Source organism: Enterobacter sp. MALB-1 (genome assembly GCF_041021625.1).
In the GTDB taxonomy this organism is placed as follows: Bacteria; Pseudomonadota; Gammaproteobacteria; order Enterobacterales; family Enterobacteriaceae; genus Enterobacter; species Enterobacter oligotrophicus.
Window position 1 is genome coordinate 4295371 of sequence record NZ_JBDPJL010000001.1, and the last position, 115343, is coordinate 4410713.

The window sequence follows — 115343 nt, forward strand, 5'->3', positions numbered from 1 at the left end:
CGGTGGGATCGTGATGGAAGGCGATCTCTATCGCGGGTCGCATTACCGTGCTGGCGAATTTGGCGTGCTGCCCGTGGGGGACAAGGGCGAACCAATGCATGAGGTTGCCTCTGCCAGCGGCCTGATGAAAGCCTGCAGCCGCGCGCTGGCACTGTCGGAGGATGAAATGCCCCACGGCGAGGAACTGTTTAAACGGATGGAAAGCGACGTACATCTGCGCGAAGCCATTGAGGAGTGGGCGAATTTTCTGTCGCGCGGCGTCTACAGCGTGATTTCCATGTTTGACCCGCAGGCGGTACTGATTGGCGGCGGCATTAGCGAGCAGGAGAAAATTTATCTCCTGCTCGATAAATATTTACAGCGGTTCGAGGAGTGGGAGGCGCTCAGGGTGCCTATTCTCCCCTGTGAACTGGGCAACCAGGCGGGAAGGCTGGGTGCGGTCTGGCTGGCGAAGCAAAAACTCGCGCGTCGCGCTTAGGGGAACAGATGCGCGTCGCGGAGCACATGGTCATTGCCCCGGCGGCGCGTGAACCCGATACGGTTGAAATATTCCAGGATCTGAATGGCCAGCTTGCGTCCGACATTCAGCCGATCGCGAAAATCTGCCGCACAGGTGGAGCCTCGCGCCTGATCGAGTTCGCGGATCATGTTGGCAAATGCCACGATCCGATCGTTACGGTAATAGCGATCTTTCACGATCGCCACAATCAGCCCCTGCTGTGCCGCGTGGCGTAAAACCTGGCGCATCACCTGTTCTTCGGTTCCGGTTTCACGCGCAAGATCGCGAACCCACCAGGGTTCATCGTTAAAGAGCGACGACGCTTTTTGCCAGACCGCCTCTTGTTCATCCGTAAAACCGGCTTTGTGATCCGGCAGATGCAGCCAGCCGTGATGACTTTGAATCACGCCGCTTTCACGCATGTTTTCGATGAGCAACAACACCAGCGCGTCGTCTTCCATCGGTAATGCCATGCGCCGCAGGCGTTCGCGCCCTGGGCCTGGTTCATCCTGATGCTGCTCGTGGTACGTAGCAAGCGTGTCCAGCACTTTGCGCTGCCAGCGTGCCGCAACGGGCGCATTCAGCAGGCTGTACCCGGCCTGGATAAAACCAGGCTCCTGAGTCAGAAGACGTAGCCCATCGCCGCTCAGCTGGCGCGCCCATGCAAAATCAGCGAGATTCACGGCACCACGCTCAAGATGGACCCGCAACGCGGCCTTATCATCGCTGGCCTGGGCCAGCGCCGCCAGCCACTGCAAATATTCAGGCTTGCGCTTGCCACGGCGTGGCGGATTGAGCGTTACCACGCGTGCCCCGGCCAGCGTTTCCCGCGCCGAGATATCGCGCAGCACCAGACGATCGTTATCCGCAAGCCAGAGCGGAGAATCGAACACCAGTTCAGCAAGATCGTTTTCCAGCAGCGACACGCGCCCGGTGATATGGCTGGCTGCGTGGTGAATATGCAGCGGCTGCCATTGGGTCAGAGGGATATGCGTCTGCAGGGAGACGATGACCCGCTCAGATGGCTCTGGCGGTGCGTCAGCCAGCAGCCAGTCGCCACGGCTGAGCCTCTCTTTTTCGGCATCGCCTGCAATATTGAGCGCGATACGTTGCCCGGCGTGAGCCTGCTCCACCGGCTGGTTCTGTGCATGGAGACCACGCACGCGCATCGGTTTGTTGACGCCCGTCAGCCATAGCGTATCGCCCACGTGCACTTCACCGCTCAGCGCCGTGCCAGTTACAACCAGGCCAGCACCTTTCACGGTAAACGCCCTGTCGATCGCCAGGCGGAAGCTGTGATGGCTGGCATGTTCACGCGATGTGAGGTGCTGTAAATGGTCGCGAAGTGCGTCAATCCCGCGCCCTTCCGTTGCTACGGTGACAAAAAGCGGCGCATCGGCAAAACCATATTCCCGCAAAGTCGCCTGCACCATTTCACGCACCGCGTTAATTCGCGCCTCATCCACGCGGTCAGCTTTGGTCAGCGCGACGGTCAGTTGCGGATTGCCCGTCAGTTGCAGGATCGCCAGATGTTCACGCGTTTGCGCCATCACACCGTCATCACACGCCACCACCAGCAGCGCATGATCAATACCGCCCACGCCCGCCAGCATATTGGAAAGAAATTTTTCGTGGCCGGGCACGTCGATAAAGCCCAGCACGCGGCCATCGGGTTGCGGCCAGTAGGCATAACCCAGGTCGATGGTCATGCCGCGTTTTTTCTCTTCCGGCAGGCGATCGGCATTCACGCCCGTAATGGCCTGCAATAAGGTGGTTTTTCCGTGGTCAACGTGACCGGCGGTGGCAATAATCATTTCGACAGCATCTCCAGAAACTGCTTTTCATCTTCAAGGCAGCGCAAATCCAGCCACATGCGGCCATCGTAAATACGACCGATAACGGGCGTCGGCAATGCCCGCCAGCGGGCCGACAGCGCCTCAAGCTGGCTGCCACGTCCATCGCGCGGCGTAAACGTTAGCGCTTCGCTCGGCAGCCTGTCCACCGGCAGCGAGCCGCTACCAATCTGTGACTGGCAGGGTTCCACGCGAACGTCAAAATCGGGGTAATGCGGCGTGACCTGCGGCAGCAATAATTCGCCCTGCGCGCGAATCGAGGCGGCATCACGCGTTAACAGACGCAGCGTTGGCAGGCGTTCCGCCAGCTTCTCCGGGTGGAGATAAAGTCTCAGGGTCGCTTCCAGTGCGGCGAGCGTCATTTTATCGGCACGCAGGGCGCGTTTCAGCGGATGCTGTTGTAGCTGGGCAATCAGATCTCGCTTACCGACAATAATCCCCGCCTGCGGCCCACCCAGCAGTTTGTCGCCGGAAAAACTCACCAGGCTCACACCAGCGGCAATCATCTCCTGCACCATTGGCTCTTTCGGCAGACCGTACTGGCTTAAATCCACCAGCGAACCGCTGCCGAGATCGGCAATCACCGGCACATTCAGTTCATGCCCGATCGCGGCCAGTTCAGCCTCTTCCACCGCTTTGGTAAAGCCTTCGATATGGTAGTTGCTGGTGTGTACCTTCATCAACAACGCGGTGTTTTCGTTCACCGCGGCGCGATAATCTTTCGCATGGGTACGGTTGGTGGTGCCCACTTCGTGCAGCGTGCAGCCCGCCTGGCGCATAACGTCCGGGATGCGAAACGCACCGCCAATCTCCACCAGCTCACCGCGTGAAACGACGACCTCTTTACCACCCGCCGTGGCAGCCAGCATCAGCAGCACTGCTGCGGCGTTGTTATTCACAATGCAGGCGTCTTCTGCGCCGGTCAGTTGACAGAGTATATCTGCCAGCGCCCTGTCACGATGGCCGCGTCCGGCACCGTCGAGATCGTACTCCAGCGTAACCGGTGAGCGCATGGCCTGTGTCACCGCAGCCACTGCCTCTTCGGCCTGCTGCGCCCGTCCCAGGTTGGTATGTAACACCGTCCCCGTCAGATTGATCACCGGACGCAGGGCACCTTGCGCGTTCGCAGACAGCCTCCGTTCCGCCTCTTGCCCCCAGCCTGCACACCAGCCCGGCAGCGCGTTTTCTGTCTGGATATGCAGGCGGGCTTCGTCCTGCAACTGGCGCAGCACGTCGACCGTGGCGGTATGACCAAAGCGCGCCAGCACGGTAAGGAAGTCAGGCTCACGAAGAAGGCGATCGGTAGCAGGAATTTGGCTGTAGAGCGAGTGATGAGTAGTCATGAAAGCGCCTGGCGAGTAAATATCATCCCCCCTCCCGACGGGAGAGGGAGTCAACATGAGGAGGGATTGTACAGCCTCCGGCCATGAAGTGTTATAACCCGAATCAAGCCTTTGGCGGTTCGGTACGGGCAAAACTTTCGCGCTGGAAGAGCGTCTCCGCCAGCTTCACCAGCAACGGACGCTCAACGCACCAGCCGGGAGAGACGCGACGGAAATTGAGGTAGCCGATGGCGCAGGCGATGGCAATCGTCGCCAGGTTCACGTCATCATTCTGGATGTTGCCGTCCCGGATTAATTGTTCGCACCTGTCCAGGCTACGGCTGATTTTCTCACGCTGGCGCAGAAGCTCGGTTTCCGACTGCTGGGCTGCTGGTCTGGCCTGCTCGCGCACGGAGGCAAGCGCTGCATCCATAATGCCATCGGCCAGAGCTTCAATTTGCTTTAACGCCAGCGCGGCTTTTGGCTCTTGCGGCAGCATAGCCGGAGCGATATCAAGAAGCTCGATATACTCTGCAATGATGGGGGAATCAAACCAGTATTCACCGTCGTCTGCCACCAGCGCTGGCACTTTCCCCAGCGGGTTGTACTGCGCAACGCCGTTCTCTGCGTTATAAGGCTGTTCATTCACGAATTCAAATTCAATCCCTTTCTCCAGCAGAAGGATCGAAATTTTACGCACGAAGGGACTGGTGTAACTGCCGATGAGTTTCATTGCTTATCCTTGATGTCCACAAAGAGGTCAGTATGGATCAAGCGATGAAAAAAGGCAGGTTTATGCTTTTCGCTATACCACATTAGAGAGATGTTTTAGTTAAGTTAACGGTGTTGCTTTCTTTCATTCTGCGTTGACCGTAAAGCAGAAGTTGTTGGCGATCACATCCGGAGAATTCTGCATCAAAATATTTTGTGAATTCAGTCACAATCCAGAAACAAACCAACGACACTCAAATGTGATTTGAATCACAAAACAAGGAGCTTTCTGGCTTATTTCTGACCGTTGTATTTTTTTTACGCACCAGATATGTGATCAACATCACATCAATAATCACCCCACCCCCTACATTTACGTGACTGAGATCACACAAATTTCCGGTGTCTGGACAGTTGAACGATTCAGTGCCAGATTTCACAGCATCAGAACAGGGCCCGGCTACCTCTGCCGCCGCACATTAACGATAAACCTCGGGCCGCAAGCCTAAGCGTAAACATAAGAAGGGGTGTTTTATGTCATCCGATTTCAAGATCAAAGTTCAAAGCTTTGGTCGTTTCCTCAGCAACATGGTGATGCCAAATATCGGCGCGTTTATCGCGTGGGGTATTATCACTGCATTGTTCATTCCGACAGGGTGGTTGCCTAACGAAACGCTGGCGAAGCTCGTTGGCCCAATGATTACCTACCTGCTGCCTCTGCTCATCGGTTATACCGGTGGTCGTCTGGTGGGCGGTGACCGTGGTGGCGTAGTGGGTGCCATCACAACGATGGGTGTGATCGTCGGCGCGGATATGCCGATGTTCCTCGGTGCCATGATTGCCGGTCCTCTGGGCGGCTGGGCGATTAAGAAATTCGACGTCTGGGTTGATGGCAAAATCAAATCCGGCTTCGAAATGCTGGTGAACAACTTCTCTGCGGGCATCATCGGGATGATCCTCGCGATTCTGGCGTTCCTCGGCATTGGTCCTGCGGTTGAAGTGCTGTCCAAAATTCTGGCTGCGGGCGTTAACTTCATGGTTGCGCACGACATGCTGCCGCTGGCGTCTATCTTTGTTGAACCGGCGAAAATCCTGTTCCTTAACAACGCCATCAACCACGGTATCTTCTCACCGCTGGGTATTCAGCAGTCTCATGACCTCGGCAAGTCCATCTTCTTCCTGATTGAAGCCAACCCTGGTCCGGGTATGGGCGTTCTGCTGGCGTATATGTTCTTTGGTCGCGGCAGCGCGAAGCAGTCTGCGGGCGGTGCGGCTATCATCCACTTCCTGGGCGGTATCCACGAAATTTACTTCCCATACGTGCTGATGAACCCACGTCTGATCCTGGCGGTTATCCTCGGCGGTATGACTGGCGTATTCACCCTGAGCGTGCTGAACGGCGGCCTGGTTTCCCCTGCTTCTCCAGGCTCTATTCTGGCAGTGCTGGCGATGACGCCGAAAGGTGCTTACTTCGCTAACATCGCGGCAATCTGTGCGGCAATGGCGGTCTCCTTCGTCGTCGCGTCTATTCTGCTGAAAACCAGCAAAGTGAAAGAAGACGACGATATCGAAGCGGCAACCCGTCGTATGCACGACATGAAAGCTGAATCCAAAGGCGCAACGCCGCTGGCGGCTGGCGATGTCTCTAACGACCTGAGCCACGTGCGTAAAATCATCGTTGCCTGCGACGCCGGTATGGGTTCCAGCGCAATGGGTGCGGGCGTGCTGCGTAAGAAAGTGCAGGATGCGGGCCTGACCAACATCTCTGTCACCAACAGCGCGATTAACAGCCTGCCGCCGGATGTTGACCTGGTCATCACGCACCGCGATCTGACCGAACGCGCCATGCGTCAGGTACCGCAGGCGCAGCACATTTCGCTGACCAACTTCCTGGACAGCGGCCTGTACACCAGCCTGACTGAGCGTCTGGTCGCGGCGCAGCGTCACGAAGACAATGAAGTCAAAGTGCGTAGCAGCCTGCAGGACAGCTTCGACGAGAGCAACGCCCACCTGTTTAAACTGGGTGCGGAGAACATCTTCCTCGGCCGTACTGCGAGCAATAAAGAAGAGGCGATTCGCTTTGCCGGTGAGCAACTGGTGAAAGGTGGCTACGTTCAGCCTGAATATGTTGACGCAATGCTGGAACGTGAAAAACTGACGCCAACCTACCTGGGCGAATCCATCGCGGTTCCACACGGTACGGTTGAAGCGAAAGACCGCGTGCTGAAAACCGGCGTGGTGTTCTGTCAGTATCCGGATGGCGTGCGCTTCGGTGAAGAAGAAGACGACATCGCCCGTCTGGTGATTGGTATCGCCGCACGTAACAACGAGCACATTCAGGTGATTACCAGCCTGACCAATGCTCTGGATGACGAAACGGTCATCGAGCGTCTGGCCAATACCACCAGCGTGGAAGAAGTGCTGGCACTGCTGAACAAGTAAGTTCTCTTCCCTCTCCCCACCGGGGAGAGGGCTAGGGTGAGGGAAAAGCCTCACCCCAGCCCTCTCGGGTAAAAACATTGATGAAGGTTAATACTATGAAAGCATTACATTTTGGCGCAGGTAATATTGGTCGTGGTTTTATCGGCAAACTGCTGGCAGACGCGGGTATTACGCTGACATTCGCCGATGTGAACCAGGTGGTGCTTGACGCCCTGAATGCCCGTCATAGCTATCAGGTCCACGTGGTAGGCGAAAAAGAGCAGGTTGAGACGGTGTCTGGCGTGAACGCGGTGAGCAGCATCGGCGACGACGTTATCGACCTGATCGCCAGCGTTGATCTGGTCACCACCGCGGTGGGTCCGGTGGTGCTTGAGCGCATTGCTCCTGCGGTGGCAAAAGGTCTGGCTAAGCGTAAAGCGCAGGGCATTGAAACACCGCTGAACATCATCGCCTGTGAAAACATGGTGCGCGGCACCACGCAGTTGAAAGGCCACGTTCTCGCTGCCGTCGCGGATGAAGATAAAGCCTGGGTTGAAGCTCATGTCGGGTTTGTTGATTCCGCCGTTGACCGTATCGTCCCGCCGTCAGAATCTGCCACCAACGACCCGCTGGAAGTGACTGTTGAAACCTTCAGCGAGTGGATCGTCGATAAAACTCAGTTTAAGGGTGCGTTGCCGACCATTCCGGGAATGGAATTAACGGATAATCTGATGGCATTTGTCGAACGTAAACTCTTCACGCTGAACACCGGGCATGCTATAACCGCGTACCTCGGAAAATTGGCCGGTCATCAGACCATCCGTGACGCGATCCTCGATGAGAACATCCGCGCTGTGGTAAAAGGTGCGATGGAAGAGAGCGGTGCGGTGCTGATCAAACGCTACGGTTTTGATGCTGACAAACACGCAGCATACATCCAGAAAATCCTCGGTCGTTTTGAAAACCCGTATCTGAAAGATGACGTTGAGCGCGTGGGCCGTCAGCCGTTGCGTAAACTGAGCGCAGGCGATCGTCTGATTAAGCCGCTACTGGGCACGCTGGAATACGGCCTGCCACATGCCAACCTGGTGAAAGGGATTGCCGCCGCGATGCACTACCGCAGCGAGCAGGACCCACAGGCGATTGAGCTGGCAGAGCTGATTGACAGCAAAGGCGCACAGGCTGCGCTGGCGCAGGTTTCCGGTCTGGATGCCAACAGCGACGTGGTTGTGGAGGCGGTTAACGCATACAACGCAACCAAATGATGCAGAGTGCGGCGCAGGTTAGCCTGCGCCCAAATTACAGATTGTCAGATATGCAGGCAATAATGGAACAAACCCAGGCCTTTGAAAATCGTGTGCTTGAGCGTCTGAATGCTGGCAAAACCGTACGAAGTTTCCTGATTGCCGCCGTCGAATTACTGACCGAGGCGGTGAACATTCTGGTACTTCAGGTGTTTCGCAAAGACGACTATGCGGTAAAGTATGCTGTAGAACCGTTACTGGACGGAGACGGACCGCTGGGCGATTTATCGGTACGCCTGAAGCTGATTTATGGTCTTGGCGTGCTGAGCAGGCCAGAGTATGAAGATGCTGAGCTGCTGATGGCGCTGCGCGAAGAGTTAAATCATGACGGTAATGAATATAGCTTTACCGATGATGAAATTCTGGGGCCGTTCGGCGAGCTGCATTGCGTCAGCGCCCTTCCCCCTGCTCCCCATTTTGATAACAGCGATCCTGAACTGTACGCAATGCAAAAGCTGCGTTATCAGCAGGTTGTCCGCTCCACCATGGTTCTTTCCCTGACTGAGCTGATTTCCCGAATCAGCTTAAAAAAAGCGTTTCAGAAGTAAGCCTGCGCACATTGGTGTATCCTTGCTGTAAATTCCCCCGTATTTAGAGTTATTTGTCATGAAAGAAGTCGAAAAGAACGAAATTAAACGCCTGAGCGACCGTCTGGATCTGATCCGTCACCAGATGGCGGGCCTGTCACTGGTTGATTCCGCTGAGAAGTATGCCGAGCTGGAGAAAGAGACCGCTAAGCTGGAAGCCGAAATCGACCGCCTGCGTGAAGTTAAAGGCCAGAAGCTGAGCAAAGAAGCGCAGAAGCTGATGAATATGCCGCATCGCCGTGCGATCACCAAAAAAGAGCAGGCCGATATGGGCAAGCTGAAAAAAAGTGTCCGTGGTCTGGTGGTGGTACACCCGATGACAGAACTTGGCCGTGAAATGGGCCTGAAAGAGATGACAGGTTTTTGTAAGACGGCGTTCTGATACTTAATTTAAGTTAAGTTAAATACAAACCAGCCCAATATATTCATCATGGGAATGTATTGGTTTTTTTTATTATCTAAAATACCGGTCTGCAGGCCGCAAATGTAAACAAGTAATAGTAAACTCTGTTGGTTCACAATTCTCTTTGTTGAGAGTAAAGTGGACATTCATTTCTTTCGATCTAACTAATACACACGGCACGCCATTGAAATATAATATATTTTCATTGGCATGATGGTATGTCATTGCATTAGGTTATAAATTTTATGAATTCTACTGAGACCTCAACCTTTCAAAACAGCGCCCTTTCTTTAGAACAAAAACTTGAAAAAGCCAGGGCTGAACTTCTGGATTTAGGGGCAAGGAACCGCTTACTCAACATTCCGCGATCGAAAAATACACGTTTCCTGGAAGTGATTGATGAGCGTTCTGAGTTGGTTTACAACCTTCTCTTTAATGAAAAAAAGACGTTCACATTTTTGCATGGTAAATCAGGAAAAGAAGACGACCAAGAGATTGAAGATGGTCTTTCAGAAGAAAAAAGGTTTATTTATCAATTCGATGAAGAAGATACTGATATAAAATCTCAGCATCTTGATACCAAACTGCAGACTCGTTTAACACCTAAAGGGTTGCAGACTCGATTACTCGATTTGTACCACGACTCCAAAACGCTAGAAGAGGAGCAAGGCGCAAACATTCTTTTCCTGGCACTGGGCACATTGAAGTGGGTAGATCCCGCCAATAAAGAGAATGTCCGTTATGCTCCCTTGATACTGGTCCCAGTCAGTCTGGAACGCGGTAGCGCCGGAGAAAGATTTAAACTAAAAGCGCGCTCAGAAGACATCATCCCTAATCTCTCTCTGGAAGCCTTCCTTGAACGCGTACACCAGATCACCCTACCGGTAATGCAATCTGATGATGATGAAATTAACGTAAGTGGTTACTTTGAGGCTGTACAGAAATCAATAGCATTGAAAACAGATTGGGAAGTTAGGGCCAACGATATTGTTCTTGGTTTGTTCTCTTTTTCTAAATTTTTGATGTATCGCGATCTTGACCCTGCTAACTGGCCAGATGATGAAGCTATTACATCAAAATATCTTATTCGTGCGCTCATGGAAGAAGGGTTCGATGAAAGCGATGGACTTCTTTCAGAAGATAGCCCTATAGACCCCATTATCATGCCAAAAGATATGCTTCATATTATGGATAGTGATAGCTCTCAGACGCTCGCGATTCATGAAGTAAGGAGAGGTAGAAACCTTGTTATACAAGGGCCGCCGGGGACGGGTAAGTCGCAGACGATAGCCAATATCATTGCATCGGCCATTGCGGATGGAAAAACGGTACTCTTTGTTGCAGAAAAAATGGCAGCTCTTGAAGTGGTCAAACGACGCTTAGACCAAGCAGGGGTAGGTGATGCTTGTTTAGAACTTCACAGCAATAAAGCCAATAAACGAATTTTGCTCGAAGAATTGAAGCGGGTATGGGATTTAGGTTCACCCCGCGGTGAATTTCCTGATGAATTGATTGAGAACTTAACCGAAACCCGCGATTCCCTGAATGCCCACCCAGCACGTCTACATAAAGTCTACACACCTTCGGGTTTGACCCCTTATCAGGTAATTGGGCAATTGGTACGGTTGCGCCAAAATGGGCAAACACCTACGGACTTTAATCTTCATGGCTTCGATGAATGGAGCAATAACGATCTGTTAAAACGACTGGATCTCGTTAAAGAGCTTATTGAACGGATTGAAGATATTGGGCTACCTCATAATCATCCCTGGAATGGCGTAAAACGAGAATCCGTTTTGCCGGGTGAACTCGATCGCTTGATACCAAAAATCACTGCGTTGTCGCAAAAAGTGCATGACTTTCAAAGCGCTATAATGGATTTGGCTGTGCGAGTAGGGGTAACACCTGAACCCGTACTTTTCAACGAGGCGGACAAAATTGTTCAGATTACTGGCCTCATAGCTCAGGCACCTGAGTTTGAAGAAGTTGCACTCGTAAACTCTGTCTGGTCAAACTCTCTTTACGAAATAAAAAATCTAATTGAACAGGGTGAAATTTATGAGAAGAATTTTGAGGAAATTAAAAATGTGATTCATGAGGAACATTTTGATAGCCCTCTTCTTGAATTTAGAGATGAGCTGAAAACTGTACCGGAAAATCTTTTGTCGGGTGCTTTCTCAGCCGCGAGGACATTACTACAACTGTTACCTCAAATTCAAATAACAGTGACCAGCCTGACGAGAGAGTTAGGAACTGAGTCTCAGTATCGTTCTTCTCAGGAAGTCAAAAACCTGATTGAGCTCAGCGGACGCGTGGCTGATGCACCTGATGCAAGCCCACAGGCTTTTGTCGCTTCCGTATGGGAGCATGGTGTTGAACAAGCCAGAGAGCTGGTCAATGCGATCGCTGATTTACAGTCTTTGCGCCAGAATATCGATCCCCACATTTCTGACGCCATATGGGATACTGAACTTACACAAATTCGTCATAACCTTGCAATACATACGGGTGTATTCAAAGTCTTGAATAGTGAATGGCGCCGTTCACGTGCACTTGCTCGCTCTCTCATTCGAGATACCAACCAACCTATTCAGCAGCAAATCGAACTTTTGGACAATGTTATCCAGGCACAAGCGCTACGAAAAAATATCGCTAACTGTCGCGAATTTGGCAATAGTGCATTTGGCTCGCACTGGCGTGGCGAAAGCAGTAACAGTAGTGATCTGAAAGCATTGGTGGAATGGATGGCGACGCTGAAAGATGTTGGCTCAGAAGCACGTATACTTGCGAGTCAACTGTCGGATCGGGAAACGCTGAGAAACCTTAGTCAGAAACTTGAGCAGCTTCTAACCCAAACCGATATCGAACTGAAACAGCTTTGGAAGGCTTTTGGCACAACTCCCGAATCCTGGTTTGATAATCACTATTCAATTAAGCGTGTTCCATTAGGTTTTATTGAGGTATTAGCTCAAAAACTCAGTCGTATAGATTCAACATCACATCAGGTGTTTAAAGATCCTGCGGATAACCCAGGTGAACGCCTGGAGACAGTTAAGAAGATTATCGCATTACAGTATCAGAAAAAGACCATTGAATCCCAATCCGAATTGGGAAGGGCTGCATTTGGTAGTGAGTGGCTAAACACGCGGTCAAACTGGAAAAATCTTATTAGCGATTATGTATGGATGGAAAAATACGGTGACTTACGCTTTATCTGTGCGACGATAAAAGATCGTAGTGAGTTACTGAATTCCGCCAATCAACTTTCAGCAACACGTTTCTCCATCATTGATGAACTTGAAAACCTGGCCAACGAGTTAGAATCGACCACCGACACACTTTTCCATTTAGATAATCAGCATTTACGTATCGATAGTGTCCTGAACAAACTTACCTTATGGACTGCAAATGCCGAACAATTGTCCAAATGGGTTGCCTGGCAACACCGACGCAATCAGGCGAACAAACTGGGGCTGTCAGAAGTGGTAGAAAGGCTTGAGGATGGGCGATTACCATTCTCCATTTGTTATAGCTCTGTCGAATATACCTATTATGAATCGCTGTTCAGTTTGATGGCTAAAGAGACACCTTCCCTTTCCCGCTTCGACGGTGATCTTCATAATCGAAAAGTGCAGCACTTTGCAGAAATGGATTTACGCCGCATAAAGAGCTCAAGTATTGAGGTCGCTCGGGCACACCATCGCCGTATTCCTTCCAAAATTGGAGCGGCAGGTCCGGTTGGAGTTTTGCGCGCTGAAATGGCGAGGAAAAGAGGTCATATGCCTATTCGTCAATTGATGCTTAAAGCGGGCCCGGCAATACAGGCAATCAAACCGGTCATGATGATGAGCCCACTATCTGTCGCACAATTTTTGATCCCAGGTAAGCAAAAATTTGATTTGCTTGTGATGGATGAAGCGAGCCAAATTCAGCCTGTCGATGCCATAGGTGCAATTGCGCGGTGTGAGCAAGTTGTTGTTGTCGGCGACGAAAGACAATTACCGCCAACCAGTTTCTTCTCTCGTATGACTGAAGCCAGTAACGATGATGGAGATGAAGATTCAACACAAGTAGCAGATATCGAAAGTATACTCGGATTGTTTGTTGCCAGAGGCTTGCCACAACGAATGCTTCGCTGGCATTACCGAAGTCGGCACCAGTCGCTTATTGCGGTTTCTAATAGTCAGTTCTACGAAAACAAATTGTTTATAGTCCCAAGCCCATTTACCGAAGAGGCTGGTATGGGCTTACGATTCCATTATGTGGAAAACGGTATTTTCGAATCGGGTGAGGGCAATGCCAATCCTATTGAGGCAAAAAGGATTGCTACCGCTATTCTTGAGCATGCACAACAATACCCTGAAATGTCACTCGGAGTCGCAACATTCTCTGTTTCACAACGTAAGGCGATTCAGGATGAATTAGAGGTTCTCCGCCGTTTAAATCCGCAATATGAAGATTTCTTTAATTCTCACCCTGCCGAGCCATTCTTCATTAAAAACCTGGAAAACATTCAAGGTGACGAACGTGATGTCATCATGATCTCTGTAGGATATGCGCGTAATAAACAAGGCTATCTGGCAATGCGATTCGGCCCTCTGGGTTCACAAGGTGGTGAGCGGCGGCTTAATGTGCTGATTAGCCGCGCAAAACGGCGATGTGAGGTTTTTGCATCGATCACTGATGAAGATATTGATCTTGGACGTACTAAAGGTGTTGGCGTATTGGCTTTCAAACTCTTCCTTCAATATGCCCGCACAGGACGTTTATCAATGTCCACAGTTTCCGGGCGCCCGATGGATAGCGTATTTGAAGAACAAGTCGCATCAGCACTTCAAAACCGAGGTTATCAGGTGCACCCACAAGTCGGAATTGCTGGCTTCTTTATCGATCTGGCAATTGCCGATCCTGAATTACCTGGGCGTTATCTTCTCGGGATCGAATGTGATGGCAGCGCTTATCATTCCTCTCGTTCTGCCAGAGAGCGTGATCGTTTACGTCAGGCCGTTCTGGAGGATCATGGTTGGATCATACACCGAATCTGGAGTACGGATTGGTTCCAAAGACCTGAGGAACAACTGCAAAAAGTTATTTATGCTATTGAGAATGCAAAAAGAGAACTGAATAGTAGAACAGAACATATATATGGACGTTCCCGAGCAGTTCCTGTTGATATTGTCACAGTTGAACGAGAAGACGTTGTTGAGGTTGGCCTTGATAGAACTGATTCCGCTAATGACCAGTCTATCATTTATGAAGAAGCACAACCCGAAGCCAATCTTTCCTATGCTTTACATGAAACACCAACCGGCATACTTGCTGACATGGTTGAAAAAATAGTTTTCACTGAATCGCCTATCCATTTGAGCGAATTGATAACTCGTCTTCGCTCAGCATGGGGATTGCAGCGGGCTGGTGCGCGGATAGAAAGCGTTGTTAACCAGGCTGCTCAAATTGCCTGCAGGAGAGGTAAGATTTATAAGGAGCATGAATTTTTCATACACAAAGAAGTAGCAATTCGACTGCGCAACAGACAAAACGTCTTGTCTGCAAGTATACGTAAACCAGAACTGATCGCACCTATAGAAATCGCTTCAGGTGTATTTGACATCGTTAGCGCAAGCCTTGGAGCAACAGAAGATGAAATCATTACATCCATCTCAAGGATGCTTGGTTTTAAATCGACTAGTAGTCTCCTGAGAAAAGTGATCTCCGATGTCATTGAGCAGGAAATTAAAGATAACCGCCTAAAGCAGCAAGATGGTTTGATTGTTATCGGAGATACCTCTTCTGTTCAGAATGCTGTTTAATGCCTGATATTCTATAAAGGCATTTATGGGGGCCCATTATCATACGATGGAGCCCCCTCAAAATTGGCCCAACCAATCCCCCAGCTATCCCTTCCCTGGTTCACATTTCCATTATTTCCGCTCACAAAATCATTGCCTATCTATAACACCTGGTTAACCATTCGTTGTCATTAACCCTACATCACAACATTGGCAGGACCACTTTTACACAGTATGTGACGCAGAGATGAGCACAGACTCACCGCAAAGCAGACTGTGTGGTCCCCAGGAGACCTGCATGAGCCTCTGGCAACAAAACTACGATCCGGCCGGGAATATCTGGCTGTCGAGCCTGATCGCATCGCTTCCGATCCTGTTCTTCTTCTTTGCGCTGATTAAGCTCAAACTGAAGGGATACCTTGCGGCGACATACACCGTCGCTATCGCCCTGCTGGTGGCGCTATTCTATAAAATGCCGGTCGATCGCGCGCTGGCCTCCGTCGTCTATGGCTTCTTCTACGGCCTGTGGCCGATTGCGTGGATCATCATTGCCGCGGTTTTTGTCTACAAAATTTCGGTGAAAACCGGGCAGTTCGACATTATTCGCTCGTCGATCCTCTCCATTACACCGGACCAGCGTTTGCAGATGCTGATTGTCGGCTTCTCCTTCGGGGCGTTCCTGGAAGGGGCAGCAGGGTTCGGCGCGCCGGTGGCGATCACCGCTGCGCTGCTGGTAGGGCTGGGCTTTAACCCGCTGTATGCCGCGGGCCTGTGCCTGATTGTGAACACCGCACCGGTCGCGTTTGGCGCGATGGGCATTCCGATTCTGGTGGCCGGTCAGGTGACCGGGCTGGACAGCTTTGAGATCGGCCAGATGGTAGGCCGTCAGTTGCCGTTCCTGACCATCATCGTGCTGTTCTGGATCATGGCGATTATGGACGGCTGGCGCGGGGTGAAAGAGACCTGGCCTGCGGTAATGGTAGCGGGCGGTTCCTTCGCCATTGCCCAGTACCTGAGCTCCAACTTCCTCGGCCCGGAACTGCCGGACATTATCTCTTCCCTGGTGTCACTGGTTTGTCTGACGCTGTTCCTGAAACGCTGGCAGCCAGTGCGCATCTTCCGCTTTGCCGATATGGGGGCATCGCATGTGGATCAGACGCTGGCTCGCACGGGCTATACCACAGGCCAAATCGTTCGCGCGTGGTCGCCGTTCCTGTTCCTGACCGCCACCGTGACGCTGTGGAGCATTCCACCGTTTAAAGCGCTGTTCGTGCCTGGCGGTGCGCTGTATAACATGGTGATTAACATCTCCGTGCCGTTCCTCGACAAGATGGTCGCCCGTATGCCGCCGGTGGTGCACGACGCCACGCCGTATGCAGCGGTATTTAAGTTTGACTGGTTCTCCGCCACCGGCACGGCCATTCTGTTTGCGGCTATCCTTTCTGTGGTGTGGCTGCGCATGAAGCCTGCCGCCGCGGTGCAGACCTTTGCAGCGACAATTAAAGAGCTGATGCTGCCGATCTACTCCATCGGCATGGTGCTGGCATTCGCGTTTATCTCGAACTACTCCGGCCTGTCGTCGACGCTGGCGCTGGCGCTGGCCCATACCGGCCATGCGTTTACTTTCTTCTCGCCATTCCTCGGCTGGCTGGGGGTGTTCCTGACCGGTTCCGATACCTCCTCTAACGCGCTGTTTGCCGCCCTGCAGGCAACGGCGGCGCAGCAGATTGGCGTCTCGGACGTGCTGCTCGTGGCGGCTAACACCACCGGCGGCGTAACAGGGAAGATGATCTCTCCGCAATCCATCGCCATAGCCTGTGCGGCGGTGGGACTGGTGGGCAAAGAGTCGGATCTGTTCCGTTTTACCGTGAAACACAGCCTGATATTTACCTGCATGGTGGGCGTTATTACCACGCTGCAGGCCTATGTCTTAACCTGGATGATTCCATGATAGTGATGCCCAGACGCCTGTCCGACGAGATTGCCACTCGCGTGCGGGCGCTGATTGAAGAACAACATCTGGAGGCGGGCATGAAATTGCCCGCTGAACGCCAGCTTGCCGCCCAGCTTGGCGTGTCGCGCAATTCCCTGCGCGAAGCGCTGGCGACGCTGGTTAACGAAGGCGTGCTGCTGAGCCGTCGCGGTGGCGGCACGTTTGTGCGCTGGCAGCATGATGACTGGTCCGGGCAAAACATCGTCCAGCCGCTGAAAACGTTGATGGAAAACGATCCGGACTACAGCTTCGACATTCTTGAAGCGCGCCACGCCATCGAGACCAGCACGGCATGGCACGCGGCAATGCGGGCAACCGAGGCCGACAAAGAGAAGCTCAAAGTCTGCTTCGAGGCAACGCAAAGCAACGACCCGGATATCGCCTCGCAGGCGGATGTGCGTTTTCATCTGGCGATTGCCGAGGCGTCGCACAACGTGGTGCTGCTGCAAACCATGCGCGGGTTCTTCGACCTGCTGCAATCCTCTGTGAAGCAGAGCCGCCAGCGCATGTATCTGGTCCCGCCGGTATTTGCCCAGCTCACCGAACAGCATGAAGCCGTGCTCAACGCCATTCTGGCGGGCGATGCCGAGGCCGCGCGCAAAGCGATGATGGCACATCTTGGCTTCGTGCATACCACCATTAAACGATTTGATGAAGATCAGGCCCGACAGGCGCGTATTACCCGTCTGCCTGGCGACAGTGATATTTCCAGGGAGAACAACGCATGATTATTTCAGCAGCCAGTGACTATCGCGCCGCGGCGCAGCGTATTTTGCCACCGTTCCTGTTCCACTATATCGACGGCGGGGCGTATGCCGAATATACCCTGCGTCGCAACGTGGAAGATCTCTCGGAAGTGGCCCTGCGCCAGCGCGTGCTGAAGAATATGTCTGACCTGAGCCTCGAGACGAAGCTGTTTAACGAGACGCTCTCCATGCCGGTGGCGCTTGCGCCTGTCGGCTTATGCGGCATGTACGCCCGCCGTGGCGAAGTGCAGGCCGCCGCAGCGGCGGACGCCAAAGGTATTCCGTTTACCCTCTCCACCGTTTCGGTCTGCCCGATTGAAGAAGTCGCTCCGACCATTAAACGCCCGATGTGGTTCCAGCTGTACGTTCTGCGGGATCGCGGCTTTATGCGTAACGCGCTTGAGCGCGCCAAAGCGGCGGGCTGCTCAACGCTGGTCTTTACCGTGGATATGCCAACGCCCGGTGCGCGCTATCGTGATGCTCACTCCGGCATGAGCGGCCCGAATGCCGCCCTGCGCCGCTACTGGCAGGCGGTGACTCATCCGCAGTGGGCATGGGATGTCGGCGTGAATGGCCGTCCGCACGATCTGGGGAATATCTCGGCCTACCTCGGTAAACCGACCGGGCTGGAAGATTACATCGGCTGGCTGGCGAATAACTTCGATCCCTCCATCTCCTGGAAAGACCTAGAGTGGATACGCGAATTCTGGGACGGCCCGATGGTGATCAAGGGTATCCTCGATCCGGAAGATGCGCGCGACGCGGTACGTTTCGGTGCCGATGGGATCGTGGTCTCTAACCACGGCGGACGCCAGCTCGACGGCGTGCTTTCCTCTGCACGCGCGCTGCCCGCCATTGCTGATGCGGTGAAAGGCGATATCGCGATCCTCGCCGACAGCGGCATTCGTAACGGGCTGGATGTGGTACGGATGATTGCGCTTGGCGCGGACAGCGTGCTGCTGGGCCGAGCTTACCTGTACGCGCTGGCCACCAGCGGTCAGGCGGGCGTGGCGAACCTGCTGAACCTGATCGAGAAAGAGATGAAGGTGGCGATGACGCTGACCGGTGCGAAGTCGATTAGCGAAATCAGCAAGGATTCGCTGGTGCAGGAGCTGAGTAAATTGCCTGCGGCGCTGGCACCGCTGTCGCAGGGGAATGCGGCTTAAGGGATTCGATCTGATCCCCTCCTCCTCTCCCCAAAGGTGAGAGGGGATGCTATTCTGCCCCCGCAATTAAGGGGGCAGTATGCTTAACATCGTTTTATTCGAACCAGAAATTCCACCTAATACCGGCAACATCATCCGCCTGTGCGCCAATACCGGGTTTCGTCTGCATATCATTGAGCCGATGGGCTTTACATGGGACGACAAACGTCTGCGCCGCGCGGGGCTGGATTATCATGAATTTACTGCCGTGGTTCGCCATCACGATTACGCCGCGTTTCTGGAAACCGAAAAACCGCAGCGCATGTTTGCTCTGACCACCAAAGGCACGCCTGCACACAGCGCTGTAAGCTACCAGGAAGGTGATTATTTGCTGTTTGGCCCGGAAACACGCGGACTGCCAGCGACCATTCTTGATGCTTTACCTGCTGAGCAAAAAATTCGTATTCCGATGATGCCGGACAGCCGCAGTATGAACCTGTCAAATGCGGTGTCGGTCGTGGTGTATGAAGCATGGCGTCAGTTGGGATATTCTGGCGCGGTGTTACGTCGCTGAACAACATCGGGTGGCGTGCGCCACCCGATTGATTACGCTTAACCTGCTACCGCGATACGTTTCATGTCGGTCATGTAGCCACGCAGTTTCTGGCCCACTTTCTCGATTTCATGGCTGCGAATGGCTTCGTTCACGTCGCGCAGTTGTGCGTTGTCTACGGCACCTTCCGCAATCGCTTTGCCCAGATCGCCTGCCTGCAGGGTGGTCATGAACTCTTTCAGCAGCGGTACGCATGCATAAGAGAACAGGTAGTTACCATACTCGGCGGTATCAGAGATAACCACGTTCATTTCGTACAGGCGCTTACGGGCGATGGTGTTCGCGATCAGCGGCAGCTCGTGCAGAGATTCATAGTACGCAGACTCTTCGATGATGCCGGAATCCACCATGGTTTCAAACGCCAGCTCAACGCCAGCTTTCACCATCGCGATCATCAGTACGCCTTTATCGAAATATTCCTGCTCGCTGATTTTGCCGTCAAACTGTGGCGCGGTTTCAAACGCGGTTTTGCCGGTCTCTTCACGCCAGGTCAGCAGTTTTTTATCGTCGTTTGCCCAGTCCGCCATCATGCCGGATGAGAACTCGCCGGAGATGATGTCGTCCATATGTTTCTGGAACAGCGGAGCCATGATGGTTTTCAGCTGCTCAGACAGCGCGAATGCACGCAGTTTCGCCGGGTTGGACAGACGGTCCATCATCAGCGTAATGCCGCCCTGCTTCAGCGCTTCGGTGATGGTTTCCCAGCCGAACTGAATCAGTTTTTCGGCGTATGCCGGATCGGTGCCTTCTTCCACCAGCTTGTCGAAGCACAGCAGAGAACCGGCCTGCAACATACCGCACAGAATGGTTTGCTCGCCCATCAGGTCAGATTTCACTTCGGCAACGAAGGAGGATTCCAGCACGCCCGCACGATGGCCGCCGGTCGCTGCTGCCCAGGCTTTTGCAATCGCCATGCCTTCGCCTTTGGGATCGTTTTCCGGGTGAACCGCAATCAGGGTCGGTACGCCGAAGCCACGCTTGTACTCTTCACGTACTTCAGTACCTGGACACTTCGGTGCCACCATCACTACGGTGATGTCTTTACGGATCTGTTCGCCCACTTCCACGATGTTGAAGCCGTGGGAGTAACCCAGCGCCGCGCCATCTTTCATCAGTGGCTGTACGGAACGCACAACGTCAGAGTGCTGCTTGTCTGGCGTCAGGTTAACCACCAGATCCGCCTGTGGGATCAGCTCTTCGTAGGTGCCTACTTTGAAGCCGTTTTCGGTCGCTTTACGCCATGAAGCACGCTTCTCAGCAATCGCTTCTTTACGCAGGGCGTAGGAGATATCCAGACCGGAGTCACGCATGTTCAGGCCCTGGTTCAGACCCTGTGCGCCACAGCCGACGATGACCACTTTTTTACCCTGAAGGTAGCTCGCGCCATCGGCAAATTCATCGCGCGCCATGAAGCGGCATTTGCCCAGCTGCGCCAGCTGCTGGCGCAAGTTCAGTGTATTAAAGTAGTTAGCCATGGGTGATACCTCGTGATGTTGTGCGTCTTATTGTTCGGTTCGCTTTTGCGAGAATGAACTTACTATATGACAGGAAATTTATTGCGGAAATTGATATATTCACAACGTCACGTTGCAATTATTGCAATGTAAACAGAGGGAGTGGAATCGGTGGATTTACGCGATCTGAAAATGTTCCTGCATCTGGCGGAAAGCCGTCACTTTGGCCGTAGCGCACGGGCGATGCACGTTAGCCCTTCCACACTGTCACGCCAGATCCAGCGGCTTGAGGAAGATCTCGGCCAGCCGCTGTTCGTGCGCGATAACCGCACCGTCACCCTTACCGAAGCGGGGGAAGAGCTGCGCGTCTTCGCCCAGCAAACCTTGTTGCAGTATCAGCAGTTGCGACACACCATCGACCAGCAAGGGCCGTCGCTCTCCGGTGAGCTTCATATTTTTTGTTCCGTCACCGCCGCCTACAGCCATTTGCCGCCGATCCTTGACCGCTTCCGCGCGGAACATCCTTCGGTCGAAATCAAACTCACTACCGGCGATGCCGCCGACGCCATGGAAAAAGTGGTCACAGGTGAAGCCGATCTCGCCATTGCCGGGAAACCTGAAACCCTGCCGGGGGCGGTGGCGTTCTCAATGCTGGAAAATCTGGCGGTGGTGCTGATCGCCCCGGCGCTCCCCTGCCCGGTGCGTAACCAGGTGTCGGTAGAAAAACCGGACTGGTCAACGGTGCCGTTTATCATGGCCGATCAGGGGCCCGTGCGCCGCCGCATTGAGCTATGGTTCCGCCGTCAGAAAATCAGTAACCCATCGATTTACGCCACGGTCGGCGGCCATGAGGCGATGGTGTCGATGGTGGCGCTCGGCTGCGGCGTGGCGCTGCTGCCGGAAGTGGTGCTGGAAAACAGCCCTGAACCGGTGCGCAACCGCGTAATGATTTTAGAGCGCAGCGACGAGAAAACGCCGTTTGAGCTTGGCGTCTGTGCACAAAAAAAGCGGCTGCATGAGCCGCTTATTGATGCGTTCTGGAAGATATTACCGAACCATTGAAGCCGGGTGGCGCTGCGCTTACCCGGCCTACGTACTACGGTTTGAAAGAACGTAGGCCTGATAAGCGCAGCGCCATCAGGCATTTTTTCGAACAATCTAACCTGCCAGGAAGAAACGGAACGCCGGGTTATGGGTTTCATCGTGACACTCATAGCCCAGTTCATTGAGCCGCGTTTCGAAATCCGGCTCGTGCTCACCCAGTTCGAATGCCGCCAGCACACGACCGTAATCAGTACCGTGGCTGCGGTAGTGGAACAGCGAGATATTCCAGTGCGTGCCCAGCGTATGCAGGAACTTCAACAATGCGCCCGGTGATTCCGGGAACTCGAAGCTGTAAAGGCGTTCCTGGAGCGGCTTCAACGGACGCCCGCCAACCATGTAACGCACGTGCAGCTTCGCCATTTCGTCATCGGAGAGATCCACCACGCTGTAGCCGCCTTCATGCAGCAGGTTGAGGATCTCTTTGCGCTCCTCCAGCCCACGGCTCAGACGCACGCCGACAAAAATGCAGGCATCTTTGGCATCGGCGAAACGGTAGTTAAACTCCGTCACCGAGCGCCCGCCCAACAGCTGGCAGAATTTGAGGAAGCTGCCCTTCTCTTCCGGAATGGTCACCGCCAGCAGAGCCTCACGCTGTTCACCCAGCTCGCAGCGCTCGGAGACATAGCGCAGGCCGTGGAAGTTTACGTTGGCACCAGAAAGCACGTGCGCCAGACGCTCGCCGCGAATGTTGTGCTGCGCGATGTATTTCTTCATTCCCGCCAGCGCCAGCGCGCCGGAAGGCTCTGCCACTGCACGCACATCCTCAAACAGATCTTTCATCGCCGCGCAGATAGCATCGCTATCAACGGTGACGATATCGTCGAGATATTCCTGGCAGAGGCGGAACGTTTCGTCGCCAATGCGCTTCACCGCCACGCCCTCGGCGAACAGCCCGACGCGCGGCAGATCCACCGGATGTCCGGCGTCCAGCGCCGCTTTAAGGCAGGCAGAGTCTTCCGCTTCAACGGCAATGACCTTGATTTGCGGCATCAGCTGTTTGATCAGCACCGCCACGCCTGCCGCGAGGCCACCACCACCCACCGGCACAAAGACACGGTCGAGATGGGCATCCTGCTGCAGCAGCTCCAGCGCCAGCGTGCCTTGTCCGGCAATCACCATCGGGTGGTCGAACGGCGGCACCCAGGTAAAACCTTGCTGCTGCGCCAGCTCAATTGCTTTGGCTTTCGCTTCGTCAAAGTTCGCACCGTGGAGCAGCACTTCACCGCCAAAACCACGCACCGCGTCGACTTTGATATCCGCCGTGGAGACCGGCATTACGATCAGCGCTTTCAACCCTAAACGGGCCGAGGAGAACGCCACGCCCTGTGCATGATTGCCTGCCGATGCGGTAATCACACCGCGCGCTTTTTGTTCGTCGGTCAACCCGGCCATCATCGCGTAGGCTCCGCGCAGCTTAAAGCTGTGCACCGGCTGCCTGTCTTCGCGCTTCACCAGAATCACGTTGTCGAGGCGCGAAGAGATTTTTTCCATTTTTTGCAGGGGCGTAACCTGCACGGCTTCATAGACCGGTGCGCGTAGCACCGCCCGGAGATATTCCGCCCCCTCAGGGGCGGCGGATAAGGGTTGTGACTCGGCCATCATTAGCCCCCAAGTTTAGTTTTGTCGCGCACCGCGCCTTTATCTGCACTGGTGGCAAGGCTCGCGTAAGCACGCAGAGCGAAGGAGACTTCACGCTGGCGGTCTTTCGGCGTCCAGGCTTTGTCGCCGCGCGCTTCCTGCGCTTCACGACGCGCCGCAATTTCCTGATCGCTCAGCTTCAGCTGAATGCCGCGGTTCGGAATATCGATTTCAATCAGATCGCCATCTTCGATGATCGCGATATTGCCGCCGCTTGCCGCTTCCGGTGAAACGTGGCCGATGGAGAGGCCTGAGGTGCCGCCGGAGAAACGACCGTCGGTGATCAGCGCACAGGCTTTACCGAGTCCCATCGATTTCAGGAAGGTGGTTGGATAGAGCATCTCCTGCATACCCGGCCCGCCTTTCGGCCCTTCGTAGCGGATCACCACCACGTCGCCTTCCACCACTTTGCCGCCGAGAATGGCGTCTACCGCCTCGTCCTGGCTTTCATACACTTTTGCCGGACCGGTGAATTTCAGGATGCTGTCATCCACGCCAGCCGTTTTAACGATACAGCCGTTTTCCGCAAAGTTGCCGTACAGCACGGCCAGGCCGCCGTCTTTGCTGTAAGCGTATTCCAGAGAACGGATACAGCCTTCGGCGCGATCGTCATCCAGGGTGTCCCAGCGGCAATCCTGCGAGAATGCCTGCGTGGTACGAATCCCTGCCGGACCGGCGCGGAACATGTTTTTCACCGCATCGTCTTTGGTCAGCATGACATCGTATTTTTCCAGCGCCTGCGGCAGCGTCAGACCGAGCACGTTTTTCACGTCGCGGTTCAGCAGCCCGGCACGATCCAGCTCGCCGAGGATACCGATCACGCCACCCGCGCGGTGTACATCTTCCATGTGATATTTCTGGGTACTCGGCGCGACTTTGCACAGCTGTGGCACCTTGCGGGAGAGCTTGTCGATGTCACTCATGGTGAAGTCGATCTCCGCTTCCTGCGCGGCAGCCAGCAGGTGCAGAACGGTGTTAGTGGAGCCGCCCATGGCGATGTCCAGCGTCATGGCATTTTCAAACGCGGCCTTGCTGGCGATGTTACGCGGCAGCGCGCTTTCGTCGTCCTGCTCGTAGTAGCGTTTGGTCAGCTCAACGATGCGTTTACCGGCATTGAGGAACAGCTTTTTACGATCGGTATGGGTCGCCAGCAGCGAACCGTTGCCGGGCTGAGAGAGGCCCAGCGCTTCGGTCAGACAGTTCATGGAGTTGGCGGTGAACATACCGGAACAGGAGCCGCAGGTCGGGCACGCGGAGCGTTCCACCTGGTTGCTCTGCTCGTCAGAGACTTTCGGGTCCGCCCCCTGAATCATCGCATCAACGAGGTCGAGCTTGATGATTTTGTCGGACAGTTTGGTTTTACCCGCTTCCATTGGGCCACCGGAGACGAAGATCACCGGAATGTTCAGGCGCAGGGAAGCCATCAGCATCCCTGGGGTGATTTTGTCGCAGTTGGAGATACAGACCATCGCATCAGCACAGTGGGCATTCACCATGTACTCCACCGAGTCGGCGATCAGCTCGCGCGACGGCAGTGAATAGAGCATGCCCCCGTGACCCATCGCGATACCGTCATCCACCGCAATGGTGTTGAACTCTTTCGCCACACCGCCGGACGCTTCAATTTGTTCGGCAACCAGTTTACCGAGATCGCGCAGGTGCACGTGGCCCGGCACGAACTGGGTGAAAGAGTTCACCACGGCGATAATGGGCTTGCCGAAATCGGCGTCGGTCATCCCGGTGGCGCGCCACAGCGCGCGGGCACCCGCCATATTACGGCCGTGGGTGGTGGTGGCAGAACGATACTTAGGCATGCTTTATTTACTCCCGTCTGACTATTAAATGGGACGGTGCGTGCCGTCCCATAATTATTCTTAGTGATTAACCTGATCCAACCAGCCGTATTTATCTTCCGTTTCACCGGTAAAGAGGCCAAAGAAGGCTTGCTGAATACGTTTAGTCACCGGACCACAGCGGCCTTCGCCTACCTGGATTCCGTCGACACTGCGAACCGGCGTGATTTCGGCAGCCGTACCGGACATGAACACTTCATCCGCCAGGTACAGAGACTCGCGGGACAGAACCTGCTCACGCACTTCAATGCCCAGATCTTTCGCCAGCTTGATAATGGCGTCACGGGTGATCCCCGGCAGCGCGGAAGAGGTAAACGGCGGCGTGAACAGGATACCGTCTTTAACTTCAAACAGGTTTTCGCCTGCACCTTCAGAGATATAGCCATTCACGTCCAGCGCGATGCCTTCCTGATAACCATGACGACGCGCTTCGCTACCGACCAGCAATGAGGAAAGGTAGTTACCGCCTGCTTTTGCCGCAGTCGGAATGGTGTTTGGTGCCACGCGGTTCCAGGAAGAAACCATTGCGTCGATCCCCTGATCCAGCGCTTCTGCACCCAGGTAGGCACCCCACGGGAACGCGGCAATGATCACATCGGTGGTGTATCCGGCTGGCGGGTTAACGCCCATCCCCACGTCACCCACGAATACCAGCGGACGAATGTAGGCGCTGGTCAGGTTGTTCTTACGAATCACGTCGCGGCAGGCTTCCATCAGCTCATCCACGCTTTGAGAGACCGGGAAACGATAAATTTTGGCTGAATCATGCAGACGCTGCATGTGTTCGCGATGGCGGAACACCACTGGCCCTTTGTGAGAATCGTAGCAACGGATGCCTTCAAACACAGACGTACCGTAATGCAGCGCGTGGGACATGACGTGGACTTTCGCGTCCTCCCAGCGAACCATCTCACCATTGAACCAAATGTAATCAGCTTTTTTCGTCGTCATTTTTTCTTCCTGTCACGCTCAAGCGCGGATTTGTTGTGATGTGGTTGTGCTCTGGCAGATGGCAACGTGTGCCACATCGACCAGTTTCGTTAACTGACTAAACAGTAAGTCGACCGACCGCGGGCTGGCAACGGTCAATTCGATATTGATGTTCCGGGCGTCGGTGGCCGTCTCCATATTCATAGAGCAAATCTGAAAACCACGGTGACGCACCACACGCAAAACGCGTTCTAATGTCTCTGGATTGAAGCGAGCCTGCACGGCGACCTGATGTTGCATCATGATAATTTCTCCAGCATTTGTGAGTTACTGGCACCGGGCGGTACCAACGGCCAGACATTCTCAAGCTCGTCGATTGAGACATGAAGCAGGTAGGGCCCTTCGCTTGACAACATGGTGTCGAGTGCCGCTTCAACCTGGTCTTTACGGGTGATGTGCTGGCCTGGGATACCAAAGGCGCTGGCCAGCATGAGGAAATCGGGGTTATCGGTCAGGGTGGTTTCGCTGTAACGCTCCTGGAAGAACAACTGTTGCCACTGGCGAACCATCCCTAAACGCTGGTTATCGAGCAACACGATCTTCAGCGGTAACTGCTTGCGCTTTACGGTGCCCAGCTCCTGCACGTTCATCATGAAAGAGCCGTCACCGGAGATACAGATAACCGTATCGTTCGGTCGGGCAACCTGCGCGCCTACGGCAGCAGGCAGGCCGAAGCCCATCGTCCCTAAGCCACTGGAGGTGATGAAGTTTTCCGGGCGCGTGTAGGTCATGTGCTGGGCTGACCACATCTGATGCTGGCCCACATCCGTCGTCACCACGCTGTCTGCCGGTTTACGGTCGGACAACTGTTTCAACAGCAGCGGTGCGTAGATGGCCTCGCCGGGGTGATCGTAACGCCAGACGTGTTCAGCGCGCATGTCTGCGGTGTGTTGACACCATGCGTTGATATCCAGCGGCTGCTGTAACGCCGGTAACAGCGCGTTGAGATCGCCCTGCAGCGCAACATGCGCCTGACGCAGTTTGTTCATCTCCGCCGGGTCGATATCCATATGGATCACTTTGGCATTCGGCGCGAAGGTATTCAGCTTGCCGGTGACGCGGTCATCAAAACGGGCACCGACGGCGATGAGCAGGTCACACTCTTGCACCGCCAGGTTTGCCGCTTTGGTGCCGTGCATCCCTAACATGCCCAAATAGTATGGGTAGTCCGCGTCGACCGCGCCCAACCCTTTCAGCGTGCAGGTGGCGGGCATTTGCGTTACCGCGATAAATTCGCGCAGGGCTGGAACGGCCTGCGCCATACCAACGCCACCACCGACATACAGCATGGGTTGCTTTGCCTGCACCAGCATCTGGCGGGCCTCTTCCACTTCGGCGTGCGGGAAGACATCGTTATTTTCAACGGTGGAAAAATGCGGCTCCAGATCGCCCAGAGCAACCTGGATATCTTTCGGGATATCAACCAGAACCGGGCCAGGACGACCAGAATTAGCCACGTCGAACGCTTCTGCCATAATGCGCGGCAGCTCTTCCAGAGACTGAACAAGGAAGCTGTGTTTGGTACAGGCCAGCGACAAACCGAGTACGTCCACCTCCTGGAAGGCGTCGGTTCCGATGAACGGAGAAGCCACCTGACCGGTGATGGCGACAACGGGAACGGAATCGAGCAACGCATCCGCCAGACCGGTGATCAGGTTGGTTGCGCCCGGACCGGACGTTGCCATGCAGACGCCGGTTTTACCGGTGGCGCGCGCGTAACCAATGGCCGCCATTGCTGCGCCCTGCTCGTGTCGGCACAAGAGGTGTTCCACGCCGCCGTCATACAGTGCATCGTAAATCGGCATAATTGCGCCACCCGGATAACCGAATATTGTCTCGACTCCCTGCGCGCGCAACGCATGTACTACCCACTGTGCCCCATTCATAGTTAGTTCCCCGTCATAAATCGGGAGAAACAGAATTTTGTGCTAGTCGTCATTCTCTGCTCCTCATTTGCGTTTTTTAGTCATAAAAAAACCCCCGGACCTTTCGGTGCGGGGGTCTTAGTTCGTTAAGGCTTGATTTCTAAGCCTTTCCTCGTCCAAGTGCAGCCCCGCACGGTGGGATAATAATCACCACCACGCTAATCACGACCAGGCTAATCACTCGTAGAAGGGCTGTCATTTTCAGTTCTTTCTGCATCTTGTTCGAAGGAATACCTAAAGAGTTACCACAGTTATTTAAATAAACACAAGATTTATTTATGACTGATTTATATAGCCTGCAAAGCGTTTTCCTTAAAGCGATTGTTTTATATGAAAAAAATAGAAAATGAATTTTTTTCACTGTTTGTGATGCGCTTATACCCTCAAACCAGGCAATTTTCCGCTTCTGCGAGGGGGATTCCACGGCGTTGCAACATTTGCGATATGTCGCCAAAAATCAGGAACTGGCATCGTAAATCAGCAAAACGATGCTAAACAGGAAAACATGACGCTGGCATAGTCGGTCACTGAGGAGGTGCTTATGTCACTGTCAGTTGTTTATACGCGCGCGGCTATCGGAGTTAAGGCACCGCTTATTTCTGTTGAGGTTCATCTGAGTAATGGCCTTCCAGGTCTCACACTTGTCGGCTTACCAGAAACGACGGTAAAAGAGGCCAGAGACCGGGTTCGCAGCGCGATCATCAATAGCGGTTATACCTTCCCCGCGAAGAAGATCACTATCAATCTTGCACCTGCTGACCTGCCCAAAGAGGGAGGGCGATATGATTTACCTATCGCTATAGCGCTTCTCGCGGCCTCTGAGCAGCTCAATACGCCCAGGTTAGGCTCGTATGAGTTCGTCGGAGAACTGGCGCTTACAGGCTCGTTAAGAGGCGTTCCCGGTGCAATATCGGGGGCACTTGAAGCAATACGCGCCGGCCGACAAATCATTCTGGCCAATGAAAACGCATCAGAAGTGAGCCTCATAGCAGAAAAAGGGTGCCTGATAGCGGGGCATTTACAGGAGGTTTGCGCGTTTCTGGAGGGGCGTCATGAGCTGTCCGAACCGGAAGAGAGTGACAACGCGCTACCGGATGCACCGGAGGATCTCTGCGATATTATGGGTCAGGAGCAGGGGAAAAGGGCGCTGGAGATTACCGCTGCCGGTGGGCATAATCTTTTACTGATAGGTCCGCCGGGTACGGGTAAAACCATGCTGGCGAGCAGATTAACTGGTTTGCTTCCTCCACTCAGTAATCATGAAGCGCTGGAAAGTGCCGCTATTTTAAGCCTGGTCAGTTCTACGTCACTGCAAAAACACTGGCGGCGTCGCCCCTTCCGCTCGCCACACCACAGTGCTTCACTCACAGCGATGGTAGGGGGCGGGTCAATGCCGGGGCCTGGCGAGATCTCTCTGGCACACAATGGCATTCTGTTTCTCGATGAGCTGCCCGAGTTTGAGCGTCGCGTTCTGGATGCACTGAGGGAGCCCATTGAATCCGGTGAGATTCATATTTCCCGCACCCGAGCCAAAATTAGCTATCCGGCACGGTTTCAGCTCGTTGCTGCAATGAACCCTAGTCCCACAGGGCATTACCAGGGTAATCATAACCGTTGTACACCAGAGCAGACGCTGCGCTACCTGGGGAAGCTCTCAGGGCCTTTTCTTGACCGTTTCGATTTATCCCTTGAGATCCCTCTGCCGCCGCCAGGCCTGCTCAGACAGACCCGCATGAACGGTGAGAGCACAGCAGAAGTACGCGACCGGGTTATTGCCGCGCAGGCACGACAATATGCCCGCCAGAATAAACTCAATGCACGCCTTGATAACGCTGAAATTCGCCAGTTTTGCCACCTGACTGCTGAAGATGCTGGCTGGCTGGAGGAGACACTTTCTCGGTTTGGTCTTTCTATCCGTGCGTGGCAGCGTCTGTTGAAAGTGGCCAGAACGATCGCCGATGTGGGGGAAAGCCCTGATATTGAGAGGCGACATTTGCAGGAGGCGCTGAGCTATCGCGCAATAGATCGTTTGTTGCTGCATCTGCAAAAAATGCTGGCGTAAAAAAAGGGGCCGTAGCCCCTTTTTTCTTCATCTTAGTCATCAGACTCGGTGTAGTCTTCTGCACCTTCCATCTGCGGCTTACCGCCAGACAGCGTATGGAAACGCTTAGGACGCTTGATGCGAGCCATATACTTGATCCATACACGTTCTGCTTCAGACTGCGGCTCACGCTCACCACGGCAAACAGATACAAACTGTTTTTCGTCTTCCGTTGCTGGTTCACGTTTACCCAGATCCAGCTCGTTAAAGGCATAACCATGGCGCTCAAGCAGCTGCGCCTCTTTGATGGTGAAATCGCCGTGACGAGAGAACCCGCGCGGATAATGTTTATTGTCGAAAAAACGATTAGTCGTCGTAAAGCTTTCCGCCATCCTACACGCTCCTAATTCTTTGGCCGAGCTATTTATGGCGCGGAGTATTAGTTACGCTTGACAGAGTGTAAAACAAAACATTTAAATCATAACGACAAATAATTTTGCGGAGAAAGATGTGGATACGGAATTGCTAAAAACTTTCCTCGAAGTGAGCAGAACACGTCACTTTGGGCGAGCAGCGGAAGCCCTCTACCTGACGCAGTCAGCGGTCAGTTTTCGTATTCGACAGCTGGAAAATCAACTGGGTGTGAACCTTTTTACCCGCCACCGCAACAATATCCGTTTAACGCCAGCCGGTGAGAAACTATTGCCGTATGCAGAAACGTTGATGAACACCTGGCAGGCAGCCCGTAAGGAGGTTGCTCATACCTCCAGGCACAATGAGTTCTCCATTGGAGCCAGCGCATCCCTGTGGGAATGCATGCTTAGTCAGTGGCTTACCCGACTATACCGCTCGCATAGTCATCTGCAATTTGAGGCCAGAATTGCGCAACGTCAGTCGCTCGTTAAGCAACTGCATGAACGTCAACTGGATCTCCTGATCACGACTGAAGCCCCCAAGATGGACGAATTTAGCAGCCAGATTGTTGGGCAGTTTAGTCTTGCACTTTATGCCTCAACGCCCTCAATGATGAAGGCCGATCTAAACTATCTACGCCTGGAATGGGGACCGGATTTTCAGCAACATGAAGCAGGGTTGATTGCCAGCGATGACGTACCGCAATTAACCACAAGCTCTGCAGAGATCGCCTGTCAGCAACTGACCTTGTTGAAGGGTTGCACCTGGTTGCCTGTGCGTTGGGCAGATAATAAACCTGGCCTCCATACCGTCACCGATTCCACAACGCTTTCCAGACCGCTTTATGCGATTTGGCTACAGAACAGTGATAAGCAGTCGCAGATAAAAGATCTGTTAAAAATCAGCATACTGGATTAAAAGAATAAGCCTGTGGGGATGCAGGCTATCAGTTCAGAGTGGAGATTTTTGCTGTTGCAGGGGCAAAAAAAAATCCTTTGCCGAAGCAAAGGATTCTATATGGCAGGGGCGGAGAGACTCGAACTCGCGACACCCGGTTTTGGAGACCGGTGCTCTACCAACTGAGCTACGCCCCTAAATTTCTTGCCATTAAGCCTGCCGGGAAGGCAGGCTTAATGTCTTAATAAGTGGCGGAACGGACGGGACTCGAACCCGCGACCCCCTGCGTGACAGGCAGGTATTCTAACCGACTGAACTACCGCTCCACCGAAGACTGCTTGTAACCACCGGATTAATGCACCGGCTTACTACTAAATTTGATGCCTGGCAGTTCCCTACTCTCACATGGGGAGACCCCACACTACCATCGGCGCTACGGCGTTTCACTTCTGAGTTCGGCATGGGGTCAGGTGGGACCACCGCGCTACAGCCGCCAGGCAAATTCTGTTTAATCTGTATCAGGCTGAAAATCGTGTCTGTCTCTCACCGCCAAAACACCTTCGGCGTTGTAAGGTTAAGCCTCACGGTTCATTAGTATCGGTTAGCTCAACGCATCGCTGCGCTTACACACCCGACCTATCAACGTCGTCGTCTTCAACGTTCCTTCAGGACTCTCAAGGAGTCAGGGAGAACTCATCTCGGGGCAAGTTTCGTGCTTAGATGCTTTCAGCACTTATCTCTTCCGCATTTAGCTACCGGGCAGTGCCATTGGCATGACAACCCGAACACCAGTGATGCGTCCACTCCGGTCCTCTCGTACTAGGAGCAGCCCCCCTCAGTTCTCCAGCGCCCACGGCAGATAGGGACCGAACTGTCTCACGACGTTCTAAACCCAGCTCGCGTACCACTTTAAATGGCGAACAGCCATACCCTTGGGACCTACTTCAGCCCCAGGATGTGATGAGCCGACATCGAGGTGCCAAACACCGCCGTCGATATGAACTCTTGGGCGGTATCAGCCTGTTATCCCCGGAGTACCTTTTATCCGTTGAGCGATGGCCCTTCCATTCAGAACCACCGGATCACTATGACCTGCTTTCGCACCTGCTCGCGCCGTCACGCTCGCAGTCAAGCCAGCTTATGCCATTGCACTAACCTCCTGATGTCCGACCAGGATTAGCTGACCTTCGTGCTCCTCCGTTACTCTTTGGGAGGAGACCGCCCCAGTCAAACTACCCACCAGACACTGTCCGCAACCCGGATTACGGGTCCACGTTAGAACACCAGCCATTAAAGGGTGGTATTTCAAGGGCGGCTCCACGCAGACTGGCGTCCACGCTTCAAAGCCTCCCACCTATCCTACACATCAAGGACCAGTGTTCAGTGTCAAGCTATAGTAAAGGTTCACGGGGTCTTTCCGTCTTGCCGCGGGTACACTGCATCTTCACAGCGAGTTCAATTTCACTGAGTCTCGGGTGGAGACAGCCTGGCCATCATTACGCCATTCGTGCAGGTCGGAACTTACCCGACAAGGAATTTCGCTACCTTAGGACCGTTATAGTTACGGCCGCCGTTTACCGGGGCTTCGATCAAGAGCTTCGCGTTGCCGCTAACCCCATCAATTAACCTTCCGGCACCGGGCAGGCGTCACACCGTATACGTCCACTTTCGTGTTTGCACAGTGCTGTGTTTTTAATAAACAGTTGCAGCCAGCTGGTATCTTCGACTGATTTCAGCTCCACCCGCAGGGGCTTCACCTACATATCAGCGTGCCTTCTCCCGAAGTTACGGCACCATTTTGCCTAGTTCCTTCACCCGAGTTCTCTCAAGCGCCTTGGTATTCTCTACCTGACCACCTGTGTCGGTTTGGGGTACGATTTCGTGTTACCTGATGCTTAGAGGCTTTTCCTGGAAGCAGGGCATTTGTCACTTCAGCACCGTAGTGCCTCGTCATCACACCTCAGCGTTAAAAAGGTACCGGATTTACCTAGAACCTCCGCCTACATGCTTAAACCGGGACAACCGTCGCCCGGCCGACATAGCCTTCTCCGTCCCCCCTTCGCAGTAACACCAAGTACAGGAATATTAACCTGTTTCCCATCGACTACGCCTTTCGGCCTCGCCTTAGGGGTCGACTCACCCTGCCCCGATTAACGTTGGACAGGAACCCTTGGTCTTCCGGCGAGCGGGCTTTTCACCCGCTTTATCGTTACTTATGTCAGCATTCGCACTTCTGATACCTCCAGCAACCCTCACAGGCCACCTTCAACGGCTTACAGAACGCTCCCCTACCCAACAACACATAGTGTCGCTGCCGCAGCTTCGGTGCATGGTTTAGCCCCGTTACATCTTCCGCGCAGGCCGACTCGACCAGTGAGCTATTACGCTTTCTTTAAATGATGGCTGCTTCTAAGCCAACATCCTGGCTGTCTGTGCCTTCCCACATCGTTTCCCACTTAACCATGACTTTGGGACCTTAGCTGGCGGTCTGGGTTGTTTCCCTCTTCACGACGGACGTTAGCACCCGCCGTGTGTCTCCCGTGATAACATTCTCCGGTATTCGCAGTTTGCATCGGGTTGGTAAGCCGGGATGGCCCCCTAGCCGAAACAGTGCTCTACCCCCGAAGATGAGTTCACGAGGCGCTACCTAAATAGCTTTCGGGGAGAACCAGCTATCTCCCGGTTTGATTGGCCTTTCACCCCCAGCCACAGGTCATCCGCTAATTTTTCAACATTAGTCGGTTCGGTCCTCCAGTTAGTGTTACCCAACCTTCAACCTGCCCATGGCTAGATCACCGGGTTTCGGGTCTATACCCTGCAACTTAACGCCCAGTTAAGACTCGGTTTCCCTTCGGCTCCCCTATTCGGTTAACCTTGCTACAGAATATAAGTCGCTGACCCATTATACAAAAGGTACGCAGTCACCTAACAAGTAGGCTCCCACTGCTTGTACGTACACGGTTTCAGGTTCTTTTTCACTCCCCTCGCCGGGGTTCTTTTCGCCTTTCCCTCACGGTACTGGTTCACTATCGGTCAGTCAGGAGTATTTAGCCTTGGAGGATGGTCCCCCCATATTCAGACAGGATACCACGTGTCCCGCCCTACTCTTCGAGTTCACAGCATGTGTGCTTTCGTGTACGGGACTATCACCCTGTACCGTCGGACTTTCCAGACCGTTCCACTAACACACACACTGATTCAGACTCCGGGCTGCTCCCCGTTCGCTCGCCGCTACTGGGGGAATCTCGGTTGATTTCTTTTCCTCGGGGTACTTAGATGTTTCAGTTCCCCCGGTTCGCTTCACAGCACTATGTATTCATGCTGTGATGATGCACCGTAGTGCACCGGGTTTCCCCATTCGGACATCGCCGGGTCAAGGGTTCATATCACCTCGCCGGCGCTTTTCGCAGATTAGCACGTCCTTCATCGCCTCTGACTGCCAGGGCATCCACCGTGTACGCTTAGTCGCTTAACCTCACAACCCGAAGATGTTTCACTTCTGATTGCGAAAATTTGAGAGACTCGAACACACCATTAAGATGTGTCGTTTCAATTTTCAGCTTGATCCAGATTTTTAAAGAGCAAAACTTCGCAGTGCACCTTTTCAGGTTCACTCTGAAGTTTTCTTGTGTTCGCAGTAAAAGATGGTGGAGCTATGCGGGATCGAACCGCAGACCTCCTGCGTGCAAAGCAGGCGCTCTCCCAGCTGAGCTATAGCCCCATCGTTTTGCCAATCTCTGTACCGGTAATTTTTCCTGAGACAAGGCGTGGTAACGCGAAGCATACATCAGTATGTGAGCGTTGCCGCAACGCAGTATCAGGGAAAATTTGGTAGGCCTGAGTGGACTTGAACCACCGACCTCACCCTTATCAGGGGTGCGCTCTAACCACCTGAGCTACAAGCCTGCAGAGATTTTTACTGCTAATTTCATCAGACAATCTGTGTGGACACTACAAAGGCAGGTTCTTTAAGGTAAGGAGGTGATCCAACCGCAGGTTCCCCTACGGTTACCTTGTTACGACTTCACCCCAGTCATGAATCACAAAGTGGTAAGCGCCCTCCCGAAGGTTAAGCTACCTACTTCTTTTGCAACCCACTCCCATGGTGTGACGGGCGGTGTGTACAAGGCCCGGGAACGTATTCACCGTGGCATTCTGATCCACGATTACTAGCGATTCCGACTTCATGGAGTCGAGTTGCAGACTCCAATCCGGACTACGACGCACTTTATGAGGTCCGCTTGCTCTCGCGAGGTCGCTTCTCTTTGTATGCGCCATTGTAGCACGTGTGTAGCCCTACTCGTAAGGGCCATGATGACTTGACGTCATCCCCACCTTCCTCCAGTTTATCACTGGCAGTCTCCTTTGAGTTCCCGGCCTAACCGCTGGCAACAAAGGATAAGGGTTGCGCTCGTTGCGGGACTTAACCCAACATTTCACAACACGAGCTGACGACAGCCATGCAGCACCTGTCTCAGAGTTCCCGAAGGCACCAAAGCATCTCTGCTAAGTTCTCTGGATGTCAAGAGTAGGTAAGGTTCTTCGCGTTGCATCGAATTAAACCACATGCTCCACCGCTTGTGCGGGCCCCCGTCAATTCATTTGAGTTTTAACCTTGCGGCCGTACTCCCCAGGCGGTCGACTTAACGCGTTAGCTCCGGAAGCCACGCCTCAAGGGCACAACCTCCAAGTCGACATCGTTTACGGCGTGGACTACCAGGGTATCTAATCCTGTTTGCTCCCCACGCTTTCGCACCTGAGCGTCAGTCTTTGTCCAGGGGGCCGCCTTCGCCACCGGTATTCCTCCAGATCTCTACGCATTTCACCGCTACACCTGGAATTCTACCCCCCTCTACAAGACTCCAGCCTGCCAGTTTCGAATGCAGTTCCCAGGTTGAGCCCGGGGATTTCACATCCGACTTGACAGACCGCCTGCGTGCGCTTTACGCCCAGTAATTCCGATTAACGCTTGCACCCTCCGTATTACCGCGGCTGCTGGCACGGAGTTAGCCGGTGCTTCTTCTGCGGGTAACGTCAATTGCTGCGGTTATTAACCACAACACCTTCCTCCCCGCTGAAAGTACTTTACAACCCGAAGGCCTTCTTCATACACGCGGCATGGCTGCATCAGGCTTGCGCCCATTGTGCAATATTCCCCACTGCTGCCTCCCGTAGGAGTCTGGACCGTGTCTCAGTTCCAGTGTGGCTGGTCATCCTCTCAGACCAGCTAGGGATCGTCGCCTAGGTGAGCCGTTACCCCACCTACCAGCTAATCCCATCTGGGCACATCTGATGGCAAGAGGCCCGAAGGTCCCCCTCTTTGGTCTTGCGACATTATGCGGTATTAGCTACCGTTTCCAGTAGTTATCCCCCTCCATCAGGCAGTTTCCCAGACATTACTCACCCGTCCGCCGCTCGCCGGCAAAGTAGCAAGCTACTTCCCGCTGCCGCTCGACTTGCATGTGTTAGGCCTGCCGCCAGCGTTCAATCTGAGCCATGATCAAACTCTTCAATTTAAGTTTGATGCTCGTGAATTAAACTTCGTAATGAATTACGTATGTTCACTCAGAGACTTGGTATTCATTTTTCGTCTTGCGACGTTAAGAATCCATGTCACTTTGAGTGCCCACACAGATTGTCTGATAAATTGTTAAAGAGCAGTTGCAACGCGGCTTTCAGCTCACCGTTGCGAGGTCCCGTATATTACGTTTTCCTCATTCAGAGTCAAGTGATTATTTTCACTTTTCTCTGTTGGCGTTCATCTCTGAACCCCGCTAACCCGGCGGCCTGTAAGCCGTTGTTCCGTGTCAGTGGAGGCGCATTATAGGGAGTTCTCAGACGTTGACAACCCCTCTTTTAAAAAAAACGTTCAACCGTCTCTTTTTTGCTCAAAACCGTGTTACAGCGCCAGTTTTTCGAGCGTTTCAAACCCATAACGACGTAAAACGGGTAAAAGTTGCTCAGTTTCTTTTGTGACGGCCATACAAAAAGCGATATTTGCATCGGCAGATTTTGCATCCGGCGCTTCATGTTCCAGCAGCCAGGCCGTGCGACGCGCAATAGCAGCACCAGAATCCACCAGCCGCGTGCCCTCCGGCAGAACGTTTAACAGTTCTTCCTGTAAGAGCGGGAAGTGGGTACAGCCCAGCACGACGGTATCCGGCGGTTCCGGCATCCGCAGCCACGGACGCAAAATACGGCGCAGCTCGTCGAGTGAAACGGATTTTCCATGCAGCTTCGCTTCCGCCATTTCAACCAGCTCCGCCGAACCCAGCATCGCAATCTGACACTCGTTGGCAAAGCGGTCGATAAGCTCACGTGTATAAGGACGTTTCACCGTACCACGCGTTGCCAGCAAACCGACAATACCGTTCGCCGTCAGGCGCGCAGCAGGTTTGATAGCAGGCACCACGCCGACAACAGGAAACTGGAACTTTTCGCGCAACGCAGGAAGGGATACCGTACTAGCCGTATTGCAGGCAATAACCGCCAGCGCCAGGGGATAACGCTGTTGTACCGCGGTGACGATTTCAACCACACGCTCAACAATAAAGTCTTCACTCTTCTCCCCATAGGGGAAAGCGACGTTATCGAAAGCGTAAATGTAATGGAGATCCGGCAGGAGATGCCGAATCTCATCATAGACCGAAAGCCCACCGACGCCGGAATCAAACACCAGCACGGTGGGACGCGGTTCAGAAGGTGTAGCTGCCAGACAAGGTGTATTCCCGTCCTGCAGTTTGGTAGCCATAAACTGTCTCGTAATCTTTATCGAACAGGTTGGCTATTTTACCACGAACTGTCAGATGTGAGGTGACCGGATATGAAACGGCGACATCCCACAGGCTAACACCGCCCATTTTAACTTCACGCGTCGGATAACCGCTAAAGTCATCATCGTAGCGCGTTCCCAGATAGCGGTAAGCAAGATTCCAGTCAACGTCCCAGGTCTGCCAGTCAAGCTGGTATTTCACCTGCTGTTTAGAGCGACGCTTGAGCACTTCGTTGGTTTTCGCATTACGCGGGTCGACGTAATCATAGGAAATCTGATGCGCCACCGGGCCGGTATCAAACTGCGCTGTTGCTTCGATCCCTTCGATACGTGCTTTGTTCACGTTGTAAGGACGGTTCATCGCGTCATAGCCAATCAGGTTGTCGACATCATTACGATAAGCGCTAATGCGCCAGTTAACCGGCCCCGTTAGCCCTTCAAAGCCACCTTCCCACTGCTTACTCTCTTCAGGTTTGAGATCCGGGTTGCCATATTTCGCGCTATGGATCTGGCTCATTGTTGGCGCTTTATAGGCCGTACCGTAGGAGGCAATGAAGCGATACCCCTCAACAAACTCCCACGCGGCGCTGGTTTGCCAGGTGCTATGATTGCCGAAGTTAGAGTTGTCATCATTACGGGCAGCAGCTTCCAGGGTCACGCTATTGAACTGCTGCATACCGGAGAGGAAAACGCCGGTATTGTGCTGCTCGTATCCTTTCTCAAGAAGCCCCGTCCCCGCCTGCGTTCTTTGCTTCTGCCAGTCCAGACCCGCACCAATATTACCGTGCCCAACCGTCACATTATTCATCCACTGGGCGGTATATTGCTTCACATCATCCATGGTGGAGGATGCAGCATAACGCCCTTTGCTCGGATCATAGTTCAGGTCTTTGCTACGACCATAACCCGCTACCAGTTGAGATTGATAAATTCCCTGGCTATAACGCAGCCCGGTGTCCCAGTTCTGGCTATACAGCTGGCGCGTGTCCGGCCTGCCCGTTATCGCGGTGTAGTCATCATTGTAAGCGTCGTAGCCGTCATACGCCGTGCGGTTATCGTAACCAAAGCCACGGAAGAACCCGCTTACACTGTCGGTAATCTGCTGTTCCACTGAGCCATACAGTGACTTACTCATAAAACCGTCACGGTCAGGCTGGCGCGGCGCATCATTCGCACCAATATCAAAACCACGGGTATAGGTATAGTTACCTGCCATGGTGATTTTGGTTTTATCGAGCACTTGCTGGAAAGAACCATCGTAAGTTTGATAGCCCTTAGAACCCACTCCCGCAGAAATTTCCGCCCCCGGCTTATCGCGCCCGGTGATGATGTTAATCACGCCACCAATCGCATCAGAACCGTACAGTGCCGAACGCGGGCCACGAATATACTCAATACGCTGGATCAGCGAGACCGGAATTTGGCTCAGATCGGGCACATTGCTAATCCCGGCGTTGTTCAGAGGAATACCATCAATCAACACCAGAACGTGGCGGGATTCGGTCCCACGAATATAGGTAGAAGAGGTCGCCCCAAGCCCACCGCTTTGTGCGATATCGACTCCCGGCAGACGTGACATTACCTCCACCACGCTTTTTGCCTGCCAGCGTTCGATATCTTCATGCGTTACGACAGAAGTCGGAGCCAGAACGGTTTTTGCGGGTTGTTCAAAACGGTTTGCTGTCACCACCAACGAGTCAGCGCTATCCTGCGCCCAGCCCGAAAATGCCGTGACGGACAGCGCCGTCAACAGCGATACTTTTTTAATCATTGTTAAAGCATCCACAATATAAGAAGGATGCCGCAGGCCTCATCGATAGCACGCGATGATGAAACCAATTGCGACGTGATCCCGGCAGGTCTTCGGGCTGGGTGGCGTTATACGGATGAAGACTTCCCATTTTCACAGTGTCTACAACTCTCATCCCGCCAGTCTTTACCGCTGCGCGTCAGCTCCAGATTTACACTGGATTCCCTTTTCACTCTCAGGAGACCGGAAACAGAATGCTACAATTAGACACGTATAGATGTCCAGACAGCTATTGGCCATAAAATCTGGACATCCCCTGAACAATGCCTACAATCCCCGCGTAATTCTTTATCACTCAGGACGCATCATGACCCCAGAACACCTCCCGACAGAACAGTACGACGCACAGCTGGCAGAGAAAGTTGTCCGCCTGCAAAGTATGATGACGCCTTTCAACGCGCCCGTTCCCGAGGTGTTCCGCTCCCCTGTCAGCCATTACCGTATGCGCGCTGAGTTTCGCATCTGGCACGATGGCGATGACCTCTACCACATCATTTTCGATCAGCAGACGAAATCCCGTATTCGCGTGGACAGCTTCCCGGCGGCGAGTGAGCTCATCAACCAGCTGATGACGCTAATGATTGACGGCGTGCGCAACAACCCAGTGCTGCGCCACAAGCTGTTCCAGATAGACTACCTGACGACCCAAAGCAATCAGGCCATTGTCTCCCTGCTGTATCACAAAGCCCTGAATGACGAGTGGCGCGAGCAGGCAGAAGCGCTGCGCGATGCGCTGCGTGCGCAGAACATCAACGTTCATCTCATTGGCCGCGCGACAAAAACCAAAATCATGCTGGATCAGGATTACGTCGACGAGCGTCTGCCAGTGGCGGGTAAAGAGATGGTTTATCGTCAGGTAGAGAACAGCTTCACCCAACCGAACGCGGCAATGAACGTGCAGATGCTGGAGTGGGCGCTGAAGGCGACGGAAGGATCTAAAGGCGATCTGCTTGAGCTGTACTGCGGTAACGGCAACTTCTCGCTGGCGCTGGCACGCAATTTTGAGCGCGTGCTGGCAACGGAAATCGCCAAGCCGTCGGTGGCTGCCGCGCAGTACAACATCGCCGCGAACCATATCGATAACGTGCAGATCATTCGCATGGCCGCAGAAGAGTTCACGCAGGCCATGAACGGCGTGCGCGAGTTTAACCGCCTGCAGGGAATCGATCTGAAGAGTTACCAGTGCGAGACGATTTTTGTCGACCCACCGCGCAGCGGCCTGGACAGCGAAACCGAGAAAATGGTGCAGGCGTACCCGCGCATTTTGTACATCTCCTGTAACCCGGAGACACTGTGCAAGAACCTGGAAACATTAAGCCAGACGCACAAGGTTGAACGTCTGGCACTGTTCGATCAGTTCCCGTATACGCACCATATGGAGTGCGGTGTCCTGCTCACGGCAAAGTAATGTGAATCCTGTAGGGCAGGTAAGCGAAGCGCTACCTGCCAAAAAAGCCGGATGGCGCTTCGCTTATCCGGCCTACAATGACAAAACCCTTTACTCCGGCAACTGGCTCTTACGGCTACGCATACGCGAGCCAATCCAGAACACCAGCGCCACAGAGAGCACCGCAGGCAGGAAGTTAGAGCCGATATCCGGATACTCCGCGCGCACCACCGTGCTATACAGCAATACGCCCAGAATAAAGCTGGCAGCGGCCAGTCCCGGCAATCCCACAGGCATCGTGCGGTTCAGGTAACGTTGATGCAGGCAGTAAACCGTCAGCACCAGCGCAATTATCGGGAAAATCGAAAACGGAACAATTGAGCTAAAAATAGCGGCAAACGTACCATTAATGGATAAGCCAGCGATCAATGCCAGCAACAGCGTCCCTTTATCCTGACCTGACTGTTTCATTACTCACCTTCACTCTTCGGTTTGATGTGCCAGTTTCTCTTGTTCACGGCGATACCAGTAGTACGCACCTTTGGAAATCATCCGCAGCTGCAATACCAGTCGCTCTTCGAGTTGCTTGCGTTGCTCAACGCTGACATCCAGTGCTTCGGCACCCGCACTGAAGACAATCGTCACCATCGCTTCGGCCTGTGCTTCCGTAAAAGCACGCGGCATATGGTTTTCGAGTTCCAGATAGTCGGCAAGTTCCGCGATGAAATGTTGAATTTCACGCGCGACCGCAGCACGAAACGCGGCAGAGGTTCCGGAGCGCTCGCGCAGCAGCAGGCGAAATGCATTAGGGTTATTGCCGATAAATTCCATAAAAGTCGACACCGACGTGCGGATCACGCTGCCGCCTTTGGCAATGCGCTGGCGCGCCTGGCGCATAAGCTGGCGCAGCATCAGCCCACTTTCATCGACCATGGTCAGGCCCAGTTCATCCACATCACGGAAGTGACGATAGAAGGACGTTGGCGCAATCCCGGCCTCACGCGCCACTTCGCGCAGGCTCAAACTGGCAAAACTTCGCTCGGCACTCAGTTGACTGAATGCCGCTTCCACCAGCGAACGCCGGGTTTTCTCTTTTTGTTGTGCTCTAACGCCCATCACGATAGTTGAATCCTTCCAAAGGCCTGCAGGCACTATACCAGAGAATAAAATTAATCTGTTTGGTTAGCTTTGTGAATGATTGTTTACGCGCGGTTTGTGCTCCACTGCCCGAAAAAAGCACAACGATAATTGGGATACTTCTGCAATGATGTTATGATTCTGTTGCTTTTATGTATAAGAACAGGTAAGCCTTGCCATGCCACATTCCTACGATTACGACGCAATAGTTATTGGTTCCGGCCCCGGCGGCGAAGGCGCTGCTATGGGTCTGGTGAAACAGGGAGCCAGAGTAGCGGTCATTGAGCGCTATCATAATGTTGGCGGCGGTTGCACCCACTGGGGCACCATCCCATCGAAAGCCCTCCGCCACGCCGTTAGCCGCATTATTGAATTTAACCAGAACCCTCTTTACAGCGACCACTCCCGACTTCTTCGTTCCTCCTTTGCCGATATCCTGAATCACGCAGACACGGTCATTAACCAGCAGACGCGCATGCGTCAGGGTTTCTATGAGCGCAACCACTGTGAAATTCTGCAAGGTAACGCGCATTTCGTGGATGAACACACCCTGGCGCTGGAGTGCCACGACGGTTCGGTTGAGACGCTCACCGCTGAAAAATTTGTGATCGCCTGCGGTTCACGCCCGTACCATCCGGCAGACGTGGACTTCTCGCACCCGCGCATCTACGACAGCGACTCCATCCTCAGCCTTCACCACGAGCCACGCCATGTGATCATCTATGGCGCGGGCGTGATTGGCTGCGAATATGCGTCGATCTTCCGAGGTATGGAGGTCAAAGTCGATCTCATCAACACCCGCGACCGGCTGCTTGCCTTCCTCGATCAGGAGATGTCAGATTCCCTTTCCTATCATTTCTGGAACAGCGGTGTGGTGATTCGCCACAACGAAGAGTACGAGAAGATCGAAGGCTGCGACGACGGTGTGATCATGCATCTGAAGTCCGGTAAGAAGCTGAAAGCTGACTGCCTGCTGTATGCCAACGGTCGTACCGGCAACACCGATTCACTGCAGCTGGAAAATATCGGGCTTGAGACCGACAGCCGTGGCCAGCTCAAGGTCAACAGCATGTATCAGACCGCGCTGCCGCACGTGTACGCGGTGGGCGACGTGATTGGTTACCCAAGTCTGGCATCAGCCGCTTACGACCAGGGGCGCATTGCCGCTCAGGCGCTGGTGAAAGGCGAAGCAACGGCGCATCTGATCGAAGATATCCCGACGGGTATCTACACCATTCCGGAAATCAGCTCTGTGGGGAAAACCGAGCAGCAGTTGACGGCCATGAAGGTGCCTTACGAGGTGGGTCGTGCGCAGTTTAAACATCTGGCGCGGGCGCAAATCGTGGGGATGAGCGTGGGTACGCTGAAGATTTTGTTCCATCGCGAGACGAAAGAGATCCTCGGGATTCACTGCTTTGGTGAACGTGCCGCGGAAATCATTCATATCGGCCAGGCAATCATGGAGCAAAAAGGTGGCGGCAACACCATCGAGTACTTCGTTAACACCACCTTTAACTACCCGACCATGGCGGAAGCCTATCGGGTAGCTGCGCTGAACGGCTTAAACCGCCTGTTTTAACGCGTTGTCAAAATGGCCATCCATCGCACCACGGATGGCCTCTGCCAGCTGCTCATAGCGGCTGCGCAGCGGTGACCCAGGGCGATAAACCAGACCTATCGTGCGGCGCGGCTCTGGCTTAATACACGGCAGATAAACCACACCATCACGTTGACGCTCGCGCGGCACGGCCAGCGCAGGCAACAGCGTGATGCCGCTTCCCGCCGCCACCATGTTACGCAGCGTTTCCAGGCTGGTTGCGCGGAAATGGGTATCTTCGTCGGCACCTGCTTCGAAGCAGAAGCCCATCGCCTGATCGCGCAGGCAGTGACCATCTTCCAGCATCAGCAGCTTTTCACCGGCCAGATCGGCCATCGGCACGCGATCGCGGTTTGCCCACGGGTGATCTTCATAGATCGCCAGCATCATCGGCTCATCGAACAGCGGTACTTCAATGAAGGCTTCACTCTCTTTGACCAACGCCAGAATCGCGCAGTCGAGCTTGCCGCTGTCTAACTGCGCCAGCAACTGATGGGTTTGCGCTTCATGCAGATACATTTCGAGTTTCGGGAATGTCTGGTGCAGCATTGGAATGATCTGCGGCAACAGGTACGGGCCAACGGTTGGGATCAGGCCAATATGCAGCGGGCCGGACATCGTCTCCCCCTGCTGGCTTGCCATTTCCTTGAGCACTTTGACCTCGCGCAGCACAGTACGCGCCTGATCCACCAGCAACAGACCGGCCTGGGTGAACAGTACCTTACGGCTGGTGCGCTCCAGCAGCATGACGCCCAGCTCATCTTCCAGCTTGCGGATCTGGCCGCTCAGCGTAGGCTGGCTGACGTGGCAGGAATCTGCCGCGCGACGAAAATGGCGGTGCTCGGCTAACGCTACCAGGTATTCAAGATCACGAATATTCATTATTCATCCTCCGTCGCCACGATAGTTCATGGCGATAGATAGCATAGCAACGAACGATTATCCCTATCAAGCATTCTGTTGAATAATACACCACATAGACGAGGCGGCACGTGTTTGACCCTTGACGTCCCCGCACCGTCAGCGAGTTTCTCTCAAAACTCGAACAACTAAAGCCAACGTGAACTTTTGCGGACCCCGTGGTCCGCTTTTTTTTGCGTAAAAAAAGCCCAGCGCTAAGCCAGGCTCCGTTTTTCTCCCTCTCCCTGTGGGAGAGGGCCGGGGTGAGGGCACCAGCCCGCACGGTTTAAACCAACCGATCTTTCGCATCCGCAATCGCCTGCGCCACCTGCTTCGGTGACACGCCGCCTTTCGCGGCACGTTTATCCAGGCAGGACTGCAGCGCCAGAATCGGATACACATCATCCCCGATAACCGCGCTGAATTTTTGCAGATCGGCAAGCGCCAGATCTTCCAGCGGTTTACCCTGACGAATCGCTTCTACCACCGCTTCACCCACGATATGGTGCGCTTCACGGAACGGTACGCCTTTCGCCACCAGGTAATCCGCCAGCTCGGTCGAGTTAGCATAACCCTGTTGCGCCGCTTCCTGGCAGCGCGGACGTTTCACCTGGATGCCGTCCAATACCAGCGCGCCCATGTGCAGACAATCCAGCCAGGTGTCGAGCGCATCGAACAACCCTTCTTTGTCTTCCTGCATATCTTTGTTGTACGCCAGCGGCAGCCCTTTCAGGGTCATCATCATACCGGTCAGCGCGCCCTGCACCCGGCCACACTTGCCGCGGATCAGCTCCAGCGCGTCCGGGTTTTTCTTCTGCGGCATCAGGGAAGAACCTGAGGTCACGCGGTCGGACAGCTCGACGAAGCCCGCTTCGCCAGAGTTAAAGAAGATCAGATCTTCAGCAAAGCGCGACAGGTGCACCATGCCGATAGAGGCATTCGAGAGCAGCTCCAGCACGTGGTCGCGGTCAGAGACGCTGTCCAGACTGTTGCGCGTGGCGGAGGCAAAGCCGAGCCAGCCTGCCAGCTGTTCACGGTCGATTTCATACGCCGTACCGGCCAGCGCGCCGCTGCCCAGCGGGCTGACGTCCAGACGTTTCAGAGTATCCTGCAGACGGCTTTCGTCACGCGCCAGCATCTCAACGTAGGCCAGACACCAGTGCGCAAAGGTTACCGGCTGCGCGCGCTGCAGGTGGGTATAACCCGGCATCACCGCGTCCTGATTGTTCTGCGCGGTTTCCACCAGCGCGCTCTGCAGCTGACGGTTGGCCGCCAGCAGCTCGCTAACGGTATCTTTACACCACAGCTTCAGGTCGGTGGCGACCTGATCGTTACGGCTACGGCCGGTGTGCAGTTTTTTACCCAGCTGGCCGACTTTATCGATGAGTTTGCCTTCCACCCAACTGTGAATATCTTCGGCATCACTCTGCAGGATTTGCTGCGGGTCCAGACGCACCTCTTCGAGCAGGTTATTCAGCGCCTCTTCCAGCTGCAGTTGTTCTTCTGCGGTCAGCACACCAACCGTCACCAGCGCTTTGGACCAGGCCACAGAGCCGACGATATCCTGTTCGGCCAGGCGGTAGTCGAAGCGCAAAGAGTCGTTGAACTGTTTGAACCGTTGATCCGCTGCCTGTGTAAAACGCCCACCCCAAAGTGCCATAACGAATTTCCTTAATGATGATATTTTTGCCCGGTGGCGCTGCGCTTACCGGGCCTACAAATTTCACGTAGGCCGGATAAGCGAAGCGCCATCCGGCACAGAATCTTAAGCCAGAATACGCGTGCCAATCGGCGTGCCGTTAAACAGCGCCGGGAGCTGCTCCGCGTGACGCCAGGAGGCGATATCCACCGGACGGCCAAGCGTGCGCGCCGCATCCAGCGCCGCGTTCACCTTAACGATCATCCCGTCGGTGATAATGCCCTGAGCAATTAACTGCTCGGCTTTCGCGGCGGTCATTTCTGCAATGCGCTGGCCTTTGCCGTCCAGAATGCCGCTCACGTCGGAGAGCAGGATCAGGTCTGCACCCAGCGTTGCCGCCAGTGCGGTGGCCGCCTGGTCCGCGTTCACATTCATCAGCTCGCCCTCTTCGGTCACGCCGATAGAGCTCACCACCGGCAGGAAACCGCCTTCCAGCAGCGTGTTAATCAGCTTAGGCGAACCCGGCTGCGCCAGTCCAACGTGTCCAAGCTCTTCGTCGAGCTGGGTCACTTTTACGCTGTCGCCATCGCCCAGATAGAGGCCAACGGACGCGATATGGTGTTTCTTCGCCCACGCCAGCAGCGTTTTGTTCGCCGTGCCCGCCAGCGCACCGGTAATGATGTCAATCTGGTCAGCAGGTGTGACGCGCAGGCCATTCTTCTTTTTCACCGGCAGATTAAGCCCTTTCATCAGCTCATCCACCACGCAACCGCCGCCGTGAACAATCACCAGCGGACGTTGATGTGATTCGCGATAGTTAACCAGCGCGGTAAACAGACGCTCCAGCGCTTCTTCGCTGTCCAGCAGCACACCACCGAGTTTGATAATTAATGGGTTCATCATCACACCTTAAATAAGAGCCTGCGTTTCAGGGAAGCCGAAACGAATATTTGCACACTGCATTGCCTGCGCGGCAGCGCCTTTGAGTAAGTTATCTTCTGCAGCCACCACAATCAGGTGTTCACCCTGCACGGCAAAGCCGATGTCGCAGAACGGCAGGCCGACCACGTTTTTCAGTGCAGGCACGCCTTTGTCGTACAGACGCACCAGCGGTTTATCCGCATACGCCTGAGTAAAGGCTTCACCAATCTGTTCTTTGGTCACGCCCGCTTTCAGACGGCAGGTGATGGTTTCGAGAATGCCACGCGGGAAGCTGCCCAGGTGTGGCGTAAAAATGACGTCCGCGCCCAGATGGGTCGTAATTTCAGGATGATGACGGTGATTGAATACGCCATAGGGCTGAAGGCTCACTTCGCAGAAGCTGTTGGAGATCGCCGCTTTACGCCCTGCTCCACTCACGCCACTGGTGGCGTTGATCACCGGCCACTGGTTCAGATCCAGCAGGCCCGCGTCGATCAGCGGCTTCAGGGAAAGCTGCGCCGCCGTCGGGTAGCAGCCCGGCACGGCAATCAGATTCGCTTCTTTCAGTTTGTCTGCGCTCCACTCCGCCAGGCCGTAGACCGCTTTTTCAAGCAGTTCCGGGTGCTGATGGGTGAAACCGTAGTATTTTTCATAGAACGCGCCGTCGTTAACGCGGAACGCGCCGGAGAGGTCGAACACCACGCAACCAGCCGCCAGAAACTGCGGTGCCAGGTCGTGGCTGACTTCGTGCGCGGTGGCTAAAAACACCACGTCGACGCCGTCGGTGAACTCGCTGATGTCGGACATTGGCTGCAGCGGCAGGTCAACAATGCCCCTAAGCTGCGGATGCAAATCGGAAATTAACTTTCCTGCATCATTGCTTTGCGCTGACACGGTCAAAGCGGTTATGGTCATATGAGGGTGGCGATTCACGTAGCTTACAAGCTCTGCGCCCGCATAACCGCTAGCGCCTACAATCAGCGTATTCAACATCGGGTTCCTTTATGCTCAACGTTAATGTATTTTTATTCACATTTATTGCATGAATATTGATACTATCACGACCTAAGGTGTGTCAACAATGAAAATGAACTTACCGCCATTTATCGAGATTTACCGCGCCCTGATTGCCACACCGTCTATCAGCGCAACGGAAGAAGCGCTGGATCAGAGCAATGAGTCTTTAATCAATCTGCTGGCGGGTTGGTTTAGCGATCTTGGGTTTAACGTTGAGGTTCAGCCCGTCCCCGGAACACGCAACAAATTTAACCTGCTCGCCAGTACCGGACACGGCGCGGGCGGCCTGCTGCTGGCTGGTCATACCGACACCGTGCCATTTGACGATGGCCGCTGGACGCGCGACCCGTTCACCCTGACCGAGCACGACAACAAGCTCTACGGTCTGGGCACCGCCGACATGAAAGGCTTCTTCGCCTTTATCCTCGATGCGCTGCGTGACGTGGACGTGACAACACTGAAAAAGCCGCTCTACATTCTGGCGACCGCCGATGAAGAGACCAGCATGGCAGGCGCACGCTACTTCTCTGAGAACACGGCGATTCGCCCGGACTGCGCGATCATCGGCGAGCCGACTTCTCTGCAACCGATTCGTGCGCATAAGGGCCATATTTCTACAGCAGTACGCGTGCTCGGACAGTCTGGCCACTCCAGCGATCCGGCGCGTGGTGTGAACGCCATTGAGCTGATGCACGACGCGATCGGCCGCATCATGACCCTGCGCGACTCGCTGAAAGAGCGTTATCACTACGAGGCGTTCACCGTGCCGTATCCGACCCTGAACCTCGGCAGCCTGCACGGCGGCGATGCGTCTAACCGTATCTGCGCCTGCTGCGAACTGCACATGGACATCCGCCCATTGCCGGGCATGACGTTAAGCGATCTGGATGGCTTACTGAACGAAGCGCTGGCCCCGGTGAGCGAACGCTGGCCGGGCCGTCTGACGGTTTCCGAGCTGCATCCGCCTATTCCGGGTTACGAGTGCCCGCCAGATCACCAGCTGGTTGAAGTGGTAGAAAAACTGCTCGGTGAGAAAACCGACGTGGTGAACTACTGCACCGAAGCGCCGTTTATTCAGACTCTGTGCCCGACGCTGGTCCTCGGCCCTGGTTCTATCAATCAGGCGCACCAGCCGGATGAGTATCTGGAAACCCGCTTTATCAAACCAACCCGCGAACTGATCACCCAGGTTGTGCATCACTTCTGCTGGCATTAAAAACGCACCGAACTGTCCCCTCTCCCTGTGGGAGAGGGTTAGGGTGAGGGCAACAAATCGCATGATCTCCGTCACATTCCCATAAGCATCACTTATCTGACGCAATGCGAATTAAATTTCGTAAATTACCTGCATTTATTCGTTTGCTGAACCGTTTTCGCAGCAATTGACGACGGGGGTTTTACGTGGCTTTATAAAGGGAGATGACAAAATAATGTCCAACAGATTTTCGACTGGGCATAAACAAAAATGATGGGGTGACTGGGTTTTTATGAACGAACAATATTCCGCGTTGCGTAGTAATGTCAGTATGCTCGGCAAAGTGCTTGGAGATACCATCAAAGATGCGTTGGGGGAGAATATCCTCGACCGCGTTGAAACTATCCGCAAGCTGTCCAAATCTTCCCGTGCCGGTAACGAGGCCAGTCGTCAGGAACTGCTCACCACGTTGCAAAACCTTTCTAACGACGAGCTGCTGCCTGTCGCCCGCGCGTTCAGCCAGTTCCTGAATCTCGCGAACACCGCTGAGCAATACCACAGCATTTCGCCAAAAGGCGAAGCGGCCAGCAACCCGGAAGTCATTGCCCGCACCCTTCGTAAACTGAAAGACCAGCCAGACCTCAACGAAGCGACCATCAAAAAAGCGGTGGAATCCCTTTCGCTGGAGCTGGTCCTGACCGCGCACCCAACGGAAATCACCCGTCGAACACTGATCCACAAAATGGTGGAAGTGAACAACTGCCTGAAACAGCTGGATAACAAAGACATTGCCGATTACGAACGTAACCAGCTGATGCGCCGTCTGCGCCAGCTGATTGCCCAGTCCTGGCACACCGATGAAATCCGTAAACATCGCCCAAGCCCGGTTGATGAAGCCAAATGGGGCTTTGCGGTGGTGGAAAACAGCCTCTGGGAAGGTATACCAAACTATCTGCGTGAGCTGAACGAACAGCTGGAAGAGAACCTGGGCTACCGCCTGCCGGTTGATTTTGTGCCAGTGCGTTTCACTTCCTGGATGGGCGGCGACCGCGACGGCAACCCAAACGTCACTGCCGAAATTACCCGCCACGTTCTGCTGCTGAGCCGCTGGAAAGCGACCGACCTGTTCCTGAAAGATATTCAGGTACTGATCTCCGAGCTGTCGATGGTGGAAGCCACGCCGGAACTGCGCGAGCTGGCTGGCGAAGAAGGTGCGAGCGAGCCGTATCGCTTCCTGATGAAAAAGCTGCGCGGCCAGCTCATGGCGACTCAGGCCTGGCTGGAAGCGCGTCTGAAAGGCCAGCGCCTGCCGAAGCCGGAAGGTCTGCTGAGCCAGAACGAACAGCTCTGGGAGCCGCTTTACGCCTGTTATAAATCGCTGCAGGCCTGCGGTATGGGCATCATCGCCAACGGTGAACTGCTCGACACCCTGCGCCGCGTGAAGTGTTTCGGCGTGCCGCTGGTGCGTATCGACGTGCGTCAGGAAAGCACCCGTCATACCGAAGCACTGGGCGAACTGACCCGCTATCTCGGCATTGGCGACTATGAAAGCTGGTCCGAAGCCGACAAACAGGCGTTCCTGATCCGCGAGCTGAACTCCAAGCGCCCTCTGCTGCCGCGCAACTGGGAGCCAAGCAACGACACCCGCGAGGTGCTCAACACCTGTAAAGCGATCGTGGATGCGCCGAAAGGATCGGTGGCCGCCTATGTGATCTCCATGGCGAAAACCCCGTCCGACGTGCTGGGCGTTCACCTTCTGCTGAAAGAAGCGGGCATCGACTATGCCCTGCCGGTGGCACCGCTGTTTGAAACGCTCGACGACCTGAACAACGCCAACGACGTCATGACCCAGTTACTGAACATCGACTGGTATCGCGGCTTCATTCAGGGCAAGCAGATGGTGATGATTGGCTATTCCGACTCCGCAAAAGATGCGGGCGTGATGGCGGCATCCTGGGCGCAGTATCAGGCGCAGGACGCGCTGATCAAAACCTGCGAGAAAGCGGGTATCGAGCTGACCCTGTTCCACGGACGCGGTGGCTCAATTGGCCGTGGTGGTGCGCCTGCACACGCAGCGCTGCTGTCACAGCCGCCGGGAAGCCTGAAAGGTGGCCTGCGCGTGACCGAACAGGGCGAGATGATCCGCTTCAAATACGGCCTGCCAGAAGTGACCATCAGCAGCCTGTCGCTCTACACCAGTGCGATCCTGGAAGCGAACCTGCTGCCACCGCCGGAGCCGAAAGCGTCCTGGTGCCGCATCATGGACGAGCTGTCTGACATCTCCTGCGATCTGTACCGCGGCTACGTGCGTGAAAATAAAGATTTCGTGCCTTACTTCCGTTCAGCCACGCCTGAGCAGGAGCTGGGTAAACTGCCGCTGGGTTCACGTCCGGCCAAACGTCGCCCGACCGGTGGCGTCGAGTCTCTGCGTGCCATTCCGTGGATCTTCGCCTGGACGCAAAACCGCCTGATGCTCCCGGCCTGGCTGGGTGCTGGTGCGGCGCTGCAAAAGGTGGTGGAAGACGGCAAACAGAGTGAGCTGGAAACCATGTGCCGCGACTGGCCGTTCTTCTCGACCCGTCTGGGCATGCTGGAGATGGTCTTCTCGAAAGCCGACCTGTGGCTGGCGGAATACTACGATCAGCGCCTGGTGAAACCAGAGCTGTGGGCACTGGGTAAAGAGCTGCGCGAACTGCTGGAAGGCGACATCAAAGTGGTGCTGGATATCGCCAACGACTCACACCTGATGGAAGACCTGCCGTGGATTGCCGAGTCTATCCAGTTGCGTAACGTTTACACCGATCCGCTGAACGTCCTGCAGGCGGAGCTGCTGCACCGTTCCCGTCTGGCGGAAGAGGAAGGTAAAGAGCCAGACCCACGCGTTGAACAGGCGCTGATGGTGACGATTGCGGGCGTTGCGGCGGGTATGCGTAACACCGGCTAAGGCTTCACGCCGGGCGGCGCTGACGCTTGCACAGGCCTACGACAGGTAGGCCGGGTAAGCGCAGCGCCACCCGACAAATTTCGGTAGTCTCCCATGCACCACGATATCACCCGCATTTTGGCTGACCTGGTTAACCGCACGTTACCGCTGCGTCAGATTTATTTCTCAGCCCAGGCCGAGCAGCACCCCCGACCAGCACCCTGCCTCGTTATTACCCTTGATAACCCCTGCGAGGCGTTATTTTCGTCATTCGGACATATCACGCATCCCCCCTCTGACGCCCTGAGCATACACTTCGGTAAGCAGCAGCTGACGCTGCAAATGCACCGCGACAGTTCGCTTGTGGAGCAATTACAGGTTGCCAGGCGCGGCCCGCGAACGGGCGCTTTTCTGCTGCAAACGCTGGCCGAATTACAGATGCAGCCGGATGAGCAAGACACCGCCAGGCTGGTGGTACTGAGCCTTCTCAGCCATTGCCGCGATCTGCTTGGCAGCGACATCCACACCGCCAGCCGCAGCCGCGCGCTGTTTGAAGCCATCCGCAGCTATATCGACGCGCATTATGCTTCACCTCTTACCCGCGAGTCGGTGGCACAGGCATTTTACATTTCACCGAACTATCTTTCTCATCTTTTCCAAAAAACAGGCAACACGGGATTCAACGAATATCTGACGCAGACGCGTCTTGAACATGCCCGGCAATTGCTGAAAAGCTACGATCTTAAAATCAAAGATATTGCCGCGAACTGCGGTTTTGCGGACAGCAACTACTTCTGCCGCCTCTTTCGCAAGCACACTGAACGCTCCCCTTCAGAATACCGCCGCCAGTATCACAGTCAGCTGACCGCCAAAAACTAGCATTGTGATCGCTCTCGCACTTCATTAAGGACATTACATTTGTCCAGTATTTGGCAAAATTGACCTGTATCCGACGCCCGCAGCCCCGCCGTATCCTTGATTCAGACTGACTGACTTAAGGAAAAATAATGGAACTGTATCTGGATACCGCCAACGTCGCGGAAGTTGAACGCCTGGCGCGCATTTTTCCCATTGCGGGTGTCACCACCAATCCGAGCATCATCGCCGCCAGCCGTGAATCCCTCTGGGACGTGCTGCCGCGCCTGCAACAGGCCATCGGACCGGAAGGTACGCTGTTTGCCCAGACCATGAGCCGTGATGCGGAGGGGATGGTGGCGGAGGCCAAACGTCTCAGCAACACCATCCCGGATATCGTGGTGAAAATCCCGGTCACCGCTGAGGGGCTGATTGCAATTAACGCGTTGAAAAAAGAAGGCATCACGACGCTGGGCACCGCCGTTTACAGCGCCGCTCAGGGCCTACTGGCCGCGCTGGCCGGTGCGAAATATGTCGCGCCGTATGTGAACCGTGTCGACGCGCAAGGTGGTGATGGCATTCGCATGGTGCAGGAGCTGCAATCCCTGCTGGAACTGCATGCGCCAGAGAGCATGGTGCTGGCCGCCAGCTTCAAAACACCACGTCAGGCGCTGGACTGCCTGCTCGCCGGATGTGACGCAATCACGCTTCCTTTAGATGTAGCGCAACAAATGCTCAACACTCCGGCGGTAGAGTCAGCCATAGAGAAGTTCGAGCAAGACTGGAAAAACGCGTTTGGTAACCTCAACCTCTAAGGGAGGAATGTTATGGACCGTATCATTCAATCGCCTGGGAAATATATCCAGGGTGCTGATGTTCTCACTCGTCTCGGCGACTATCTGAAACCACTGGCGAATCGCTGGCTGGTTGTTGGCGATAAATTTGTGCTGGGTTTCGCAGAAGAAACCCTGCGTCAAAGTTTCAAACAGGCAGAACTGCATGTCGAAATCGCACCGTTTGGCGGCGAATGTTCACAAAACGAAATCGATCGTCTGAAAAAACTGGCCGACAGTGCCGACTGCACGGCAGTGCTGGGTATCGGCGGCGGTAAAACGCTGGATACCGCCAAAGCGCTGGCGCACTTTATGGGCGTGCCGGTCGCCATTGCCCCGACCATCGCCTCTACCGACGCACCGTGCAGCGCCCTTTCCGTGATTTACACCGACAGCGGCGAATTCGACCGCTATCTGATGCTGCCGCACAACCCGAACATGGTCATCGTCGACACCAAAGTGGTGGCGGGCGCACCTGCACGTCTGCTGGCTGCGGGGATTGGCGATGCGCTGGCAACCTGGTTCGAAGCACGCGCCTGTTCACGCAGCGGTGCGACAACCATGGCCGGAGGGAAATGCACGCAGGCGGCGTTAGCGCTGGCGGAGCTGTGCTACAACACCCTGGTTGAAGAAGGTGAAAAAGCGATGCTGGCAGCGGAACAGCACGTGGTGACGCCGGCTCTGGAACGCATTATCGAAGCAAATACCTATCTCAGCGGCGTCGGGTTTGAAAGCGGTGGCCTGGCGGCGGCGCATGCTATCCACAATGGTATGACGGCAGTGCCGGATGCACACTCTTTCTATCACGGTGAAAAAGTGGCGTTCGGTACGCTGACGCAACTGGTGCTGGAAAACGCGCCGGTAGAAGAAATCGAAACCGTCGCAGCGCTTTGCCATAGCGTTGGGCTGCCCATCACGCTGGCACAGCTGAACATTAAAGAGGATATTCCAGCCAAAATGCGTCTGATTGCCGAAGCATCCTGCGCAGAAGGCGAAACCATTCACAACATGCCGGGCGGCGTGTCGCCGGATCAGGTTTACGCGGCGCTACTGGTTGCCGACCAGTATGGACAGCGCTTCCTTCAGGAGTGGGAGTAACGAAAAAGCCGGGTGGCGGCTACGCCTTACCCGGCCTGCAAATTAAGGTGCCTGTAGGCCGGGTAAGCGCAGCGCCACCCGGCACAATGGCTACTTCAGATCAAACCGATCCAAATCCATCACTTTCGCCCAGGCTGCAACGAAGTCACGGACGAACTTCTCGCTGGCATCGCTGCTGGCATAAACTTCAGCCAGCGCACGCAGGACGGCGTTAGAACCGAATACCAGATCGGCGCGGGTGGCGGTGTATTTCACTTCACCGCTGGCGCGGTCGCTACCGGCAAACAGTTCGTTAGACTCGTCTGTCGCTTTCCACACGGTATTCATGTCCAGCAGGTTGACGAAGAAGTCGTTGCTGAGCACGCCCTCACGGTTGGTGAACACGCCATTTTTGCTGCCATCAAAGTTCGTACCCAGTACGCGAAGGCCACCGATCAGCACCGTCAGTTCTGGCGCGGTCAGCGTCAGCTGCTGGGCTTTATCGATCAGCAGTGATTCGGTCGTGGACACATCCACCTGCGCACGGTAGTTACGGAAGCCGTCAGCAATCGGTTCGAGCAGGTTAAACATCTCGATATCCGTCTGGTCCTGACGCGCATCCACGCGGCCTGGGCTGAACGGTACGTTGACGTAAACGCCTGCCGCTTTCGCCGCCTGCTCAACACCAACCACACCCGCCAGCACGATGATATCGGCCAGTGAGGCTTTGTTGGTGGTGCGTTGAATGGCTTCCAGAGCCGGTAAAGCGCGAACCGCTGCGGCGTTAACATCCCAATCGCGCTGCGGGGCCAACGCCAGACGTGCACCGTTGGCACCACCACGCTTATCGCCACCGCGGAAGGTCGAGGCTGACGCCCAGGCCACGGAAACCAGTTCGCTCACGGAGAGGCCCGATGCCGCGATTTCCGCTTTCAGGCTTTCAATGTCTTCTTTCGAAGGGTTGAACACCGGCTGTGGCAGCGGGTCCTGCCAGATCAGATCTTCTTTCGGCACTTCCGGGCCAATATACCGCGCTTTTGGCCCCATATCGCGGTGGGTCAGTTTGAACCAGGCGCGAGCGAAGGCTTCATTAAATGCCTGCGGATCGTTCAGGAAGCGGCGAGAGATTTTCTCGAACTCTGGATCGAAACGCAGCGTCAGGTCGGTGACCAGCATGGTTGGCTTGCGTTTTTTCGACGGGTCGAACGGATCGGGCATAATTTCCGGTGCATCCACCGCTTCAAACTGAATAGCGCCCGCCGGGCTGCGGGTCTGCACCCACTCGTATTTGAACAGGTTCTCGAAGAAGTAGTTGCTCCACTGAGTAGGCGTTTGCGACCAGATAACTTCCAGCCCGGAGGTGATGGCGTCTGCGCCAATACCGGTGCCGTGTGTGCTGGCCCAGCCCAGACCCTGCGCTTCGATTGGTGAGGCTTCCGGGTCGGTTCCTACGTGGGTTGCTTCCCCTGCGCCGTGGGTTTTACCGAGCGTATGTCCGCCGGCAATCAACGCGACGGTTTCTTCGTCGTTCATCCCCATGTTACCGAAGGTGGCACGAATGGCCGCCGCCGCAGACAGCGGCTCGCCGCTGGCGTTTGGCCCTTCCGGGTTGACGTAAATCAGCCCCATTTCGGTCGCAGCTAATGGACGTTTCGCCAGCGCTTCCGGATCACGGTGGGTCAGCCAGGCTTTCTCGTCGCCCCAGTTCACGTCCAGATCCGGTTCCCAGACGTCTTCACGTCCGGCACCAAAACCAAAGGTGCGGAAGCCGGAGTTTTCCAGCGCCACGTTACCCGCGAGGATAAACAGGTCAGCCCAGGAGATTTTCTGTCCGTATTTTTGCTTGATCGGCCACAGCAAACGACGCGCTTTATCCAGGCTGACGTTATCAGGCCAGGAGTTGAGCGGTGCAAAGCGCTGTTGACCACGCCCTGCGCCGCCGCGTCCGTCAACCGAACGGTAGGTGCCCGCGCCGTGCCAGGCCATGCGGATAAACAGGCCCGCATAGCTGCCCCAGTCGGCAGGCCACCACGGTTGAGAGTCGGTCAGGAGTGCTTTGAGATCGCCCTTCAGGGCAGAGTAATCAAGTTTGCTAAATTCTTTGCGGTAGTCGAAGTCTTCGCCCAGCGGGTTCGAACGATTTGAATGTTGGTTAAGTAGATCAATGCGGAGTTGTTTAGGCCACCACTCTTTACTGCCAGTGCCTGCACCCGCGCTATGATCGACGCCGCCCTGATGGAACGGGCATTTGCCGATAGATGACGCTTTATTGGTATCGTCTGACGTGCTCATCGCTATGCTCCCTTTACAGTGTTCCCGTTACGATATACACCACCAGCGATTAGAGATAGTTGAATTAATCCACAGATTCGATAGTTAATACCTTTTAACGATGCGTTTGATTAAAAAGCCCTCACTTTGTGAGGGCTTTATGGTTACAGCGCCGGTCGAACACCGAGCGTGTGGCAGATGGCGTAGCTCATTTCCGCGCGGTTCAGCGTATAGAAGTGGAAATCTTTTACCCCTTCACGACTTAAAATCTTCACCATATCCATGGCGATATTGGCACCGACCAGCTTGCGGGTTTCCGGGTCATCATCCAGCCCTTCGTACATTTTGGACATCCACAGCGGAATGCGCACGTTGGTCATGTCAGCGAATTTCTTCGCCTGTTTGAAGTTAGACACTGGCAAAATGCCTGGGATAATTTCGACGTCAATGCCTGCGGAAACGCAACGGTCACGAAAACGCAGATAGCTTTCAACATCGAAGAAAAATTGCGTGATGGCACGGTTCGCACCGGCATCCACTTTGCGCTTCAGGTTGAGCAGATCCGCCTGCGCGCTTTTCGCTTCCGGGTGAACTTCAGGGTAAGCCGCAACGGAAATATCAAAATCCGCCACCTCTTTCAGCAGCGCGACCAGGTCGGTGGCGTACATGTCCGGCTTACCGCTGCCCGGCGGCAGGTCGCCGCGCAGGGCAACTATGTGGCGGATGCCGTTATTCCAGTAGTCCTGGGCGATGGCACGCAGTTCGTCGCGGGTCGCGTCGATACAGGTCAGGTGCGGAGCCGCTTCCAGACCGGTGCGATCTTTGATGCCTTTAATGATGCTGTGCGTGCGGTCACGCTCACCGGAGTTGGCACCGTAGGTTACGGAGACAAACTTCGGTTTCAGGCTGCTCAGGCGATCGATAGAGCTCCACAGGGTTTGCTCCATTTCACTGGTGCGCGGCGGGAAAAATTCAAAAGAGACGTTAATCTGACCGTTTACTTCGGCCAGGCTCTGATTCAGGGCTTCCCGCTGGTTGGCGTGAAAAAAGCTCATACCTTACCTCTATCAATCGCATGTCGTTGTTTGTTGTATTGTGAACTTCTATACGTTTAGACGTCCAGATGTAAAAATGACGGAAAAGCGGAGTGACGTCAACAGAAATAATCAACAATAACGGTGAGGAATGCTCAGGGAAGATGAAGGAAGTTCATGATGAGGGGGTGAGGACGGTCTGATGCCCTCACCCCGCCCCTCTCCCACAGGGAGAGGGAAATGCAGACGTTACAGCAGCTTAGCCAGACGGTTGATATCGGACTGGATCGCCCCGGCGGTAACATCGCGCCCGGCTCCCGGCCCGCGGATCACCAGCGGGTTATCGCGATACCAGCGACTTTCGATGGCAAAAACGTTGTCGCACGGCAGTAACGCCGCCAGCGGATGTTCAGGACGCACCGCTTCCACACCCACGCGTGCCTTACCGTTCGCCTCAAAACGCGCCACGTAGCGAAGCACCAGCCCCATTTCGTTTGCCGCTTCCAGGCGTTGCACCATCTGGTCGTTCAGTTCATCACCGTTTTCGAAGAAGTGGTCAACAGACCCCTCTTCACAACCCGCAGGCACCAGTGATTCGACGCGCACCTGGCCTGGTTCAATGTCATAACCCGCTTCACGCGCCAGGATCACCAGCTTACGCATCACGTCTTTACCGGCGAGATCAACGCGCGGATCGGGCTCGGTTAAGCCCTGCTGCCACGCCTGATCCACCAGGTCGGTGAACGGAACGGTGCCATCGAACTGCAGGAACAGCCAGGAAAGCGTGCCGGAGAAGATACCGCTCAGCGCCAGAATGCTGTCACCGCTTTCAATCAGGTCGCGCACGGTATGGTTAACCGGCAGGCCCGCGCCGACGGTGGCGTTATAGAGCCAGTGACGACCGGTTTTTTCGAACGCGTCGTGGATCTGACGGTATTTATCAGTGCTGCTCGCCCCCGCCAGCTTGTTAGCGCTGATGACGTGGAAGCCGTGGCTGGCGAAATCAAGATACTGATCGGCAAGCTGCTCGCTGGCGGTGACGTCCAGAACAACCAGATCGTCATACGGGTGCGCGCGCATCCACAGGAACAGCGACTCTTCATCCTGCTCGACCGCTTCATCATTAAAGAACGCAAGGGCACGGCTGGCATCCAGCCCTTCGTAATTCAGCAGGCTGCGACGGCTGTCCACCACGCCTGCAAGAATAAATTCAAAGCCAGTACGCGCCGAAAGCGTAACTTGCTCGCGCGCAAATAGCTCCAGCCAGCGGGAACCAATATTTCCTTTCCCGAACAGCACCAGGCCGATGCGTTTTTCCGCGCGGAACAGGGAGGTGTGCAGCCCCTGGATCAGACTTTCGGTTGGCCCTTTACGCAGCACGGCCACCAGGCTGATACCCTCTTCCGACTGCCAGGTAAACTCAACCGGCTGGCCTTTCAGCTGCTGCCAGAAGCGGTGGCAGTGCAGCGGGTTACGGGTGACGCCCGCGCCCACCATCGCTACCAGCGCCAGCCCCTGACGCAGACGAAGCTCGCCCGGCAGGCCCGCTTCATCCAGAATTTTCAGCGCACTGTCCGCCACTTCAGCGGTATAGCAGAACTGCAACAGCTGACGGTCATTGTGAACGCCAACAGCAAGCGGACGAACCTGCGCACGCTTCAGGACCAGGTCGATCTCTTTATGCGCCAGTTTGAAATCCTGGCCCGCAGGTACCTGGAACTCAATCAGGCAGATGTCGTCGTGGCTGGTGACAATGCGCGCGCCCGTACCGGAGGCCAGCACGCGCTCAATGCGCGTAGAGCCCTGGTCCGGCGTATAGCTGCAGCGCAACTGCAGGTCGATATCGCTACCAGAAACCGGCTGAAGTGTACGCGCATGCAGAACCGGTGCCGCCAGACGTGCCAGCTCGCTGGCCTCGTCCAGACGCAGCAGCGGCAGCAGGCAGGCATCTTTCACCTTGCGCGGGTCCGCGCTGTAGACACCGGCCACATCGCTCCAGATGGTGACGCGGGAAACACCCGCCAGCGCACCGATTTGCGTCGCCGAGTAGTCCGAGCCGTTACGCCCCAGCAGCACGGTTTCGCCCGCGTTATTGCGGCTGATAAAGCCGGTCACTACAATGCGTTTGCCCGGATGCTGCACCAACAGTTGCTGGAGCAGCGGGTAAGACAAGCCTTCATCCACCTGTGGCTGCGCGGCGCGCTCGGCACGCAGGAAATCACGCGCGTCGAGCCAGGCGGCTTCAACACCCAGATTTTGCAGAACAGCGGCCATCAAACGCGCAGACCACACTTCACCGTGACCGACCACCTCAGCATACACCGCGTCGGTAATGCCGCTGTCGAGCAATGCAGCCAGACGCTCAAGGTCGTGCGTGAAGGCGCTGATCAGCCCGTCCGCCACCTCTGGTGGCAGCAGGCCGGCAATCAGCTCGCTCTGGTAACGACGCAAAGACTGTTGCACCTGATGCGCAGAAAGGCGATCGGTCTGGCTCAGTTTCAGCCAGCTAATCAACTGGTTGGTGGTGCTGCCCGCCGCAGAGACAACCATCATGTCACCCGGCTGTGAATACTCGGTCATGATCCCCGCGACACGCAGGTAACACTTCACATCAGCAAGACTACTACCACCAAACTTGTGCAGTTGACGACCCTTCGCCCCTGCCTGCGCTATCACACTCATGATTACCCCTTGGCTGCGACCCGGAAGCCATTTTCCAGATCGGCAATTAAATCTTCAGAATCTTCAATACCGGTTGAGATACGCAGCAGCGTCTCAGAGATCCCGGCAGCGGCACGTGCTTCCGGTGCCATACCTGCGTGCGTCATGGTCGCGGCGTGGGAGATTAAACTTTCAACCCCACCTAATGATTCCGCCAGCGTAAACAGCGACAACCCGCTCAGGAAGCGACGCAGCGTTTGCTCGTCACCGTCCAGTTCAAAACTTAACATCGCGCCAAAGCCCTTCTGTTGACGCGCGGCAATCTCGTGCCCCTGATTTTCCGGCAGCGACGGGTGATAGAGCTTCTTCACCAGCGGCTGGGTTTTCAGGAAATCGACAATCGCCTGGGCATTGCGCTGCGCGACGTCCATACGCGGCGACAGCGTGCGAATGCCGCGTAACAGCAGGTAACTGTCGAAGGCCCCCGCCGTGACGCCAATGTTATTGGCCCACCATGCCAGTTCGGTGACAACGTCGGGATCTTTTGCAATCACCACGCCTGCCACCACGTCAGAATGGCCGTTCAGATATTTAGTGCATGAATGCAATACAAGATCTGCACCCAGTGCCAGTGGGTTCTGAAGGGCCGGACTGAGGAACGTATTATCCACTACACTTATCGCTCCCGCATCCCTTGCGAGCTGACAAATTTTCGCAATATCGACCACGCGCAACAATGGATTGCTTGGACTTTCCACCAGAACCAGCTTCGGCCGCTCTGCCAGCGCCTGTTTTAGCGCCTGCTCGTCGTTTTGATCGACAAACAACACACGGTAACAGCCACGCTTTGCCAGGCTATCAAACAGACGATAGCTGCCGCCATAACAGTCGTGCGGGGCAACCAGCAGATCGCCAGGTTTCAGGAACACCGTGGTCACCAGGTGAATGGCGGACATCCCGGTATTGGTTAACACCGCGCCTGCGCCGCCCTCCAGCTCCGCCAGCGCGCGCTGGGTGACATCACGCGTAGGGTTGCCACGCCGCGAGTAGTCATGCGCGCGGGGTTCATTAAATCCGGTGAAATTATAGGTACTGGAAAGATGAATCGGCGGGACAACGCAGCCGTACTGCTCGTCATCATTCAATCCGCTACGCACTGCGATAGTGGCCTGTTTACGCGTCATGGTGAGGGCTTCCTGGCGATTGAGGTGAAAAGTCAGGCACCAGAGTAAACATTGAAAGTATGGACGTCAATACATCTGGACATCTAAACTTCTTTGCGTATAGATTGAGCAATGCGCAAATAGCCGTTAAAATTATATGCTTTAGTGCACGCTGCAGCGGCAATATCCGTGCCTCGGTATCGTCTCTACGGTAAACTAGACAAGATTACGGTTCAAAACCGACGGTTATCGGTTTGCACCTTTAGATTAATGACTGAGAGGATTAAAGGTATCTCATGGCTGAATGGAGCGGCGAATATATCAGCCCATACGCTGAGCACGGTAAGAAGAGTGAACAAGTAAAGAAAATTACGGTTTCCATTCCTCTGAAGGTGTTAAAGATCCTCACCGATGAACGTACGCGTCGTCAGGTGAATAACCTGCGTCACGCAACCAACAGCGAACTGCTTTGCGAAGCGTTCCTGCATGCGTTTACCGGTCAACCGTTGCCGAACGATGAAGATCTGCGTAAAGAGCGCAGTGATGAAATCCCGGAAGAGGCGAAGGTGATCATGCGTGAACTGGGTATCGACCCGGATACGTGGGAATACTGAGATTTGGATAAAAAAAAGGCACCGCAAGGTGCCTTTTTTTCGGGAAACTTATTTAGCGCCCGGAATGCTGAAACGCTTGTTGAAGCGGTCAACACGGCCACCGGTTGCAACATCACGCTGCTTACCAGTGTAGAACGGGTGGCATTTGCCGCACACGTCCAGGTTCAGATCGTGGCCCACGGTAGAGCGGATCTGGATAGAGTTACCGCAAGAACAGTTTGCAGTAATCATTTCGTATTTCGGGTGAATATCTTTTTTCATGGGAGAACCTCAGTTAAGGCCGCGTCGCTCTTCCAGCCCTAACGCCAGACACCACGCGATGTTGAATGTAAGTTCTTTGGCGTAAAGTACACCAAAGGCGGCGAATCATACAGAATTTGACCAACGTATGCAAACTGATCCGCACGCCGCTTTTACTAATGTGTATACTAACGCGCCACTTTTCAAGTCAGGAAGATTCGATGCCCGTCGCTCACGTTGCCCTGCCCGTTCCGCTTCCCCGCACCTTTGACTACCTGCTGCCCGACAGCATGAGCGCCAAAGCGGGCTGTCGCGTGACCGTGCCGTTTGGCAAACAGCAGCGCGTGGGGATCGTCGTTTCCGTCAGCGATAAAAGTGAACTGCCGCTTAACGAACTGAAATCGATCGTTGAGGTGCTGGACAGCGAGCCGGTTTTCTCCGCCAGCACCTGGCGACTGCTGCTGTGGGCGGCGGATTATTATCATCATCCAATTGGCGACGTCCTGTTCCACGCCCTGCCCGTTATGCTGCGTCAGGGCAAGAGCGCCAGCCATGCACCAATGTGGTACTGGTTTGCTACGGAGCAGGGCATGGCCGTGGATATCAACAGCCTGAAGCGCTCCCAGAAACAGCAGCAGGCGCTGGCTGCACTGCGCCAGGGGAAAATCTGGCGGCATCAGGTCGACGAGCTTGAGGTGAATGAAACCGCGCTGCAGGCCTTGAGAAAGAAAGGGCTGAGCGAGCTGGCAAGCGAAGCGCCCGCCCTTCACGACTGGCGCGACAGTTTTTCCGTCTCGGGCGATCGCCTGCGGCTGAACACCGAGCAGGCCACCGCCGTGGGTGCCATCCATAGCGCCTCCGATCATTTCTCTGCCTGGCTCCTGGCGGGGGTCACCGGCTCCGGCAAGACGGAAGTCTACCTGAGCGTACTGGAAAACGTGCTCGCGCAGGGCAAACAGGCGCTGGTGATGGTGCCGGAGATCGGCCTCACACCGCAAACCATCGCCCGCTTTCGCGAACGTTTTAATGCGCCGGTTGAGGTGCTGCACTCCGGGCTGAACGACAGCGAGCGCCTCAGCGCCTGGCTGAAAGCGAAAAACGGTGAAGCGGCGATTGTGATCGGCACGCGTTCCTCACTGTTTACGCCGTTTAAAAATCTCGGCGTTATCGTCATCGATGAAGAGCACGACAGTTCCTATAAACAGCAGGAAGGCTGGCGCTACCACGCCCGCGACTTAGCGGTGTACCGCGCCCACAGCGAGCAAATCCCCATTATCCTGGGTTCCGCTACGCCTGCGCTCGAAACGCTGCATAACGTTCGCCAGCGTAAATATCACATGCTGCGCCTGACGCGCCGCGCGGGGAATGCCCGTCCGGCCATTCAACACGTGCTGGATTTAAAAGGCCAGCAGGTGCAGGCCGGGTTAGCCCCCGCGCTTATCATCCGTATGCGCCAGCATTTGCAGGCGGGCAACCAGGTGATCCTGTTCCTTAACCGTCGTGGATTTGCACCCGCGCTGCTCTGCCACGACTGCGGCTGGATTGCAGAGTGCCCGCGCTGCGACCACTACTACACCTTCCACCAGGCCCAGCGGCATTTGCGCTGCCACCACTGCGACAGCCAGCGTCCGGTGCCGCGCCAGTGCCCGTCATGCGGCTCAACGCATATCGTGCCCGTCGGCCTGGGTACGGAACAGCTGGAGCAGGCGCTGGCCCCGTTCTTCCCTGACGTGCCCCTGTCCCGTATCGATCGCGACACCACCAGCCGCAAAGGGGCGCTGGAGCAGCAACTGGCGGAGGTGCATCGCGGTGGCGCGCGCATATTGATTGGCACCCAGATGCTGGCAAAAGGACACCACTTCCCGGATGTTACGCTGGTCGCCCTGCTGGACGTCGACGGTGCGCTGTTCTCTGCCGATTTCCGCTCCGCCGAACGTTTTGCTCAGCTTTATACCCAGGTCGCTGGCCGTGCCGGACGCGCAGGTAAGCAGGGCGAAGTGGTGTTGCAAACGCACCACCCTGAGCACCCGTTGCTGCAAACGCTGCTGCATAAAGGTTATGACGCTTTCGCTGAACAGGCGCTTGCCGAACGCCAGACGATGCAGCTGCCGCCGTGGACCAGCCACGTCATCATCCGCGCGGAAGATCATAACAACCAGCAGGCACCGCTCTTCCTGCAACAGCTGAGAAACCTCCTGCAGGCCAGCCCGCTGGTGGATAATCAGCTGTGGATTTTGGGCCCGGTTCCGGCGCTCGCCCCAAAACGCGGCGGGCGTTTCCGCTGGCAAATCTTACTGCAACACCCGTCCCGCATCCGCTTACAGCATATCGTCAGCGGCACGCTGGCGCTGATTAATACCCTGCCGGAAGCGCGCAAAGTGAAGTGGGTTCTCGACGTCGATCCGATAGAAGGCTGAATACGGATCGAAAAAATTCAACACGCTTCACACTTTTTATGAAAATTCTGTAACCGCTCTCATAAACTATCTGTAAAAATGGTGTGTCCGCAGTTCGGTGTTCAGGCGAGGAGAAGACGTTGAAGTCCAGGAAAGAGGTTGCCACGGCGACCATGAAAGACGTTGCCCAGAAAGCACAAGTCTCTACGGCAACCGTATCCCGCGCATTAATGAACCCGGATAAAGTCTCTCAGGCGACCCGCAATCGGGTAGAACAGGCGGCGATTGAGGTGGGTTACTTCCCGCAGGTAATGGGGCGCAACGTTAAACGCAATGAATCGCGTACCATCCTGGTGATTGTGCCGGACATCTGCGATCCCTTCTTCAGTGAAATCATCCGTGGAATCGAAGTGACGGCGGCTGAACAGGGCTACCTGGTGCTGATTGGTGACTGCGCGCACCAGAATCAGCAGGAAAAAACCTTTATCGATCTTATCATTACCAAGCAGATTGACGGCATGCTGCTGCTTGGCTCGCGCCTGCCGTTTGATGCCAGCATCGAAGAGCAGCGCAACTTACCGCCGATGGTAATGGCTAACGAGTTTGCGCCGGAGCTGGAGCTGCCGACCGTTCACATCGACAACCTGACCGCCGCCTTTAACGCCGTGAATTATCTTCAGGAGCTGGGGCATAAACGCATTGGCTGTATCGCCGGACCAGAAGAGATGCCACTGTGCCACTACCGCCTGCAGGGTTATGTTCAGGCGCTGCGTCGCGCCGGTGCCACGGTTGATCCACACTATATCGCACGCGGTGATTTCACCTTTGAAGCCGGTGGGCTGGCGCTGGAGAAACTGCTGGCATTGCCGGAGCCACCTACCGCTGTGTTTTGTCACAGCGACGTGATGGCGCTGGGCGCACTCTCATATGCCAAACGTCGCGGCCTGCGGGTGCCGAAAGACCTGTCGATTATCGGCTTCGATAATATTTCGCTTTCGGAATTTTGCGATCCGCCGCTCTCAACCGTCGCGCAACCGCGCTATCAAATTGGCCGCGAAGCCATGCTTCTTCTGCTGGATCAACTGCATGGTCAAACAGTTAGCAGTGGCTCACGGTTACTGGACTGCGAGCTGATTGTGCGCGGTTCTACCCAGGCATTGACTTAAAGTAAATGCCTTTCGGACACCCTTATCTGGTCAAAGCCCCGCCGCTTAAGTAACATGGCGGGCTGACGAACGAATAAATACAGCGAAACGATAGTGGCACAACGAGATTATGTACGTCGCGGCCAGCCGGCACCTTCGCGACGCAAAAAGAGTAGTTCAAAAAGCAAACAGCGTAATTTGCCTGCTGTCTCGCCAGCAATGGTCGCCATTGCTGCGGCTGTACTGGTGGCCTTTATTGGCGGCCTGTACTTCATCACGCACCATAAAAAAGAAGAGTCCGACGCGCTTCAGGGCAACAAGGTTGCCGGAAACGGTCTGCCGCCGAAGCCTGAAGAGCGCTGGCGCTATATTAAAGAGCTGGAAAGCCGCCAGCCTGGCGTTCGCGCGCCTACCGAGCCGTCTGCCGGTGGTGAAGTGAAAAATGCCGATCAACTGACTGATGAACAACGTCAGTTGCTGGCGCAGATGCAGGCCGATATGCGCCAGCAGCCTACGCAGCTGAACGAAGTGCCGTGGAATGAACAAACGCCAGCGCAGCGTCAGCAAACATTGCAGCGCCAGCGTCAGGCTCAGCAACAAGTTCAGCAACAACAGCAGTGGGCGCAAACGCAGCCGGTACAGCAGCCTCGTACGCAACCGCAGCAGCAGCCGAAAGCCCAGCCGCAAAAGCAAGCGGCTCAGCCATATCAGGATCTGCTGCAGACGCCAGCGCATACCACCGCGCAGCAGCCGAAAACGCAGCAGGCCGCGCCCGTCACCAAAGAGACGGAAGCGCCGAAGCAGACGGCCGAGAAAAAAGACGAACGCCGTTGGATGGTGCAGTGCGGTTCGTTTAAAGGCGCAGAGCAGGCTGAAACGGTGCGTGCTCAGCTGGCATTTGAAGGATTTGATTCACGCATTACCACCAACAACGGCTGGAATCGCGTGGTGATTGGCCCGGTCAAAGGCAAAGAAAATGCCGACGGGACGATTTCCCGTTTGAAAGTGGCTGGTCACACAAACTGCATTCGACTCGCATCCGGGGGTTGAAACCCCCAAAATCCCCCCCATCTATCATTCTATTCAGCCCTGAGCACAGGCTCGGGGCTTCTGTTTCCCGATTCTGTAACCAGGGGGTCTGCTCGTGACAACAATAGTAAGTGTACGCCGTAACGGCCATGTGGTAATCGCCGGTGATGGCCAGGCCACGCTGGGTAATACCGTCATGAAAGGCAATGTGAAGAAAGTACGTCGTCTCTACAACGACAAAGTGATCGCCGGTTTTGCAGGCGGCACGGCTGATGCCTTCACGCTGTTTGAACTGTTTGAACGCAAACTGGAGATGCACCAGGGTCATCTGGTGAAAGCTGCCGTTGAGCTGGCAAAAGACTGGCGTACTGACCGCATGCTGCGCAAGCTCGAAGCGCTGCTGGCAGTAGCCGATGAAACCGCCTCGCTGATCATCACCGGTAACGGCGACGTGATCCAGCCAGAAAACGACCTGATTGCCATCGGCTCTGGCGGCCCTTATGCCCAGGCTGCTGCCCGCGCGCTGTTGGAAAATACCGACATGAACGCGCGCGATATCGCGGTGAAAGCGTTGGATATTGCAGGTGATATCTGCATCTATACCAACCACAACCACACCATCGAAGAATTACCGTCTAAAGCGTAAGGATCTCCCATGTCTGAAATGACCCCACGCGAAATTGTCAGCGAACTGAACAAACACATTATCGGCCAGGATAACGCCAAGCGTTCCGTGGCTATCGCCCTGCGTAACCGCTGGCGTCGTATGCAGCTTGATGAAGAGCTGCGCCACGAAGTGACGCCGAAAAACATTCTGATGATCGGTCCAACCGGTGTCGGTAAAACCGAAATTGCCCGTCGTCTGGCGAAACTGGCTAACGCACCGTTTATCAAAGTAGAAGCCACCAAGTTCACCGAAGTGGGCTATGTGGGTAAAGAAGTGGACTCCATCATCCGCGATCTGACCGACTCGGCGATCAAGATGGTGCGCGTCCAGGCTATCGAGAAAAACCGCTACCGCGCCGAAGAGATGGCCGAAGAGCGCATTCTCGACGTGCTAATCCCACCGGCAAAAAACAACTGGGGCCAGGCTGAACAGTCGGCCGAACCTTCTGCTGCGCGGCAGGCGTTCCGCAAGAAACTGCGTGAGGGCCAGCTGGACGACAAAGAGATTGAGATCGATCTCGCTGCCGCACCAATGGGTGTGGAAATCATGGCTCCTCCTGGCATGGAAGAGATGACCAGCCAGCTGCAGTCCATGTTCCAGAACCTGGGCGGTCAGAAGCAGAAAGCGCGTAAGCTGAAAATCAAAGACGCGATGAAGCTGTTGATTGAAGAAGAAGCGGCGAAGCTGGTGAACCCGGAAGAGTTGAAACAGGACGCTATCGACGCGGTTGAGCAGCACGGTATCGTGTTTATCGACGAAATCGACAAGATCTGCAAACGCGGCGGCAACAGTTCCGGCCCGGATGTCTCTCGCGAAGGCGTTCAGCGCGATCTGCTGCCGCTGGTAGAAGGCTGCACCGTCTCTACCAAGCACGGTATGGTGAAAACGGACCACATCCTGTTTATCGCCTCCGGCGCGTTCCAGGTTGCCAGCCCGTCCGATCTGATCCCGGAACTGCAGGGTCGTCTGCCGATCCGCGTTGAGCTGCAGGCGCTGACCACCGAAGATTTCGAACGTATCCTGACCGAGCCGAATGCTTCTGCCACCGTGCAGTACAAAGCGCTGATGGCGACCGAAGGCGTGAACCTCGAGTTCACTGAAGACGGTATCAAACGTATCGCCCAGGCCGCATGGCAGGTGAACGAAACCACCGAAAACATCGGTGCGCGTCGTCTGCACACCGTGCTGGAACGCCTGGTGGAAGATATCTCTTATGACGCGAGCGACCTTAACGGTCAAACCATTACCATCGACGCAGAATATGTGAGCAAACATCTGGATGCGTTAGTGGCAGATGAAGATCTGAGCCGTTTTATTCTATAATCGCGTTCAATGCATTTTCATCACTGTTGATGGGGGCTATTGCCCCCATTTTTTATTGGCTAAATAACTATGACTGACATCAGCCGTACTCAGGCGTGGCTCGAAAGTCTGCGTCCGAAAACGCTTCCTCTGGCCTTTGCCGCAATAATTGTTGGCTCTGCCCTTGCCTGGTGGCAGGGACATTTCGATCCGCTGGTCGCCGGGCTGGCATTGATCACCGCTGGTCTGCTGCAAATTCTCTCCAACCTCGCCAACGACTACGGCGATGCGGTGAAAGGCAGCGACAAGCCTGACCGCATCGGGCCGCTGCGTGGGATGCAGAAAGGGGTCATTACCCAGGCACAAATGAAGCGGGCGTTGATTATCACCGTGGTGTTGATTTGCCTGTCGGGTCTGGCGCTCGTCACCGTCGCCTCAAAAACCACCAGCGACTTCATCGGCTTCCTGGTATTGGGCCTGCTCGCCATTATCGCGGCGATTACCTACACCGTCGGCACGCGTCCATACGGGTATATTGGTCTCGGTGATATTTCCGTGCTGGTGTTCTTCGGCTGGCTGAGCGTGATGGGCAGCTGGTACCTGCAGGCGCATACCGTAATCCCTGCCCTGTTCCTGCCCGCGACGGCCTGCGGCCTGCTGGCGACGGCAGTGCTGAATATCAACAACCTGCGCGACATCGACAGCGACCGTGAGAACGGCAAAAACACGCTGGCCGTGCGTCTGGGGCCGGTTAACGCGCGTCGTTACCACGCCTGCCTGCTCATCGGCGCGCTGGTCTGCCTGGCGCTGTTTAACCTGATCTCGCTGCACAGCCTGTGGGGCTGGCTGTTTGTGCTCGCTGCACCGCTGCTGATTAAGCAGGCGCGATATGTGATGCGTGAACTCAGTCCGTCAGCCATGCCGCCGATGCTGGAACGCACGGTAAAAGCCGCATTGCTGACTAACCTGTTGTTCGTCGTCGGGATTGTCTTAAGCCAGACGCTCAGTTAGCTGACAAATATCAATTAACAATTGATGATTTTGCCAACAACGCATTTCGCACGATATACTGAACACATTCGCAGCAACAGAGCGTTAAACCTATGAAATACGATACCTCCGAGCTTTGTGACATCTACCAGGAAGATGTCAACGTCGTTGAACCGCTGTTCTCCAACTTTGGTGGGCGGTCGTCGTTTGGCGGGCAAATCATCACGGTGAAATGTTTCGAGGATAACGGGTTGCTGTACGATCTGCTCGAACAGAACGGCCGTGGCCGCGTTCTGGTGATCGACGGCGGTGGTTCCGTGCGCCGAGCATTGATTGATGCTGAACTGGCCGGAATTGCCGTCCAGAATGAGTGGGAAGGGATTGTGGTCTACGGCTCCGTGCGCCAGGTTGACGATCTGGAAGACCTGGATATCGGCATTCAGGCTATCGCGGCCATTCCGGTTGGCGCGGCGGGTGATGGCATTGGCGAAAGCGACGTGCGCGTGAATTTCGGCGGCGTGACCTTCTTCTCCGGCGACCATCTGTACGCTGATAACACCGGTATTATCCTTTCCGAAGATCCGCTGGATATTGAGTAGCGAAAGAAGGCCATCTGGTGTACAGATGGCCTTCTTTTATTTATTTTCATCCATATCATAGTGAATAACTCGTATCCCCAGTTGTCCGTTTGATTTCTCTACCGAAACACTCATCATTTCGTGGCGTTGCGGATAATTGTTTATCCAGGCATCAAGCTGTTCGATGAGTGAACCAACATCGCTTTCCTCTATATTGGTAAAAACTATCTCATTCGACCTTAATCCACTTCCCTCATCTGTTTGACTAAGGAAATACCATTGGTTTGATACCCTCGGGGCACTTTTAAGAATTTTTGGAGTCATCAGTTGGTAACGAAAAAAATCATCTTGCGTATAACGTTCTGGTACAAAAGTTCGAGCTGCCAGAAATATGTACCCGGCCCCTATAGTAATAATAAAAACCCAAAATATTAATAGCTTAAAACTCTTCATAAGCTAAACTCACGAACATACGCTGGGCTTGCCACAGGAGTTATCGAATTCATGAATGCGGGCAACCTTCCCTGATAAGGTTTGAGGTTACTTGTTTTTTCCAGAGGATCTGGGAAAAGAAGAGGAAGTAGGCTTTTATTTTTGTATTCACCAACAGGACCATAGTGATCCCAAATCCGGTACGCTTTCTCTTTCGGGCATATATGCAGAAAAGCAGTATAATCCGCATAGTTAACTGCCTGACAAAAACCAAATAAATTTGAAACAAGATCTTCAGCACTATATCCGCTGTCAGTAAAAACAACATAGGGCCAGAAGTCCTGCACCGACTCAAACTGGTGAGATGTCCCCATGAATATAGCTAGTGCCACCCCCTTTAAAACATGTTCACTAAGCCCTCGACGGACTAAAAATCTTCTGTATATACCGGTAGTAATGCCTGTTCCAGCAAAATTAATTGACATACTCTGATGATAATTAACTTCGAACCAGGTGTCGTCTCCGCCGTGAGGCATCATTATTTGCTGCCATAGCCTTTCGGCTCCTGTTGGATTAGCATGCCCAAGATCGATCCATCCCAGATTTTCTGTATAGACAAGACCTTTTGGAGTATCGCGAGTAATATAGCGGCCAGTATTATCGATAATATCGCTTCGTTTTGTCATCTCGCATTCCTTGAGAACAACATGTTGAGCGATAATATTCCCCCATAACAAAAAAGGCATCCATTAAGGATGCCTTTTGTACGAATTCAGAATTACACCTCTTCCATACGTCCCAGCAGCGCCTGCAGGCGATCCTGCCAACCGTTCTGCTGCTCGCGCAGCTGGTTGTTTTCGCGCTCCAGTTCTTCACGGCTGTGCTGGGCGTTCTGAACTTCCTGAGATAAGGAATTGTTCTTCTCTTTCAGCTCTTCAATTTCCATTTGCAGCAGCGTGATGGTGTCAATCGCCTGCTGTACTTTCGATTCCAGTTTCTCAAACACTTCTAAAGACATGATCCTACCTCTCCTGAATTGCAAGGCGACGCTTTAACGTAAACGCGCACAACATATGTTCCGATTGTATGGAGCGCAGTCGCGCCTGTCCAGCGGCATGCCACGCAGATCGCGGTTTGCAACACTTTTCGGCCTCGTCCTGGTGCGTTCGCGGCATATACCCCTAAATTGTTAACTCATTCGTTAATGAAATGATTCAGCTCACACTCCAGCGCTGATGCAAAAATGTGCTTTATGGCGCGAAAACGCTCATTTTATTGACACAGACCACACATTTTGATTTCGATATTTCTCGTTTTTGCTCGTTAACGATAAATTAACACTATGTCTACAGGACATCGTGGTTGTCACGGGCGGCCATGTTAACAATAAACATTCAATTTTTTCAGGATTCCGATTATGAGTCAGACATCAACCTTAAAAGGCCAGTGCATTGCCGAGTTCCTTGGTACTGGGTTGTTGATATTCTTCGGAGTGGGCTGTGTCGCTGCACTGAAAGTGGCGGGTGCCAGTTTTGGGCAGTGGGAAATCAGTATCATCTGGGGTCTGGGCGTGGCAATGGCCATCTACCTGACCGCAGGCGTGTCTGGTGCACATCTTAACCCGGCGGTGACCATCGCGCTGTGGCTGTTCGCGTGCTTCGACGGACGCAAAGTTGTTCCTTTCATTATTTCTCAATTTGCCGGCGCGTTTTGCGCAGCGGCGTTAGTTTACGGGCTTTATTACAATCTTTTCATCGACTTCGAACAGACGCATCATATGCTGCGCGGCAGCGTCGAAAGTCTGGATCTGGCCGGTATTTTCTCCACTTATCCGAACCCGCATATCAATTTTGTGCAGGCCTTCGCGGTTGAAATGGTGATTACCGCTATTCTGATGGGCACCATACTGGCGCTGACCGACGATGGCAACGGTATTCCGCGTGGCCCGCTGGCTCCACTGCTGATTGGCTTACTGATTGCCGTGATCGGCGCATCAATGGGCCCGCTGACGGGCTTTGCGATGAACCCGGCGCGTGACCTGGGCCCGAAAACCTTCGCCTTCTTTGCGGGTTGGGGCGACGTTGCCTTCACCGGCGGCAAAGACATACCTTACTTCCTCGTACCGCTGTTCGGGCCGATCGTAGGGGCTGCGCTGGGGGCATTTGGCTATCGCAAACTGATTGGTCGCCACTTACCGTGCGACACCTGTGTGGAAGAGGAGAAGGAAACATCTTCCGCCGCACAACAAAAAGCCTCGCTGTAATCTGACTACGGGACACAAACCATGACCGAAAAAAAATATATCGTTGCGCTCGACCAGGGCACCACCAGCTCCCGCGCTGTCGTAATGGATCATGACGCGAACATCGTCAGCGTGTCACAGCGCGAATTCGAGCAAATTTATCCTCGCCCAGGCTGGGTAGAACACGATCCAATGGAGATTTGGGCGTCGCAAAGCTCCACGCTGGTCGAAGTGCTGGCGAAAGCCGATATCAGCTCCGACGAAATTGCCGCCATCGGTATTACCAACCAGCGTGAAACCACCGTGGTCTGGGAACGCGAAACCGGTAAGCCGATTTATAACGCCATCGTCTGGCAGTGCCGTCGTACCGCCGAAATCTGCGAAAAGCTGAAGCGCGACGGCATGGAAGAGTACATCCGTAGCGCCACCGGCCTGGTGATTGACCCCTATTTCTCCGGCACCAAAGTGAAGTGGATACTTGACCACGTGGAAGGCTCACGTGAGCGTGCAAAACGCGGCGAGCTGCTGTTCGGCACCGTCGATACCTGGCTTATCTGGAAGATGACCCAGGGACGCGTTCATGTCACCGACTACACCAACGCCTCGCGCACCATGCTGTTCAACATCAATACCCTCGAATGGGATGACAAGATGCTGGACGCGCTGGACATTCCACGCGCCATGCTGCCTGAGGTGCGTAAGTCTTCCGAGGTGTACGGCCAGACCAACATCGGCGGTAAGGGCGGCACCCGTATTCCTATCGCCGGTATCGCCGGTGACCAGCAGGCGGCGCTGTTCGGCCAGCTGTGCGTCAAAGAAGGGATGGCGAAAAACACCTACGGCACCGGCTGCTTTATGCTGATGAACACCGGCGAGAAAGCGGTGAAATCAGAAAATGGCCTGCTGACCACCATTGCCTGCGGCCCACGCGGTGAAGTGAATTACGCCCTGGAAGGCGCAGTATTCATGGCGGGCGCGTCCATTCAGTGGCTGCGCGACGAGATGAAGCTGATCAGCGATGCATTCGACTCCGAATACTTCGCGACCAAGGTGAAAGACACCAACGGCGTGTATGTAGTGCCTGCATTCACCGGTCTCGGCGCACCGTACTGGGACCCGTATGCCCGCGGCGCGATTTTTGGTCTGACGCGTGGTGTGAATTCCAACCACATCATTCGCGCCACCCTGGAATCTATCGCCTACCAGACGCGCGACGTGCTGGAAGCGATGCAGGCTGACTCCGGCATTCGTCTGCATGCGCTACGCGTGGACGGCGGCGCGGTTGCCAACAACTTCCTGATGCAGTTCCAGTCCGACATTCTGGGCACCCGCGTGGAGCGCCCTGAAGTGCGTGAAGTGACGGCGCTGGGTGCGGCGTACCTGGCCGGTCTGGCGGTAGGCTTCTGGCAGAACCTGGACGAGCTGCAGGAAAAAGCGGTGATCGAACGTGAATTTCGCCCTGGCATCGAAACCACCGAGCGCAACTACCGCTACAGCGGCTGGAAGAAAGCGGTGAAACGTGCCCTGGCATGGGAAGAGCACGAAGAGTAATCATATATTCCCTCTCCCCTGGGGAGAGGGTTAGGGTGAGGGGCTCAGACCGCACCGGCCCCCTCACCCCTCCCCACTCTGTGATAAACTTCGTGCAATTCCTTTTGATTGTACGAGTACCTCATGAAACGTGAACTTGCTATCGAGTTTTCCCGCGTCACCGAAGCGGCCGCGCTGGCAGGCTATAAATGGCTGGGGCGTGGCGACAAAAATACCGCAGACGGCGCGGCTGTCCATGCCATGCGCATCGTGCTTAACCAGGTCAACATCGACGGCACCATCGTGATCGGCGAAGGCGAGATCGACGAAGCGCCGATGCTCTACATCGGTGAAAGAGTCGGGACAGGTAAAGGCGATGCCGTGGATATCGCCGTCGATCCGATCGAAGGCACGCGCATGACGGCGATGGGCCAAGCCAATGCGCTGGCGGTGCTGGCCGTGGGTGATAAAGGCTGCTTCCTCAACGCGCCGGACATGTACATGGAAAAGCTGATTGTCGGCCCTGGCGCGAAAGGCGCAATCGACCTCAGCCTGCCGCTGGAAGAGAACCTTCGCAATGTAGCCAACGCGCTGGACAAACCGCTCAGCGAGCTGACCGTCACCATTCTGGCGAAACCGCGTCACGACGCCACCATCGCGCAGATGCAAAAACTCGGCGTGCGCGTGTTTGCGATCCCGGACGGTGACGTTGCCGCCTCGATTCTGACCTGCATGCCGGACAGCGAAGTGGACGTGCTTTACGGCATCGGTGGCGCACCGGAAGGGGTAGTCTCTGCGGCGGTGATCCGCGCGCTGGACGGCGACATGCAGGCGCGGCTGCTGGCCCGTCATGACGTAAAAGGCGACAGCGAGGAAAACCGTCGCATCGGTGAGGACGAGCTTGCCCGCTGCGCAGCAATGGGCATCGAAGCGAATAAAGTCCTCGCGTTGAACGACATGGCGCGCAGCGATAACGTGGTCTTCTCCGCAACCGGTATCACCAAAGGCGATCTGCTGGACGGCATCACCCGCAAGGGCAACATGGCGACCACCGAAACCCTGCTGATCCGCGGTAAATCGCGCACCATTCGCCGCATTCAGTCTATCCACTATCTCGATCGCAAAGACCCGGACGTGCAAACGCACATTCTTTAAAACCGTTTGATCGATTGAGCTTTCCGGCCCAAATGGGCTGGAAATCTCTCCGGTAAGAACGGAAGATAGAAATAGAATTTCAGCACAGGAGATGGTCATGGCGGACTGGGTAACAGGTAAAGTCATAAAGGTACAGTTCTGGACCGATGCGCTATTTAGTCTCACCCTTCACGCTCCCGTTCATCCATTTACCGCCGGGCAATTCGCCAAGCTGGGTCTGGATGTCGATGGGGAGCGCGTGCAGCGCGCCTACTCTTACGTCAACGCGCCGGATAATCCGGACCTTGAGTTCTATCTGGTCACCGTCCCGGACGGCAAACTCAGCCCGCGCCTTGCCGCACTGAAACCGGGCGATGATGTTCAGATTGTGAGCGAAGCGGCAGGTTTCTTTGTGCTGGACGAAATCCCGGACTGCGACACCCTGTGGATGCTGGCTACCGGTACGGCCATCGGCCCTTACCTCTCTATTCTCCAGTACGGCAAAGACCTGGAGCGTTTTAAAAATATCGTGCTGGTTCACGCCGCGCGCTACGCCGCAGACTTAAGCTATCTTCCGCAGATGCAGGAACTGGAACAACAGTATGGCGGGAAGCTGAAAATCCAGACCGTGGTCAGCCGTGAAACCGCAGCAGGCTCGCTGACCGGTCGCGTGCCGGCGTTGATTGAAAGTGGTGCGCTGGAAGCGGCGGTTGGCTTGCCGATGAATACGGAAACCAGCCACGTGATGCTGTGCGGCAACCCACAGATGGTCAGAGATACACAGCAGCTTCTGAAGGAGTCCCGGCAGATGACGAAACATCTTCGCCGCCGACCGGGCCATATGACCGCTGAACACTACTGGTGATCAGCGGTACTTCACCTCAAGGGTGTCTTTACCGTATTTGTTTTCGTTTTGGGTGCCGATAAACGCGCCCAGATCGACAACCATCATCACGAAGATCACGGACGGCAGCAGCCTGCCCACAACCCAGGGGAGGATGGACGGCAGTATCGACCAGTTCCCTGCCACCAGCATCCACGCCAGAATAATCAGAAATGCCCATGCGCCGGAACGACCGCGATCGTGCAGACGTTTCACCACCACCGCCGCGGTTGGCCAAAGCAGGCAGACCAGTGCAAACGCTGCCGTTTGCGTACTCAGCCACGCATTGTAGGCAACGAAAAACAGAAGCAGCATGGCGACAATCCAGGTCACCATCCAGATCCAGAAATCACGGCGTCCAATACGCCCTTTGAATGAAAACAACCACTGCTGTATGGTCATGTAAGGTTCCTTATTATCGTATAGCGCGCATTTTACCCTGGAGTTGTGACCTTTTGACAAGCCGGACAGATATCGTTTTAATCATGAACAGTTACAGCCTGGGACAATATTGATGAAACGTTGGGCTTACTCATTTTTGCTGTGTTTAACAACGCTCAGCGCCTGCTTTCCCCTTTACGCCGCCGAAACCACCGCACCGGCAACCGCGCCGTATCTGCTGGCAGGTGCGCCGTCGTTCGATCAGTCGATCAGCCAGTTCCGTGAAGCGTTCAACAAAGACAACCCGACGCTGCCGCTGGAAGAATTCCGCGCCATTGATAGCGCACGCGATACGCCGACCCTCACCCGCGCCGCCAGCAAGATTAACGAGAACCTGTACGCCTCAACCGCACTTGAGCGTGGAACGTTAAAAATCAAAAGCATGCAGGTTACCTGGCTGCCAATTCAGGGGCCAGAGCAAAAAGCGGCAAAAGCGAAAGCGCTGGAGTATATGAGCGCCGTCCTGCGCGCCTTTACGCCTGCGCTGACAAAAGCGCAAAGCCAACAAAAGCTGCAAAAACTGCTGACGGCGGGCAAAAACAAGCGTTACTACACCGATACGGAAGGTGCCGTTCGCTATGTTGTGGCAGATAATGGCGAAAAAGGCCTGACCTTCGCTGTTGAACCGATTAAGCTGGCACTATCAGACTCACTTGGAGGGGCGAATTAATGACAAAAAGCAAAGCCTTTCAGGGGAAAATCTCTATACTGATTCACAGACCATGCTGCCCGTCAGGGTGGCCATATTCCTTAATTCGCTTATTTAGCGTGGAGAATTGAAATGCGACATCCTTTAGTGATGGGTAACTGGAAACTGAACGGCAGCCGCCACATGGTAAACGAACTGGTTGCGAACCTGCGTAAAGAGCTGGCTGGTGTGACTGGCTGCGCGGTTGCTATCGCTCCGCCGGATATGTACCTGGATCTGGCTAAACGTGCCGCTGACGGCAGCCACATCGTGCTGGGCGCGCAGAACGTTGACGTTAACCTGTCTGGCGCATTCACCGGTGAAACCTCCGCTGAAATGCTGAAAGATATCGGCGCGAAATACATCATCATCGGCCACTCTGAGCGTCGCACCTACCACAAAGAATCCGACGAATTTATCGCGAAGAAATTCGCTGTGCTGAAAGAGCAGGGTCTGATCCCGGTTCTGTGCATCGGTGAAACCGAAGCGGAAAACGAAGCGGGCAAAACTGAAGAAGTGTGCGCACGTCAGATCGACGCTGTGCTGAAAACCCAGGGCGCGGCAGCGTTCGAAGGCGCAGTCATCGCTTACGAGCCAGTCTGGGCGATCGGTACCGGCAAATCTGCAACCCCTGCGCAGGCTCAGGCGGTTCACAAATTTATCCGTGACCACATTGCTAAAGCCGACGCGAAAGTGGCTGAGCAAGTGATCATCCAGTACGGCGGTTCCGTAAACGCATCCAACGCTGCTGAGCTGTTCACCCAGCCAGACATCGATGGCGCGCTGGTTGGCGGCGCATCCCTGAAAGCGGACGCTTTCGCGGTGATCGTTAAAGCTGCAGAAGCGGCTAAACAGGCGTAATGGCTTTTGTGGCGGGTGGCGCTTCGCTAACCCGCCCTACGGTTCTGTAGGCCCGGTAAGCGTCAGCGCCACCGGGCTTTTTTACAGCCGTCCCAGTAGGCTAAACCACAGATAATCCAGCGGCAGCAGCACCAGATACGTTGCGATTGCCAGCGCCAGACAGAGCAGCATCCCCGCCCTTGCAGGCACCTTCCCTAGCCCCATTGCCACCACAATCGGCGATGCCTGATACGGCAGCAGCGGCGTGGAATACCCCAATACCTGAATCATGATCACCGACAGCAGCGGGAAGCCGGTAGCATCCGAAAAACTCTGCGCCAGGGTGGTGTACAGCGCGGGAACGCCGTTGGCCGTCATGATGAAGTTGAGCGCCGTGGTGATCCCCGTCAGCGCCAGGAAGCTGGTGAACGGTCTGTCTGCATCCAGCGGCATAATCTGCAGTAACGCCTCACCCACGGCTGAGCCAATGCCGGTTTGCGTCACCACAATCGCCAGCCCCAGAATGCCCGCCACATAAATACAGGTGCGCATGTTTACGCCTGTGGAAAACTCTTCGCCAGTGATAAAGCCGATGCGCGGCAGCATGACAATGACCGACGCCGCCAGCCCCGTCCAGGCAGGCCCAACGCCGTGCCAGCTCTCCGTCACCCACATCACCAGCACGACAGCCAGCAGCCAGGCGAGCCGTTTTTCATCCCGCCCCATGGGTTCTGACGGCACGAGATCGCGCGCGGGTTTCGGGCTGCCGGGAAACAGCCAGCAGATCAACCCAATCAGAATCAACCCCTTGAGGATACCGAGCACCGGCGTGTGCAGCAGCAGATAGGGCACATAGTTCAGGTGGATACCGTATGAGCCTTCCGCCGCGCCGCTCATCACCAGATTGGGCACGTTGGCAGGCAGAATAGTAGCCGAAAGCTGGAAGGTGCCGAACCCGACAGCCAGCGCGAGGCCAAACCAGGCGCGCGATCCATCGGGAATGCTGGCGCGTTTTGCCATCGCCGCGACGATGGGCATCAACAGCGCAATGCGGCCCATGTTCGACGGCATCACAAACGCCAGGGCGTAGCTCAGCAACACCACGCTGGCGACCATTAATACCCAAGAGTCAGTGAGCTTTGCGGATAAAGCCCGTGCAGCCCTGTCGGCCAGACCGGTTTTACGGATCGCCACGCCAAGCACAAAGCCGCTGAATACCAGCCAGAAGGCAGACGAGGCAAAGCCGCCAAAAATCACCTCCGGCGGGGCAATTCTGGCGGTCATCGCCGCCGTAAAAAACAGCAGCGCGGTGATGAATTCCGGCAACAGTGACGTCGCCCATAACACAATGGTGACGCCAACGATCAGTGAAGGCAGTAACAAAGGGTGAGTTAACCAGAGCGACATTCCTGTCTCCTGTCGGTTTTTTCAGCAAGTCTACGGCGACAGGCAGAACGAGTAAACGCTATTTATGGTGGGCTCACTTCAGGATATGGCATTGATGATCCTGTAATTCCTCAGCGGATGCGCGGTTAAGCATCAGCAAATTGCGCTCGGTCGCCAGCAAAATAAACGACCCGTCCGACTGCTGAGCCATTGCCAGCGCAAAGCGCCCCATATGGTCGCGCGCTTCCGGTACCTCTTCCGCCAGCATCATAAACGGGCTGCGCTGCACCAGTTCATTTTCCGTCACACGGCGGGCGAGATATTCATGCCCTTCCAGTCCGCCCGGAAAAGGCAGCCACTGGGTGCTGATTTGCCCCTGAGAGGCATTCAGCTTTTCGCGCACGTCAGGGCGCAGGCAGGAGATATGAATATGGAAATGATTCTGCGTGCGGCCAGTCGGTGAGTTAATCGTCAGCGAAATGGCGCTGTCGGGCACCTCGGACCCACGCTTCAGGGACATAAAGCTGCGCGACTGCCACGCCAGCCAGAAGAAATTCGGCGTATGGGGCTCGGTTAATAGTGGGCTTTCAGTGCCGTTGATGCGGTAGGTCGGCATCAGCAGGTATTGCAGCGGTCCGTTGCGGTCTTTGAACACCACGTAACCTGCGTCAGGTTTCACCTGCGCACACGGCGCAGGATTACGGTGTTGCAGCTGACCAGGCAGACACTGGTCGAGGACGATATGACGCAACGCATTCGGGTTACCCGCTTTCATCCAGTACCAGCCGCCAGCAGCGAGGGCGATGACAACCAGGCTCAGTAAGATAATTTTTTTCACAACGCGTTCCCTGTTTTCGTCAGAAGCGAAAGAGTAACGCAAAATGATGACCAAATAAAAAACCCGGCGGATTTCTCACACCGGGCTATTTTTGCGTAAACGCTTAGCGCTTGCTGATCTGGTCGAAAGTACCGCCGTTAGAGAAGTGCTCTTTCTGCGCTTTTGTCCAGCCACCAAACTCCTCATCAATGGTAAAGAGTTTCAGTTTCGGGTAGGCGTTCTCGTATTTCTTCGCCACAGCCGGATCACGTGGGCGATAGAAGTTTTTCGCCGCAATTTCCTGGCCTTCCGGAGAGTAGAGATACTTCAGGTACGCTTCAGCCACCGCTTTGGTCCCTTTCTTCTCAACCACTTTGTCGACGATGGAGACAGTCGGCTCGGCGAGGATAGATTCGCTCGGGGTGACGATCTCAAACTTGTCTTTACCCAGCTCGTTCGTCGCCAGCAGGGCTTCATTTTCCCAGGCGATCAGCACGTCACCAATGCCGCGCTCAACGAAGGTATTGGTTGCACCACGTGCGCCGGAATCCAGCACTTCCACGTTTTTAAACAGCGCTTTCACGAACTCCTGAGCTTTCGCCTGATCGCCGTTGTTGTGGTGCAGGGCGTAGCCCCAGGCGGCCAGATAGTTCCAGCGTGCGCCACCAGAGCTTTTCGGGTTCGGAGTGATGACCGAGACGCCCGGCTTAATCAGGTCGTTCCAGTCATGAATTTGTTTCGGGTTGCCTTTACGCACCAGGAAAACGATGGTCGAGGTATATGGCGCAGAGTTGTCCGGCAGACGTTTGATCCAGTTTTTATCAATACGACCGCGCTCCGCAATCGCGTCTACGTCGTAGGCCAGCGCCAGAGTCACCACGTCAGCTTCAATGCCGTTAATGACAGACGTTGCCTGTTTGCCTGAGCCGCCGTGAGACTGGCGAATCACCACATTGTCGCCGGTTTCCTGTTTCCAGTGCGCCGCAAACGCTTTGTTGTATTGATCGTACAGCTCACGCGTCGGGTCGTATGACACGTTCAGTAACTGGATGTCCTTAGCCAGAACGCTGGTCGATGCCAGCAATAATGTTAAACCCACGCCCCATTTATTCATCGCCCAGCTCTCTTATGTAGTGTTTTGATGAATGCAGCGTGCCAGAAAGGGAACCAATGATTAAAGAATAAAAAAAGATTGGCTATAACAAGGAGGAATAAAAAGAGGGACAGGAGCGACCTTATGCCCTCACCCCACCCCTCTCCCACGGGAGAGGGAGCAAACATAAAAAACGGTAACCCAAGGGTTACCGTTTTGCATTTACCTTGCCGCCACCGGGCAAAAGAGCCGATCAGTACAGTTTTTTCGCGCAGTCCAGCCAGTCACCTTTGAACGGACGCTTCATGTTTTCAATCGCATCGATGATGTCATGGTGAACCAGTTTTTCGTTCTGAATACCGACGCAACGGCCGCCGTGCCCCTGCAGCAGCAGATCGATAGCGTACGCGCCCATGCGGGACGCCAGGATACGGTCGTACGGGCCAGGGGAACCGCCACGCTGGATGTGGCCCAGCACGGTCGCGCGGGTTTCGCGCTTGGTTTCGGTTTCGATGTACTTCGCCAGCTCGTCAACGTCACAGATGTGCTCGGTGATAGCTACGATGGCGTGTTTTTTACCTTTCGCGATACCGGCTTTGATTTCAGCAACCAGATCTTCACGGCTGAATTCGACTTCTGGCACCACGATGAACTCGCAGCCGCCCGCAATGGCCGCAGCCAGCGTCAGGTCGCCACAGTAACGTCCCATCACTTCTACGATGGAAATACGCTGGTGGGAAGAAGAGGTGTCACGCAGACGGTCAATCGCTTCAACAACCGTACCCAGCGCGGTAAAGAAGCCGATAGTGTAGTCAGTGCCTTTGATGTCGTTATCAATGGTGCCTGGCAGACCGATGCACGGGAAGCCCATTTCGGTCAGACGTTTCGCACCCATGTATGAACCGTCACCACCGATAACAACCAGTGCGTCCAGGCCGCGTTTTTTCATGTTCTCGATAGCCACTTCACGAACGTGTTCGTCACGGAATTCCGGGAAGCGCGCAGAACCCAGGAAGGTGCCGCCACGGTTGATCATGTCAGACACGCTGTAGCGGTCCAGTTGAACCATACGGTCTTCGTACAGACCCAGGTAACCGTCATAGATACCAAAAACTTCCAGACCTTCCGTCAGGGCTGCACGGACAACCCCACGAATTGCCGCGTTCATGCCCGGCGCATCACCGCCGCTTGTCAACACACCGATTTTCTTAATCATGACTACCTCTGAACTTAGGAATGCAAAATTGAAATCTGTTGCCGGAAGAAACTGTTCGACCAACGAATACTGCAAATAGTATATCAATCGCTTCCAGCTGAATTGATTCAGGTCAGACCAAATGGCGGTAATTTATACACAAAATGCTGGCCTGGCTCACTTTTTTACAACGAATTACGAAAGCTGAACATGTCCGGGTACAACCGAGCAGGGGTCCTGGTGAATAATGACGTCTGAACCAGGAAAACGCTGCAAAATCGCCTGCTCGACCTGCTCAGCAATGACGTGAGCCTGAACCAGCGGCAAGTTGTCTTCCATTTCTATATGAATCTGTATAAAGCGGGTCGGCCCTGACTGCCGCGTACGAAGATCGTGGGCTCCACTGACGCCCGGCCAGTGGTTCACGATAGCAAAAATTTCATCACGTTCTGCGTCCGGAAGGGCGCGATCCAGAAGCGATTGCACCGCCTCGTACCCCATCCGTAACGCACTGTATAAAATATAGATGCCAATTCCTAACGCAAACAACGCATCGGCGCGATGCCAGCCATACCAGGCCAGACCGAGCGCAATAAGAATAGCGCCATTCATCATAACATCAGACTGATAATGAAGCATATCTGCCCGTACAGCCTGGCTTTGCGTTTTGCGCACCACCCAGCGCTGGAACGTTACCAGAACAAGTGTGCTTATAAGTGCAATCACTGTAACCACCACGCCGACGCCCGGATCGTTCATCGGCGACGGCGAGACAAGATGCTGAATGCCGGTCAAAAAGAGGAACAGCGCGGAGCCGGAAATAAACATGCTTTGCGCCAGCGCCGCCAGCGATTCTGCCTTGCCATGCCCAAACGTGTGCTCTTCATCGGCCGGTTGCAGCGAGTAGCGCACTACCAGCAGGTTGGTCAGCGAGGCGGCAATATCCACCAGCGAGTCCACCAGTGCCGCCAGAATACTGACCGAGCCGGTGTACCACCACGCGAAAATTTTAATGATCAGCAAACACGACGCCATTACCGTCGCGGCGATTGCGGCCCGGCTTACCAGCCGTCCATAGGATTGATTCATAAACACTCCTGTCATGCCATGGCGCTAGTATAACGGATGGTTGCGGAGTCAAAGGATGAATAAACGGTTAACAAACCTGAACGAAGGGCAAAAAAAACCCCCACATCATGTGGGGGAAGACAGGGATGGTGTCTATGGCAAGGAAAACAGGGTTTACTGGTTACTACGGGTATTGCTATTGCTACTAAAAAGCGTCGTTTCTGAGCTTCGCTGCATCCGTGCAACCTCACGCAACTGGTCCATCCGTTGCTGGTGTTTCTCGTTCAAAACCGCTTGCTGCTCGGGCGAAAGCAGATGGAACATCTGGTTGCGGACCTTCGCCATCTCTACCTGGCGGGCAACCTGTTCCTGTGCCATTTTTTCTGCCTGAGCGCGTACAGCGCTTTCGTCAAAATTTTCTGCGGTGACAAGGCGATGCATTGTCTCCATTTCGCTAACATTAACAGGAGGCTGGTCGTGTCTTGCCCTCTGCATCAGATCTCGCATCTGTTGACGCTGATGTTCGGTTAAACTTATGCCGTCGAACATATGGCTTTGGCTGCTGTGCTGCGTTGCGCCCTCTTGTGAGGAACCGTTATCGCCGATGATAGCTACAGCAGCCTGGCTAAACGCACTGAACGCCAGCGTTGAGGCCATGACGGCAGCGGTAACTTTGCGCATCACTTGCTCCCAAAATCTTTCGTGTCGCGATTCAACGAGAGACAGTCTACGATTCAGGCTGCAAACATGCGTCAGGGGGTGTAAAACAACGTAAAGTCATGGATTAGATAGCCTTGATGTCGTAATTTCTGCCTCGGAGGTATTTAAACAATGAATAAAATCCTGTTAGTTGATGATGACCGAGAGCTCACATCCCTTTTAAAGGAGTTGCTCGACATGGAAGGTTTCAACGTTCTGGTTGCCCACGATGGCGAGCAGGCGCTGAGTCTCCTTGACGACAGCATCGATTTACTTTTGCTCGACGTCATGATGCCGAAGAAAAACGGCATTGATACGCTGAAAGAGCTTCGCCAGACACACCAGACCCCCGTTATTATGCTGACCGCACGCGGCAGCGAATTAGACCGTGTACTTGGCCTTGAGCTGGGCGCGGATGACTATTTACCTAAGCCATTCAACGACCGTGAACTGGTTGCCCGCATTCGCGCTATCCTGCGTCGTTCTCACTGGAGCGAACAGCAGCAGAATACCGACAACAGCTCACCCACGCTGGAAGTGGACTCCCTGAGCCTGAACCCAGGCCGTCAGGAGGCGAGCTTCGACGGCGAAACGCTGGAACTGACCGGCACCGAGTTCACCCTGCTTTATCTGCTGGCGCAGCATCTCGGCCAGGTGGTATCGCGTGAACATTTAAGTCAGGAAGTGCTGGGCAAACGCCTCACGCCGTTTGACCGCGCCATTGACATGCATATCTCGAACCTGCGCCGTAAGCTGCCGGAGCGTAAAGACGGTCATCCGTGGTTTAAAACTCTGCGTGGTCGCGGTTATCTGATGGTTTCCGCTTCATGATAGGCAGCTTAACCGCCCGCATCTTCGCCATTTTCTGGCTGACGCTGGCACTGGTTTTAATGCTCGTACTGATGTTGCCAAAACTCGACTCACGCCAGATGACGGAACTGCTCGACAGCGAGCAACGTCAGGGCGTGATGATCGAGCAGCACGTGGAAGCCGAGCTGGCAAACGATCCGCCGAACGATTTAATGTGGTGGCGCAGGCTGTTTCGCGCTATCGACAAGTGGGCACCGCCCGGACAACGCCTGCTGCTGGTCACCAGCGAAGGCCGCGTTATCGGGGCCGATCGCAATGAAATGCAGATTATCCGCAACTTCATAGGTCAGGCGGATAATGCCGATCACCCCCAGAAAAAGAAATATGGTCGGGTAGAGATGGTAGGCCCCTTCTCCGTAAGAGATGGGGAAGATAATTATCAGCTCTATCTGATTCGTCCTGCGAGCAGTTCCCAGTCTGACTTCATCAACCTGCTGTTTGACCGCCCACTCCTGCTGCTGATTGTCACGATGCTGGTCAGTTCCCCGCTGCTGTTATGGCTGGCTTGGAGCCTGGCGAAACCGGCGCGTAAGCTGAAAAATGCGGCAGACGAAGTGGCGCAGGGCAACCTGAGGCAGCATCCGGAACTGGAATCCGGCCCGCAGGAGTTCCTGGCCGCCGGAACCAGCTTTAACCAGATGGTCTCTGCTCTTGACCGCATGATGACCGCGCAGCAACGCCTGCTGTCAGACATCTCCCACGAACTGCGCACCCCACTCACACGTTTGCAGCTTGGTACCGCATTACTGCGCCGCCGCAGCGGTGAAAGCAAAGAGCTGGAACGCATTGAAACGGAAGCGCACCGTCTGGACAGCATGATCAACGATCTGCTGGTGATGTCGCGCAATCAGCAGAAGAACGCACTGGTAAGCGAAACGGTGAAAGCCAACCACCTGTGGCACGAGGTGCTGGACAACGCGGCGTTCGAAGCGGAGCAGATGGGGAAATCGTTCACCGTCAACTTCCCGCCGGGCCCGTGGCCGCTGTACGGTAACCCTAACACGCTGGAGAGCGCGCTGGAGAATATCGTGCGCAACGCTCTGCGCTATTCACATACGAAGATTGAAGTGGCGTTTTCGGTGGATAAAGACGGGATCACCATCATCGTGGACGACGATGGCCCTGGCGTCAGCCCGGAAGACCGCGAGCAGATTTTCCGTCCGTTCTACCGTACCGACGAAGCGCGCGACCGTGAGTCTGGCGGTACAGGTCTGGGTCTGGCGATTGTTGAAACCGCCATGCAGCAGCACCGTGGCTGGGTGAAAGCCGACGATAGCCCGCTGGGCGGATTACGGTTAACGCTGTGGCTACCGTTGTATAAGCGTTCTTAGTTTTCCTCTGGCACCGTATTGTAGGCCCGGTAAGCGCAGCGCCACCGGGCAATAACAGGCGCAGAGGCAAAAAAGCCGGGTGGCGGCTTCGCCTTACCCGGCCTACTTTCTACGGAGGGCTACTTTCCCCACAATCTCCGTGAATTATCCTCGATCTTCCCACTTAAACGCCGCTTCTGCATCGTTCTTGTCCAACTGGTCGATAACCCCGCCGCCGACAGCAGGCGATGATACTGCTCATCGTCAAACGGCATATGCCAGGCAATCGCGCAGGCTTCATGCACAGAGACATCGCTCAGGCGCGACGCCAGTTCGAGCGGCGCGTCCGCTGACACCTGCCCTGCCAGCACCACGCGGTACAGCCAGCCGGTTTTGCCCGCATTTTGCAGCCGGGCAGACATATCCTGAATACCGAAATGGTAGTTGAGTTTGAAGCACGGCGAGCGTGGCTGCGTCACTTGAATAAGGGCATCGCCCCAACGGTAGATATCGCCGATAAAGACATTCTTCTCCGTCAGCCCTTCCGTCGAAAGGTTCTCGCCAAACGCGGGGGCGACAAACAGATCCGCCTGCTCGGGGAATTCAGAAAGCCAGTGTTGATAGTGCTCGCGAGGATAGTGGCACAGCGCGCGTTCCGGCCCGCCGTGGATTTTCTTTTCGGCCTGCTCATCACCCGCAAGCCCGAGGTCGGTTAACGTCAGCTCACCGTCAACCTGAACTTTGGCGATGGCGCTTGGGCGGCTGCCGTCGTATTCCCTTACCTTGCCTGTAAACACATTCACCGGGTAATGCATCGCAACTCCTTTATATGCCCTAAATAATTCGAGTTGCAGGAAGGCGGCAAGAGAGTGAATCCCCAGGAGCTTACTCAAGTAAGTGACTGGGGTGAGCGAGCGCAGCCAACGCACCTGCAACTTGAAGTATGACGGGTATACAGATACAAAAAAAGCGAGTCATAAGACTCGCTTCTCACAGGCGTCAATGCAACCTTATTTTTTAGCGGCGAAACGCGCTGCTGCTTCGTCCCAGTTCACCACGTCCCAGAAGGCTTTGATGTAGTCCGGGCGACGGTTCTGGAACTTCAGGTAGTAAGCGTGTTCCCACACGTCCAGGCCCAGGATTGGGAAGCCGGATACGCCAGAGATCGCTTCACCCATCAGCGGGGAGTCCTGGTTAGCGGTAGAAACCACCGCCAGCTTGTCGCCTTTCAGGACCAGCCACGCCCAGCCAGAACCGAAACGGGTTGCAGCGGCTTTCTCGAATTCCGCTTTGAAGTTATCTACGGAACCGAAGTCGCGCTCGATAGCCGCTTTCAGGTCGCCCTGCAGGGTCGTACCGGTTTTCAGGCCTTTCCAGAACAGGCTGTGGTTAGCGTGGCCGCCAGCGTTGTTACGCAGAACGGTTTTCTTGTCCGCTGGCAGCTGATCCAGTTTGGTGATCAGCTCTTCAACCGGCAGGTTAGCGAACTCTGGCAGGCTTTCCAGCGCGGCGTTCGCGTTGTTCACGTAGGTCTGGTGGTGTTTAGTGTGATGGATTTCCATCGTCTGCTTGTCGAAATGCGGTTCCAGTGCGTCGTAGGCATACGGCAGGGATGGCAGTGTATAACTCATAATCCTCTCCATTAGTGTCGGGCGGCACAGCTGTTAATGCCGCGTAAGCAGTTGGTTCATTATAGTTAATTAAATGATATTGAAAATGATTATCAATGCCGTAGTTTTTATAAGGTTATTCGTTTTTCGATTAATGCCGAAATTGTGAGTCTGCTCACGCGGTTAACGTGCTGATTGCCATCAGGAACAAAAGTGCGGCAACCTTCTGAAGGTTCCCAAACCGCCTAATTTTTACACTCATCAAGTCGGCGGGAAGCCACCGACTATAAAAACGATGAGGATGTAAAAATGAATCATGCGATTACGATGGGTATTTTCTGGCATTTGATAGGCGCAGCCAGTGCAGCCTGTTTCTATGCCCCGTTTAAAAAGGTTAAACATTGGTCATGGGAAACCATGTGGTCCGTTGGCGGTACGGTGTCATGGCTGATTTTGCCGTGGACCATTAGCGCCATGCTGCTCCCGGATTTTTGGGGCTATTTCTCCTCCTTTAGCGCCTCCACCCTGCTGCCGGTCTTCCTGTTCGGCGCGATGTGGGGCATCGGTAACATCAACTACGGCCTCACCATGCGCTACCTCGGCATGTCGATGGGTATCGGCATCGCGATTGGCATTACGTTGATCGTCGGTACGCTGATGACGCCCATTCTCAACGGCAACTTCGACGTGCTGATCAACACCGAAGGCGGGCGCATGACGCTGCTGGGCGTGCTGGTGGCGGTGATCGGCGTGGGTATCGTTACCCGTGCGGGCCAGTTGAAAGAGCGCAAAATGGGCATCAGGGCGGAAGACTTCAACCTGAAGAAAGGCCTGATGCTGGCAGTCATGTGCGGTATCTTCTCGGCGGGCATGTCGTTTGCCATGAACGCCGCCAAACCGATGCATGAAGCCGCCGCCGCGCTGGGCGTCGACCCATTATACGTTGCCCTGCCAAGCTATGTGGTGATCATGGGCGGTGGCGCACTGGTTAACCTCGGCTTCTGCTTCATTCGTCTGGCAAAAGTGAAGAACCTGTCGGTAAAAGCCGACTTCTCACTGGCAAAACAGCTGATCATCACCAACGTGCTGCTTTCAGCGCTGGGCGGTCTGATGTGGTATCTGCAGTTCTTCTTCTATGCCTGGGGCCACGCCAGCATTCCGGCGCAGTATGACTACATGAGCTGGATGCTGCACATGAGCTTCTATGTGCTGTGCGGCGGGCTGGTTGGGCTGGTGCTCAAAGAGTGGAAAAACGCCGGACGCCGTCCGGTGGGCGTGCTGAGCCTGGGTTGCGTGGTGATCATTATTGCCGCCAACATCGTCGGCCTCGGCATGGCGAACTGATTACGCTGCCTTTCGACTGCGATGACGCCACTGAACCGGCGTCATCCCCACTTCGCGGTTAAATACCACCGAAAAGTAGTTACTGTCCTCAAAGCCGCAGCGCATCGCCACTTCACTGACCATCAGCTCCGTATGCTGCAGCAGATACTGGGCGTGGCAGATGCGCAGCTGACGCAGGTAGTGGTTCACTGTCATTCCCGTCTGGGTGCGGAACTGCTGGCGCAACGCGCGTTCACTGCACTGTTCCTGCTCGCAGAATTTCTCCAGCACGAAACTTTTATTCAGGCTGCCCGCAAGCGTGGTAATCAGTTTATCCAGCAGCGCCTCCTGCGCCGTGGCAGACGGATTATCGGTGGCATAGCGATAGCGTTTGAGGGTCATTACCAGCTGGGCGAAAAGCAGCTCCGCCATCGGGTTGGCGACCGGGTCGCTCTTCTGGCTCTCCTGTTCAAGCTGGGAAATCACCTGACGCACCTGCGTCATGCCGTTGCTGCTTAAGCGCCAGTGCGGCGCACCGTGCGCATTGTTAAAACCGGGGATACTGGCCGCCCAGTCGACGTTGAGTTTGAGCCTGTCCGGGCAGTAAATCACGTTCTGCAAAACCAGATCGTTAACCGAGGCGTAGGAGTGTTTATCTTCGGCGCGAATGTAAAACAGATCGCCGCGCGTAATGCGATAGGGCCGATCGTTGAGGACATGTAACCCGTTGCCGCGCCAGACCAGCACCAGCTCGCAAAACTCGTGGGTATGCTCAGCAAAGACGTTTTGCGGATAGCGATCCGCCACCGCGACGGCTTGCCCGGCGGAGGCAAAAAAATCATCTTTGCGAAGGATTAACTGAGCAGCCACACCACAACCTCAACGGCGAATAACCTGACATTATTAGCCTTTTTGCCGTAAAAAAACGGTGATTGCCCTCCCGTTACTGAAGTGACGCATCCTTGCCCTGGCGAATATCACGCGGCGACCAGCTAAACTCACGGCGAAACAGCGTTGAAAAGTGGTTACTGTCGCCGAAACCGCAGCGATAAGCGATATCCGTGACGCTTTCATCGGTATGACGCAGCAGGTGGCGCGCTTTGATTAACCGCAGACGGTTAAGGTAGCGCTGCGGCGTCAGCCCGGTGTGCTGCTTGAGCTGGCGATGCAGGGTGCGCAGCGACAGCGAAAAATCATCCGCCAGCGTTTCCCAACACACGTCCTCGGCAAAGTGGTCTTCCAGCCAGGCCATCAACTGGTTGAGCCGTGCGTCGTTATTTTCCAGCCCTTCCACCAGGCTACTGCGGCGCAGCAGCACCAGCAGTTGCATAAACAGCAGCTCGCGCGTGGCAATGGCGTGCGTCTCCTGCCCGTCCTCGCTTTTCTCCATCTGGCTCACCAGCTGGCGTACCTGCTGTAAGGTGGACTGGTTCACTCGCCAGTGCGACGGATAGTGCCCGTCCTTCTCCTGCGGCAGTAGCTGGTTCAGCCCGGAAAGAAACTGGAACGCATCCGGGGAGCGATAGAGCACGTTGGTCAGACACAGGTTGTCGGTATGTTCGTACAAGTGCCGATCGTGGTCGCGAACAAAACACACCGTGCCGCCGCTGATGGTATATGGCTGGCCGTTAAAGACATGAATGCCCGTGCCGTGTTCAACAATCACAATTTCATGAAAATCATGATGATGTTCTGGAAATGCTGCCTGAGGGAGCCGTGGCTCAATCGCGACAGGCGAACCTCCCGAAGGAAAAAAATCCACGCTGTGTAGTACGGTCATAACGGCCCCCACCAATGAGAAATGTTCTCAAAATAGTAATTAAGGCCCCTCATCCTCACCTTAAATTTTCGGCAACAAACCTCGCAAAACCTGTCCGTTTTTCAAGAAACGGATGGAAAGATCAGGAAATGCGGTAAGCGTCACACTGCCCGCAAACCCCGTCATTACTGGAAACTGTGAACTCCCTCACGTTCATCTTTGCTTTCTTGCCAGCGCAGGATTTGGGCTGTCAGTGGCGAGAAGGTGGCTTTTTCTTCCCTTTCTTACACTCACGGCTAATGACTTCAAGAAGGACCCGACCATGACTTCTCGCCATTGTGTGGCTGTCGATTTAGGCGCATCCAGCGGCCGTGTAATGCTCGCCACCTGGGACTGTAACCAGCGCACGCTTTCGCTTCGTGAAATGCATCGTTTCGTTAACTGCCTGAAAAAGCAGGACGGTTTTGATAGCTGGGATATCGATGGCCTGGAAGCGGAGATCCGCACCGGGCTGCAGAAAGTGTGTGAGGACGGCATCCGTATCGACAGTATCGGCATTGATACCTGGGGCGTGGACTATGTGTTGCTGGACGAAAACGGCGAACGCGTCGGCCTGCCCGTCTCCTACCGCGACAGCCGTACCGAGGGTGTGATGGCGCACGCCATCGCGCAGCTCGGTAAAGAGAACATTTACGGGCGCAGCGGCATTCAGTTCCTGCCGTTCAATACGCTGTATCAGCTGCGTTCGCTGGTTGAACAGCAGCCGGAGCTGGTTGCGAACGTGGCGCATGCGCTGCTGATCCCGGACTACTTCAGCTACCGCCTGACCGGCAACCTGAACTGGGAATACACCAACGCCACCACCACCCAACTGGTTAACATCAACACCGATAACTGGGATGAACATCTGCTGGCCTGGACGGGGGCATCGCCTTCCTGGTTCGGCACGCCGACCCATCCGGGTAATGTGATCGGTCAGTGGATTTGCCCGCAGGGGAACGAAATTCCTGTTGTCGCGGTCGCCAGCCACGATACCGCCAGTGCGGTCATTGCCTCGCCGCTCGCCGACAAAGACGCGGCCTACCTCTCTTCCGGCACCTGGTCGCTGATGGGCTTTGAGAGTAAAACTCCGTACACCAGCGATGCCGCTCTGGCCGCGAATATCACCAACGAAGGCGGCGCGGAAGGCCGCTATCGCGTGCTGAAAAACATCATGGGCCTGTGGCTGCTCCAGCGGGTGCTGAAAGAGCAGAACATCACCGACCTGCCTGCGCTTATCGCCGAGACCGAAAAGCTGAAGGCCTGCACATTCCTGATCAACCCGAACGACGACCGCTTCATCAACCCGGCGCACATGAGCGCTGAGATCCAGGCAGCCTGTTTCGAGGCCGGACAGCCGGTGCCGTCCAGCCCGGCCGAACTGGCACGCTGCATTTTTGACAGCCTGGCCCTGCTGTATGCCGATGTACTGAGCGAGCTGGCCGACCTGCGCGGCAAGCCGTTCAGCAAGCTGCACATCGTAGGCGGCGGCTGCCAGAACCAGCTGCTGAACCAGCTTTGCGCCGATGCCTGCGGGATCACCGTGGTGGCGGGCCCTGTAGAGGCCTCCACGCTCGGTAATATCGGCGTTCAGTTAATGACCCTGGACGAACTTTCCAGCGTTGACGATTTCCGCTCGGTAGTCACGGCGAACAGCAGCCTGACCACCTTCACACCCAATCCCTGCCATGAAATTGCCCGCTATCGGGCGCAATTTCAGCAAAAACGACTGACTAAGGAGCTTTGCGCATGACCACTCAATTAGAACAAGCCTGGGACCTGGCAAAACAGCGTTTCGCCGCCGTCGGCGTGGATGTCGAAGAGGCGCTGCGCCAGCTCGACCGCCTGCCTGTTTCCATGCACTGCTGGCAGGGCGATGATGTCGCCGGTTTTGAGAACCCAGGCGGTTCCCTGACGGGTGGCATTCAGGCGACGGGTAACTACCCAGGCAAAGCGCGCAACGCCACCGAACTGCGTGCCGACCTGGAGCTGGCGCTGAGCCTGATCCCTGGGCCAAAACGTCTGAACCTGCACGCGATTTATCTCGAATCCGACGAGCCAGTCGCGCGTAACGAGATCAAACCGGCGCACTTTAAGAACTGGGTGGAGTGGGCGAAGGCCAACAAGCTGGGGCTGGATTTTAACCCGTCCTGCTTCTCACACCCGCTGAGTGCCGACGGCTTTACCCTCGCTCATGCGAACGATGAAATCCGCCAGTTCTGGATCGACCATGTGAAAGCCAGCCGCCGCGTCTCGGCGTATTTCGGCGAGCAGCTTGGCACACCGTCGGTGATGAATATCTGGGTCCCGGACGGCATGAAAGATATTACCGTTGACCGTCTGGCCCCGCGTCAGCGTCTGCTGGCCGCGCTGGATGAAGCCATCAGCGAAAAACTGGACCCGGCGCACCACATCGACGCCGTAGAGAGCAAGCTGTTCGGCATTGGCGCGGAAAGCTACACCGTCGGCTCAAACGAGTTCTACATGGGTTACGCCACCAGCCGCCAGACCGCACTGTGCCTGGATGCTGGCCACTTCCACCCGACGGAAGTGATCTCCGACAAAATCTCTGCCGCCATGCTCTATGTGCCGCGCCTCCTGCTGCACGTCAGCCGTCCGGTACGCTGGGACAGCGACCACGTGGTGCTGCTGGATGACGAAACCCAGGCGATTGCCAGCGAAATCATCCGTCATGACCTGTTTGACCGCGTTCACATTGGCCTCGACTTCTTCGACGCCTCCATCAACCGCATCGCAGCGTGGGTTATTGGCACCCGCAATATGAAGAAAGCCCTGCTGCGCGCGCTGCTGGAGCCAACTGCTGCGCTGAAACAGCTGGAAGCAAACGGCGATTACACCGCGCGTCTGGCGCTGCTGGAAGAGCAGAAATCCCTGCCGTGGCAGGCGGTGTGGGAGATGTATTGCCAGCGTCACGACGCCCCGGCGGGCAGCCAGTGGCTGGATAACGTGCGGGCGTATGAGAAAGACGTTCTCGCCGCTCGTCAGTAAAAACATCGCCCGGCGGCGCTTCGCTTGCCGGGCCTACAGGTAAGAGTAGGCCGGGTAAGCGTAGCGCCACCCGGCATTTTCAAAGGAACCACAGTATGCAGACCATCACCAATTCCTGGTTCGTCCAGGGCATGATTAAAGCCACCTCCGACGCCTGGCTGAAAGGTTGGGACGAGCGCAACGGCGGCAACCTGACGCTACGCCTGGATGACGCAGATATCGAGCCATTCGCCGCCGATTTTCACCAGAAGCCGCGCTATATCGCGCTGAGCCAGCCGATGCCGCTGCTTGCTAACACGCCGTTTATCGTTACCGGTTCCGGCAAGTTCTTCCGCAACGTACAGCTCGATCCTCAGGCCAACCTCGGTGTGGTAAAAGTGGACAGCGACGGCGCGGGCTACCACATTCTCTGGGGGCTGACGGATGAAGCGGTGCCAACCTCTGAGTTGCCAGCACACTTCCTCTCGCACTGCGAGCGCATCAAGGCGACCAATGGTAAAGACCGCGTGATCATGCACTGCCATGCCACCAACCTGATTGCCCTGACCTACGTGCTGGAAAACAGCTCGGATTTCATCACCCGCAAACTGTGGGAAGGCAGCACCGAATGTCTGGTAGTGTTCCCGGACGGTGTCGGCATTCTGCCGTGGATGGTGCCAGGCACGGACGAGATCGGCCAGGCGACCGCCAAAGATATGCAAACACACTCACTGGTGCTGTGGCCGTTCCACGGCGTGTTCGGCAGCGGCCCGACGCTGGATGAAACCTTCGGCCTGATCGACACCGCCGAGAAATCCGCCGAAGTGCTGGTGAAGGTGTACTCCATGGGCGGCATGAAGCAAACCATCACTCGTGAAGAACTGATCGCACTGGGTAAACGTTTTGGCGTTACCCCAATGCAATCGGCGTTAGATCTGTACCTATAACAACATCGCGCCCCGCTCATTGAGACGGGGCGAAAACCACCTGCAATCCCTACAACTAACTCATGTGGAGTAAAAGCAATGAATATAAAGACAAGCTTGATCCTCACCGTTGCCGCTCTGGCGTTGTCCGGTTCCGCTTTAGCAGAAGTCAAAATCGCCCTGGTGGCGAAGTCCTTAGGAAATGGATTCTTCGAGGCAGCGAACGTTGGCGCGCAGGAGGCAGCCAAAGAGTTAGGCGATGTAAAAGTGATTTATACCGGCCCGACCACCACCACGGCGGAGGCGCAGATCGAGGTGCTGAACGGGTTGATCGCCCAGGGCGTGGATGCGATCGCTATCTCGGCGAACGATCCCGATGCGCTGGTACCGGTGCTGAAAAAAGCGATGCAGCGCGGCATTAAGGTCGTTTCCTGGGATTCCGGCGTGGCGAAAGCCGGACGACAGATCCACCTGAATCCGTCCAATAACGCGCTGATTGGCGAAACGAACGTTAAGCTCGCCGCCGATGCGCTGAAAGCGCTGAACGTGGAGAAAGGCGATGTCGCCGTGCTGAGCGCGACGCCAACCTCCACCAACCAGAACACCTGGATTGCGGAGATGAAAAAGGTGCTGCCGAAGTACCCGTCCGTCAATCTGGTGACCGTGGCCTACGGCGACGATCTCTCTGACAAAAGCTACCGCGAAGCGGTCGGTCTGCTGAAAACTTACCCGGACCTGAAAGTGATTGTCTCGCCATCGTCTGTTGGCATTGTGGCCGCTGCACAGGCGGTCAAAGACCAGGGCAAGATTGGCAAAGTGTATGTCACCGGTTTAGGTCTGCCGTCTGAAATGGCGGGCGCGGTGAAGTCCGGCGCGAGCAAGAGTTTTGCCATCTGGAACCCGATTGATCTGGGCTATGCAGCAACCTATTTAGCGGACGATCTGGTAAAAGGCACGGCCACGAAAGACGAAGCCAGCATGGGCAAACTGGGCAAAGTGAAGCTGGATGCCGATGGCAACGGCGCGATGGCCGAGCCGTTCGTCTACGATGCCAGCAATATTGATAAGTTCTCGAAGATTTTCTGATCCTTTCCCCCTCTCCCTGTGGGAGAGGGCCGGGGTGAGGGCATCAGGCCGCATTTCCCCTCACCCTAGCCCTCTCCCGAGGGGAGAGGGAATACTACGGAGAACTATCATGACCCCATTGCTACAGCTTTCTGGCATCACCAAAGTATTCCCCGGCGTGCGTGCCCTTGAGAATGTGCAGCTGGCGCTCTGGCCCGGCAAAGTGACCGCCCTGATTGGCGAAAACGGCGCGGGCAAGTCGACGCTGGTCAAAGTGATGACCGGCATTTACACGCCTGACGAGGGGGAAATCCTCTACAAAGCGATCCCTGTTCACCTCCCGACGCCGGAATCAGCACATAAAATCGGTATCACCGCCATTCACCAGGAAACCGTCCTGTTCGATGAACTGTCGGTCACCGAAAATATCTTTGTCGGTCAGTACCTCCACAAAGGCTTTTTCAGGAAGCTCGACTGGCAGGAAATGCACCGCCGGGCGCAGGCGATCCTCACTCGCCTGGAGGTGCAAATCGACCCGCGCGCAACGCTGAAAACCCTGAGCATCGCCCAGCGCCACATGGTTGCCATTGCCCGTGCACTGTCGTTTGATGCGCAGGTCGTTATTCTCGATGAACCCACGGCGGCGCTGTCGCAGCACGAAATTCTGGAGTTTTATCAAATCGTTGAGCGCTTAAAGCAGGAAGGCAAAGCCATCCTGTTTATCTCCCACAAGTTCGACGAGATCTTCGAGCTGGCGGATCACTACACCATTTTGCGCGACGGCGTGTTCGTCGGCGCAGGGTCGATAAGCGAGATCACCGAGGAGAGGATGGTGTCGATGATGGTCGGGCGCGCCATTACCCAGACCTTCCCGAAAGTCGATTGTGAAAAAGGCGACACGGTGCTGGAGGTGAAAAATCTCTGCCACCCCACCGAGTTCGCCAATATCTCTTTTACACTGCGTAAAGGTGAAATTCTCGGCTTTTACGGGCTGGTCGGGGCCGGGCGTACCGAACTGATGCAAGCGCTTTCCGGCGTCACACGGCCATCGTCGGGTGATATTGTCCTTAACGGTAAACCACAGCATTTCCGCCAGCCTGCGGATGCCATCAAAGCCGGTATCGTCTGCGTGCCGGAGGAGCGGCAGAAACAGGGGGCGATTATCGAGCTGCCGATCGCCCAGAACATCAGCCTGCCGCAGCTCAGCAGGCTCAACCCAAACGGCGTACTGCACGACGACCGCGAATGGCGGCTGGCAGACGAGTACGCCAGACGCCTGCAGGTGAAAGCCTTTAGCTGGAAGCAGGCGGTGGAAACCCTCTCCGGCGGCAACCAGCAAAAAGTGGTTATCGGTAAATGGCTGGCGACGCATCCTGACGTGATCATCCTCGATGAGCCGACAAAAGGCATCGATATCGGCTCAAAAGCGGCCGTTCATCAATTTATGTCTGAACTGGTCAGCCAGGGGCTGGCGGTGATCATGGTCTCGTCCGAACTGCCGGAAGTCATGGGCATGGCGGACCGCATTATCGTGATGCATGAAGGGCTGATGGTGGCCGAATACCAGGCGGGCGACGCCACGGCGGAAACCATCGTCAGCGCCGCCAGCGGTGCAAAACAGGAGGCGGCATAATGCTTAATCAACTGTTAAAACACCGCGAAGCCTTGCTGGGCGTGGTAATTGTATTAATGGTTGCCGCTATCGGCAGCCGCGTGCCGTCGTTTATCTCACCGGGCAACCTGGTGGAGATGTTTAACGACACCTCGATTCTGATCATCCTCGCACTCGGTCAGATGATGGTGTTGCTGACCAAAGGCATCGACCTGTCGATGGCGGCCAACCTGGCGCTGACCGGGATGATCGTCGCCCTGATTAACTTCCATTATCCGGATGTGCCCGTCTGGGCGCTGCTGATCCTGGCGAGTGCGCTGGGGCTGCTGATGGGCGCAATTAACGGCCTGCTGGTGTGGAAACTGGGCATTCCGGCGATTGTGGTGACGCTGGGCACCATGAGCATCTACCGCGGGATTATCTTTTTGCTCTCCGGCGGCGGCTGGGTGAATTCCAACCAGATGGGCGCAGATTTCCTCGGCCTGCCGCGTGCCTCAGTGCTGGGGTTACCGGTGCTGAGCTGGTGCGCCATCGCCGTGCTGCTGCTGGTGGGCTATTTCCTGCGTTATAGCCGCACCGGACGCGCACTCTACACCGCAGGCGGCAACGCCATGGCGGCGTACTACACCGGGATCAACGCCGGAAAAATGCAGTTCGTCAGCTTCTGTCTCTCCGGCCTGCTGGCCGGTTTCTGCGGCTATCTGTGGATTTCACGCTTTGCCGTTGCGTATGTCGACGTAGCTAACGGTTTTGAACTGCAGGTGGTGGCAGCCTGTGTGATTGGCGGGATCAGCACCATGGGCGGCACCGGGCGCGTACTCGGCTGTCTGTTTGGCGCGCTGTTCCTCGGCGTAATCAATAACGCCCTGCCGGTGATCGGCATATCACCCTTCTGGCAAATGGCGATTTCCGGCACGGTGATTGTGATTGCGGTGCTGCTCAACGAGCGCGGCAACAAACGTAAAGGTCGGTTGATTCTGCGCGATGCAGCGCTGGCACGTCAAAAACTGGCGGTGAAATCATGAGCAAAATGATGACCACTGAAGAGATCAAAAACGTGCCTGCTCAGACGGGCATCTTCCAGCGCCTGCTGTGCTGGGAAGGCTTCCTGCTGGCGGTGACGCTGGCGGTGTTCGTGGGCAACGCCCTCGCCTCGCCCTACTTCCTCAATATCTGGAACCTCTCCGATGCGACGTTCAACTTCACCGAAAAAGCGATCATCGTGCTGCCAATGGCAATGCTGATTATCGCCCGTGAAATTGACCTGTCGGTAGCCTCCACCATCGCGCTCAGCTCGACGGTAATGGGCTTTTGTGCGGCCGCAGGCGTCGATACGCCCCTGCTGGTGTGCGTGGGATTAGGCGTCGGGCTGCTGTGCGGGCTGTTCAACGGCATTCTGGTAACGCGCTTTAACCTGTCGTCCATCGTCATCACCATCGGCACCATGAGCCTGTATCGTGGGATCACCTACATCCTGCTCGGCGATCAGGCGTTGAATGCCTACCCGGAGAGTTTCGCCTGGTTCGGCCAGGGCTACGTCTGGGGCGCGCTGTCGTTTGAGTTTGCGCTGTTTATCGTGCTGGCCGCTGTGTTTGCCTTTGTGCTGCACCGCACCAACTTTGGCCGCCGCACTTACGCCATCGGCAACAACCCGACCGGGGCATGGTACTCCGGCATCAACGTTAAGCGCCACAACCTGATCCTGTTCGCGCTGGTGGGGCTGATGTCCGGCCTGGCGTCGGTGCTGCTCACCTCGCGTCTGGGCAGTACCCGCCCGACGATCGCGATGGGCTGGGAGCTGGCGGTGGTGACGATGGCGGTGCTCGGCGGCGTCAATATTCTTGGTGGGTCCGGCAGCATGGTGGGCGTGATTATCGCCGCCTTCCTGATGGGTCTGGTGACCTTTGGCCTGAGCCTGCTTAACGTGCCCGGCATTGTGATGTCGGTGATTATCGGCGCAATGCTGATCGTGGTGATTTCGCTGCCGATTATTACCCGCCGGGTGATGCAACGAAGACGGATTTGAGTTTCGCAATATCAATATTAAGGAGAATTATCATGAGCTTTATGTTGGCACTTCCAAAAATCAGCCTGCACGGTGCGGGCGCAATCGGCGATATGGTCAACCTGGTGGCGAACAAGCAGTGGGGCAAAGCGCTGATTGTCACCGACGGCCAACTGGTGAAACTGGGCCTGCTCGACAGCCTGTTTGCCGCGCTGGACGCGCATGAGATGTCATATCACCTGTTTGACGAGGTGTTTCCGAACCCGACGGAAGCGCTAGTGCAAAAAGGGTTTGCAGCATATCAGGACGCGGAGTGTGACTACGTGATCGCTTTTGGCGGCGGCAGCCCGATTGATACCGCCAAAGCGATTAAAATCCTCACCGCCAATCCGGGTCCGTCGACCGCTTACTCCGGCGTCGGCAAAGTGAAAAACGCAGGCGTGCCGCTGGTGGCGATTAACACCACCGCAGGTACGGCGGCGGAGATGACCAGCAACGCGGTGATTATTGACTCCGAACGACAGGTGAAAGAGGTGATCATCGACCCGAATATCATCCCGGATATCGCCGTGGATGATGCCAGCGTGATGCTGGATATTCCTGCCTCTGTCACCGCCGCAACCGGCATGGATGCATTAACCCACGCCATTGAAGCGTATGTCTCCGTCGGCGCGCACCCGCTGACCGACGCTAACGCGCTGGAAGCGATTCGCCTGATCGCTCTCTGGCTGCCGAAAGCGGTCGACGACGGCCACAACCTTGAAGCGCGTGAACAGATGGCGTTTGGTCAGTATCTGGCGGGCATGGCGTTTAACAGTGCCGGTCTGGGGCTGGTACATGCGCTGGCGCACCAGCCGGGCGCAACGCACAACCTGCCGCACGGCGTGTGCAATGCCATCCTGCTGCCGATCATCGAAAACTTTAACCGTCCGAACGCGGTAGCCCGTTTTGCCCGCGTCGCGCAGGCGATGGGCGTCGATACACGTGGGATGAGCGATGAAGCGGCCAGTATGTCGGCTATTCAGGCAATTCGCGACCTGAGCGCCCGCGTCGGCATTCCGTCCGGTTTCAGCCAGCTCGGTGTGACGAAAGCGGATATTGAAGGCTGGCTGGATAAAGCCCTCGCCGACCCGTGTGCGCCGTGCAACCCGCGCACTGCCAGCCGCGATGAGGTCCGCGAGCTGTATCTGGAGGCATTATGATCCGTAAAGCCTTTGTGATGCAGGTAAACCCGGACGCGCACGAAGAGTACGAGCGTCGCCACAACCCTGTCTGGCCTGAGCTGGAAGCGGTGCTGAAAGACCACGGCGCACATCACTACGCCATTTATCTCGATAAGGCTCGCAACCTGCTGTTTGCAACCGTTGAGATTGAATCGGAAGAGCGCTGGAATGCGGTAGCGAACACCGACGTGTGCCAGCGCTGGTGGAAACATATGCGCGAGGTGATGCCGTCTAACCCGGACAACAGCCCGGTAAGTGCGGAGCTGAAAGAGGTGTTTTATTTAGCGTAATAGCAGAGCAGGTGACGCATAGCACGTGTCACCTGCATCTAGCGTAAAGCCCTCAACCCATACACGGCAGCATTATGCTCCCATATGATGGTTTCGTTTTTCTCTTTCGCATCCCGACACTGCTGATCTATCACTGAAATCTGCTCAGGCGTTAGCGCGCAATACGGTTTGGTATAACGATAAATATTTAACTCTTCTACTGAACAAACTCGCCTGGCATTGTCAAACAAACCCACTTTTCTCATGATGTTAAGCAGGTTGATATCCAGCGCTTCAATGACAAGCTCAATCTTATTTATCTTGACCCGAATCGTATCAATGGCGGTTCTTGCATCATTCACATTCGGCGCTTTAACCCAGATAGGTTCATGATGGGAGATACGGTTTCTGTATTCTCTCAGTTCAAAGAGGAGATCGATCAGCTCTTTTCTGACTTTTTGCGGATTAGGATTGATTCGCGCGTAATTTTTAAAGACTTTACTCAATGATTTAGGCCATAAATACTGCTGGTTCTCACGCGGTGCCAGGGCGCTATATTCATTATTTAAGACATAATGCCAGGTACTAAAATCAGTCGATGCAATAATCTGGTCATGGGACCAAACAGGGATGGGCTGCGCTTGTGGGCGATTGCCTCGCCGACGTCTCAACTCTTTTTTACGCCATTCGCGGGTTAAACAGTCTTTGGCTTTCTCTATGTTTTTATGGAAATGACATTCATCCCGATCTTTCGCGCATTGAATGCGATCCCACCACATTTCGCCAAATCTCGCTCTGGCTTCTTTATCTACGGCGTTTCTTAACGAAATCTCCAGATTCTGAAGTAACGGATAGATAGAAGCTGCGGCATGCTGGGACCAAATATACATACCGTAGAGTTCGCATTCATCGGTCGGCCGGAAAGTAGTCCGGTAGCTATCGAGGCGTACTGATGAAATCAGCGATACAATCGGCGCATAATTAGTCGCTTGCGGCATTTGTTGAAACTCCCATAACGATGGGCTAAAGCATACCATATGCTTGAAGAAACGGTTGACGGAGAAACAATCAACCTTTAGTATCTGTCCCCAACAGCCTGTACTGTCTACTTCCCCTTTTCATAGGTTCTAGTTGCGTACATCATAGGCAAAGCGATTTATGAAACCCACCTCTGGTGGGTTTCGTCATTTTTGAGGATAGAAAATACCTCAGTTCTGCTCCGCCACCAGCAGTGCATGCGTATCCGGCTCCAGCGCCTTAAAGATATGCGGCCGATCGGCGGGATAGCAAATGTAATCCCCTTCTCCCAGCTCTTCCGGTGCGTCGAGCAAACCGACTACCGCCCGCCCCTGCGTTACGATAATGTGCTCAACCGATCCTGGCGGATGGGGCTGAGAGATGCGGTCCGCCCCCGGTTGGGTCAGCAACAGATAGATATCACGACGCGCACCTGGCGGACATGCCGCCAGCAAGATAGCCTCATAGTTAGCTTGCCCGGCAACCACCTTCGTCCCTTCACCTCTGCGGATCACCTGAGTGGTCGGCAGTTGCGGTTCCAGCAAGCGCGCGAAAGGGATATCCAGCGCCACGCAAAGCGACCACAGCGTTTCCAGGCTCGGGTTACCGTTGCCGGACTCCAGCTGCGAAAGCGTAGATTTGGCGATCCCGGCACGGCGGGCAATCTCCGCCAGTGAAAGCCCGGTTCGCAGGCGTTCTCGCACCAGACTTTTGGCGATCACGCTAATTGGCTGCGTCATAAAACGGCCTCTTTTTATTTAAATCGAACGAATCGTTCGTCTTGTAAAACGATCCTGATGCGTTCATTATAATGGAAATACGTTCGATATGGCTAAAATTGTATGAAGCATCACCTCTCCTGCCTGAAAGGCGACACGATAAAAGCAATCATCCTGGTTTGCCTCGCGGTGGGCGTGGTCGGGATGTCTTATGGCTCGCTGGCGATGGCCTACGGCTTCCCGATCTGGGTGCCGTTTGTGCTTTCCATCACCGTGCTGGCAGGGGCTTCTGAATTTATGTTTATCGGCATTGTGGCGAGCGGCGGTAACCCGCTGGCAGCGGCAGCGGCCGGATTGCTGGTTAATGCCCGCCATGTCCCGTTTGGCGTGACGGTGCGTGAACTGGTCGGCAATCGCGCCCTGAGTTTCCTGGGCTGCCACATCATGAATGACGAAAGCGTGGTATTTGGCCTGTCGCAAAAAACAGCCGAACAGCGTAAAACGGCCTACTGGCTGTGCGGTTTAGGCGTGGCGATTATCTGGCCACTGGGTGCTCTGCTGGGGGCGATGGTTGGTAAACTGTTGCCGGACCCGGAAACCATCGGGCTGGATGCGGTCTTCCCGGCGATTCTGCTGGCGCTGGTGGTGCCCGCATTTAAAAACCGCACGACGCTGATCCGCGCCTGTAGCGGCGCGGTGTTGTCGCTGGCCGCCGTACCGTTTGCGCCGGTGGGTTTACCGGTTCTGCTCTCTTTACTCGGCCTTGCCGCGAGGAAAAAATAATGGGAAACATGACGGTCTTTATTCTCGGCATCGCCATTCTTTCTGCGGGGACGTATTTGATGCGTCTTGGCGGAGCGAAACTGGGGAGTCGGCTGGCGCTGTCTGAGCGCTCCCAGACGCTGCTTTCCGATGCGGCAACGGTATTGCTGTTTTCCGTGGCGCTGGCAACAACCTTTTATGAAGGTGAACATTTCGCCGGAATGGCGCGGGTGTTGGGCGTGGCGTTTGCGGTGTTCCTGGCATGGCGAAAAATGCCGTTGATTGTGGTGATCGTGGCGGCTGCGGTGGTGACAGCGCTGCTGCGTCTGGCAGGTATCCAGTAAGGAGATGCCCGACAAAACAGATGCCGGGCACCAGAGAGATTAATGCGCAGGAAGGGTATCGACGTTAAGCGTCAGCGTCTCTTCAAAAACCGTCGTGTTGGTGACGCTGAAGGCTTCATCGGACAGGTAGGTCGTTATCATCATGGTCGCGGTGAATTGCTCTCCCGCCACTTCCGCACCATTCACTGCAGCCAGCGCTTTTTCAGGTTTCAGCGTGACCTGCGAGGACCCGTTCTGAACGGCGACCGCCCCGATATCGACGTCAGCCAGCTGTACCGTACTGCCGTCGACCCGGCCATCTTTAAACTCGATCTTCATCGCACCCTTATCCGTAAACCGGTACGCCATATTCTGCCTCGCGGCACCATCAACCGTGATTCGCATTTTGCGCGCGTCCGGGCACATCACCGAAACCTGCAGCTCACGTGTCACTGAGGCATAGCCGTTATAGACTTTACCGACATGCTCGGCAGATGTCTGACGCATGTCCTCTTTACGATAGCGGCCGTAGTCAACTTTCTTCACAGCGGACATCATTTCACAGTCGCCGTCATCGGCTTGCGCCAACGCCGGAAGACCCGACGCACCGCAGAGCAACACGATTAACATCATGTATTTTTTAACATTATTTAGAGACATTTCCCTGTGACCTCTTCATAAAATTTATTCGGTTCTGCCTCTGGAAGCGTATACGTCAGCTTGCAACGCCCTTCGTCCAGCTTCGCATATAATTGTTGGCTGGCGGAGATATCGTTGAGGAAGATCACACCCTCTTCAGGCGCAGTTGTGACGTACTCGCCCGTCCCGTCCACGATGGAAACGCCTTCCGGCAGCGGCGTACCATCCACACGGCTGATGCTGAGCAACACGCGACGCTGGCTTAACGTCGCAAACTCCCACTTCGCCACAGCACCGTGAGACGCTTTGATTGCGGTTCTGCCGTTTCTTATGTCCAAATTCCCAGGCAAACTTTCCGTGTTGATCTCAATGGTGCTTTCGCGGAAGGGTGATAGTGCTGGAATAACCGCCTGGCCCCACTTATCGGTCCATACCGCACCGCGCGTTGTGTCAATCTCGATACCTGCTACCGGCTTGTCCAGTTTGGCGATGGCATACGTATCGGCAACACGGTACGGAGAGAAGGTCACGCCATCGCTGTGAGCCACAATCCCGCCGCTCAACGCCGCAGAATAGTTGGTATTGTTGTCGTTATCCCCCCCTGCCGCCAGCGCAAGGTTGGTGTAATGCAGATTGCTGTTCAGCGAGCTATCCCAGCTGGTGGTGTTTTCATCATGATCCTGAGTGACGCCAACCACATACTGGTTCTCGTTGTTTAATGAACCCATTGCTCGCGTGCCGTAGGAGCTTCTGCCTTCACTTTCCCGATACCAGGAGCTGGTGCTAACGCCGCTACGTCCAAGCGGGATCGACACGTTCACATAGAATTGATCGTCATCGCTGCTGTCGTTCCGGCTGACATCCGACTCCCAGTTCACGCTCACGTTGAAGTATTTAAACGTTTGTGACCAGGATGAAATAAATCGGCGGCTGTCGTATTCGCTGTTCCAGCTCTCATTGCGGTAGTAGCTGAGAGAGAAACGGCCGAGCGTGGTGTTGGACCAGTTGATACCCACGTTGGTGTCGTATTTGGTTTGCGACATATCGTCGTCGTCACCGTACAACTCCGTCATTTCACGGTAATCCGGCGTGCCGTAGCTGCCGCCCAGAGAAATGCCAATGCCCCACGGCAGTGAATAGCCCAAATCCAGCGTCGTTTTGTTGCCATCCGTTTGCGACAGGTTGTCTATCGACGCCAGAAAACCGAGCGAGGCATACAGGTTCTGCATCGGAACGGTATCCAGATTGCCGGAGAAACCGTAATAGTGGTTATCCGCCATCACCATGCCGGCCAGGAAATTCATTCGCTTGTTGATGGACCAGCCGTTGTTGGCAGAAACCACCCACGGGTTTTCAAACCGCGAGTCCACCATATCTTCGACACGTCCCACCGCCAGCGTAAAACCAGGCGCACGGCCCACGTGGTTGCTGCGGAAGGTGCTCGCCGACACGGTAAAGTGGTTTTCGCTACCGTCAGTTTCGGTTACCGTCACATTCAGGTCGGTGTTGAGGTTGGCAAGCGGCACGTCATCCAGATTGAACGGCCCGGCGGGAACCAGGGTAGAGTAAATAAGCTGCCCACCCTGGCGGATATCAACACGCGCCTGAGGATTGCGAGCAATACCGCTGACTTCAACACCCGTTCCAGCCTGAGGCAAAAGAGCGGTATCCGGCATCATTTGTACCCCGTAAATACCCGGAATACTGAAGCGACTGTTGGCCACGTTAATCTGACCGCCCTGCACCATCACGCCATAATCGGTAAAAGTACGCTGGGCATAGGTATAAAGAGAATCGACGTCGAAATCTTGATCGCTGCCATCGCTGATGAATTGCATACTGCGCACAATCCAGTCCCCGGCGTTAAAGCCCATTTCAAAAGTGGACTGGAAACGATCGGCATTTTCATCATCATATTGGTTATGGGTGCCGAACATGGAGTAATTCAGCATTGCCGCACGCCCCCCGCGAACCTCCGCGAACTGACGGCCAAAATTAGGGTCAAGCGCTTCCGGCGGAACAACAAGTGAAATCTCTTCTATATCAGGAGATGACTGTATAGTTGACCCGGACCAGTATTGATGAATCTTCGGACAGGAGCCTCTCTTAATTTGTTTAATCAGACCCGCATTTTCAAGAAAATCTTTATCAATACACGGCGTCCCTTCTTCGTCAAATTTGACCGGCATAATTGCACGGCTTTTCCCGTTAAGATTAACGGTTACGTTATGGTAGCCGGGAGTAAAACGGGGAGTCATGGAATAGTAATCAGCAATAGCAGGATCAAGTCCCTGGGTTTTTAAGGCCTCGGTATCAAATATCGCTCGCGCCAACTCCATGGGTTCATCCGCTGCTGGGTTAATTTCTGCCCGAATACTGAAAGCAAGCGTAGTAAGGTAAAACGCAAGCAATCCTTTTTTGCAGGAATTTTTTAACATAACTACTCCATGTGCTGTTAAATAAATTGCTATTATTTCAGCTCGACAATATAGCTTTTCGCTTTATATCCATAGCGAGTCGCAGGGTATATCTCGACCTGTTTCTCTGTGGAAGAGAATTTATTGCTGGCGCTGGCTGTCATTTTTTCGCCCGGAAGAATATAGGACTTATCGAGTTTCGCAAAAGAGCCTGAAGGCAATAACTTCACCTTTTGCTCCATCCGAACAACATAAGGTGTATTATTCTCTACCGTGACGTTGCCATTTTTAATCTGCCAGGTGAGATCCTTCCAGGGCTCAATATTTACCGCCAACCCGGTGGGATGAATAATAACGGGAAGATTCTGACTAAACACCACTTTAACTTTGTTCTTTTCGCGCTGTGGGATGGCGGTAAAGATAACGCGCTTGAAATGTTCCACCTTCAGCGGCTCAGTGCTGCTTTTCAGTACAAAACGCACGCGCTGGGTTTTACCCGCATCTACGCGCACAACCGGCTGCGTGACAATCAGGCCCGGTTTTGGGTCGTCCGGGAGATCAATAATTTTAGTGTAAAGCAGCTGTGCTTCAGCATCGGTGTTTTTGACATCCATACTTGCCCCCTGCTCGTCTTCATTGACAATAAGCAGCGAGGTATCCGGCACCATTCCGGCAGCCATACCGTTGAATGAGGCCAGCAGGCAGGCACAGATTAGCGTTCTCTTTAAAAGCAGCATAATATTAATCCATTAATATTGATAAATGACACCCCACCGGAGTGAGGTGTCTGGTATTTCATGATGCGTGGGGGAGATTACAGATAAACCAGCTCAACGTTGGTTAAGCCGTCCAGCGTGGCTTCATCCGTGATATTTAAATCGTTAGTTGGGTTAATCACCGCAGCGACACCTACGTTAAAATTAACCTTCGTTTGTGCAACAGGATCGCCGCCCAAAGTGTTACTGAAGGAATATAATTCGCTTTTGTCAGTGTTAACTTTCAAATAGCGCTCTCCCCCTGTTGTTGTCCACGATGCTCCGTTATTACGCGATGAGGTAGGATACAGTTCATCGCCAGCGTCGTTCGTGACAGCGCCTTGCGTAAGCTGAATCCCTAATGAATAGGCACCAATTTTCTTACCATTGTACATACCCAGTCCTGCGGTTTGGTACGCCTCCCGCCCAAATTCCGAATCAATAAATTCTGTCGGCAAAATTTGAGTTGGACCTGAGTCTGCATGGGCATCATTAAACGTAACTGCAATGCGAATGGCCTCTTCGCAGGTAATGGAAATAGGAATAATTTTAACATCTGCCAATGGTGTAGCCGAAGTGGGATTCAGTGAAGCCACTCTTATCGTGCCATAATCGGCAATACCACCACCGCTAATAAATGCAGGCGTACAGGAAGAGGGGACGATTTTACCGGTCACCTGAATATCTACACTGGAAGCCGCCATAGCAGAGGACGCCATGACAGCCAGTGCGGACGCCAGCATTCCTTTTTTAAACATCGCGTTCATTTAATTTCCTTATAAAAGTGAAATACAAAATATGCCAAATAGTGACTATTTGGCCTGAGGGGGTACCATAAAATATTATTTTGGAAAATAGCATCACAAATAGATCAGATCAATAACAAAAAAATTTTTTAGGATTAGCGCTTGGGGAAATTCTTAATTCTCAAGATCAACAATAATTATTTTATATGTAAAACTAAAAACACTGGCTTATATCCGCATAAAACATTCACCGTGAAAATATGAATAATTAACTGGCCAGACCATTTATTTAATTTATTTATGGAACTGCTGTTTGTTAACAAAAAATAACACATGAAACCGGATTCTTACTTCTTTTATTTTGTTAATCAGGATTAACCAGGAGGATATGGCTGTTTTGGGAGGAGGATGCAGAAGAAAGTTAAGCAGAAGGTAGCTAAAGAAAACCCGTCCCTGCTCCGAAGAGCAAGGGACAGAGGCTCTATTACTTGTTCAGTTCAGCGGTCATGTGTACGCGGTTACCGGAGAACGCCTGAGTAATTTTGTAAGATGACGCACCCGCTTCCTGGGCCTGTGCAGCGATTTTGGCTTCTGCACCATCAAGAGTAGAGGCGCTCGCAGTCACAGTTTGTGCAGCGAAAGAACCAAAAGAAGCAGCCATAGCGATTACAGCGACAAAAGTTTTGATGCTTTTCATGATATAAACCCTTTCAATTAGTTGTCTGTATAAGGCGGTTTGCCTTGTTGAGATAAATACTAGACCTCATCATGAACAACTAAAAGCGGAAGGATTTGCTAATATCTTTCAAAATTACTGATTAATAATTACGCGCTGAGGATGAGTATAGATAGTTGCCCTTCCCGGCTTGCAGAACCCCACCAGCGTCAGGTTACAGCGCTCTGCTACTTCCACCGCCAGCGTGGTTGCCGCCGACACCGCGAACAGGATTTCTACGCCACACATCGCTGATTTTTGTACCATCTCGTAGCTGGCGCGGCTGGAGACTAATGCCGCCCCCTGCTGCCAGACGTCACTTTCACGCGCACGGCGACCGAGCAGCTTATCCAGAGCGACATGACGACCAACATCTTCATGACCGCCCGCAATATCCCCTGACGGCAACACCCACGCCGCAGCGTGCGTACAGCCGCTCAACTGGCCAATGGGTTGAACATCGTTCAAATGCTCAAGCGCCCGATCGAGATACGCCAGGTCGAACGTTTGGGTAAACGGCAGCGGCACAATAGGTTTTCCAATATCGTTGAGCTGCTCAACGCCACAGACGCCGCAGCCGGTACGTCCGGCCAGCGCGCGGCGACGCTCTTTCAGCCCCATAAAGCGGCGGCTTGAGAGTTCAATTTGCACTTCAAGACCGTTGCATGCCTGAACCACGTCTATGCCGTAGATCTCTTGCGGATGCTCGATGATGCCTTCCGACAGGGAAAAGCCAATGGCAAAAAACTCAAGGTCTTTTGGCGAGGCCATCATCACCACGTGCGAGATGCCGTTATAAACCAGGGCAACAGGGACTTCTTCCGCCAGAAAATCCGGCGTGGCATGGGTAATGTGAGGCGGTCTGTGTACCGTCAGTTCCACGATGCCCGCAGGCAGTGGCGACGAGCAGGTAGCACGGTTTTGTTTAGACACAACGGTATTCCTGAACAACCACGGAGGTGAGCCTGCTATTGCATCACAAAGCGCAGACCTTACGCATAGTATGGATCAACTTTTCAGCACCCATCTTCATCAAGTTTACCTACTCATTTGGGAGAGGTGCAACCCGACACCCGCTACACCCCTTTAACATGCAGGGTTATTAATGTGATTAGTATCACACTTTATAATCAATACAGTGATAATACGTTCACTTTGTTTTAACGCCATTGGAACAGGCTTACCGACATTGTGGTATTCTGATGATATCCCTCGGGGAAATGAGGGATTAATGCAAATTCTCACCTTTGCGGTTAAATAATAACCGTGAAGCTAAAACTACATATGAAAGCAATGTCGAAACAAGGAGTGACCCATGCAGGTCAGCAGAAGGCAGTTCTTTAAGATCTGCGCTGGCGGTATGGCAGGCACCACGGCGGCGGCACTGGGCTTTGCGCCCGGCGTAGCGCTGGCGGAAACGCGGCAGTACAAACTGCTGCGCACCCGCGAAACCCGTAATACCTGTACGTACTGCTCTGTCGGTTGCGGGCTGTTGATGTATAGCCTCGGCGACGGTGCAAAAAACGCCAAAGCGTCTATTTTCCACATCGAAGGCGACCCGGATCATCCGGTCAACCGTGGTGCCCTGTGTCCTAAAGGGGCCGGTCTGGTGGACTTTATCCACTCCGAAAGCCGCCTGAAATTCCCGGAATACCGCGCGCCAGGCTCCGACAAATGGCAGCAAATCAGCTGGGAAGAAGCGTTTGACCGCATCGCTAAACTGATTAAAGAAGACCGCGATGCCAACTTTATTGCGAAGAACGCCGAAGGCGTGACGGTCAACCGCTGGCTCTCCACCGGGATGCTGTGTGCCTCAGCCTCCAGTAACGAAACCGGCTATTTAACCCAGAAATTCACGCGCGCACTCGGTATGCTCGCGGTCGACAACCAGGCGCGTGTCTGACACGGACCAACGGTAGCAAGTCTTGCTCCAACATTTGGTCGCGGTGCGATGACCAACCACTGGGTCGACATCAAAAACGCCAACCTTATTGTGGTGATGGGCGGTAACGCCGCTGAAGCGCACCCTGTCGGGTTCCGCTGGGCGATGGAAGCCAAAATCCACAACGGTGCGAAACTGATTGTGATCGATCCCCGCTTTACGCGTACTGCGTCGGTGGCGGATTTCTACACCCCTATTCGTTCAGGTACTGACATCACTTTCCTGTCAGGCGTATTGCTGTACCTGATGACCAACGAAAAATATAACCGCGAATACACCGAAGCCTATACCAACGCCAGCCTGATCGTGCGTGAGGATTACCACTTCGAAGATGGCCTGTTCAGCGGTTACGACGCCGAAAAACGCAAGTACGACAAAACCAGCTGGAACTACGAGCTGGATGAGAAAGGCTTTGCGAAGCGCGACACCACTCTGCAACACCCGCGCTGCGTGTGGAACCTGCTGAAAGAGCACGTTTCCCGCTACACGCCGGAGGTTGTGGAAAACATCTGTGGTACGCCGAAGGCGGACTTCCTGAAAGTCTGCGAGCTGATCGCCGAAACCAGCGCGAAAGACAAAACCGCGTCGTTCCTGTATGCACTCGGCTGGACGCAGCACTCCATCGGCGCGCAGAACATCCGTACCATGGCGATGGTTCAGCTGCTGCTCGGCAACATGGGGATGGCAGGCGGCGGCGTGAACGCCCTGCGCGGCCACTCCAACATTCAGGGTCTGACCGACCTCGGCCTGCTGTCTCAGAGCCTGACGGGTTATATGAACCTGCCAAGCGAGAAACAACCAGACCTGCAAACCTACCTGACGGCCAGCACGCCAAAACCGCTGCTTGAAGGCCAGGTGAACTACTGGGGCAACTATCCGAAGTTCTTCGTCTCGCTGATGAAAGCGTTCTACGGTGACAAAGCGACGGCGGAAAACAGCTGGGGCTTTGACTGGCTGCCGAAGTGGGACAAAGGTTACGACGTTCTGCAGTACTTCGAGATGATGCACCAGGGCCAGGTCAACGGCTATATCTGCCAGGGCTTTAACCCGGTTGCCTCGTTCCCGAACAAGAACAAGGTTGTTGAATCGCTGTCAAAACTGAAGTTCCTGGTGACGATTGACCCGCTCAACACCGAGACCTCAACTTTCTGGCAGAACCACGGTGAGTCGAACGACGTCGATCCATCGAAGATTCAGACCGAAGTATTCCGCCTGCCGTCCACCTGCTTCGCGGAAGAGAACGGTTCTATCGTTAACTCCGGCCGCTGGCTGCAGTGGCACTGGAAAGGCGCAGACGCACCAGGTATCGCTATGAACGACGGCGAGATCCTGTCCGGTATCTTCTTACGCCTGCGTAAGATGTACGCGGCAGAAGGCGGCGCGACCCCGGAACCGGTGCTGAACATGACCTGGAACTACTCGACGCCGGAAAACCCATCTCCGGAAGAAGTGGCGATGGAGAGCAACGGTAAGGCACTGGCGGACGTTATCGACCCGGCTACCGGTGCTGTTCTGGCGAAGAAAGGCGATCAGCTCAGTACCTTCGCACACCTGCGTGATGACGGTACGACTTCCAGCGGCTGCTGGATCTTTGCCGGTAGCTGGACGCCGAAAGGCAACCAGATGGCCAACCGCGATAATGCCGATCCGTCAGGTCTCGGCAATACGCTCGGCTGGGCATGGGCATGGCCGCTGAACCGTCGCATCCTCTATAACCGTGCGTCTGCTGACCCGCAGGGCAACCCGTGGGACCCGAAACGTCAGTTGCTGAAATGGGACGGCGCGAAATGGGGCGGCGTGGATATTCCGGACTACAGCACTGCCGCACCAGGCAGCGATGTCGGGCCGTTTATCATGCAGCCTGAAGGGATGGGACGCCTGTTTGCTATCGATAAGATGGCGGAAGGTCCGTTCCCGGAACACTACGAGCCGTTTGAGACGCCGCTGGGCACCAACCCGCTGCACCCGAACGTGGTCTCTAACCCGGCAGCCCGTATCTTTAAGGG

General features: G+C 54.9%; 96 protein-coding genes, 4 tRNA genes, 3 rRNA genes and 1 riboswitch (2 of these 104 only partly in view). Of the genes, 49 read left to right on the top strand and 54 right to left on the bottom strand.

The features are described from left to right. Positions 1–478, top strand: partial view of an ROK family protein gene (locus ABGB15_RS20595; protein ID WP_152082949.1) — the 3' portion only. Its footprint begins 407 nt before the window's first position; the window shows 478 of its 885 coding nt (coding positions 408–885); its start codon lies beyond the left edge, outside the window; it ends in the stop codon at positions 476–478. Here the strand turns inward: ABGB15_RS20595 and selB are convergent. The 3 genes from selB to ABGB15_RS20610 all read right to left on the bottom strand — a co-directional run bounded on the left by selB (position 475) and on the right by ABGB15_RS20610 (position 4407). Continuing rightward, positions 475–2313 (bottom strand): selenocysteine-specific translation elongation factor, encoded by a 1839-nt coding sequence (gene selB, locus ABGB15_RS20600; protein ID WP_215723848.1) that lies wholly within the window; start codon positions 2311–2313, stop codon positions 475–477. The genes ABGB15_RS20595 and selB overlap by 4 nt on opposite strands. Further along, positions 2310–3695 (bottom strand): L-seryl-tRNA(Sec) selenium transferase, encoded by a 1386-nt coding sequence (selA, locus tag ABGB15_RS20605; RefSeq protein WP_152082947.1) that lies wholly within the window; start codon positions 3693–3695, stop codon positions 2310–2312. The genes selB and selA overlap by 4 nt, the downstream gene beginning before the upstream one ends. A 103-nt stretch (positions 3696–3798) precedes the next feature. Further along, a complete protein-coding gene (locus tag ABGB15_RS20610) occupies positions 3799–4407 on the bottom strand; it encodes a glutathione S-transferase (RefSeq protein ID WP_152082946.1) in 609 nt (202 codons plus the stop codon). A 512-nt stretch (positions 4408–4919) separates the two neighbouring features. Here ABGB15_RS20610 and ABGB15_RS20615 point away from each other — a divergent pair. The 9 genes from ABGB15_RS20615 to trmL all read left to right on the top strand — a co-directional run bounded on the left by ABGB15_RS20615 (position 4920) and on the right by trmL (position 19347). After that, entirely contained in the window at positions 4920–6827 is a 1908-nt protein-coding gene (locus ABGB15_RS20615) for a PTS mannitol transporter subunit IICBA (RefSeq protein ID WP_215723849.1), read from the top strand. Between the two features lie 95 nt (positions 6828–6922). Continuing rightward, positions 6923–8071, top strand: coding sequence for a mannitol-1-phosphate 5-dehydrogenase (gene mtlD, locus ABGB15_RS20620; protein ID WP_215723850.1), 1149 nt, complete (start codon positions 6923–6925; stop codon positions 8069–8071). After that, positions 8068–8658, top strand: coding sequence for a mannitol operon repressor MtlR (mtlR, locus tag ABGB15_RS20625; RefSeq protein WP_152082943.1), 591 nt, complete (start codon positions 8068–8070; stop codon positions 8656–8658). Before mtlD ends, mtlR begins: the two co-directional genes overlap by 4 nt. 58 nt (positions 8659–8716) lie before the next feature. Beyond that, positions 8717–9079, top strand: a complete 363-nt coding sequence (locus ABGB15_RS20630; RefSeq protein WP_152082942.1) for a YibL family ribosome-associated protein — start codon at positions 8717–8719, stop codon at positions 9077–9079. A 266-nt stretch (positions 9080–9345) separates the two neighbouring features. Beyond that, positions 9346–14910 carry a DUF3320 domain-containing protein gene (locus ABGB15_RS20635; RefSeq protein ID WP_215723851.1) on the top strand — a complete coding sequence of 1855 codons (5565 nt, stop codon included), beginning with the start codon at positions 9346–9348 and terminating at the stop codon, positions 14908–14910. 277 nt (positions 14911–15187) lie between these two features. Continuing rightward, on the top strand, positions 15188–16840 hold the full coding sequence (gene lldP, locus ABGB15_RS20640; RefSeq protein WP_215723852.1) for an L-lactate permease: 1653 nt from the start codon (positions 15188–15190) through the stop codon (positions 16838–16840). Continuing rightward, on the top strand, positions 16837–17610 hold the full coding sequence (lldR, locus tag ABGB15_RS20645; protein ID WP_152082939.1) for a transcriptional regulator LldR: 774 nt from the start codon (positions 16837–16839) through the stop codon (positions 17608–17610). The genes lldP and lldR overlap by 4 nt, the downstream gene beginning before the upstream one ends. Then, positions 17607–18794, top strand: a complete 1188-nt coding sequence (gene lldD, locus ABGB15_RS20650; protein WP_040118230.1) for an FMN-dependent L-lactate dehydrogenase LldD — start codon at positions 17607–17609, stop codon at positions 18792–18794. Before lldR ends, lldD begins: the two co-directional genes overlap by 4 nt. A 79-nt stretch (positions 18795–18873) precedes the next feature. Further along, positions 18874–19347 (top strand): tRNA (uridine(34)/cytosine(34)/5-carboxymethylaminomethyluridine(34)-2'-O)-methyltransferase TrmL, encoded by a 474-nt coding sequence (trmL, locus tag ABGB15_RS20655; protein WP_152082938.1) that lies wholly within the window; start codon positions 18874–18876, stop codon positions 19345–19347. Positions 19348–19385: 38 nt separating this feature from the next. Here the strand turns inward: trmL and ilvC are convergent, their stop codons facing one another. After that, positions 19386–20861, bottom strand: coding sequence for a ketol-acid reductoisomerase (ilvC, locus tag ABGB15_RS20660; RefSeq protein ID WP_215723853.1), 1476 nt, complete (start codon positions 20859–20861; stop codon positions 19386–19388). Between the two features lie 150 nt (positions 20862–21011). Here ilvC and ilvY point away from each other — a divergent pair, with 150 nt between their 5' ends. Further along, entirely contained in the window at positions 21012–21902 is an 891-nt protein-coding gene (gene ilvY, locus ABGB15_RS20665) for an HTH-type transcriptional activator IlvY (RefSeq protein ID WP_006179210.1), read from the top strand. Positions 21903–21998: 96 nt separating this feature from the next. On the opposite strand, the gene ilvA is transcribed toward ilvY, so the two are convergent. From ilvA to ilvL, 7 genes are all read right to left on the bottom strand, one after another. Continuing rightward, complete coding sequence (gene ilvA / locus ABGB15_RS20670) at positions 21999–23543, bottom strand: threonine ammonia-lyase, biosynthetic (protein ID WP_215723857.1); 1545 nt, start codon at positions 23541–23543, stop codon at positions 21999–22001. A 2-nt stretch (positions 23544–23545) separates the two neighbouring features. Next, the gene (gene ilvD / locus ABGB15_RS20675) at positions 23546–25396 is read right to left on the bottom strand and encodes a dihydroxy-acid dehydratase (protein WP_152082936.1); all 1851 of its coding nucleotides are present in this window, start codon (positions 25394–25396) and stop codon (positions 23546–23548) included. Positions 25397–25456: 60 nt separating this feature from the next. Then, entirely contained in the window at positions 25457–26386 is a 930-nt protein-coding gene (gene ilvE / locus ABGB15_RS20680) for a branched-chain-amino-acid transaminase (protein WP_215723854.1), read from the bottom strand. A gap of 18 nt (positions 26387–26404) precedes the next feature. Beyond that, a complete protein-coding gene (ilvM, locus tag ABGB15_RS20685; RefSeq protein WP_152082934.1) occupies positions 26405–26668 on the bottom strand; it encodes an acetolactate synthase 2 small subunit in 264 nt (87 codons plus the stop codon). Continuing rightward, positions 26665–28311 carry an acetolactate synthase 2 catalytic subunit gene (ilvG, locus tag ABGB15_RS20690; protein WP_215723855.1) on the bottom strand — a complete coding sequence of 549 codons (1647 nt, stop codon included), beginning with the start codon at positions 28309–28311 and terminating at the stop codon, positions 26665–26667. The genes ilvM and ilvG overlap by 4 nt, the downstream gene beginning before the upstream one ends. Positions 28312–28313: 2 nt before the next feature. After that, positions 28314–28364: a peptide IlvX gene (gene ilvX, locus ABGB15_RS20695; protein WP_166792073.1), complete on the bottom strand. Its 51-nt coding sequence runs from the start codon at positions 28362–28364 to the stop codon at positions 28314–28316. A gap of 86 nt (positions 28365–28450) precedes the next feature. Continuing rightward, positions 28451–28549: an ilv operon leader peptide gene (ilvL, locus tag ABGB15_RS20700; protein ID WP_001311244.1), complete on the bottom strand. Its 99-nt coding sequence runs from the start codon at positions 28547–28549 to the stop codon at positions 28451–28453. Between the two features lie 342 nt (positions 28550–28891). Here ilvL and ABGB15_RS20705 point away from each other — a divergent pair, with 342 nt between their 5' ends. Continuing rightward, on the top strand, positions 28892–30412 hold the full coding sequence (locus tag ABGB15_RS20705; RefSeq protein WP_215723856.1) for a YifB family Mg chelatase-like AAA ATPase: 1521 nt from the start codon (positions 28892–28894) through the stop codon (positions 30410–30412). Positions 30413–30444: 32 nt separating this feature from the next. Here the strand turns inward: ABGB15_RS20705 and ABGB15_RS20710 are convergent, their stop codons facing one another. Further along, positions 30445–30783: a DUF413 domain-containing protein gene (locus tag ABGB15_RS20710; protein ID WP_008501577.1), complete on the bottom strand. Its 339-nt coding sequence runs from the start codon at positions 30781–30783 to the stop codon at positions 30445–30447. 118 nt (positions 30784–30901) lie between these two features. Here ABGB15_RS20710 and hdfR point away from each other — a divergent pair, with 118 nt between their 5' ends. Then, a complete protein-coding gene (gene hdfR / locus ABGB15_RS20715) occupies positions 30902–31723 on the top strand; it encodes an HTH-type transcriptional regulator HdfR (protein WP_152082931.1) in 822 nt (273 codons plus the stop codon). A gap of 100 nt (positions 31724–31823) precedes the next feature. On the opposite strand, the gene ABGB15_RS20720 is transcribed toward hdfR, so the two are convergent. The 9 genes from ABGB15_RS20720 to btuB form a co-directional block, all read right to left on the bottom strand. Beyond that, positions 31824–31899, bottom strand: a tRNA-Trp gene (locus ABGB15_RS20720). Positions 31900–31951: 52 nt separating this feature from the next. Then, positions 31952–32028, bottom strand: a tRNA-Asp gene (locus ABGB15_RS20725). Positions 32029–32084: 56 nt separating this feature from the next. Then, positions 32085–32200, bottom strand: a 5S ribosomal RNA gene (gene rrf / locus ABGB15_RS20730). Between the two features lie 72 nt (positions 32201–32272). Next, positions 32273–35177, bottom strand: a 23S ribosomal RNA gene (locus ABGB15_RS20735). Between the two features lie 170 nt (positions 35178–35347). After that, positions 35348–35423 (bottom strand) — tRNA-Ala (locus tag ABGB15_RS20740). A 108-nt stretch (positions 35424–35531) separates the two neighbouring features. Beyond that, positions 35532–35608, bottom strand: a tRNA-Ile gene (locus tag ABGB15_RS20745). A 68-nt stretch (positions 35609–35676) separates the two neighbouring features. Then, a 16S ribosomal RNA gene (locus tag ABGB15_RS20750) occupies positions 35677–37218 on the bottom strand. Together the 16S, 23S and 5S rRNA genes with 4 tRNA genes alongside form the textbook arrangement of a ribosomal RNA operon. 383 nt (positions 37219–37601) lie before the next feature. Beyond that, positions 37602–38453, bottom strand: coding sequence for a glutamate racemase (gene murI, locus ABGB15_RS20755; RefSeq protein ID WP_152082930.1), 852 nt, complete (start codon positions 38451–38453; stop codon positions 37602–37604). Further along, positions 38398–40245, bottom strand: a complete 1848-nt coding sequence (btuB, locus tag ABGB15_RS20760; protein ID WP_215723735.1) for a TonB-dependent vitamin B12 receptor BtuB — start codon at positions 40243–40245, stop codon at positions 38398–38400. The genes murI and btuB overlap by 56 nt, the downstream gene beginning before the upstream one ends. 65 nt (positions 40246–40310) lie before the next feature. After that, positions 40311–40487: riboswitch (cobalamin riboswitch) on the bottom strand. 104 nt (positions 40488–40591) lie between these two features. Here btuB and trmA point away from each other — a divergent pair. Next, positions 40592–41692, top strand: coding sequence for a tRNA (uridine(54)-C5)-methyltransferase TrmA (gene trmA, locus ABGB15_RS20765; RefSeq protein ID WP_215723736.1), 1101 nt, complete (start codon positions 40592–40594; stop codon positions 41690–41692). Between the two features lie 90 nt (positions 41693–41782). On the opposite strand, the gene ABGB15_RS20770 is transcribed toward trmA, so the two are convergent. Both ABGB15_RS20770 and fabR read right to left on the bottom strand, forming a co-directional pair. Beyond that, the gene (locus ABGB15_RS20770) at positions 41783–42142 is read right to left on the bottom strand and encodes a YijD family membrane protein (RefSeq protein ID WP_152082927.1); all 360 of its coding nucleotides are present in this window, start codon (positions 42140–42142) and stop codon (positions 41783–41785) included. A 9-nt stretch (positions 42143–42151) separates the two neighbouring features. Further along, positions 42152–42790 (bottom strand): HTH-type transcriptional repressor FabR, encoded by a 639-nt coding sequence (fabR, locus tag ABGB15_RS20775; protein ID WP_152082926.1) that lies wholly within the window; start codon positions 42788–42790, stop codon positions 42152–42154. 196 nt (positions 42791–42986) lie between these two features. On the opposite strand from fabR, the gene sthA reads away from it, so the two are divergent. Beyond that, entirely contained in the window at positions 42987–44387 is a 1401-nt protein-coding gene (gene sthA, locus ABGB15_RS20780) for a Si-specific NAD(P)(+) transhydrogenase (protein WP_003862057.1), read from the top strand. Here the strand turns inward: sthA and oxyR are convergent. The 4 genes from oxyR to argC form a co-directional block, all read right to left on the bottom strand. Continuing rightward, complete coding sequence (gene oxyR / locus ABGB15_RS20785; protein WP_152082925.1) at positions 44370–45287, bottom strand: DNA-binding transcriptional regulator OxyR; 918 nt, start codon at positions 45285–45287, stop codon at positions 44370–44372. The genes sthA and oxyR overlap by 18 nt on opposite strands. A gap of 304 nt (positions 45288–45591) precedes the next feature. Continuing rightward, positions 45592–46965: an argininosuccinate lyase gene (gene argH, locus ABGB15_RS20790; RefSeq protein WP_215723737.1), complete on the bottom strand. Its 1374-nt coding sequence runs from the start codon at positions 46963–46965 to the stop codon at positions 45592–45594. Between the two features lie 105 nt (positions 46966–47070). Next, complete coding sequence (gene argB / locus ABGB15_RS20795; protein WP_098946274.1) at positions 47071–47847, bottom strand: acetylglutamate kinase; 777 nt, start codon at positions 47845–47847, stop codon at positions 47071–47073. A 6-nt stretch (positions 47848–47853) separates the two neighbouring features. Continuing rightward, positions 47854–48858, bottom strand: a complete 1005-nt coding sequence (gene argC, locus ABGB15_RS20800; protein WP_215723738.1) for an N-acetyl-gamma-glutamyl-phosphate reductase — start codon at positions 48856–48858, stop codon at positions 47854–47856. Positions 48859–48946: 88 nt separating this feature from the next. Between argC and argE the strand changes: the two genes are divergently transcribed. From argE to ABGB15_RS20825, 5 genes are all read left to right on the top strand, one after another. After that, positions 48947–50098, top strand: coding sequence for an acetylornithine deacetylase (argE, locus tag ABGB15_RS20805; RefSeq protein ID WP_152082922.1), 1152 nt, complete (start codon positions 48947–48949; stop codon positions 50096–50098). Positions 50099–50369: 271 nt separating this feature from the next. Continuing rightward, a complete protein-coding gene (ppc, locus tag ABGB15_RS20810; protein ID WP_152082921.1) occupies positions 50370–53021 on the top strand; it encodes a phosphoenolpyruvate carboxylase in 2652 nt (883 codons plus the stop codon). 93 nt (positions 53022–53114) lie between these two features. Beyond that, entirely contained in the window at positions 53115–53879 is a 765-nt protein-coding gene (locus ABGB15_RS20815; RefSeq protein WP_215723739.1) for an AraC family transcriptional regulator, read from the top strand. Between the two features lie 128 nt (positions 53880–54007). Then, positions 54008–54670, top strand: a complete 663-nt coding sequence (gene fsa / locus ABGB15_RS20820; RefSeq protein WP_215723740.1) for a fructose-6-phosphate aldolase — start codon at positions 54008–54010, stop codon at positions 54668–54670. Between the two features lie 12 nt (positions 54671–54682). Beyond that, positions 54683–55786 carry a glycerol dehydrogenase gene (locus ABGB15_RS20825; protein ID WP_215723741.1) on the top strand — a complete coding sequence of 368 codons (1104 nt, stop codon included), beginning with the start codon at positions 54683–54685 and terminating at the stop codon, positions 55784–55786. A gap of 90 nt (positions 55787–55876) precedes the next feature. Here the strand turns inward: ABGB15_RS20825 and katG are convergent, their stop codons facing one another. From katG to metB, 4 genes are all read right to left on the bottom strand, one after another. Continuing rightward, positions 55877–58057 carry a catalase/peroxidase HPI gene (gene katG, locus ABGB15_RS20830; RefSeq protein WP_152082917.1) on the bottom strand — a complete coding sequence of 727 codons (2181 nt, stop codon included), beginning with the start codon at positions 58055–58057 and terminating at the stop codon, positions 55877–55879. Between the two features lie 143 nt (positions 58058–58200). Beyond that, entirely contained in the window at positions 58201–59091 is an 891-nt protein-coding gene (metF, locus tag ABGB15_RS20835; protein ID WP_152082916.1) for a methylenetetrahydrofolate reductase, read from the bottom strand. Between the two features lie 228 nt (positions 59092–59319). Next, the gene (locus ABGB15_RS20840; protein WP_215723742.1) at positions 59320–61752 is read right to left on the bottom strand and encodes a bifunctional aspartate kinase/homoserine dehydrogenase II; all 2433 of its coding nucleotides are present in this window, start codon (positions 61750–61752) and stop codon (positions 59320–59322) included. A gap of 2 nt (positions 61753–61754) precedes the next feature. Then, a complete protein-coding gene (gene metB / locus ABGB15_RS20845; RefSeq protein ID WP_126304437.1) occupies positions 61755–62915 on the bottom strand; it encodes a cystathionine gamma-synthase in 1161 nt (386 codons plus the stop codon). 275 nt (positions 62916–63190) lie between these two features. Between metB and metJ the strand changes: the two genes are divergently transcribed. Beyond that, positions 63191–63508, top strand: a complete 318-nt coding sequence (gene metJ / locus ABGB15_RS20850; protein ID WP_007369220.1) for a met regulon transcriptional regulator MetJ — start codon at positions 63191–63193, stop codon at positions 63506–63508. Between the two features lie 48 nt (positions 63509–63556). Here metJ and rpmE read toward each other — a convergent pair whose 3' ends face one another. Then, positions 63557–63769 carry a 50S ribosomal protein L31 gene (gene rpmE, locus ABGB15_RS20855; RefSeq protein WP_003862040.1) on the bottom strand — a complete coding sequence of 71 codons (213 nt, stop codon included), beginning with the start codon at positions 63767–63769 and terminating at the stop codon, positions 63557–63559. 200 nt (positions 63770–63969) lie between these two features. Between rpmE and priA the strand changes: the two genes are divergently transcribed. From priA to rraA, 7 genes are all read left to right on the top strand, one after another. Further along, positions 63970–66165 (top strand): primosomal protein N', encoded by a 2196-nt coding sequence (gene priA, locus ABGB15_RS20860; RefSeq protein ID WP_215723743.1) that lies wholly within the window; start codon positions 63970–63972, stop codon positions 66163–66165. 119 nt (positions 66166–66284) lie between these two features. After that, on the top strand, positions 66285–67310 hold the full coding sequence (cytR, locus tag ABGB15_RS20865) for a DNA-binding transcriptional regulator CytR (protein ID WP_152082913.1): 1026 nt from the start codon (positions 66285–66287) through the stop codon (positions 67308–67310). Between the two features lie 93 nt (positions 67311–67403). Next, a complete protein-coding gene (gene ftsN, locus ABGB15_RS20870; RefSeq protein ID WP_152082912.1) occupies positions 67404–68339 on the top strand; it encodes a cell division protein FtsN in 936 nt (311 codons plus the stop codon). 94 nt (positions 68340–68433) lie between these two features. Continuing rightward, a complete protein-coding gene (gene hslV / locus ABGB15_RS20875) occupies positions 68434–68964 on the top strand; it encodes an ATP-dependent protease subunit HslV (protein ID WP_014172194.1) in 531 nt (176 codons plus the stop codon). A gap of 9 nt (positions 68965–68973) precedes the next feature. After that, positions 68974–70308 carry an HslU--HslV peptidase ATPase subunit gene (gene hslU / locus ABGB15_RS20880; RefSeq protein ID WP_215723744.1) on the top strand — a complete coding sequence of 445 codons (1335 nt, stop codon included), beginning with the start codon at positions 68974–68976 and terminating at the stop codon, positions 70306–70308. Positions 70309–70371: 63 nt separating this feature from the next. Further along, positions 70372–71298, top strand: coding sequence for a 1,4-dihydroxy-2-naphthoate polyprenyltransferase (gene menA / locus ABGB15_RS20885; protein ID WP_215723785.1), 927 nt, complete (start codon positions 70372–70374; stop codon positions 71296–71298). 92 nt (positions 71299–71390) lie between these two features. Next, positions 71391–71876, top strand: coding sequence for a ribonuclease E activity regulator RraA (gene rraA / locus ABGB15_RS20890; RefSeq protein ID WP_126546043.1), 486 nt, complete (start codon positions 71391–71393; stop codon positions 71874–71876). Between the two features lie 36 nt (positions 71877–71912). On the opposite strand, the gene ABGB15_RS20895 is transcribed toward rraA, so the two are convergent. The 3 genes from ABGB15_RS20895 to zapB all read right to left on the bottom strand — a co-directional run bounded on the left by ABGB15_RS20895 (position 71913) and on the right by zapB (position 73305). Then, entirely contained in the window at positions 71913–72308 is a 396-nt protein-coding gene (locus ABGB15_RS20895; protein WP_215723745.1) for a hypothetical protein, read from the bottom strand. Then, positions 72305–72973 (bottom strand): hypothetical protein, encoded by a 669-nt coding sequence (locus ABGB15_RS20900; protein ID WP_215723746.1) that lies wholly within the window; start codon positions 72971–72973, stop codon positions 72305–72307. Before ABGB15_RS20900 ends, ABGB15_RS20895 begins: the two co-directional genes overlap by 4 nt. Before the next feature lie 92 nt (positions 72974–73065). Next, on the bottom strand, positions 73066–73305 hold the full coding sequence (gene zapB, locus ABGB15_RS20905; protein WP_022649799.1) for a septal ring assembly protein ZapB: 240 nt from the start codon (positions 73303–73305) through the stop codon (positions 73066–73068). Between the two features lie 399 nt (positions 73306–73704). Here zapB and ABGB15_RS20910 point away from each other — a divergent pair, with 399 nt between their 5' ends. The 4 genes from ABGB15_RS20910 (at position 73705) to fpr (ending at position 78058) form a co-directional block, all read left to right on the top strand. Continuing rightward, a complete protein-coding gene (locus tag ABGB15_RS20910) occupies positions 73705–74550 on the top strand; it encodes an MIP/aquaporin family protein (protein WP_215723747.1) in 846 nt (281 codons plus the stop codon). A gap of 21 nt (positions 74551–74571) precedes the next feature. Continuing rightward, a complete protein-coding gene (glpK, locus tag ABGB15_RS20915) occupies positions 74572–76080 on the top strand; it encodes a glycerol kinase GlpK (protein WP_215723748.1) in 1509 nt (502 codons plus the stop codon). Between the two features lie 123 nt (positions 76081–76203). After that, positions 76204–77214 (top strand): class II fructose-bisphosphatase, encoded by a 1011-nt coding sequence (glpX, locus tag ABGB15_RS20920; RefSeq protein WP_152082907.1) that lies wholly within the window; start codon positions 76204–76206, stop codon positions 77212–77214. Positions 77215–77311: 97 nt separating this feature from the next. After that, positions 77312–78058, top strand: a complete 747-nt coding sequence (fpr, locus tag ABGB15_RS20925) for a ferredoxin--NADP(+) reductase (protein WP_152082906.1) — start codon at positions 77312–77314, stop codon at positions 78056–78058. On the opposite strand, the gene ABGB15_RS20930 is transcribed toward fpr, so the two are convergent. After that, on the bottom strand, positions 78059–78478 hold the full coding sequence (locus tag ABGB15_RS20930; protein WP_152082905.1) for a DUF805 domain-containing protein: 420 nt from the start codon (positions 78476–78478) through the stop codon (positions 78059–78061). A 112-nt stretch (positions 78479–78590) separates the two neighbouring features. Here ABGB15_RS20930 and ABGB15_RS20935 point away from each other — a divergent pair, with 112 nt between their 5' ends. Continuing rightward, positions 78591–79187 (top strand): DUF1454 family protein, encoded by a 597-nt coding sequence (locus ABGB15_RS20935; protein WP_215723749.1) that lies wholly within the window; start codon positions 78591–78593, stop codon positions 79185–79187. Between the two features lie 111 nt (positions 79188–79298). After that, complete coding sequence (gene tpiA / locus ABGB15_RS20940) at positions 79299–80066, top strand: triose-phosphate isomerase (protein WP_006808674.1); 768 nt, start codon at positions 79299–79301, stop codon at positions 80064–80066. An 81-nt stretch (positions 80067–80147) separates the two neighbouring features. Here the strand turns inward: tpiA and ABGB15_RS20945 are convergent, their stop codons facing one another. From ABGB15_RS20945 to cpxP, 6 genes are all read right to left on the bottom strand, one after another. Further along, on the bottom strand, positions 80148–81452 hold the full coding sequence (locus tag ABGB15_RS20945) for an SLC13 family permease (RefSeq protein ID WP_215723750.1): 1305 nt from the start codon (positions 81450–81452) through the stop codon (positions 80148–80150). A gap of 73 nt (positions 81453–81525) precedes the next feature. Continuing rightward, positions 81526–82269 (bottom strand): CDP-diacylglycerol diphosphatase, encoded by a 744-nt coding sequence (locus ABGB15_RS20950; RefSeq protein WP_152082902.1) that lies wholly within the window; start codon positions 82267–82269, stop codon positions 81526–81528. A 103-nt stretch (positions 82270–82372) separates the two neighbouring features. Then, a complete protein-coding gene (locus ABGB15_RS20955) occupies positions 82373–83362 on the bottom strand; it encodes a sulfate ABC transporter substrate-binding protein (protein ID WP_215723751.1) in 990 nt (329 codons plus the stop codon). A gap of 232 nt (positions 83363–83594) precedes the next feature. Beyond that, complete coding sequence (gene pfkA, locus ABGB15_RS20960) at positions 83595–84557, bottom strand: 6-phosphofructokinase (protein WP_152082900.1); 963 nt, start codon at positions 84555–84557, stop codon at positions 83595–83597. 174 nt (positions 84558–84731) lie between these two features. Next, complete coding sequence (gene fieF, locus ABGB15_RS20965) at positions 84732–85625, bottom strand: CDF family cation-efflux transporter FieF (protein WP_152082899.1); 894 nt, start codon at positions 85623–85625, stop codon at positions 84732–84734. 153 nt (positions 85626–85778) lie between these two features. After that, positions 85779–86285 carry a cell-envelope stress modulator CpxP gene (gene cpxP / locus ABGB15_RS20970; RefSeq protein WP_215723752.1) on the bottom strand — a complete coding sequence of 169 codons (507 nt, stop codon included), beginning with the start codon at positions 86283–86285 and terminating at the stop codon, positions 85779–85781. 150 nt (positions 86286–86435) lie between these two features. On the opposite strand from cpxP, the gene cpxR reads away from it, so the two are divergent. Both cpxR and cpxA read left to right on the top strand, forming a co-directional pair. Continuing rightward, positions 86436–87134 (top strand): envelope stress response regulator transcription factor CpxR, encoded by a 699-nt coding sequence (cpxR, locus tag ABGB15_RS20975; RefSeq protein ID WP_003862004.1) that lies wholly within the window; start codon positions 86436–86438, stop codon positions 87132–87134. Beyond that, complete coding sequence (gene cpxA, locus ABGB15_RS20980) at positions 87131–88504, top strand: envelope stress sensor histidine kinase CpxA (RefSeq protein ID WP_022649811.1); 1374 nt, start codon at positions 87131–87133, stop codon at positions 88502–88504. Before cpxR ends, cpxA begins: the two co-directional genes overlap by 4 nt. A gap of 119 nt (positions 88505–88623) precedes the next feature. Here cpxA and yiiM read toward each other — a convergent pair whose 3' ends face one another. After that, a complete protein-coding gene (gene yiiM, locus ABGB15_RS20985; protein WP_215723753.1) occupies positions 88624–89298 on the bottom strand; it encodes a 6-hydroxyaminopurine reductase in 675 nt (224 codons plus the stop codon). 195 nt (positions 89299–89493) lie between these two features. Next, positions 89494–90114, bottom strand: a complete 621-nt coding sequence (gene sodA / locus ABGB15_RS20990; RefSeq protein ID WP_045343469.1) for a superoxide dismutase [Mn] — start codon at positions 90112–90114, stop codon at positions 89494–89496. A gap of 288 nt (positions 90115–90402) precedes the next feature. On the opposite strand from sodA, the gene rhaT reads away from it, so the two are divergent. After that, on the top strand, positions 90403–91437 hold the full coding sequence (rhaT, locus tag ABGB15_RS20995; RefSeq protein ID WP_215723754.1) for an L-rhamnose/proton symporter RhaT: 1035 nt from the start codon (positions 90403–90405) through the stop codon (positions 91435–91437). Here rhaT and rhaR read toward each other — a convergent pair whose 3' ends face one another. Next, positions 91438–92286: an HTH-type transcriptional activator RhaR gene (gene rhaR, locus ABGB15_RS21000; RefSeq protein WP_215723755.1), complete on the bottom strand. Its 849-nt coding sequence runs from the start codon at positions 92284–92286 to the stop codon at positions 91438–91440. Positions 92287–92359: 73 nt separating this feature from the next. Beyond that, positions 92360–93196 (bottom strand): HTH-type transcriptional activator RhaS, encoded by an 837-nt coding sequence (rhaS, locus tag ABGB15_RS21005; RefSeq protein WP_152082894.1) that lies wholly within the window; start codon positions 93194–93196, stop codon positions 92360–92362. 301 nt (positions 93197–93497) lie between these two features. On the opposite strand from rhaS (ABGB15_RS21005), the gene rhaB reads away from it, so the two are divergent. The 9 genes from rhaB (at position 93498) to rhaM (ending at position 103323) form a co-directional block, all read left to right on the top strand. After that, complete coding sequence (gene rhaB, locus ABGB15_RS21010; protein ID WP_369064268.1) at positions 93498–94967, top strand: rhamnulokinase; 1470 nt, start codon at positions 93498–93500, stop codon at positions 94965–94967. After that, positions 94964–96223 carry an L-rhamnose isomerase gene (gene rhaA / locus ABGB15_RS21015; protein ID WP_215723757.1) on the top strand — a complete coding sequence of 420 codons (1260 nt, stop codon included), beginning with the start codon at positions 94964–94966 and terminating at the stop codon, positions 96221–96223. The genes rhaB and rhaA overlap by 4 nt, the downstream gene beginning before the upstream one ends. Positions 96224–96318: 95 nt before the next feature. Further along, the gene (gene rhaD / locus ABGB15_RS21020; protein ID WP_152082891.1) at positions 96319–97149 is read left to right on the top strand and encodes a rhamnulose-1-phosphate aldolase; all 831 of its coding nucleotides are present in this window, start codon (positions 96319–96321) and stop codon (positions 97147–97149) included. Positions 97150–97227: 78 nt separating this feature from the next. Next, positions 97228–98214, top strand: a complete 987-nt coding sequence (gene rhaS, locus ABGB15_RS21025) for a rhamnose ABC transporter substrate-binding protein (protein WP_152082890.1) — start codon at positions 97228–97230, stop codon at positions 98212–98214. A 109-nt stretch (positions 98215–98323) separates the two neighbouring features. Beyond that, positions 98324–99826 (top strand): sugar ABC transporter ATP-binding protein, encoded by a 1503-nt coding sequence (locus ABGB15_RS21030; RefSeq protein WP_215723758.1) that lies wholly within the window; start codon positions 98324–98326, stop codon positions 99824–99826. Next, positions 99826–100830, top strand: coding sequence for an ABC transporter permease (locus ABGB15_RS21035; protein ID WP_215723759.1), 1005 nt, complete (start codon positions 99826–99828; stop codon positions 100828–100830). Before ABGB15_RS21030 ends, ABGB15_RS21035 begins: the two co-directional genes overlap by 1 nt. Then, positions 100827–101831, top strand: a complete 1005-nt coding sequence (locus ABGB15_RS21040; protein ID WP_215723760.1) for an ABC transporter permease — start codon at positions 100827–100829, stop codon at positions 101829–101831. The genes ABGB15_RS21035 and ABGB15_RS21040 overlap by 4 nt, the downstream gene beginning before the upstream one ends. A 32-nt stretch (positions 101832–101863) precedes the next feature. Then, positions 101864–103012 carry a lactaldehyde reductase gene (gene fucO / locus ABGB15_RS21045; RefSeq protein ID WP_152082886.1) on the top strand — a complete coding sequence of 383 codons (1149 nt, stop codon included), beginning with the start codon at positions 101864–101866 and terminating at the stop codon, positions 103010–103012. Beyond that, the gene (gene rhaM, locus ABGB15_RS21050; protein ID WP_215723761.1) at positions 103009–103323 is read left to right on the top strand and encodes an L-rhamnose mutarotase; all 315 of its coding nucleotides are present in this window, start codon (positions 103009–103011) and stop codon (positions 103321–103323) included. Before fucO ends, rhaM begins: the two co-directional genes overlap by 4 nt. A gap of 38 nt (positions 103324–103361) precedes the next feature. Here the strand turns inward: rhaM and ABGB15_RS21055 are convergent, their stop codons facing one another. Together ABGB15_RS21055 and ABGB15_RS21060 are read right to left on the bottom strand one after the other, a co-directional pair. Beyond that, a complete protein-coding gene (locus ABGB15_RS21055; protein ID WP_215723762.1) occupies positions 103362–104300 on the bottom strand; it encodes an Abi family protein in 939 nt (312 codons plus the stop codon). Between the two features lie 210 nt (positions 104301–104510). Then, on the bottom strand, positions 104511–105059 hold the full coding sequence (locus ABGB15_RS21060; protein ID WP_215723763.1) for a helix-turn-helix domain-containing protein: 549 nt from the start codon (positions 105057–105059) through the stop codon (positions 104511–104513). 102 nt (positions 105060–105161) lie between these two features. Here ABGB15_RS21060 and ABGB15_RS21065 point away from each other — a divergent pair, with 102 nt between their 5' ends. Both ABGB15_RS21065 and ABGB15_RS21070 read left to right on the top strand, forming a co-directional pair. Further along, positions 105162–105821, top strand: coding sequence for an AzlC family ABC transporter permease (locus ABGB15_RS21065; RefSeq protein ID WP_215723764.1), 660 nt, complete (start codon positions 105162–105164; stop codon positions 105819–105821). Next, positions 105821–106144 (top strand): AzlD domain-containing protein, encoded by a 324-nt coding sequence (locus ABGB15_RS21070; RefSeq protein WP_215723765.1) that lies wholly within the window; start codon positions 105821–105823, stop codon positions 106142–106144. Before ABGB15_RS21065 ends, ABGB15_RS21070 begins: the two co-directional genes overlap by 1 nt. 39 nt (positions 106145–106183) lie before the next feature. Here the strand turns inward: ABGB15_RS21070 and ABGB15_RS21075 are convergent, their stop codons facing one another. The 6 genes from ABGB15_RS21075 to fdhD all read right to left on the bottom strand — a co-directional run bounded on the left by ABGB15_RS21075 (position 106184) and on the right by fdhD (position 112328). Further along, a complete protein-coding gene (locus ABGB15_RS21075) occupies positions 106184–106783 on the bottom strand; it encodes a hypothetical protein (RefSeq protein WP_152082881.1) in 600 nt (199 codons plus the stop codon). Then, positions 106774–109200 (bottom strand): fimbrial biogenesis usher protein, encoded by a 2427-nt coding sequence (locus ABGB15_RS21080; RefSeq protein WP_215723766.1) that lies wholly within the window; start codon positions 109198–109200, stop codon positions 106774–106776. Before ABGB15_RS21080 ends, ABGB15_RS21075 begins: the two co-directional genes overlap by 10 nt. A 32-nt stretch (positions 109201–109232) precedes the next feature. Then, positions 109233–109916: a fimbria/pilus chaperone family protein gene (locus ABGB15_RS21085; protein WP_215723767.1), complete on the bottom strand. Its 684-nt coding sequence runs from the start codon at positions 109914–109916 to the stop codon at positions 109233–109235. A 77-nt stretch (positions 109917–109993) separates the two neighbouring features. Further along, a complete protein-coding gene (locus ABGB15_RS21090; RefSeq protein ID WP_369064269.1) occupies positions 109994–110701 on the bottom strand; it encodes a DUF1120 domain-containing protein in 708 nt (235 codons plus the stop codon). 463 nt (positions 110702–111164) lie between these two features. Continuing rightward, the gene (locus ABGB15_RS21095; protein ID WP_152082877.1) at positions 111165–111377 is read right to left on the bottom strand and encodes a DUF1471 domain-containing protein; all 213 of its coding nucleotides are present in this window, start codon (positions 111375–111377) and stop codon (positions 111165–111167) included. Between the two features lie 114 nt (positions 111378–111491). Continuing rightward, the gene (fdhD, locus tag ABGB15_RS21100) at positions 111492–112328 is read right to left on the bottom strand and encodes a formate dehydrogenase accessory sulfurtransferase FdhD (protein ID WP_152082876.1); all 837 of its coding nucleotides are present in this window, start codon (positions 112326–112328) and stop codon (positions 111492–111494) included. A 382-nt stretch (positions 112329–112710) separates the two neighbouring features. On the opposite strand from fdhD, the gene fdnG reads away from it, so the two are divergent. After that, a protein-coding gene (gene fdnG / locus ABGB15_RS21105) for a formate dehydrogenase-N subunit alpha (protein ID WP_152082875.1) crosses the window boundary here: on the top strand, positions 112711–115343 show its 5' portion. It continues 418 nt past the right edge of the window; only the first 2633 of its 3051 coding nucleotides appear in the window; it begins with the start codon at positions 112711–112713; its stop codon lies off the right edge, out of view.

What these genes read in the sequence shown, in the direction of transcription:
- ABGB15_RS21090 (WP_369064269.1), bottom strand. Translation starts at nt 110,701, where the DNA reads ATGAACGCGATGTTTAAAAAAGGAATGCTGGCGTCCGCACTGGCTGTC.
- sodA (WP_045343469.1), bottom strand. Translation starts at nt 90,114, where the DNA reads ATGAGTTATACACTGCCATCCCTGCCGTATGCCTACGACGCACTGGAA.
- sthA (WP_003862057.1), top strand. Translation starts at nt 42,987, where the DNA reads ATGCCACATTCCTACGATTACGACGCAATAGTTATTGGTTCCGGCCCC.
- ABGB15_RS20825 (WP_215723741.1), top strand. Translation starts at nt 54,683, where the DNA reads ATGGACCGTATCATTCAATCGCCTGGGAAATATATCCAGGGTGCTGAT.
- rraA (WP_126546043.1), top strand. Translation starts at nt 71,391, where the DNA reads ATGAAATACGATACCTCCGAGCTTTGTGACATCTACCAGGAAGATGTC.
- lldP (WP_215723852.1), top strand. Translation starts at nt 15,188, where the DNA reads ATGAGCCTCTGGCAACAAAACTACGATCCGGCCGGGAATATCTGGCTG.
- glpK (WP_215723748.1), top strand. Translation starts at nt 74,572, where the DNA reads ATGACCGAAAAAAAATATATCGTTGCGCTCGACCAGGGCACCACCAGC.
- rpmE (WP_003862040.1), bottom strand. Translation starts at nt 63,769, where the DNA reads ATGAAAAAAGATATTCACCCGAAATACGAAATGATTACTGCAAACTGT.
- zapB (WP_022649799.1), bottom strand. Translation starts at nt 73,305, where the DNA reads ATGTCTTTAGAAGTGTTTGAGAAACTGGAATCGAAAGTACAGCAGGCG.
- rhaS (WP_152082890.1), top strand. Translation starts at nt 97,228, where the DNA reads ATGAATATAAAGACAAGCTTGATCCTCACCGTTGCCGCTCTGGCGTTG.
- ABGB15_RS20770 (WP_152082927.1), bottom strand. Translation starts at nt 42,142, where the DNA reads ATGAAACAGTCAGGTCAGGATAAAGGGACGCTGTTGCTGGCATTGATC.
- ABGB15_RS21030 (WP_215723758.1), top strand. Translation starts at nt 98,324, where the DNA reads ATGACCCCATTGCTACAGCTTTCTGGCATCACCAAAGTATTCCCCGGC.
- ppc (WP_152082921.1), top strand. Translation starts at nt 50,370, where the DNA reads ATGAACGAACAATATTCCGCGTTGCGTAGTAATGTCAGTATGCTCGGC.
- fsa (WP_215723740.1), top strand. Translation starts at nt 54,008, where the DNA reads ATGGAACTGTATCTGGATACCGCCAACGTCGCGGAAGTTGAACGCCTG.
- cpxR (WP_003862004.1), top strand. Translation starts at nt 86,436, where the DNA reads ATGAATAAAATCCTGTTAGTTGATGATGACCGAGAGCTCACATCCCTT.
- ABGB15_RS20815 (WP_215723739.1), top strand. Translation starts at nt 53,115, where the DNA reads ATGCACCACGATATCACCCGCATTTTGGCTGACCTGGTTAACCGCACG.
- selA (WP_152082947.1), bottom strand. Translation starts at nt 3,695, where the DNA reads ATGACTACTCATCACTCGCTCTACAGCCAAATTCCTGCTACCGATCGC.
- fpr (WP_152082906.1), top strand. Translation starts at nt 77,312, where the DNA reads ATGGCGGACTGGGTAACAGGTAAAGTCATAAAGGTACAGTTCTGGACC.
- argH (WP_215723737.1), bottom strand. Translation starts at nt 46,965, where the DNA reads ATGGCACTTTGGGGTGGGCGTTTTACACAGGCAGCGGATCAACGGTTC.
- lldD (WP_040118230.1), top strand. Translation starts at nt 17,607, where the DNA reads ATGATTATTTCAGCAGCCAGTGACTATCGCGCCGCGGCGCAGCGTATT.
- pfkA (WP_152082900.1), bottom strand. Translation starts at nt 84,557, where the DNA reads ATGATTAAGAAAATCGGTGTGTTGACAAGCGGCGGTGATGCGCCGGGC.
- ABGB15_RS20895 (WP_215723745.1), bottom strand. Translation starts at nt 72,308, where the DNA reads ATGAAGAGTTTTAAGCTATTAATATTTTGGGTTTTTATTATTACTATA.
- btuB (WP_215723735.1), bottom strand. Translation starts at nt 40,245, where the DNA reads ATGATTAAAAAAGTATCGCTGTTGACGGCGCTGTCCGTCACGGCATTT.
- selB (WP_215723848.1), bottom strand. Translation starts at nt 2,313, where the DNA reads ATGATTATTGCCACCGCCGGTCACGTTGACCACGGAAAAACCACCTTA.
- ABGB15_RS20615 (WP_215723849.1), top strand. Translation starts at nt 4,920, where the DNA reads ATGTCATCCGATTTCAAGATCAAAGTTCAAAGCTTTGGTCGTTTCCTC.
- rhaT (WP_215723754.1), top strand. Translation starts at nt 90,403, where the DNA reads ATGAATCATGCGATTACGATGGGTATTTTCTGGCATTTGATAGGCGCA.
- ABGB15_RS20930 (WP_152082905.1), bottom strand. Translation starts at nt 78,478, where the DNA reads ATGACCATACAGCAGTGGTTGTTTTCATTCAAAGGGCGTATTGGACGC.
- ABGB15_RS20900 (WP_215723746.1), bottom strand. Translation starts at nt 72,973, where the DNA reads ATGACAAAACGAAGCGATATTATCGATAATACTGGCCGCTATATTACT.
- rhaM (WP_215723761.1), top strand. Translation starts at nt 103,009, where the DNA reads ATGATCCGTAAAGCCTTTGTGATGCAGGTAAACCCGGACGCGCACGAA.
- ABGB15_RS20935 (WP_215723749.1), top strand. Translation starts at nt 78,591, where the DNA reads ATGAAACGTTGGGCTTACTCATTTTTGCTGTGTTTAACAACGCTCAGC.
- ilvA (WP_215723857.1), bottom strand. Translation starts at nt 23,543, where the DNA reads ATGGCCGAGTCACAACCCTTATCCGCCGCCCCTGAGGGGGCGGAATAT.
- tpiA (WP_006808674.1), top strand. Translation starts at nt 79,299, where the DNA reads ATGCGACATCCTTTAGTGATGGGTAACTGGAAACTGAACGGCAGCCGC.
- hslU (WP_215723744.1), top strand. Translation starts at nt 68,974, where the DNA reads ATGTCTGAAATGACCCCACGCGAAATTGTCAGCGAACTGAACAAACAC.
- trmL (WP_152082938.1), top strand. Translation starts at nt 18,874, where the DNA reads ATGCTTAACATCGTTTTATTCGAACCAGAAATTCCACCTAATACCGGC.
- mtlD (WP_215723850.1), top strand. Translation starts at nt 6,923, where the DNA reads ATGAAAGCATTACATTTTGGCGCAGGTAATATTGGTCGTGGTTTTATC.
- priA (WP_215723743.1), top strand. Translation starts at nt 63,970, where the DNA reads ATGCCCGTCGCTCACGTTGCCCTGCCCGTTCCGCTTCCCCGCACCTTT.
- ABGB15_RS20610 (WP_152082946.1), bottom strand. Translation starts at nt 4,407, where the DNA reads ATGAAACTCATCGGCAGTTACACCAGTCCCTTCGTGCGTAAAATTTCG.
- ABGB15_RS21065 (WP_215723764.1), top strand. Translation starts at nt 105,162, where the DNA reads ATGAAGCATCACCTCTCCTGCCTGAAAGGCGACACGATAAAAGCAATC.
- ABGB15_RS20630 (WP_152082942.1), top strand. Translation starts at nt 8,717, where the DNA reads ATGAAAGAAGTCGAAAAGAACGAAATTAAACGCCTGAGCGACCGTCTG.
- ilvE (WP_215723854.1), bottom strand. Translation starts at nt 26,386, where the DNA reads ATGACGACGAAAAAAGCTGATTACATTTGGTTCAATGGTGAGATGGTT.
- cpxA (WP_022649811.1), top strand. Translation starts at nt 87,131, where the DNA reads ATGATAGGCAGCTTAACCGCCCGCATCTTCGCCATTTTCTGGCTGACG.
- katG (WP_152082917.1), bottom strand. Translation starts at nt 58,057, where the DNA reads ATGAGCACGTCAGACGATACCAATAAAGCGTCATCTATCGGCAAATGC.
- metF (WP_152082916.1), bottom strand. Translation starts at nt 59,091, where the DNA reads ATGAGCTTTTTTCACGCCAACCAGCGGGAAGCCCTGAATCAGAGCCTG.
- argB (WP_098946274.1), bottom strand. Translation starts at nt 47,847, where the DNA reads ATGATGAACCCATTAATTATCAAACTCGGTGGTGTGCTGCTGGACAGC.
- ABGB15_RS21060 (WP_215723763.1), bottom strand. Translation starts at nt 105,059, where the DNA reads ATGACGCAGCCAATTAGCGTGATCGCCAAAAGTCTGGTGCGAGAACGC.
- ilvM (WP_152082934.1), bottom strand. Translation starts at nt 26,668, where the DNA reads ATGATGCAACATCAGGTCGCCGTGCAGGCTCGCTTCAATCCAGAGACA.
- ABGB15_RS21055 (WP_215723762.1), bottom strand. Translation starts at nt 104,300, where the DNA reads ATGCCGCAAGCGACTAATTATGCGCCGATTGTATCGCTGATTTCATCA.
- ABGB15_RS20710 (WP_008501577.1), bottom strand. Translation starts at nt 30,783, where the DNA reads ATGGCGGAAAGCTTTACGACGACTAATCGTTTTTTCGACAATAAACAT.
- ilvG (WP_215723855.1), bottom strand. Translation starts at nt 28,311, where the DNA reads ATGAATGGGGCACAGTGGGTAGTACATGCGTTGCGCGCGCAGGGAGTC.
- murI (WP_152082930.1), bottom strand. Translation starts at nt 38,453, where the DNA reads ATGGCTACCAAACTGCAGGACGGGAATACACCTTGTCTGGCAGCTACA.
- ilvL (WP_001311244.1), bottom strand. Translation starts at nt 28,549, where the DNA reads ATGACAGCCCTTCTACGAGTGATTAGCCTGGTCGTGATTAGCGTGGTG.
- ABGB15_RS21035 (WP_215723759.1), top strand. Translation starts at nt 99,826, where the DNA reads ATGCTTAATCAACTGTTAAAACACCGCGAAGCCTTGCTGGGCGTGGTA.
- mtlR (WP_152082943.1), top strand. Translation starts at nt 8,068, where the DNA reads ATGATGCAGAGTGCGGCGCAGGTTAGCCTGCGCCCAAATTACAGATTG.
- ABGB15_RS21085 (WP_215723767.1), bottom strand. Translation starts at nt 109,916, where the DNA reads ATGCTGCTTTTAAAGAGAACGCTAATCTGTGCCTGCCTGCTGGCCTCA.
- ABGB15_RS20955 (WP_215723751.1), bottom strand. Translation starts at nt 83,362, where the DNA reads ATGAATAAATGGGGCGTGGGTTTAACATTATTGCTGGCATCGACCAGC.
- ABGB15_RS21075 (WP_152082881.1), bottom strand. Translation starts at nt 106,783, where the DNA reads ATGTCTCTAAATAATGTTAAAAAATACATGATGTTAATCGTGTTGCTC.
- fieF (WP_152082899.1), bottom strand. Translation starts at nt 85,625, where the DNA reads ATGAATCAATCCTATGGACGGCTGGTAAGCCGGGCCGCAATCGCCGCG.
- ABGB15_RS21080 (WP_215723766.1), bottom strand. Translation starts at nt 109,200, where the DNA reads ATGTTAAAAAATTCCTGCAAAAAAGGATTGCTTGCGTTTTACCTTACT.
- ABGB15_RS20705 (WP_215723856.1), top strand. Translation starts at nt 28,892, where the DNA reads ATGTCACTGTCAGTTGTTTATACGCGCGCGGCTATCGGAGTTAAGGCA.
- metB (WP_126304437.1), bottom strand. Translation starts at nt 62,915, where the DNA reads ATGACGCGTAAACAGGCCACTATCGCAGTGCGTAGCGGATTGAATGAT.
- metJ (WP_007369220.1), top strand. Translation starts at nt 63,191, where the DNA reads ATGGCTGAATGGAGCGGCGAATATATCAGCCCATACGCTGAGCACGGT.
- rhaS (WP_152082894.1), bottom strand. Translation starts at nt 93,196, where the DNA reads ATGACCGTACTACACAGCGTGGATTTTTTTCCTTCGGGAGGTTCGCCT.
- argC (WP_215723738.1), bottom strand. Translation starts at nt 48,858, where the DNA reads ATGTTGAATACGCTGATTGTAGGCGCTAGCGGTTATGCGGGCGCAGAG.
- trmA (WP_215723736.1), top strand. Translation starts at nt 40,592, where the DNA reads ATGACCCCAGAACACCTCCCGACAGAACAGTACGACGCACAGCTGGCA.
- yiiM (WP_215723753.1), bottom strand. Translation starts at nt 89,298, where the DNA reads ATGCATTACCCGGTGAATGTGTTTACAGGCAAGGTAAGGGAATACGAC.
- ilvC (WP_215723853.1), bottom strand. Translation starts at nt 20,861, where the DNA reads ATGGCTAACTACTTTAATACACTGAACTTGCGCCAGCAGCTGGCGCAG.
- ABGB15_RS20945 (WP_215723750.1), bottom strand. Translation starts at nt 81,452, where the DNA reads ATGTCGCTCTGGTTAACTCACCCTTTGTTACTGCCTTCACTGATCGTT.
- rhaD (WP_152082891.1), top strand. Translation starts at nt 96,319, where the DNA reads ATGCAGACCATCACCAATTCCTGGTTCGTCCAGGGCATGATTAAAGCC.
- ABGB15_RS21040 (WP_215723760.1), top strand. Translation starts at nt 100,827, where the DNA reads ATGAGCAAAATGATGACCACTGAAGAGATCAAAAACGTGCCTGCTCAG.
- ABGB15_RS20840 (WP_215723742.1), bottom strand. Translation starts at nt 61,752, where the DNA reads ATGAGTGTGATAGCGCAGGCAGGGGCGAAGGGTCGTCAACTGCACAAG.
- ABGB15_RS20635 (WP_215723851.1), top strand. Translation starts at nt 9,346, where the DNA reads ATGAATTCTACTGAGACCTCAACCTTTCAAAACAGCGCCCTTTCTTTA.
- rhaB (WP_369064268.1), top strand. Translation starts at nt 93,498, where the DNA reads ATGACTTCTCGCCATTGTGTGGCTGTCGATTTAGGCGCATCCAGCGGC.
- ABGB15_RS20910 (WP_215723747.1), top strand. Translation starts at nt 73,705, where the DNA reads ATGAGTCAGACATCAACCTTAAAAGGCCAGTGCATTGCCGAGTTCCTT.
- ABGB15_RS21095 (WP_152082877.1), bottom strand. Translation starts at nt 111,377, where the DNA reads ATGAAAAGCATCAAAACTTTTGTCGCTGTAATCGCTATGGCTGCTTCT.
- lldR (WP_152082939.1), top strand. Translation starts at nt 16,837, where the DNA reads ATGATAGTGATGCCCAGACGCCTGTCCGACGAGATTGCCACTCGCGTG.
- ilvD (WP_152082936.1), bottom strand. Translation starts at nt 25,396, where the DNA reads ATGCCTAAGTATCGTTCTGCCACCACCACCCACGGCCGTAATATGGCG.
- argE (WP_152082922.1), top strand. Translation starts at nt 48,947, where the DNA reads ATGAAAATGAACTTACCGCCATTTATCGAGATTTACCGCGCCCTGATT.
- glpX (WP_152082907.1), top strand. Translation starts at nt 76,204, where the DNA reads ATGAAACGTGAACTTGCTATCGAGTTTTCCCGCGTCACCGAAGCGGCC.
- rhaA (WP_215723757.1), top strand. Translation starts at nt 94,964, where the DNA reads ATGACCACTCAATTAGAACAAGCCTGGGACCTGGCAAAACAGCGTTTC.
- ABGB15_RS21070 (WP_215723765.1), top strand. Translation starts at nt 105,821, where the DNA reads ATGGGAAACATGACGGTCTTTATTCTCGGCATCGCCATTCTTTCTGCG.
- cpxP (WP_215723752.1), bottom strand. Translation starts at nt 86,285, where the DNA reads ATGCGCAAAGTTACCGCTGCCGTCATGGCCTCAACGCTGGCGTTCAGT.
- fucO (WP_152082886.1), top strand. Translation starts at nt 101,864, where the DNA reads ATGAGCTTTATGTTGGCACTTCCAAAAATCAGCCTGCACGGTGCGGGC.
- oxyR (WP_152082925.1), bottom strand. Translation starts at nt 45,287, where the DNA reads ATGAATATTCGTGATCTTGAATACCTGGTAGCGTTAGCCGAGCACCGC.